The organism is Bacillus sp. SB49, assembly GCF_000469135.2.
Classification (GTDB): Bacteria; Bacillota; Bacilli; order Bacillales; family Halobacillaceae; genus Halobacillus.
Map to the genome: position 1 here is coordinate 1,361,440 of NZ_CP048117.1, position 114,268 is coordinate 1,475,707.

Consider the following 114,268-nt stretch of genomic DNA (forward strand, 5'->3'; position numbering starts at 1 on the left):
TGCCTGCTACGATCGTCATCTGCCACGTTCCGGCGACAAGCCAACCAGGTCCGTAAGCAGCGGCATAGGTAAGCGGCGCATAGAAAAGTACAAATCCGACAAAGCTCCATGTAAGCCATTGCAGGGGGGCCTGCTTCATTTCAGAAAACACTTGTAGGAGATTTCTTCTACCGAGTACAATAAAGAATAAGAACGGAATCATGAACAGGAATCGGAGGGAAGCACTCCACATCCAGCTGCCCCCGTCCAGTTCCATCGAACGGTTCAAAATGAACGTGACAGCGAAAAACATCGAGGAAATGATGCCAAGTAACAGCTCTTTCATAACAATAGGACTCCCTTTTGGTATATTATAGTTTTGTTTAGGTTTATTATAATATACTTAATACGTGGGATTTCGGCAACATAAAAATAGGAGAAGAATGCTATGGACTATAATCAACATTGGGAAAACCCGGAAACATTCGCCAAACATGTCGGAAAGAAACTGAGGAATATCCGCAAAGAGAAGGAAATGTCGTTAAACGACCTGGCGGAAAAGACGCAGGTCAGCAAACTGACCCTCGGCAAGATCGAACGGGGGGAGGCGAACCCTTCTCTCACGATCATTTGGAAAATTGCAAACGGACTCGCCATCCCGATCACGGCGCTGGTCGCTGACAGTAAAGAGGTCGTCATTTCAAGAAAGCAGGAGGGCCGTAAAGTATTGAGCGCAGATGAATCGCTGACGCTCGAACCGATGTTTACGAACTCCGGCTACGGTTCGTTGGAGACGCATCGTGCTTTTCTGAAACCGGACAGCTTTTACACTGCGGAAGCCCATCAACCCGGTGTGATCGAGTTCGTGACGGTCATGGAAGGGGCGGCGGAAGTCGTGGTAGGAGAGGAAGTCTATCCGCTTAACGTCCACGACTCGATCAAGTTTCACGCTGACCAGCCGCACGGATATCGGAACAGGGGAAAAGAAGAAGCGGTGCTTCATTTTGTCATGATTTATACAAAAGCATGAAGGGAGATGGCTCCAGTCGAACTTTGGGATATCTATGATCAAAAGCGCCGGAAGACAGGGCAAACGGTGGAACGCGGCCGGCCGATGGCTGCCGGGGAGTATCACATAGTTGTGCATGTCTGGATTAAAAACAGCAGGGGAGAAGTGTTCGTGACGAAGCGTGCCCCGGAGAAGCATTTCGGCGGGTATTGGGAAGGAACGGGTGGATCGGTGACTACTGGGGAAGACAGTTATACAGGAGCGCTTCGGGAAGTAAAGGAAGAAATCGGTATCGATCTGCAGGATGCATCCGGTTCGTTGGAGAAATCTGTATGCAGACCGGAGTTTCAAGATTTCATGGATGTCTGGGTTTTTCAGCACGATTTTAAGGAAGAAGCGGTTGTCTTGCAGCAAGGCGAAGTTAGGGAGGGCAGGTGGGTAACACGGCGGGAGCTGGAAGCGATGGTCGGGGAGAACAGGCTTGTTTGTGCCCGCGCTTTCTTACGTACAGGAATTATTTTAGGTGGAAGGAGGAGAAGGTATGAAGAAGCTTTATCGTTCGACGAAAGATTCCCAAGTATCAGGAGTGCTCGGAGGGGTCAGTGAGATGTACGGCATTGATGTCAGTCTCTTGCGGATCCTGCTCGTTGTCTCCGGTTTTTTCACCGGGGGGATGACGTGGCTGATCTACATCATCGCAGCGATCGTCATGCCGACAGACAAACAAATATGACCGCCTGAGATAGACTCCAGGCGGTCTTTATTTATGTTTGGCTTCTTTGCGTTGGAGATGATTGGTTCCCCATGCATGCATGGCATCAAGAATAGGGTGAAGCGTACGGCCGTACTCCGTTATCGAATACTCGACTTTCGGTGGCACGACAGGGTAGACGACCCGTTCGATGATGTCCTCCTCTTCCAGATCCCGGAGCTGATTGGTCAACATCTTCTGTGTAATACCTGGAATGAGGCGTTTCAATTCACTGAAACGGAGGGTATCTTCTTCAAGTAAGTGCAGCAGGATAATCGGCTTCCATTTCCCGACAAGGATTTGGAGCGCGTCATCCACGCGGCATAATTGTGGATTCAAAAGGGTTCCTCCTTCCGCAGTATCTTTAAGTATACTATACCACTTTGAAGTGCGTTCTTCACACGTTCCACATCGAGGCGCATAATGAAAGGGAACGATCATTCAACCAGGAGGTATGACGATGCAGTCCTATCGAATTAATCCGGAGCAGGGATTGGAGTTCGGGCTATACACGCTCGGCGATCACCTTCCGGACCCGAATACAGGCGAACGTATTTCAGCAAAACAAAGGATACAGGAAATTATAGAGGTTGCTGAACTGGCAGATGAAGCCGGCATCGACTTTTTCAGTGTCGGAGAAAGCCATCAGGATTATTTTGCGACCCAGGCCCATGCCGTGGTTCTTTCTGCTGTTGCTCAGGCGACGAAGAACATTAAAATTGGAAGCTCCTCGACCATCATCAGCACCTCGGACCCGGTCCGGGTGTATGAAGATTTTGCGACCATCGATCTTATATCGGACGGCCGGGCGGAAATCATTGCCGGCCGTGCATCGAGAGTCGGACTGTTTGAACTGCTCGGTTATGACGTACGGGATTATGAGGCATTATACGAAGAGAAGTTCGACCTTCTTCTTCAATTGAACAGGGAAGAAGTAGTCAACTGGAGCGGGGAATTCCGCAAGCCGCTCAGAAACGCAGAAGTGCTGCCGCGGCCGAAGAACGGCTCTCTTCCGATTTGGCGGGCGGTCGGAGGAACGCCTGCAAGCGCCCGGAAAGCGGGAGAAGCGGGCGTTCCGATGATGCTTGCCGCCCTTGGAGGTCCGGCAGGTGTGTTTCAAAGCAGGGTGGAGGCGTACCGTCGATCCGCGGAGGAGCATGGATTTGATCCTGCCCAACTGCCTGTGGGAACGACCGGATTCTTCTTTGCCGCAGATACGACACAGGAGGCACTGCGTACGATGTATCCGTATATAAACGAAGGGATGAAGAAGACGAACGGACAGGGTTTTCCGAAGCAGGTCTTTGCTCAGGCGAGAGACAAGCGGAACGTCATCAATGTCGGCAGTCCGCAGGAGATCATCGAGAAGATTCTCTATCAGAAGGAAGTGTTCGGACATCAGCGTTACCTGGCTCAAATCGACTTCGGCGGCATGCCCTTGAAGCACTTGAAGCGGAACATCGATCTGATTGGAACAGAAATCCTGCCCGCTGTCCGTAAATACACCAAAGGAAAATAAAGAAGAAACAAGGAGGAATACAGGGATGAAAACGGTAGCGATCTCCGGTTCCGTCGTCGGTTCGAAAACAAGAACCGCGCTGGGACAGGTAGAGCAAGAGTGGAAACAAAAATATCCGGATACCAGCTTTGAGCTGCTTGATCTGGCTGAGTATGACATTCCATACAGCGATGGACGCAACTACTTGGAATATGAAGGGGATGCCGGATACGTGACAAAAACGATCATGGAAGCCGATGCTGTGATCATTGGCACGCCGATATTCCAAGCATCCATTCCCGGTGCGCTGAAGAACGTCTTCGACATGCTTCCGGTCAATGCTTTCCTTGATAAAGTCGTAAGCATTGTCGTCACGGCAGGCTCATCCAAGCACTATTTGATTGCAGAGCAGCAGCTGAAACCGATTCTGTCCTATATGAAAGCACAGATCGTCCAGACGTTCGTTTTTCTCGTCGAAGAGGACTTCCGAGGGAAAGCGATCGTGAATGATGACGTTCTATTTCGGATCGAGCGTCTCGTCGAAGATACGAAACTGCTTGCCGATACGTACAAGCAGATGTTGGAGAAGAGGGAAGAGGACTATGACTTCTAAAAGGTCGGAGCTTTAATGAAGAGGGGATGGGGGCAAGAGCGGACTCCGGGAAATGGCACGACTCACGGAAAGTGCTCTATTCTCCGGATCCCGATCTCTTCCGTGCACTCCTTCTTGTTTCCCGCCGTACTGGATAGGAAGCAGTTATTTTTCGATTTTTGTTGACGGGTTTCGACATCCTTCGTATAATAAAATTACAGAATAATCAGAAAACTTTTACATCCTATGCTCTTATTATGGAAGAAGGAGTGGTCGAAATGGCTCCAGGGCCGAAGGAAATGAGTCCGCGGCGGTCATCCACAGGGTTGCAGGAGAATGTCGGCAGTCTGTTAGCTTATCTGCTTGGTTTTATCACAGGCACTGTCCTATTGCTCATCGAGAAAGAGAACGAGACGATCCGCTTCCACGCTGTCCAGTCGATTTTCGTCTTCGGAGGGATTTTCCTTCTGACCATCGTGCTGAATTTCGTTCCCGTCCTTGGCCTGCTTGTAAGCATCCTGATCGCGCCGGTTTCCTTCATCCTTTGGCTTTTTCTTATGTACAAGGCTTATCAGGGAGGGCGCTATCATCTGCCCGTCCTCGGCAGGATGGCGGAAGACCAGCTCCGAAAAGTGCATAAATAAACAAAAAAGAACTTCCATTTGGAAGTTCTTTTTTGTTTTTACTGCCTATGTTGCGCCGATTGGTTTTAGTGGGGAGAGCCGGTGTCGAAGTTGGACCCGCGTACGTCTGTCGTGTTTTCAATGGCGACGAGGGCGTTCGGATCGATTTCATCGACGACCGAGCGGACAGTGGACAGTTCGATCCGTGATACGATCGTGTAGATAATTTTCTTCGGCTGTTTAGAGAAGACCCCTTCCCCTTGAATATACGTCATTCCACGGCCGAGCTGGTCAAGAAGGGAGTCGGCGATCTCTTCCGGTTTCTCGGAAATGATGGTGACCGATTTCCATTCTTCCAGCCCTTCCACGACAATGTCGATCATCTTATAAGCAATATAATACGTAATGATCGAGTACATGGCCGTTTCCCAGCTGAATACGAGCAGCGCGGCCAGTATGAAGATGAATACGTTGACGACCATGATGAACTGGCCGACGGAAACCGGCCGTTTTTTACTGACGAGGATGGCGATGATTTCTGTACCATCGAGTGCTCCTCCTGTTCGGATGACGAGCCCGACCCCTGTGCCGAGAATGACGGCCCCGATCACCGTTGCCAGGAACAGGTCATCTGTCACCGGTTCAAAATGGTGAAGGTAAGCAGTGCTTAACGAGAGTACGACGACTCCGTAGAGGGTATGCATCGTGAACTTCATCCCGATTTTCCTGTAGCCTATGTATAGGAATGGCAGGTTCAAGAGAATGAGGAAGATACTCATCGTCCAGCCGGTAAGTTCCGAAGCGATGATGGAAAGGCCGATGACCCCTCCGTCGAGAATGTCGTTCGGGACGAGGAAGAATTCAAGACCCGCGGCTGCGATCATCGCACCGATCGTGATCATAATGAGGAATCTTACTTCTCGAAGTATTCTTTTTTTCTTTATAGTAGCCAACAACGATCAACCTTTCTTTCCAGTACCATGACTTTTGTTTATCCTAAACTCGGATACTTCTTTTCTATTATACCATTTTTATGAAATAAAACATTGACCTAACGACCTAATTTAATTATCATCTAATTAGATACATATTAAATTAGTTGAGGAGGAAAAGGGATGCAGCTGGATAAAATGGTTCATTTCCACAAGGCGGTCGGTGACCCGACGAGGCTCAGGATCATCGCTATGCTAAGGCAGGGGCCGCTGCACGGGCAGGCGATCGCAGGAAAGCTCGGTTTAAAGCCGCCGACGATCACCCATCATTTGAAGAAGCTGAAGGATACGGGGATGGTGTATGCCAGGCGCGATAAAAATACGGTGTACTTCCATTTGGATGAGGAACGGCTGAAGATGATGTCGACAGCGATTCTTCGGATTGGGGACGACAGCGGATGGAAGGCGCAGGAACTTCATGTCGATGACTCCGACCAAAGAAAGATTATCCGCAGTTTCATCACGATAGATGGAAAGCTGAAGCACCTGCCTAGTCAGTTGAAGAAGAAAAATGTCGTTCTCAGCTATTTCGTAAAGGGATTAAAACAAGGCGAAGTGTATGAGGAGAAGGACATCAATGCGTATATCCGCACCTTCTTCGATGATCCCGCAACGCTGAGAAGAGAATGGGTCATGCAGCAGTTCGTATACAGGGAAAACGGGAAGTATGAACGCAATCCGGAAGCTATGTGGCCGGTGGTCGTTCCCGATCATATTGGGTGAGACCGGATGCAGCCGCTCCTGGAAGGGCGGTTTTCTTTTGAATATCTAATTAGATATTCGTCTAATAAGGGGGAGGGAAATGAAAAATCATCCATATCGATATTTATTTTACGCTGGAATTGTAAACGGCGTCGGGGATCGTTTCAGCCAGGTGGCTGTACTGACGCTTCTCTTGCAGCTGACGGGATCGGGAATGGCGGTGGGGGCAGCCTTGGGGCTCCGCGTCCTCCCTTATCTGCTTCTTTCGCCGTTTGCGGGACGGCTGGCGGATAGATGGAGCAAGAAGCGTCTGTTGATTCTTACCGATTTGTGCCGTCTCCCGTTTGCTCTATCCTTTCTGTTTGTCCGATCAGAAGCGGACGTATGGATCCTGTTTGTCGGAATGGTCGTCCTTGCAAGCGGAGAGGCGTTTTATCAGCCGGTGCGAAAAAGTATGATTGCACAAATCGTGGAGAAGAAGGATATCCTTGAGGTCAACGGTCGGGAGCAGGCGCTTCTTGGTATCGTTTTGATCGGCGGTTCGATCACCGGTGGGATCGTCAGCTACTTATTCGGCGGCTCGCTCGCCTTCCTTCTTAATGCGGCATCGTTTCTTGGCGCTGCATTATTCCTGCTGCCGCTGAAGGATAAGCGCAAGGTCTCTGTCACAAAAGCATCTCCTCCGAAGTTCCGTTGGAAAGGCGGAATCGGTTTCGCGGTGGCGTTCCTTTTGATAGGAGCAGCGATGGACGGTGTGTTCAATCTTATGATTACCGTTTATGGCGAGCGGCTATTCAGCCTTGGAGAACTGGGGGTCGGTCTGCTGTACGGCTCACTCGGAGCCGGGATGATGATCAGCTTTTATGTGACCAGGAGGTTGAAGGGAGAGCATTTATTGACCTATGCGTTCTTGCTGCTTTTTATGGAAGGAGCCGGACAGTCGGCCGCCAGTCAAATGACATCGTTCCCGCTGCTCGCAGCTGCATTTTTCTTTGTTTCCTTTATTGGTGGAGCAGCCGGTGCGGTGGTGGACAGTTACATTATGAAATCGACACCTGCCGGAGAAGAGGGCCGGGTGTTCGGCCGCATTGAATCCTGGACGAATGTCCAAATCGGCCTCGTCATGTTCATTTCGGGTGTGCTCATCGATCATTTCCATGAGAGGCTGGTCGGCTTCAGCGGCGGTTTGATCGGTATGATTGGAGCAGTTGTGCTTTATTTGCTTTTCCAGTATAAAAAAAAGAGTGCCGGCGAAGCAGGAAATGGGAAGGGAATCAGCGAAATAACGGGATAGAAGAATGCAGTCAGCACGCCTGTCACCAGAACGGTGGCGGGCGTTTGTTTTGTCGAAATAATGGGAATATATAGAGGTAGACTTTGGTAATTGGAGGAATCCGAATGGAGACGACACCGTGGACGATCGACCGTTATGAAGGAGAAGAAGCAGACAGAAAGTCAGATATCGTGGCGGTGGAATATCCATTGACCATCTTTATTAACGGCAACGAATTCGCGACGATGGTGTGTACACCGATCGATTTGGAAGTCCTTGTCACCGGTTTTCTCGCATCGGAAGGGCTCATCCGGAAAGCAGACGATATCAAAAAGCTTACGATCGACATGGACCGCGGTATCGCCTACGCAGAAACACATCGACCGATTGCCGTCAGCGGGGAAGGCCAGAAAAGGTGGATCGGTTCCTGCTGCGGCAAGAGCCGGGCGTTCTATTTCAAGAATGATGCTGCTACGGCGAGGACGGCGGTCGATGATACCGCTTATACGCCGGACACCTGTTTTCGCATGATGGATGCTTTCCATAGGGAAGCAGAGACGTTCCACGAGACCGGCGGCGTGCATCAGGCAGCCATTGCGAAAGACGGGAAGATCATGAAGGCGTACACGGACATCGGACGGCATAACGCCCTCGACAAACTTTACGGGTACCTCCTGATGGAGCGAATGGAACACAGGGGACTCGCCGTCCTGTTCAGCGGGCGGATATCTTCGGAAGTGTTATTGAAGGTGTCGAAGATGAGGATTGGTTTCCTTTTGTCCAAATCGGCACCGACGGACCTCGCTCTCCAGCTGGCCGAGGACCTCCATATAACGGCCGTCGGCTTCGTCCGTGGAAGGCGGATGAACGTTTATACACACCCGAGTCGAATCAAGGAATCATCGAAAGGAGGCGTTTCGGTTGAATGAGCACACAGTGGTGACCATCAACGGAACAGAATATTTAGCAGACCCGGAACAAAATTTACTGGATTTGATCAATACGACAGGGGAACAGGTGCCGCAGATCTGCTACAACGAATCCCTCGGACCTATCCAGACGTGTGATACGTGTATCGTCCAGGTGAACGGCGAGCTTACGCGTGCCTGCGGTACAGAAGTCAAGGCAGGCATGAAAGTCCAGACGAAACTACCTCACGTACATAAAGCCCAGAAGGAATCGCTGGACCGGATTCTTGAGAAGCATGAGCTTTACTGCACGGTGTGTGACTATAATAACGGCTCTTGTGAGATTCACAACACGATGGCGGATTTCGGACTGGAGCACCAGTCGCGGCCGTTTCAACCGACGAGCTATGAGAAGGATGAATCTGGTTCCTTTTACCGGTATGATCCGGATCAGTGTATCTTGTGCGGACGATGTGTAGAAGTCTGCCAGGATGTCCAGGTCAATGAAACCCTTACCATCGATTGGGACAGGAAAGAACCACGCGTCATCTGGGATAATGATGTTCCGATCGATCAGTCTTCCTGCGTCAACTGTGGACAGTGTTCGACTGTTTGTCCGTGTAACGCAATGATGGAGAAGGGCATGGAGGGCGAAGCCGGTTTTCTTACGGATACCGAGCCCGGCATTCTGAAGTCGATGATCCAGCTTACGAAGAAAGTGGAGACGGGGTATGGTCCGCTCTTTGCCGTATCCGATTCGGAAGCAGCGATGCGTGAGGACCGGATCGACAAGACGAAAACCGTCTGTACGTACTGCGGGGTAGGCTGCTCGTTTGACGTATGGACGAAGGGCCGCCAGATTCTTAAAGTGGAACCGAACGCCCAGTCTCCGGCAAACGGAATTTCCTCCTGTGTCAAAGGGAAGTTCGGCTGGGACTATGTCAACAGTGATGAGCGTCTGACCAAGCCGCTGGTCCGTCGCGGCGATCAATTCGAGGAAGTGGAATGGGAAGAAGCGATCGACTTCATCGGGGACCGGATGGAGAAGATCAAAGCGGAAAAAGGGGCAGATCACCTCGCATTCATTTCCTCGTCCAAAGCGACCAATGAAGAATCGTACTTGATGCAGAAACTGGCACGCCAGGTCATCGGGACGAATAACGTCGATAACTGTTCCCGCTACTGTCAGGCACCGGCGACGAAAGGCTTGTTCCGGACGGTCGGCTACGGCGGCGATTCAGGATCCATCGATGATATAGCGAAAAGTAAGCTCGTCATTACTATCGGTTCGAACACGGCAGAATCCCACCCGGTGCTCGCTTCCCGTATCAAGCGTTCCCAGAAGCTTTTTGACCAGAAGCTTTTCGTCTTCGATCTCCGTAAGCATGAAATGGCGAAGCGGGCGGACCGCTTTTACCGTCCGAAAGCAGGAACGGATCTTGTCTGGCTTTCCGCTGTGACGAAGTATATTCTCGATCAGGGCTGGCAGGACGAAAAGTTTCTGGATCAGTGGGTGAACGGGTTTGAGGAGTATCTGGAGAGCCTGGAGCCGTTTACGCTTGCATATGCCAGTGACTTGACCGGTATTCCAGTATCCGAGCTTAAAGATGTCGCTAAGGAGATCGCTGAATCAGAATCTGTCGTCATATGCTGGGCAATGGGTGTGACGCAGCATATGCTCGGAAGTGACACGAGTACGGCAATCAGTAACCTGCTTCTTATTACAGGGAACTATGGACGCCCCGGCGTTGGCGCTTATCCGCTGCGCGGGCATAACAATGTCCAAGGATGCAGTGATTTCGGCAGTATGCCTGACTTCTTCCCGGGGTACGAGAAGACAACAGACGACGAAGCACGTGCCAGATATGAGAAAGCATGGGACGTCTCTATTCCGAAGGACCCGGGGATGGACAACCATGAAATGATCGAGTCGATCCATGCAGGGGACTTATCTGCCATGTATGTCATGGGAGAAGATACCGGCGTCGTTGATGCGAACATCAATTATGTCACAAGTGCCTTTGAGAAGCTTGACCTCTTCATCGTACAGGACCTATTCCTGACGAAGACGGCAGAATATGCCGATGTTGTTCTTCCTGCTTCTCCGAGTCTGGAGAAGGAAGGGACGTTTACGAATACCGAACGGAGAATCCAGAGGCTCTACAACAGCTTTGATCCACTGGAAGGAACGAAGCCGGACTGGCAGATCATCCAGCTGATTGCCAAGCGGCTCGGCTATGACTGGAATTATAGTCACCCGGGAGAAATCATGGCAGAAGCGGCAGGACTTGCCCCGTTGTTTGCGGGCGTAAGCTATGATCGCCTCGAAGGGTATCAGTCGCTGCAGTGGCCGGTAGCCGAAGACGGAAGTGATCAGCCTGTCTTGTTCCTCGACGGTTTTCCATTCGACGATAAGAAGGCGAAACTGTATCCTCTCTCGTATGAATTGATGTACGACACGGATGAGGAGTACGACCTTCACGTCAACAACGGCCGCCTGCTGGAACATTTCCACGAAGGGAATATGACCTATAAGTCAGAGGGTATCCGGCGCAAGACGCCGAACGCCTTCATCGAAATCTCGCCGGAACTTGCAAAAGAGCGTGGTATCGAAGAAGGAGCGGAAGTGAAGCTGATATCGGAGGCGGGGGAAGCGACCGGGGTCGTCACCGTTACCGACCGCGTCCGCGGCAAGGAAATCTTCCTGCCTTTGAATGATAACGGAAAATCAGCGGTCAATTATTTGACAGACAACCGTGTTGACAAGGACAGCAATACCCCGGCATATAAGGAGATAGCGGTCAAAATGAAAGTGCTGAAGAAGAAAGGGAAATCACCGATTCCTTCCAACAACCACCGAAGAGGCGATCCAGTACCACAGATCAGTGTACAGGTGAAGAAAAAATGGCAGCGGGAAGATTATGTATTCCCGGGCAGTCAGGGGGAACGATGAATGGCGAAGGCGATCACGAATATTAAGCGGATGGAAATATCCCGGGATACGCAGATCGAAAAAGATGTTCAGGAAGTCAGGGAAGCGGTCGCTGACAATAAGGATGCCATCCTGAAAGGCATCCGCCTGCTCCGGACGCTTGATGAGGAAGGGACACTGGATACAGCGACGGCCTTCTTGAAGGCGAAAGACGAGGCGCTTGCCAATGTGGTGAAGGAAATTGATAAAGACCAGTATGAACCCTTACTGAACAACATCCCAGAGCTCATCTTTCTGCTTGGAGATTTGAACGTATCCGGCCTGCGCGACCTTTCTTCCCGATTAAATAACGGGATTGAACAGATGGAGGGGGAAGGATACAAAGAAAAAACGTCGATCCTCGACCTTGCCAAAGTGCTGAAAGATCCGGAAATCAACCGCAGCATCACGATGCTCCTAGCCTTCCTGAAAGGGATGGGGAAATAAATAAGAAGAATTAGAAAAGAAACGGGTCTGCGCAGACCCGTTTCTTTTATGGTTATATTTAAATGGAAGCCCGGCCTTAATTAAATTTCCAGGAAGAACCATACAATCATGATGACTTGAATTACGATTTTCGCCACGGTGCCGCCTAGGAACCCGAATAGAGAGCCGACGGCCGCCTTGAATGCCTCCTCTGCAGCTCTTTTCTGGATGAGCTCTACGACAATGACGGCCAGGAACGGCACAATCAGGATGCCGAACGGGGGGATGATGAAAGAACCGACAATGACACCGACAGCTGCCGCCCGTTCTCCCCATTTGCTGCCTCCGTATTTCTTGACGAAGTAGCTGTTGGCAATGATATCAGAAACAATTAACAGAACGGTCAAGATGACCATGCCGATCCAGAAGAAGATCGATAAGGCTCCTCCGTTCAAAAAGAAATAGTAAGCGAGAAATCCGATCCACAAGACGAGCGGTCCGGGAATGATCGGAAAAATAATGCTTGCAAAGCTCGCGATGAAACACGCGATGATAATTACCCAAATCAATACATCCATCGTTCATTTCCTCCTAAATTTTCTTTCGTACATCTACTTTACGATAAACAAACGGTTCGGTTTCAGCAACGGTTCATTTAAAAAAGCCGGGTCTCAGAGGAGCCCGACTTTCTGTCCTTTATTTCATACCAAGTTCCTGACGATCAGGTGGGGCCATAAACTCCGGTCCGACGGGGTCTTTGACATGTTTCAGCAGAATCTCATCGATGTCCTGCAGCGTCTCCTGATCGATTTCAAAATGGCTCACTTCCTGAACAGGGTCCAGTTGGTCCGGTCTCCGTCCTCCCATGAGGGCGATGCCGGATCCAGGCTGATCGAGTACCCAGCGGAGAGCGAGATGAAGGACGTTCTTGCCGAAACGATCCTTCGCCAATTGATCCAGTTCGTGCACGGCATCCAGATATTGTTTGAAGCGCGGCTGCTGGAATTTCGGATCGTTGTTACGAAGGTCATCGCCTTTGAACTCCCTGTCAGCGGTCATTTTACCGGAGAGAAGTCCGCGGCACAGTGATCCGTAGGTTATGGATGTCAGGTCATGTTCCTGAACGTAAGGGAGCGTTTTTGATTCAATGTCCCTCTCGAACAGGTTGTACGGCGGCTGCAGGGTATGCAGAGGAGCCGCTTCCCGGAACGTATCCATCTGCTCTGGAGAAAAGTTGCTTACCCCGATGGCGCGGATTTTCCCTTGTTTATATAAATAATTAAGCGCTTCGGCCGTCTCGTGGATCGGTGTCATAGGATCCGGCCAGTGCACTTGGTAAACATCGATATAATCGGTTTGCAGACGGCGGAGGGAATCCTCCACTTCCTGATGGATCCGTTCTTTGCTGGCGTTACGGAACGCCTGGTCCTCTTTCCATTCGATGCCGACTTTCGTAGCGAGGAGAATATCCTCCCTGTTTCCATATTCTTTGACGGCTTTTCCTACGAGTTCCTCGGAATGACCGAAGCCGTATGCAGGAGCTGTATCAATGAAGTTAATCCCATGATCCAGCGCTTTATGGATGGTATCAATAGACTGTTTCTCGTCGGTACCACCCCACATCCAGCCGCCGATCGCCCATGTTCCAAGACCGATTCGGCTTGCTTCCATAGAAGTATTGCTGATATTTATTTTTTCCATAATCATAAGCACCTCCAAGTCGAGCATATGGGTGTAGTTTACCCGAATGGTCAATCTAGTAATCATAAGTTCTCGCATTCTTCCGGAACAAGTAAGGTATAATAGGAGAAAAGGGGGATGAGTGCAGTGGAGACGGTAAGGAAATGGGACGACCATCAACCACGCAGGAAAAGATGGAAGAAGGTGACGCTGTGGACCGCGGGGGTTATCGTTTTATTAGTCGTTTCGGCGCTTATTTTTGTAAACGTTTACATAAACCGCAGCCTGCCGCAGGTCAGCGGGGAAAAGCAGCTGGACGGTTTGGAGGGACAGGTGACCATCACAAGGGATGCGGACGGGGTTCCTCATATTAAAGCGGAGAATACAGCGGATCTATTCCGGGCCCAAGGGTACGTGCAGGCTCAGGACCGCCTGTTTCAAATGGAGCTTGCTCGCAGGCAGGCATCGGGAAGGTTGAGCGAAGTCGTCGGGGAAGCGACGGTGGATCAGGATCGTTATTTCCGGACACTGGGTCTGCGCCGGGCGGCAGAAAAGTCGCTGGAGGTCTATTCAGAGGAGACGATCCGTGATCTGCAGGCTTTTGCAGATGGGGTCAATACGTTTATGGAAGAAGAGCCGCTCCCGCCGGAATTTGCAATGATGGGCATAGAACCGGAGCCTTGGACACCGCTTGATTCCATCACGATCGGCAAGTATATGGCCTTTGACTTAGGCGGGCACTGGGAGCGGCAGGCGTTCCATGCGTACCTTCTGCAGAACTTCGATGAAGAAGAGGCGTACGAGCTGTTTTCATCATACCCGGAAGATGCGCCGACCGTCCTGTCAGCAGTGGATATGGAAGAGAGCTTTGCACAGGCAGTCATTCCGGAGCCGTTCAATGGCAGCAACAACTGGGTCGTGAGCGGGGAGCGGACAGAATCGGGCGCACCGATGCTTGCGGACGATCCGCATCTTGGAATCGCCACACCATCGATTTGGTACCAGATGCAGCTGGAGGCTCCTGATTACCAGGTTTCGGGCGTTATATTCCCGGGAGTGCCGGGGGTCATCCTCGGTCATAATGCAGATATCGCATGGGGGGTAACCAACGTCGGTCCGGACGTGCAGCAGCTTTACGTAGAAAAGCGTAATCCGGACGATCCTACGCAGTTCGAATTCGAAGGGGAGTGGGAGCAGGCGGAGGTGATCGCCGAACCGATTGAGGTCAAAGATGGAGACACGGTCGAATTAGAGGTGCTGGAAACGCGTCACGGACCGGTCATCAGCGAATTTGCCGAAGAGACGGGCAAGGATGAGGTGCTTTCCCTAAGGTGGACGGCGCTCGATCCGACAACGGAGCTGGAAGCGGTCATGGAGATCAACCGGGCGGATGATTGGTCTTCTTTTGAAAAAGGGTTGGAGAAGTTCCTCGCTCCTGCTCAAAATTTCGTGTTTGCCGATAAAGATGGAACGATCGCCTATAAAGCGAACGGCCGCATTCCGATCTATGAAAATCCGGATGACGCGCTGCTGCCGCTCCCGGGTTGGAAGAAGGAAACGGAGTGGAAAGGATTCATTCCTTTCGACGAGCTGCCGACGTCTGTCAATCCGGAAGAGGGCTTTATCGCGACAGCCAATAACAAAATTACAAACGACGATTATCCCTATCATATCAGTCACAACTGGGCACAGCCTTATCGATATGAGCGGATCGCTGAGATGATTCAGGCGGAGGATGACATGACGCCGGAGGACTTTCAGGCGATGCAGATGGATGTGAAGAACCTGCAGGCGGAAGAATTCCTCGGCTATATGACGGAAACGATGAATGGGGATTGGAACGACATCGAACGAGAGAGCCTCGCCCTCATGAAGGACTGGAATTTGGAAGACGATGCCGGACTTGCTCAGCCGCTCATTTTTCACCATTGGATGTTAACGATGCAGGACGTGTTGTATAAGGATATTTCAAAAGACATGCGTGGACTGTTCGGCGGATCTGCGCAGACAACGGACGAACTGCTTCGCATGGTCCAGGATGGGGAAGAGTCCCGCTGGATGGAAAAGGCCGGCGGGGTGGAAGAAGTATTGGAGTCGTCATTCCGAAAGACGATCACGGAACTGACGGAAATGTATGGGGAGGATCCTTCCGCCTGGACGTGGGGGGACGGGCACGCGGTTGAATTCACGCATCCGCTTTCCAGCATCGGCTTTCTCGAACGCTTCCTGAACCCCGGCGACCCGGAGCCTGTCAGCGGAAGCCGCGTAACGGTCAGGGCTGCAGGGTTCAACGATGACGGGATCGTCAATCATGGTGCCTCGTGGCGGTTCGTCATCGATATGGAAGATCCAACAGAAGCCTACCACGTCGTTGGTCCAGGTCAGTCGGGTCACTTTCGGAGCGACTGGTACCACGACCAGATGATGGATTGGGTGGAAGGCGGATACCATAAGACGAGTATGACCGATTACGAAGGGGAAACGTTGACTCTGACTCCATAAACAAATCTTTTGATTTCCTGTGGGCAGGAGGCGTATAGTTTTCTATAAATCCTTCCTTCGTGGAGGAGTCTTGATAGTTGTGAAAAGGAGGAGATCCCATGTACATCATTCATGCAACCCTTGAGGTGGATCCACAGAAAAAGCCGGAATTCCTGGAGGCGACAAGAGCGCTTATGGAAGGTTCCCGTGAAGAAGAAGGCAACGTGTCCTATAATCTCATGAAAGACACAGAAAAAGAAAACGTCTATCAGATGATTGAAATTTGGAAAGATGCCGCCGCTATGGAGGAGCACAATAAATCCTCCCATCTGCAGAACTTCGTCAAAAAAGCGAAGGAACTGCTGACTGCACCGATGGATTTGAATATTTATGAAGGAAACAAGGTAGAGAAATAAACCGGATCCCCTGTGCGGCTCGCTGCATGGGGGTTTTTCTATGAAACCTTGACGAGACTTCCTGTTCTTCCTCTATAATGAAGGAAGGGAGGATCGTTTTTTATGAGTTTTGCACGAACATTCAGTTACTTATTCTGTTTCCTTGTCTTGTGGAGTCTGCTTTCTATTTATGATTACATAGCTGGAGATTCGATTCTATGGGAGGAGAACGTGAAAGCTTCCATCGTCGTCATAGTTTTTTATTCGCTGCTTTATCACTTGCTGCAGACGTTGAAGCGTTCCAAAACAGGAGGAGAGCGCTTATGAACATAGGACCGGTCAATCATTATTTGTTTTCTGTCGCCGATTTGGACCGCTCGATCACTTTTTACCGGGAGGTTTTCCAAGCGAAGTTACTCGTGAAGGGGAGGACGACGGCTTATTTGGATTTGAACGGAATGTGGCTTGCTTTGAATGAGGAAAAGAATATTCCGCGGGAAGAGATTCATCAGTCCTATACCCATATCGCGTTTACGATTGCAGAAGAGGAAGTGGAGTCCGCATATGAGGAGCTTCTTGAACTCGGTGTCCCCATACTAAGCGGCAGGCCGAGGGACACACGGGACGGCAGCTCGATCTATTTCACAGATCCCGACGGGCATAAGTTCGAACTCCACACCGGTACGCTCGAAAAGCGGCTCGCGTATTATAAAGAGGCGATGCCCCATATGAAATTTTATACATAAGATAAAAAGAAGAAGGTGGGACCAGCAATCTGGTTCCACCTTCTTTTTATCTTCTTTGGGAGGAAGAGAGGTCGGCTGCTTCTTCCTACAGCTCTACTTCTGCTGCATTTTCCGCAGAGGCTCCCTGCGGTGCGTCGTACGTCACATACGTGCCGGCGATGAAATCATGGACAGCTCGCTTATCGTCCCTCATCCCGACCATGAAAGCACTGACGATCAGGGCGATGCCCAAGGTCACGACATACACGAGTCCTGCTACCACTTCCCTCAACAGCATGGTGCCGAGCGAGACTTCGCTCCCATCTGCTTTCACTACCCGCATGCCGCCTGTGATTCGCTTTCCAATCGTGTATCCCGACCATATTGTCGGAACCAGAACCCAATAAAGCAGACCGATGACGTTGGTCGGACGATACTCATCCGTGGAGGTGAAGCTGCCATAGATGAGCCAGGAGACCAGACTGATGACAAGGAAAAGAATCAATCCATCCAGAAGTCTCGCCCCGACCCTCACCCAAAAACCAGCAGGATTACTCATGGACTACCACTCCTTTATTATATTCCTTGGTACTATTTACCTTTTATGTGAAAAGTTAAAACTTCCTAAGTTTTAGAAAAAAATGATATAGGCAAAAGCCTTGTATTACAGGCTCATCCACTTATCCTAAGTATTTGTACTCTTGCAAATATGTGGAATTATTGTTAAATTAATTGAAAATTATAAAAATTGACAAAAAAGGGGGAGTCGGGATGAAGTTATACCTTTCCGTTGATATGGAAGGGATCACGGGTATTCCAGATCACACGTTCGTCGATTCGTCGAAGCACAATTACGAACGGGCAAGAAAAATAATGACGGAAGAAGTCAATTACGTCCTACATACGGCCTATGAAAACGGAGCCACGGAAATTCTCGTCAATGACAGCCATTCCAAAATGAATAATCTGCTTATCGATGACCTGCATCCGGACGTTCTCTTGATTACGGGAGGAGCGAAACCTTATTCGATGGTCGAAGGGCTCGATGAGAGCTTCGACGGAGCGATGTTCATCGGCTACCATGCACGCGCAGCCATGAAAGGGGTACTGTCCCACTCCATGACCTTCGGGGTCCGTAACTTTTACGTGGACGAGAGGGCGGTGGGGGAACTCGGCTTCAATGCCTACATGGCAGGTCACTACGGTGTGCCTGTCCTGATGGTCGCAGGGGATGATCAGGCTGCGATGGAAGCGGAAGACCTCCTGCCGAACGTGACGACGGCAGCTGTCAAAGAAACGATCACACGGGCAGCCGTCAAGAGCCTTACTCCGAGAAAAGCGGGAGAACTGCTGCAGCAGAAAACGAAAGAAGCGATACATAACCGATCCAACGTTCCACCTTTACGAGCGTCGGAAAGTCCGGCGCTCGCCATTGAATTCATGAATTATGGACAAGCCGAGTGGGCGGCCATGATGCCGGGGGCCGTTCTGGCATCCGATTCGACGACCGTCCACTTTCAAGCCCGGGATATCAAGGAAGCCTATCAGGCGATGCTCGTCATGACAGACCTCGCTATGCGGGCCACATCAAGCTAGGAGGGGACAGCTGTGTTTACCTATATTTTGAAACGCTTCGCCTATATGGTCGTGACGGTGTTCATCATCGCCACGCTCACGTTTTTCCTGATGAATGCCATTCCGGGGTCTCCACTTAACGAAGAGCGGACGACGAATGCAGCCGTCCAGCAGAACCTGGAGGAGTTCTACCACCTCGATGAACCACTTGCCGTCCAGTATGTTCTCTATTTGAAATCGATTGTGACGCTTGATTTCGGTCCATCGATCAAGCAGCCGAATGATTCGGTGAACTCGCTGCTGAGCAGAGGTTTTCCGATTTCTGCAGAGCTCGGGATATGGACGATATTGATTGCCGTCGTATCCGGAATCGTCCTCGGTGTGCTGGCCGCGCTTAAACATAACGGCGTCATTGATTACTTGGCGATGACACTCGCCGTTCTTGGGATCTCCATTCCAAACTTCGTACTTGCGACCTTCCTGATCCAGCAGCTGGCGGTCAATGCAGGACTTCTGCCTGCGGCGACGTGGAGTTCGCCCCAGCACATGATTCTTCCGATCATTGCACTTGCGACCGGTCCGATGGCAATTATCGCCCGTTTGACCAGATCGAGCATGCTGGAGACGCTGACGCAGGATTATATTAAGACGGCCAGGGCAAAAGGATTGTCGCCTTTCAAAGTCGTCGTGAAGCATGCGTTAAGGAATGCGCTCATGCCCGTTGTAACCATACTCGGGACGCTGCTTGCCGGTATCTTAACCGGGACGTTCGTCATCGAGAAGATCTTTGCCATCCCGGGGATGGGCAAATATTTCGTCGAAGGAATCAACCAGCGGGATTATCCAGTCATCATGGGAACGACGGTCTTCTACAGCGCATTTCTCGTTTTCATGCTGTTCCTTGTAGACATCGCCTACGGAATACTCGATCCTCGAATCAAATTACATAAAGAAGGGGGCCGATGACGGAATGCCGGCTTTAGAGAAAGAACACACAAACAACCACCACTCATCGATCCCCGATGAATGGTTCCGTCCGAAGGAGAAGGACTTGGAAGAGGCAGAATCGGTCGTCCGGCCGTCTCTGTCCTACTGGGCCGATGCCTGGCGGAGACTCAGACAGAACAAGCTTGCCATGTTCGGACTCGTTTTCCTTGTGCTGCTCGGCATCATGGCGGTGATCGGTCCATGGATTTCCCCGCACAGCGTGTCGGAGACGCAGCTGGCCAACCAAAACCAGGCGCCTTCTGCGAGCCACTGGTTCGGCACGGATGAACTCGGCCGGGACGTCTTCACTCGTACATGGTACGGGGCGAGAATTTCCTTATTCGTCGGTCTCATGGCGGCCCTGATCGATTTCTTCATCGGCGTCGCCTACGGAGGGATTTCCGGGTATAAGGGCGGCCGCACGGATAACGTGATGATGCGGATCATTGAAATCCTCTACGGTCTTCCTTATCTGCTTGTCGTTATCCTGCTGCTCGTCGTGATGGGTCCAAGTCTTTTGACCATCATCATCGCACTCACCGTCACCGGCTGGGTAGGGATGGCGAGGATTGTCCGCGGACAGGTCCTGCAGTTGAAACACAATGAATTTGTCATGGCATCCCAGTCGTTCGGAGCGAAGACGAAGCGGATCATCCGGAAGAACCTGCTTCCGAACACGATGGGCCCGATCATCGTACAGATGACGCTGACAGTTCCATCCGCGATCTTCGCGGAAGCCTTTCTCAGCTTCCTCGGACTCGGCATTCAGTCGCCGTACGCGAGCTGGGGAATGATGGCGAACGACGCGCTTGGAGTCATTCTTTCCGGAGACTGGTGGCGCCTGTTCTTCCCGGCGTTCTTCATATCTGCAACGATGTTCGCGTTTAACGTACTCGGAGACGGGCTGCAGGACGCCCTCGATCCAAGACTTAGGAGGTAGAAGATGGAGAAGATATTGGACATCCGCGACCTCCACGTCTCCTTCACCACATTCGGTGGTGAAGTGCAGGCGGTTCGAGGCGTGAATTTAGAATTGTATCAGGGGGAGACGCTCGCGATCGTCGGCGAATCCGGCTGCGGCAAGAGTGTCACGGCAAACAGCATTATGCGGCTCATTCCGGAACCTCCGGGACGGATCAAACAGGGGTCGATTTTGTTCAAGGGACAGGACATGACGAAGCTGTCCCAGAAGCAGATCCGCAGCATCCGCGGGGTCGACATATCGATGATCTTCCAGGATCCGATGACAGCGCTGAACCCCACGCTCACGGTTGGAGATCAATTGACGGAAGGATTGAAGCAGCACAGAAAGATATCGAATAAAGAAGCGAAGGCACAGGCCGTTTCCATGCTCAACCTTGTCGGTATTCCGAACCCGGATGAGCGGATGAAGCAGTATCCCCACCAATTCAGCGGTGGGATGAGACAGCGTATCGTCATTGCCATGGCACTGATCTGTGAACCGGAGCTGTTGATTGCGGATGAGCCGACGACGGCACTCGATGTGACGATCCAGGCCCAGATTCTTCAGCTGTTCCGCAAGATTCAGAAGGAGACGGGAGTGTCGATCATTTTGATCACCCATGATCTCGGTGTCGTTGCGAAAATCGCCGACAGGATCGCGGTCATGTATGCCGGGAAGGTCGTTGAGACGGGGACGAGGCGGGAAATATTCTATACACCGAATCATCCTTATACGAAAGGCTTGCTGCACTCGGTCCCGCGTCTCGATCAAAAAGGAGAGAAATTGATTCCGATCGAAGGCACTCCGCCGGATCTTTTCGCTCCACCGGAAGGGTGCCCGTTCACGGCCCGCTGTCCGGCAGCGATGGAAGTATGCGGCAGAGTCCAGCCGGTTCACACCGAGCTTAGTACCACCCACGCAGTCGAATGCTGGCTGCAGGATGAACGGGCTCGCACTTATATGGCAACAATAAAAGGATCATAAAAAAGAGGGGGAGCACGTATGAAAAAGTGGTTGACGTTAATCATGGGGATTGTACTTGTCGCGATGCTGGCGGCTTGTACGGCAAATGAGAGTTCTAGTGAAGGATCAGATGAAGGGGACGGCTCGGAGGAGAGCGGTACGAAGACGCTTCTCATCAATAACGGGGAAGAGCCGACGTCGTTCGACCCGCCGATGGGCTTTGATAACTTGTCCTGGAATGCCTTGAACAACTTGATGGAAGGTATGACCCGTCTGGGTAAAGATCATTCTCCACAGCCTGCAACGGCAGAGGAATGGGAAGTGTCGGAAGACGGAAAAGTGTACACGTTTAAAATCCGTGATGATGCGGCATGGTCCAACGGCGATGACGTGACGGCAGGGGATTTTGAGTACGCCTGGAAGCGTCTGCTGGATCCCGAAACGGCTTCACCAGCTGCGTTCCTCGGTTACTTCATTGAAGGTGGAGAAGCATTCAACACAGGGGATGGAACAGCGGATGACGTCATGGTGGAAGCGGTCAGCGATAAAGAGTTGAAAGTGACGCTGAAAGCACCGACCGGCTACTTCCTTCACGTCATCTCCAATCCGGCATTCTTCCCGATCAATCAGTCGGTGGCAGAAGAGAATCCGGAATGGTACACCGAAGCGGACAGCTTCGTCGGTAACGGACCATTCACGCTTGATCAATGGAAGCATGACAGCGAAATGGTCTTTAAGAAGAGTGAAAACTACTGGGATAACGAAACCGTTCAATTGGATGAAGTCAAATGGTCCATGGTTCCTGATGAGAATACGGAATATCAGATGTATAAGAGCGGCGAGCTCGACACGTCCTACATCCCGGCAGAGCTTGCTGATGAGTTGATGGATAGTGAAGAAGTCAACATCACGGATCAGGCGGGAACGTATTTCTACCGTTTCAACGTCAATGAAGAGCCGTTCCAGAATAAAAAGATCAGACAGGCGTTCGCCATGGCTGTGAACCAGCAGGACATCGTCGATTATGTTACGAAGAACGGCGAAGAGCCGGCATACGGCTTCGTGTCCTACGGATTTGAAGGGCCGTCCGGGGATGATTTCCGTGAGCATAACGGCGACCTGATCGAATTCAATGCAGAGGAAGCGAAGAAATTACTGGAAGAGGGAATGGAAGAAGAAGGTTATGATGAACTTCCTGCTGTCACCCTTTCCTACAACACAAGTGAAGATCATAAGAAAGTAGCGGAAACCATCCAACAAATGTTCAAGGAAAATCTGGATGTCGATGTGACCCTTGAAAATGCGGAATGGAACGTGTTCCTGGAAGCGCAGAAGAACTTGGAGCACCAGCTTTCCAGAAGTTCCTTCCTTGCTGACTATGCAGACCCGATCAACTTCCTGGAGAGCTTCATCTCCGACTCCTCCATGAACCGGACCGGCTGGTCAAATGAAGAGTACGATCAGTTGATTGCCGATGCGAAAGCGGAGACGGATGAAGCGAAGCGCTGGGAGCTGATGTATGAAGCAGAGAAAGTGTTGTTCGAAGAAATGCCGATCTTCCCGATTCACTTCTACAACCAAGTGCTGCTGGAGAAAGATTCCGTTTCAGATATCGTCCGTCACCCGGTCGGATATCTTGAATTGAAATGGGCAGATAAGAAGTAAGGATCAACGAAAAGAGGCAGCCGTTTTCCGTCACGGAAAGACTGCCTCTTTTTCTTTTACATAACCGGTATGTTTATAGAAAGGAAGGGTGAGAGATTTGAAGATAGCCTCCATAGACACCTACCCGATAGCTGTTCCGCTTCATAAACCGTTCAAGACGGCGCTCCGGACCGTGACGGTTGCACAATCCATCTATGTGAAGGTGACGTGCGACAACGGGATCACCGGCTGGGGCGAAGCGCCGCCGACCCACGTCATAACAGGAGAAAGTCTCGTAAGTATCGAGCACACCATCCGCACGATCCTGGCCCCTGTTCTCCTTGGAGAATCCGTGCTTAACAGAGACTCTTTATTTGGAGCTCTTCATGCAAGCTGTGTCGGTAATACAAGTGCCAAGGCAGCGGTCGATATCGCGATCCATGACTGTCTCGCCCGCTTCTGCCGGCTTCCCCTTTATCAGTTTCTCGGAGGGGCGAAGCGGATGCTTGAGACCGACTATACGGTCAGCGTCAATGAGCCGGAGGAGATGGCGGACGATGCCGAACAATATATAAAAGACGGTTTCCGTACGCTCAAGGTGAAGGTCGGGAAAGACTCGATCGACAAGGACATAGAAAGGATCCGGGCAATTCGCAGCCGGATCGGGGACGATGCTGCAATCCGCCTTGATGCCAATCAGGGATGGAGTGCGAAAGACGCCATCCGCGCCATCCGGCGGATGGAAGAACTGAATCTGCCGATCGAACTCGTCGAGCAGCCGGTGAAGGCAGGAGATATAGAAGGACTGAAGCAGGTGACGGACGCAACCCATACGATCGTCATGGCTGATGAAAGCGTCTTTTCACCGGCGGACGCAAAGCGGGTCCTTGAAACAAGAAGTGCCGATATGATCAATATTAAGCTGATGAAATCAGGCGGCATCCATCAAGCATGTAAAATCAACTCCATGGCAGAAAGCTGCGGCATCCCGTGCATGGTCGGTTCAATGATTGAAACGAAGCTCGGGATCACGGCTGCCGCCCATTTTGCTGCTGGATTGAATAATGTAACCAAGGTCGATTTCGATGCACCGCTCATGCTGACGGGAGATCCAATCGTCGGTGGTGTCGTGTACAACCGTGCCGTTATGACTATGCCCGATGAACCAGGGCTTGGAATCGATGAGGTGCGGTTCCAGGAACACGTCCTATCATAGAGAAGAAAAGGGGGAAGACACGATGAATCAACAGAAGAGAATCTGGATCGTCTCGGCACCGGTCGCAACGGTATGGACATCACCGGAGTCCCCGCGACCGATCGACGAACAGGGATTAGAGCGCACGTTTTCTGTGAAGAAGTGGCTGGAGGAGTTGGATGACCCGGCGAAGCATGCCATGTGTGACGATAACCTCGTCCAATCCCAGCTGCTTTACGGTGAACGTGTCCTTGTCGATGAGGTGGAGGGTGACTGGGCGAAGGTCATCATTCCGAGTCAGCCCTCGAGCAAGGATGCGCGTGGATATCCAGGCTACGTGCCGTGCCGCCAATTGACAGAGGTGCCGGAAGCGGACTGGAAAGGCGTCGATCTGGTCGTCGTCCATACAAAAGCAACTATCCTTTACGACGAGAAAAAACAGCCGCTGTTTGAAATCAGCTTTTTGACCGAGCTTCCTTTCCTGTATGAGGAAGACTCGTTCATCCGGGTCCGACTGGCGGATGGGGAAGGCTATGTAAGCAGAGAAGATGCACGAAGCAAACCGAAGGATATCCGGGAGGGAAGCGGGGCGTCCATCATAAAGACGGCAGAGGCTTTTAAGGGTCTTCCGTATTTCTGGGGCGGAATGAGCGCGTTCGGTTATGACTGCTCCGGTTTCGCCTACAACATGCACAAAGCGCAGGGTCACGTTATTCCGCGTGATGCGTCCGACCAGGCCGTCCATGGCATAGACATCCCGTTGGATCGCGTCGAACCGGGGGATCTATTATTCTTTGCTTATGAAGAAGGAAAAGGCAGGATCCACCACGTCGGTTTCTATTACGGACATGGAAAGATGCTGCATTCCCCGAATATCGGCAAGGCGATTGAAATCATAGATTTGCAGGGTTCTGATTACGAGAAGGAATGGTGCATCGCAAGAAGGTATGGGACAGAAGAGGGGGCATCTTGATGGACAGAGAAAAAGTGTTGGAAGTTAAACAGTTGAAGAAGCACTTCCATTTAGGAAAAGGGCGGACGTTGAAAGCGGTGGACGGCGTCAGCTTCGATATATACAAAGGCGAAACGTTCGGTCTTGTCGGGGAATCCGGGTGTGGGAAATCGACGACAGGAAGGACGATTATGAATCTCTATGACCGTACGGATGGAGAAGTGCTCTATCAAGGGAAAAGCGTCCACGGTAGAAATCCGAAAGAACAATTCCACCTGAAACGGAACATGCAGATGATCTTTCAGGACCCATATGCTTCCTTGAATCCACGATCGACAGTTGCGGAGATCATAGCCGAACCGATGGAAATCCACGGTCTGTTTTCCACTGGGCGAGAACGGACGGAGCGGGTCTATGAGCTGTTGGAAGAGGTCGGACTGAACCGGGATCATGCCAACCGCTATCCGCACGAATTCAGCGGCGGCCAGCGTCAGAGGATTGGAATCGCACGGGCGCTTGCGCTGGATCCGGATATCGTCATCGCAGATGAACCGATATCGGCATTGGATGTGTCTGTTCAAGCCCAGGTCGTCAACCTGCTCGAAAGGCTGCAGGAAGAGAAGGGGCTTACCTATTTATTCATCGCCCACGACCTATCGATGGTCCAGCACATCTCGGACCGGATCGGTGTCATGTATCTTGGTCATCTAGTGGAGCTGACGAGCAGCGATCGTCTGTACGCGAACCCGCTGCACCCCTATACAAAAGGGCTCTTATCTGCGATTCCCATTCCCGATCCGGACCTTGAGGATGCCCGGGAGCAGGTGCTGATCGAGGGGGAAATCCCAAGTCCGATCGATCCACCGAGCGGCTGCGTCTTCCGGACCCGGTGTCCTGTCGCCATGGACATCTGCGCACAGAAGGTACCCGTGTGGCAGGAGGCCGAAGAAGGGCACCATGTCGCCTGTCATTTGTACGATGAGGAGCACAAGGAAGCCGTTCAGGAACAGAGATCGGACCGGAAAGCGTCGACGCTGTCATAGTTCACTTTTTTTCTTTTTTGAAAGGACGGTATAGAGGATGTAAAAGGCGACAGCGATGACACCGATCAGACGGAAGGTCCGATAACCAAAGTCTCCAACCACCAGATCATACATGAGAAATCCGACTAAAACGGCACTACAGATTGCAAACAGCGTGATTTTGGTTGTTCTGCTCACAGTCTACCTCCTTTACTCTTCCTATTTTCACTATAACCTTTGACAGGAAATGTAAAACGCCCGTGGAGCATCGAGCTCCCGGGCGTTTTTTTTACTATCGTTTCTCCCATTCATTCGTATCAAAATCGAGCGGCTTCTTGTTGATTTTTGCTCCCTCTACGTACCAGCCCCGGTTGTTGACGGCGGTATCTGTTTCATACGTGAAGCGGATAAATTTGGTGTCTTTCGGCAGAGAGAAGTCCTTATGAACCCAATCATCGCTTTCCCCGGTAAATACCTCCAACTCTTCCCAATTCTCGCCGTCCGTCGATCGTTCCAGGCGGCCATTGTCATAGGTGTTTTCGATGCGGTACCACGTATCGAAGGAAAGAGTGGCAGCTTTCTTCAAATCGACTTCTGCCGTCATCGATCTGGCCAGCTTGTCGCCATAACCGGCAAACCATCGTTCGGCCTTCTTCGTGGAAGACGCTACCGGTATGGCATCAGCGACCTGTCTGGCGAACGCACGTCTCGTCGGGGAGGTTGATACCGTTTCCCGTGTCGGGTGCACCCGGTTCGTCAACAGGATCGCAACGGTCTGGTTCGCCGGATTGACGACGATCGACGTTCCTGTATAGCCGGTGTGACCGAACGTAGACGGGGAAGAGAGAGCATCCATGAACCAGCCCTGCTGAAGCTCCCATCCGAGCCCGTGGTCATCGCCGGGAAACTGTGGGATCCGGTTTTCCGTGAGCAGCTCGACCGTTTCCGGTTCAAGGATTCTGGTGCCGCCGTATTTTCCTTCCATCAAAAACATATGAGCGAATTTGCCGAGGTCGGAAGCAGTCGAGAAGACGCCTGCATGGCCGGCGACACCGTCCAGGGACCAGGCACTCTCATCATGCACTTCTCCCCAGACGAGTCCGCGCTCGGTCCACGGCTGGTATTCCGTTGCGGCTATGCGGGCCTTGAGCTGTGCTGGTGGATTGTACATCGTGTCGTTCATTTGAAGCGGTCCGGTTATTTCCTGTTTGACGAAGGTGTCGAGACGCATGCCGGACAGACGTTCAATTAGTGCGCCGAGCGTGATCATGTTGAGGTCGCTGTACGTGTATGTAGATCCCGGGGCATTTTCAAGCGGGTATTGGAGCACGTGCTGGATCCGGTCGTCCCGGTCTCCGTCGACTTGGTAGAGGGGAATCCATGGTGTGAATCCGGAGGTGTGGGTCATCAACTGCTCAATCGTCACGTCTTCTTTGCCGTTGGCAGCGAAACCCGGCAGATACTTGGCGACGGGGTCGTCCAATTTGAACTTCCCGTCTTCATACAGCTTCATGGCGGCGGTCGTCGTGAAGATTTTGCTGATGGAGGCGAGGTCGAAAATGGTATGCTCCGTCATTTTGATCGGACTTTTTACTTCTGTGAAGGCATCATCCTTATACCGGAGAGCGTAGCCGTAGGCTTCCTGCTGAACAATGTGGCCCCGGCGGGCGACGAAGGTTACAGCACCCGGCATCACCTGATCGGCTATCGCCTGCTCGATCAACGGATCGATTGCTTTCAGCGGTCCGCTTCTCATACCTGCTCCGCGGATAGAACCGGGATGCAGGACGGGAGAGGAAGGAAGCGGATGGTCCCACGAAGATGCCGGGAAAGACGGGCGGTGGACAGAGGCATGCGGGTTTTCTTTTTTCTCCATCTCGATCGACGGACCTTCGACCGCTTCAAGCGTGGAGCCGGGCATCATAGCTGCGCCCATGGCAGTGACGAGGACGAGTGACATCGTTCTTTTTTTCATACGATCCCTCCTGTATTTTCCATCTTCTTCTTAATCATAGGGGCAGGAGTCGACAAAGTCCATGACGCGTACGTCACGAAAACGACAAATTAATGTTTGGAAATATAACCATTTTCTCCTTTAAGTAACAGGTCTTTTTTCCTAATTGTCAGAAAAAAAGCAGTACTTGCAAAAGGATAGAGAATGCGGTCGTAACAGGGATTGTAGAGGATATTTCTTCTTCTCAAAAACTGATAATAGTTCTCAACTACCGTTGACATTGAAAATCATTATCAATTACGATATCGATAGGTTAACGAACAGAAGAGACAAGGAGCTGAATGAAATGAGTATCCAAACAAAAAAATCCAATAAACAATTATTAGATCAGCAGGAACGAAGAGAATCCAATGCGCGCTCTTATCCGCGCCGTATTCCATTAGCCATCCGGGAAGCGGAAGGCATCTACATAACCGACGTCGAAGGGAAGCGCTACATCGACTGTCTTGCCGGTGCCGGTACGCTAGCCCTCGGTCACAACCATCCTGTCGTCATCGAAGCGATGGAGAAGGTCCTTCGTGACCGCCTGCCGCTTCACACGCTTGATATTACGACAGAAGTAAAAGAAAGCTTCGTCGACGAACTGTTCGAAAGCCTCCCGGACGACTTCCGGGAGCGGGCGAAGGTACAGTTCTGCGGACCTACAGGAGGAGATGCCATCGAAGCAGCGCTGAAGCTTGCAAAGACGGCGACAGGAAGACAGAGCATCCTGACCTTCCAGGGCGGCTATCACGGAGCGACGCATGGAACGATGTCCATAAGCGGCAACCTTGCTCCGAAGCGGCATGTACAGGGATTGATGCCGGATACCCACTTCCTGCCGTATCCATACGAGTACCGCTGCCCGTTCGGTAAAGGCGGGGACGAGGGACAGGCGCTGAGCGCCACCTATATCGAACAGCTGCTGGACGATCCGGAGAGCGGCATTCTTCCCCCGGCAGCGATGATCTTCGAAACGGTCCAGGGCGAAGGGGGAGCTATCCCTGCTCCGATTGAATGGCTAAAGGAAATGCGCCGGATTACGAAGGAGCGGGGGATTCCATTGATCATCGACGAAGTCCAGACAGGGATCGGCCGCACAGGGCGACTGTTCTCCTTCGAGCATGCCGGCATCGTACCGGACGCCTTCGTTCTATCGAAAGCGATCGGCGGCAGCCTGCCGTTATCCGTCGTCGTGTACGACAGGGAGCTGGACGCATGGGAACCGGGCGCCCATATCGGGACGTTCCGAGGCAACCAGATGGCGATGGCCGCCGGAACAGCGACATTGCAATACGTGAAAGAGCAGCGTTTATCGGAACATGCGGAAAAGATGGGTACGAAGCTGATGAAAGCATTGAAAGACATGCAGCGTGATTTCCCGGCGATCGGCGACGTCCGCGGGAGAGGATTGATGATCGGAATGGAAATGGTCGACCCGGAAGGAAAAGCATCGATCCAGGGCAGCCTGCCGGCAGACGCGGCAGTCGCAAGCCGTATTCAAAAGGAATGCTTCGACCGCGGGTTAATCCTTGAAGTAGGTGGAAGGCACGGCGCCGTCGTCCGGTTCCTGCCGCCGCTGATCATTACCGAAGCACAAATCGATGACGTGGTGGCGATTCTCCGAGAAGCGACTGCTGCTGCGACGGCGGGGTGAAACGATGACAACGGCATGCAAACAGACGAACACGGCGTTCGATCACCTTTTCCTCCACGGAGAAGCAGGACTTACCGCTTTTCGTAAGCAGATGGAGCTTGTTACAGAAGCGGTGCTGGACGTATATGAAGAGGTCGATCAGCCCTTTATTGGAAAGTCCCATCAGCAGGTCAGATCGGAGATACAAGCGATGGACACGGACTCTGTGAATGGCCGGGCGCTTGAGGACGTATGGAATGAACTTAAGGACCCTGTTTTGAAGAACAGCCTGCACGTCTCCCACCCACAGAGCATGGCCCATCTCCACTGCCCGCCGCTTGTCGCAGGTATAGCGGCAGAGGTGATGATCGGAGCATGGAATCAATCGATGGATTCGTGGGATCAAAGTCCGGCGGCAACGTATGTCGAAGAAATGCTCGTCAAGTACTGGGCGGATCTAGTCCGGTTTCCGGAAGAGGCGGACGGCGTGTTCACAAGCGGCGGGACCCAGTCCAACTATATGGGCATGCTGCTTGCAAGAGACGCATACTGCCTCAAACGGTTCGGACACGACGTCCAGAAAAAGGGGCTCCCGGAGAACTTCCGGAAGCTGCGTGTGCTCTGTTCTGAAGAAGCCCACTTCTCCGTCCGGAAAAGTCTTGCCCAGCTCGGTCTCGGAGAGGATGCCGTCATTCCGGTCGCCGTCAATGAGCATCACCGGATGGACCCGGCCGCTCTGAAGGATACGCTCGATGAAATGGAACAAACAGGACTCCATCCCTTTGCCGTCGCGGCCACGTGCGGGACGACGGATTTCGGCAGCATCGATCCGCTGGAGGAGATTGCGGATATATGCCAAGAGCGAGGCATCTGGTTTCACGTGGACGCTGCCTACGGCGGGGGGCTTCTCTTCAGCCGGGCACACAAAGGGAAGCTTGCGGGACTGGAGCGAGCGGATTCCGTCACGCTTGATTTTCATAAATGGCTGTATCAGCCGATCAGCTGCGGACTGTTCCTGCTGAAGGACGGCGGCCACATGAGGCTCTTGTCCCACCATGCCGACTATTTGAATCCGAAAGCGGACGAAGAGGACGGCATTTTGAATCTCGTCAACAAAAGCGTGCAGACGACGCGGCGCTTTGATGCGCTCAAAGTGCTCGTCACCCTGAAAACGGTCGGGACAGAGCTACTGGGCGACATGGTCGACCAGACGATGGCGACGGCGCGTTTTGCTGCCGATCGCTTAGCCGGCCATCCTGATTTTCTTGTGGAAAATGCCGAACCGGAAATGTCCGCCGTCGTTTTCCAGTACAAAGGGAGCGGAGACGTAGACCGCGGCGTTCTGAACCGGCAGATCCAGCAGGACCTCTTCACCTCAGGGAAGCCGATCATCGCCAAAACGGTGGTTCGGGGAGAAACGTATTTGAAATGCACGATTTTGAATCCGCGGACGACAGAAGCGGATGTGAAGGCAGTCATCGAGGCAGTTCTTGACGCTGCGGACAAACGGACGACAGGAGGAGATTCCCATTGATGAAAGCGAAGGAAACAGCCGAACAGGCGACGATGCAGAGTTTCCTCAATTGCTATGTGAGAGAAACCGAAAATTATGAACGCATCAGCGGAGGAGAAGAAAGGATCCGAATCCCGCTCACGAGACAGAAGATGGTGATCGACGTACCGCTGCAGTATTGGTCACTGACGGGGAGGCACCTCTTCCGTTTCCCGGCCGTCTACTACACCGAGGGCATGGAAGATGCCCACACCCTCGACTACGTGACGATGACGACGCTCCTCGTCAAAGAGTGGCTGATCGGGAACGGGCAGGAATGGGCGGAAGATGAGCTCATCCTGCGGGTGCTCCTCAGCTGCAGGAAAATGAAGGAGTACATCGAAGCGCGGTGGGAAGACCGCCATCAGCTCTCCAGAGAAGACTTCGACTATATCGAAGCGGAGCAGTCGCTGCTGTTCGGTCATCTGCTCCACCCGACACCGAAGAGCAAACAGGGACTGACGGATGCCGAAGACCGAACGTACGCACCCGAGCATAAGGGGATATTCCAACTCGATTATTTCAGTGCGGACCCGGACATCGTCGCGCAGGATTCCAGTCTCGACCGGCCTGCCTCCGTCCTCATTCAGGAGGAAGCGCAGCGGGAAGGGGCGGCAGAGTTTTTGAAAAAAGAGATCGGCGGAGGACGCGTGCTGCTTCCGATGCATCCACTCCAGTCCGCGAGCCTGCTTAAGCGAAAGGATGTACAACGTCTTCTCGAGTCCGGGGCTTTGACTTACCTCGGGCCGGCAGGAGCTTTCTATACGGCGACATCCTCCTTCCGCACCGTTTACAACAGCTCATCCCCGTGGATGTTCAAGTTCTCCGTCCCGGTGAAAATCACCAACTCCCTTCGCTGTAATCAGCTGAAGGAGCTGGACCGCGGGGTAGAGGTATCCCGACTGCTCGCGACCGATCTCGGTACCCGTCTGCAACAAGCGTATCCGGATTTCGATATCATCAAGGACCCGGCATCGATCCGCTTGAAGGACGTCCCCGGCTTCGATGTCATCTTACGTGAGAATCCGTTCGTGGAAAAGCAGGCATCCGGAGTGAGTCTCGTGGCAGCCCTCGTCCAGGATCACGCGTACGGAGACAGATCGCGGATAGCGGGCATCATCCACAGCCTTGCCGAAAAGGAAGGGCGGTCGACGGAAGCGGTCAGCCTCGACTGGTTTGAAAAGTATTTGTCGATCAGCTTCGATCCTATGATGTGGCTGTATTCGACCTACGGAATTGCGCTTGAGGCCCATCAGCAGAATGCCGTCGTCCGCCTGGAAAACGGCTATCCGTCCCGTTTTTATTACCGGGATAACCAGGGATACTATTTCAGCGAGTCGAAAGCGGACCTCCTGAAAGCACTGCTTCCTTCCTTGAACGAAACGAGCGACACGATCTGCGCAGATGATGTGGCGGAAGAACGGATGCGCTATTATTTCTTCTTCAATCATTTATTCGGTCTTATCAACGGCTTCGGAACAAGCGGGCTGATCGAGGAAGAGGTGTTGATGGAAATGCTGAGAGAGCGCCTTCAGCTCCATCCGGAATCTCCTGTCGCCAAAAGCCTGCTTACGGAAGGTAAACTGCCGTGTAAAGCCAATCTTTTGACGAGGCTGTATGACATGGACGAGCTGGAAGGGCCGATGGAAGCGCAGTCCGTGTACACCAACATCGATAACCCGATCGCAGTGAAGGAAGGGACGATCCATGGTGTGTGAGTATGAACGCTATGCGGAAGACATCGGCCGGACGATCGGATTCCGCCGCGCCGGAATCGATGATCTCGCGCTTGTCCATCGCTGGATGCAGGAGGAACACGTCCATCCGTTCTGGAACTTGAATATTCCGCTCGACCGTTTCCGTACCCACTATGAAAAAGCGCTCGCAGACAGCCACCAGACGCTGTATATCGGAACGATTGATGGAGAACCGGTCAGTTATTGGGAGGCCTATTGGGTAAAGGGGGACGTTCTCGAAGGCTCGTATCCCGCCGCCCCATTCGATCAGGGCGTCCACCTGCTGATCGGGGAGAAAGCATACCTTGGTAAAGGCTGTGCCCTGCCTTTCCTCCGCGAAATGGTGCGGTACCAATTCCAGGAGCCTAAGACGGCAAAGGTCGCAGCGGAACCGGATATCCGCAATGAGAAGATGATCCATGTGTTCGAAAGGTGCGGCTTCCGGAGGATAAAGCCGATCCCCCTCCCTGATAAGCAGGCGCAGCTGATGTTTTGTGAACGAGAAGAATTTGAAAAGAGGTGGAACGATGTATACGACACAACCTGTCTATGATGTCATCGGAATCGGGCTCGGGCCGTTCAACTTGGGAATGGCCGCCCTGCTGGACGGGGTAGAGGATGTCCGTGCTGTATTCTTCGAAAGGGAAACGGACTTCCAATGGCACCCTCATATGCTTATCGAAGGTACGACGCTGCAGGTCCCGTTTTTCGCAGACCTTGTCAGCATGGCAGATGTGAAGAGCGAGCACAGCTATTTGAACTACCTGCAGGAACATAACCGTCTCTATCACTTCTACTTCCTGGAGAAATTCCATATTCCGAGGAAGGAATACGACCATTACTGCCGCTGGGTGAGTAAGCGCCTTGATTCCTGCCGGTTCGGCAAAGAGGTGACGGAGGTCCGGATGGTGGAACGGGACGGTCGGAACCTTTATCAAGTGCGGATCCGCGACCTGAGCCGTGGAGAGGAAGAGACCTATATCACCCGTCATATCGTAATGGGGATCGGGACCGAACCGGGTGTGCCGGAAGCTTTCCGGGAAGCACTCGGACCGAACGTCTTCCATACATCGGAATACTTGAAGAGGAAGGAGGAAGCGGAGCTCGACGGGGCTGTGACCGTCATTGGCTCCGGTCAGAGTGCAGCCGAGGTGTTCCTTGATATAGCGAAGCATCAGGAGAACTGCGGCGGCTCGCTTCAATGGTACACCCGGTCGAAGGGCTTCTTCCCGATGGAATATTCCAAGCTCGGGCTGGAGTACTTTTCACCGGACTATATCGACTTCTTCCACGCCCTCCCGCAATGGAAGAAGGACCAGCTGCTGGAGGATCAGAGCCTCTTGTACAAAGGAATAAGCGCTGAGACGATCGCAGACATTTATGATCACCTGTATGAACGGACCGTCGGAGGCAAAAAAACGGAAATCGAGCTCCAGGCGATGACGGAAATGACGGAGCTTGCAGGACGGGGCGGCCGCCTGACCCTGCGCGGATATCAGCGGGTGAGCGGGGAAGCGGTGGAAACCGAAGCGGATGTTGTCATCCTCGGTACCGGCTATCGACAGCGGATTCCGGCCTTTTTCCGAAGCATCGAAGAAGCACTCGTCAAAGATGACCGGGGAAGGCTCGTCATCAACCGGGAGTATGACATCGAAACGACGTTTGAAGCCGAAGGGGACATTTTTGTACAGAACGGGGAGCTCCATACCCACGGCGTCGGTGCACCGGACCTCGGTCTCGGCGCCTACCGGAATGCCGTGATCATCAACCGGATCGCAGGGAGGGACGTGTACCCGGTCGAAGACTCCCACGTATTCCAGACGTTCGGGTCGAAGAAGCAGCCCGCACTTACCCATCCATAATCGAAAGAAAAGAGGGATTGACGTGTTATTTCAAGATATTCAAGAACAGCTGAAGGAAGACGATTGGAAGAAAGTGAACCAGCGACTGATGGCGAAGATGCTTGCGGAATATATGTATGAGGATATGATCCATCCGACGGAGGAACGTACCAACACGTACCGGCTCGAAGCAAAGGAAGGGACGGTGTACACCTTCCGGGCAGAGCCGCGCCTGTTTGACAGCTTCGACGTCGACTCCCGGTCCATCCGCCTGATCACAGAGGACGGGGAGCAGGAAGCAGACAGCGCGGTCGATCTGCTTATCGATCTTCAGGAGACGATCGGAATGTCCCCTGAAACGACGGGACATTTAATCAAGGAATTGAATGCCACGCTGATCGCGGACGTCCACCTGTTAAACAAAAAGGACCTTACCTCCCGGGAGCTGTTGGATATTGATTATGCCGAGCTCGAAGGCTACATGACCGGCCACCCGTGGATCACCTATAACAAAGGGAGAATCGGCTTCAGCTACGGCGACTACCTGCGGTTTGCACCGGAGCAGCATCAGGAAGTGAAGCTGTCATGGATCGCTGTACATAAGACGCTCGCCACGTTCCAGGCGGTCGACGGCTTGAACTGGGACGACCTGTTGGAGAAGGAGTTGAGCGAAAAAGACCGGACTCGTTTCAAGGAGGTCGTCCGACAATCCGGCGGCCGGGCGGAGGACTACTACTTCTTCCCTGTCCATGAGTGGCAGTGGGAAAACACGATTGTCCAGAACTTCCCCCAGGAGCTTGCAGAAAAAAGGATCATCCCGGTCGGCGACGGTGCGGACAGCTACCTGCCGCAGCAATCGATCCGCACCTTCGTAAACAGAAGCTCTCAGGAGAAGCACCACGTCAAACTGCCGATGAGTATTTTGAACACGCTCGTTTATCGCGGTCTGCCGTCCGAGCGCACGAAAATAGCGCCGAAAGTGACCGAACTCATCAAAGGGATGTACGAACAGGATGACTTCCTGAAAAACGAATGCCGGGTCATCCTGCCGGGAGAGAATGCCAGCATCAACGTCGATCATCCCCATTACTCGAACGTCGCTGATGCGCCGTATCAGTATTTGGAGATGCTCGGGACGATCTGGCGCGAAAGCATCTACACGTATTTAGAGGAAGGGGAGCAGGCGATCACGCTGGCCGCGCTTCTTCATGAAGACCATGAAGGAACGCCGTACATTAAAGAAGCGATCGCCGCATCCGGTCTTGATCCTGATACGTGGATGCAGAAGTTCTACAAGGTCGTCATGGACCCGCTGCTTCATTACTTGTACCAATACGGCACGGTCTTCTCCCCGCACGGGCAGAATACGATCCTCGTTTTGAAAGATTACCAGCCCCATCGACTTGCGATCAAGGACTTCGTCGATGACGTCAACATTACCGATCAGCCGTTTGAAGAATTGAGCGGCTTGTCCGACGAAATGAAGGAAGTGCTCCGCAGCGAGCCGCCGGAAGGGCTCACGCAGTTCATATTCACCGGCCTGTTCATCTGTCACCTCCGTTACTTGAGCCAGTTGATGGAGCGGCACGGCATGCTTGGCGAACGGCGCTTTTTCGAACTGCTCGCAGCGTCCATCCATGACTACCAGGACAGGTTCCCGCAGCTGAAGGAGCGGTTTGAACTATTCGACTTCTTCCAGCCGACATTGACGAAGCTGTGCCTGAACCGCAACCGGATGGTCGATTACGGGTATGCCGACGGCGAAGATCGCCCGCACGCCTCTGAATTCGGCCTGGTCACCAATGCCCTTGCCGAGTTCCAACGAATCGAGAAAAGCCACTGACGAATGGGAGGAAAAGACGATGGCCATCATCGTGCAGAAGTTCGGAGGTACATCCCTCCAGTCCACCGAGCGAATCGCAGCCATCCGGGACCGGATCCTGCTGGAAAGAGAGACAGGGAGCCAGCTGGTCGTCGTCGTATCAGCGATGGGGGATTCCACCAACCGCCTGCTTTCGCTTGCCAAAGAACTGACGAACCGTCCCGATCCGCGGGACATGGATCTTCTGCTTGCGACAGGAGAGCAGGTTTCCTGTTCGCTCCTCTCGCTCGCCCTGAAGGAAAAAGGGGCCGATGCCGTTGCCCTGACCGGCCCACAAGCCGGCATCCAGACAGAACACGCCTACGGGAAGGCACGGATCACGAAGATTGCTACGCGTCCGATCCAAGAGCAGCTGGATGCCGGGAAGATCGTCGTCGTCGCCGGCTTCCAGGGCAACGCCGGTGAAGGAGAAATCTGCACCCTCGGCCGAGGAGGGTCCGATACGACAGCCGCAGCGCTGGCTGCGGAATTAGGGGCCGAACGCTGCGACATTTTCACAGACGTCGACGGCGTCTATTCCGCGGATCCACGTTCGGTCCGAGGAGCGATCAAATACAGCTGCATGGACTACGAAAGCCTGCTTGCGATGGCAGCGGCAGGAGCGTCCGTCATCCATCCACGGGCGGTCCTCCATGCCAGAAGCCACGACGTTCCACTGCACGTCCGGTCCAGCTTCCATACAGACCAAGGAACCCGCATCGAACGGCTGGCTCCCGGCCTGACAGCGCCCGGCGTTACCGGTATCACCGGACAGAAGGGGCTGACGCTTCTCCGCATGACCGGCGATATCGACTTGAGGAAGCTGCGGGAAACCCTTGCTGAAGCACACGTCACCTGGAGCGGCATAGCAGCCGCCAAGCGTGATGCGTATGCCATTATAATGAAAGAAGAAGAAATCTATGAAACGATGAACCGGATCAACCGGAAAAAAGAGACACTAGGAATCCATACCGTCACACAGGAGCCGGGCAAAGCACTCGTGCATCTCGTGTGCGGATCAGAAGACCAAAAAAAGAAGCAAGCGAACCTGATCCGGACAAGCCCTCTTTTCCAAGCGAAGGAGGTCGAGACGGCCGACTGCCACCCCGAAGCGTGGAGCGCCCTCCTGCCTGAAAAGAACCTCGATGCATGGATGCAGCAGCTTCACGATCGAGTCCTATTAAAACAAGACAACCAGCATCCCGTCGCCTACGGATAGGATGACAAAGGCCTGATCGATGATTCGATCAGGCCTTTGCTTATGTAAAACGATAAGCGCCTTCCATAGGGGAGTGGAATTTTGATATAATTGGCAGCAATTGTTAGATTTCTTGATTCCACAGGAAACGGCAATAGAAATCAACGAAGGAGGGTAACAATGAACGTCGAGGTGTTAGATGCTTGGATACCCTTCGCCATCATGTGGGGATCGATGGGCAGCGCCGTCGGGATGACGTACGTCAAGATGGAGCCGGAGGAGCGAAAGGAAGCGAGAGAGGAGATAACTTCGCCGTCCTATATCGTTACCATCGGCTTTCTCGTCGTCGGAGGATTCCTTGCGTCGCTCGGGCAGACAGGTTCCGTTCCACTTATCAACCGGATCGGCATCGCCCTGCTCGCTATAAGCGGGATCACGACGGCTGTCGGTGCGTGGCGAAACAATAAAGGGAAAAGCGTACGAGCCGTCATCCTGACATCGATTACTATTTATTTTTTTACATAAGAAGGAGGAATTATGTTGCATCGTGTCATCCCGGTAGATAAAGAAAGTCGCTGGCAGCTGTTGTCGATTCTTTGTGCATGTTTAGGCGCCGCCTTATGGCTGCCGAACTTTCTATTAAACTATGGTTACGGATTCTGGATGGGAACGTTCATCATCAATCCGATCGGTGTCGTATTCGGAATACTTGGCGGCAGCCGGCTTGGAATCGTCTTGAACAGTATCATGACCTTCCGTTTCCTTATCTTCATGTTCGTGGGCTACGCCCTGGCAGCTTTTTAATGCTGCGGAAGGATAAGGAATCTATTCCTACATACATAGTATAAAAAGGAAACTTCAGGAAGATTTGATGCCATAAAAAAGGAGGTTCACTATGACTATGTCTTTTCTGTCCCTCGTTCTCTTTCCGGCATTGGTCACAGCTTTCGTCGGATATTATCTTTCCACTCATAAACAGCGATGGGGCATTTATGCGGTTGTATTGATGCCCGTATTGTTCATGTATATGTTAGGGAGTTATCAAATATTGTGGAGCATTCCTTTATCCCTTGTCGTTGTGTTACTTCGTATATTTTGGACGTATAAGAGATCGTAGATGGCATAGATATCTTGGGTTCAAGTCTTAAAGAAACGGGCAGGTTAGCGGAAGACTTGAATTCGAGATATTAACTATAATTTAACTTAAAAAGTAGTTTGTTTAATTTTGTTAATTTTGAAATAATGCATATATCTTTAAAGGTGTAATGGGGTGGGGAAGGAATTTACATCAATAAAGTTTATAAATGTAAATTCGTTTGGTTTGATTTGTTGAGGTTTAAGATTTTTTCACTATAACTAATCATACTGGGGGCTCACAATTGAGAATATTAGTGGTAAGTTTCACATTTCTTATCTTTATTGTATCTGGATGTCACCCGGGGGCTGGTGAAGGCGGTTTGTTATCAAGAAGCCAAGTGTTAAAAATGAATCCTGATTCTGACCTTGTTGAACTAAAAGATGGAGCAGTATATGAATACCAGAATGGCGCAGATTGGATAGAAGAAAAAGATTATGAAAAAGGAGAAAAAATAGGAGAAGTTAAAAAAGGAATGTCAACGAAAGCGCCTATCGGTACTGAAATCTATAAAACAAAAGAGAAATCTCCTGTACTCATCTTAGAATATAACAGCGGAATTTCTAAAAAATATTTGCGACAACTGGGAGAATAATCTTTGTTTCGAATCTTCCTTTATAGGGGGCGATTGTTCATTACGGGCAATCGCTTTTTTCCTACGGGAAGCATTGTATAAGAAATATTGGATTAACTATACGTGATCGGGAAAAAACTTCTCATCGCTCTATAGAAGGGGAAATTTTCCAGTTTGAAATAAAAATTGGGAATGTTTATAACGAAATTATGTTCTAAAGAGCTAATTTAGATTAACATTTCCTAAGTTATGTACCTTTTTATGTAATAATACTAGTTCTAAAGTATACAATAAAAAGTTACTAGAATTTAAGAGCGATAAAAAATCTAAGGAGGTTAAAGGAGTTTACCTTCAGTAACTTGAATAATTTATTTGGAGGAATAAATCATTATGAAAAAGTTGATTTTTACATTTCTTTTGCTTTTATTGGCTTTAACACCTCTTTTGCTCGGTGCTAAAAACGTAAGTGCAATGTGTTATGGTGGGTGGAGTATTGGTGAACCTTCACCTATGGGTGACACGACTAGGGATAGTAATATCGTCACAGATGAGCACTCATCTATAAAGGGAGGAGCTACTATTGAATGTGGGGGAGGTTCTCCCAGAGGTTGGGGTTCTGTAAGATCAGGCAGTACATATAGCCATACAACAAGTAAAGGAACAAAAATTTATAATAGGTCAGGTGGATCATCACGAGCAAACAGCGATTTTTGGAATACTGTTTCTCCGGGTGCTAGTTATAAAAAATATGTGAAGTATGATGGTTCTACTACATTTGTTAAATTCCCAAAAGAAGGTAATGTTAGGTATTACAAGAGTCACAGTGGACAGGAACCTTCATTATGGTTTGGGAAAGAAAAGATTAGATACAAATAGAGAGGGATGTTAATGATTACAAACGTAGATATGAAAGTTTGGAACCCTAAGAACTATATTCATGGTGCTTATCTAGAAAAAGTGGAATTTGGGGAAACAAACGACGGCCTAGTTATTGTGGTTGAAAACGAAAATTTTATGATGCATTTTAATTATGACAAGTATGAGTTTGGTAACTTTGTCTTAGCCTTTCGTTTTACTGATGAGATGAAAAGTAGTTCATTATTAGAATTAGCTTCTAAAGCACGTACTAATTATTTCGGGAAAGATGATAAGAGTTGGTATTTATATAAGATGGCCAATTCTGAATTTCTGGACTGGTATGATGATCAGCCAGGACCAGGTAGAGATCTTTATGGTATTCAACATCATGTTATTTCAACCTCAGAAACTACCTTTGAAATTTTATGTGAATATGAGCCAAGGATCAATATTGTAGAAAAGAATACTTAATCAATTTGTTATTGGGCCTCACCTTTATTACATAGGGTGAGGTTTTATTCTTTCGAGATCTAAGAGTAAAATAAAGGAGATGTGTAAGAAGTCTCGAAATCAAGTCTTTCGCTAATGGGGGCTTTTCTTTAATAATATGCTTTGAAGCAAGTGAAGATAAGAAATATAGGAGGTATTTTCATTGATTAAGGGTCTATACGAAGCACATTTGCCGGTAAGTGACTTAAATAAGTCGATTGAATTCTATGAAGGACTAGGGTTGAAGTTTGACCATAAAGTGGAAGATAGATTAGCTTTCTTATGGATTGTAAAAGACCAAAGTTGGGTTGGCTTATGGAAAACCGATAAAGTTGAGGTAGAGTATCATCCTTCAATTAGACATATAGCTTTTGAAGTATCTTTAGATGGTTTGAAAAACTCGGTTAACTGGCTAAAAACTAAAGGTTATAAACCGAGAAAAGCTTTTGGTTTTGATCCTATTGAACCATTCGTGATGCCAAATCCTAATGGAGAGTTTGCCCATGCAAAGGTACATTTTAATGACCCGGATGGAAATAGTTTAGAGTTCATTTGTAAAATTAGTAATCCTAACAATTTGACAGAGAAAATGTATCTAAGTGAATGGGAAGAATCAAATAGACTAACGAAGTAGTATGCAGCATAGACGATACATATGGAGACTAAAGTAAAAGAAAAGCTATGATATATCTCAATATCAAGTCTTTCTGTATGGGGGTTATCCTTTAATGCCTTCTATTAACGATAGGCGGTTTTGCTTTAAAATCTTCGCAAAAAGTGAATGGAATGTCTAATAAACACTCGCTCTTTTCCAGAAAGGGCGGGTGTTTTTTGTATGCAGATTAGTGGAGAATTCAGTACCCAGTAATTATGGTAGAAGAAACAGGACCGGGGGTACTTTGTTCGGTTTTTTTTTATATTTTTGTAAGATATTTGAGTTTATCGCGTCTTATATGTAAGGAGGTGAGATGGTGACACAGCTTGAGGATATTTATCCTACATACTTTAAAGACGTATTCTTATATGTGTATAGTTTATCCTGCGATAAGAATATCTCTGAAGATATCACTTCGGAAACTTTTATGAAGGCATTAAGATCGTTAGACAGTTTCAAAGGGGATAGCGATATCCGTGTTTGGTTATGCCAAATTGCCAAAAACAGTTACTACTCTTATTTGCGTAAGAAAAAAAGCTTTGTAGATCTTGAGTCTGTTCCAGAACCAGCCAGCGGAGACAATGTAGAGCAAGAAATAGCCACTTCAGAAGCGTCTGGAAAGATACAGGAAGTTATCCAGAATTTAAAAGAGCCATACAAAAAGGTCTTTACGCTCCGTGTATTTGGAGAACTGTCATTTAAGCAAATTGGCAAATTGTATGCAAAAAGTGATAACTGGGCTTGTGTTACTTATCACCGCGCTAGAGAAAAGATTAAAGCGCGATTGGAGGATTATCGATGAAGATCAGCTGTAATGTGATCAGGGATATACTGCCGTTATATGCCGAGGATATGGCAAGTCAAGATACCAGAGATCTAGTCGAAGACCATATAGCTTCTTGTGAAAACTGCAAAAAACGCCTTGAAGAAATGCGGACTTTTGAAGAACCGCCAGTAGATACCGATATAGCTCCCTTAAGGAACATACAAAATACGTTGCGAAGGAAAAAGCTGCAGACGATTATATTTTCAGTCATGGTAACATTGGTTTTTGCAGTGGTTACAATCGCTTATCTGACAACGCCGGCATACCTATCTTATAATGAAGATGCAGTTTCAATCATGGAAAAGGATGACGGAACTGTACGTTTGAATTTTAGTGAAGAAGTCGCTGGATTTGATGTAACCGAATATCCAGCAGCGGGCAATTCAGGATATGTCTATGATATAACGACGTGGGAAACGATCTGGCACCAGAAAATAAGCAGAAACAACGTAGAAAATACGGTCTTAAACCCGAATGGGGAAACGGTCGCTTCCGTCTACTATTACAATACCGATGGAAGTGAAAATACTTTAATTTATGGGGATCCCATAACAGATGGTTCTGTTATGACGTTACCTCGGGTTGTTTTAAGTTATTATTTGTTGTTTGCTGTAGGTTTTTCACTTATTTGTGGAATTGGATTGGTCCTATTCCGTAAGAACGAGAAAATAAGAAATGGACTAGAAAAGATTATTCTACTGCCTATCTCTTACCTGTTTGCTCACTTCCTTATAAAAGGTCTTCACTCTTCCACTTACCTTGCTGGACGAGACTTTTATCTAATATTACTAGTCACCATTCCTTTATATTTTGCGTTGTCAGCTGGACGGAACATATTAAAAAAATTATTAAATAAAAAGCCGAAAATCACTTCATAATAATGTTTTTTGGATTGAAAAGGGAACCCATTTTTAATGAGGTTCCCTTTTCAATCCAATATTAAATGTTGTGAGTAACAGCGTAGGGGAATTTCTCGACGATTGGAGAGAGGCGGTAGCTTTATCAGGTTTCTTTCATGATATGGCGGAAAATCAATGGAGCGAATAAAGAGAAGAGGAGTACACTTAACGTTACCCACCAACCGACAGATTTAAATGTGTCTTCGGGAATGATGAATGTGTATCCCAAATAGGATAAGAACAAAACACCTTGAAGCACTTTCAATGTTTTTGCATCGGCTTGATTCTTCTCCGCTACAAGTCTCTCATCCGTCTCGGATACAATAATTTTCGGGTTCTTTTTTATTTTCATTAGTTTAAGGAAGGAAGTCAGTGCTGCACTGAGAGGAATAAGTGATAAGGCTAAAAAGGCTTTGCTGTTAGGAAAAGAAATGGACGTTGTTTCGAGAATAAACCAGGTGATAAACAGGGCTAAGCTGACAAATAACGATATACCAATGGTTAATTTAGTTTCTTTAACTAATTTTTCAGCACGCATTGATCATTCCTCCCAGAATAAATCATCTAAAGTTTTATTTAATGCTTTACATATGGCCGTACACAATTTCAGACTCGGGTTATAGTTTCCAGATTCGATTAAATTAATGGTCTGCCTTGTAACCCCTACAATATCTGCTAATTTTTCTTGAGAAACATCGGCTTCAACACGGGCGATCTTCATTTTTTTGTTTTTCAAAAAATATCCTCTCCTCCTCCTACATTTATATTATTCAATACATTACAAAATGTCAATTATAAATTACATTTTGTAATGTGATTTGAGGAGGAGTTTCATCATTGGTTAGAAAAGCATCTGGGGAAACTGGAATTTTGGATTCGAGGTATAGGGAGGGGCTGTCGTTCAATTAGAACCATCACTTTTCATTAGATGTATATGGTTGTAATTTCCAAATTACGGCAAGTTTGATAGGATGTATTTAATTACCTATCACAGATTAAATTGCTTAGAACATGTGAAAGGAAATAGCACTTGCGGAGAGGAGAAGGTGGATGTTTTCAAATAGGAAAACCAAAAAAGGAAAATGGCTTGCTTACTTAGGTACATGGATTTTCGCTGTTGGACTAGCATTTAGTGAGATTTTTGATTTAGATGGTATGCCCAAACTATTAGAGGCTGCATCGATCCCTATGTTAGTAACAGGACTATTGATGATCATTACATCCAATTTCTTTAATAAGAAACGTTCTATAAAAACACTAAGGTGAAGGTGGTGTCACTAACAATGGACGATGTAGTAAGGTGTCCTGAATGTGGTAAAGAGTTGAAGCAAGGATATATTTTCTCGCCTCGAAGAATTTGCTGGTCCGACTCGCCTGATTCAATCTTTGCTGATTTTGGAAGTGAAACATTAATAGATGACGCATGGTTAAAAGTCAAAAAAAATCCAGCCTTGAGGTGTCAGGAGTGCAGCATAGTTATTTTTAAACATAAGGAAAACAACGATAAAAGATAGGCGTATTTTCTTGAAGAAACATGTTTTAGCCTTTATTACACTCATCGTGATGACTGGATGCAGTAATTAATGAAGGATGGAGACTTCCAATTTTTAAATCGTAAAACCACAACGGTTCGTTTTTGCATGAACGAGTTGTTTCATAGGATGGGAGTGGAATGTTCGTGATAAGCCAAAAGGACTTCCACAAAAATAAGAAGTCCTTACTTATGGGTAATATCAACATTACGCTTCAGCACAGCCGCAAAAAAGCAACGATTTCATTAGGATAATGTGGATTTAAGTTTTTTGGATGGTGACGGTACCTTCAGGAGAGGATTCTTCAGGTCATTACGGGATACTCCTTGATAGTTTTTCTCCTATTATGCTGGTTCTTCGCTTCGTGTTACTGACCTATCAATGGATAGGTGCTGCTTTCTTTCAACGTATCATTTATTATTTGAACTTCCCATGCATGGAAGTCAAGCGCCGCCAATTGAATCGCATTCTCAAGTACAGACTGATCCGCTTCCGTTACCATGTCTTCATCCATTGTGTATTGCACCGCAGCCACACCGTTTGTCAGGGAAGAGTCGACAATTTGTATCCCTTCGACAATGGCTGACGAGTAAAACGAATCGGCATGATCTATGGTGCCCATCGCATCTATAGTCTCTGGAAAAGTGAGGGGCTCATCGTTTTCATTTACCACTTGCTCCTCCAGCTCACCACCAGGGAGAAATAGGGTTTCTTCTAATGCTTCGTCATAAATCGTATAGTAACCGCGTGTTAAACCTTTTTCATCTTTAACGTCAATCGATTCATCGACGGATCGCTCAGCTAATGTCAAACCTTTTTCACCATCAGGGTTTAAAAAAGTAATCTCTTCAACTCCATAAAGATCACTGATCCCATATAACGCGTCGAAGAATAAGGTGCTTTGAGTAGAGGTTGTGGATAATTCATTCCCATCTTCATGGAAGTGGATGTATAGGTGCGGCCATTCAAAGGATAGATCAGCGTACGAGCGGAGTATATCCTGCTCAGACGGGTCATTCTTTAAAAGTGACATTTCCAGGCGTTCTTCAGGTGAAAGTGCTTGTTTTTCTTCCTTATCACGGTGTATAGCGTATGCTGTATAAAACCGACTTCCCTCATCGAATACTTGAGTATCAATAAAATAATCAGGATTCTTTTGTGCTCCGCTGTAAACGTCTGTGCTGCTCTCGTCATCATTAGAAGTTTCAGCTTCACCTGAGGAGTCGATACTTTCAGCGTCCCCATCATCCGCGTTATTTTCGCTCTTAACATCGTCTCCTGTGCTGCCGTCCAGCGATTCCGAACTTTCATTTTCAACAGGCTCAGAGGTTTGCCGATCTGTCTCCTCCTGTGAGCTTTGACATCCAGCAATGAGTAAAAGCACAGCCGTCAACAAGAATAGATTCATCGTTTTTTTAACCATTAAATCCCTCCTGATCCATATATACCCTTTAGGTGGTTTCTTGAAAATCATTTCCCGCATATCGATACTGGGAAATGCGATTCAGATCAATGAGGATACGCTCGGGGCCGGCGGATGGTATGAGTCTTATACATACGAAGAAGGCGAACAGTATTTCGGTCCCTATGTATATAAAGGAGAAGAGCTCAACAGAATCTAACGGAATAATGGACGACGTAGAACCGTTGATTTAATCCATATCTGCATAATTACAAAAAATCAACAGCTTGATCGTGATTTCGGCCACACTATTTACCAGCCAGTGCATCTGAATTTACCACTTTGCGACTATGCGTTTACTAAAAGAAAAAGAAATCCTTCTTAATGAAGAATTTCTGTAATCGTACAATTTTTACTTGTCTTCTTCTATTTGTGCTACTATAACTTCACCATTCTTATCTAATAAAGGGGTGAGAGTGCATCCTTGCGCACTCCATGTGTAAATATAGTTAACACCTGTTTCACGATCAACCCATATAGATATCATACTCCCTTGTTGAGAAGTTTGTATCAACTTTTCATCAAAACGTTTATTCTCTTTTTTCTCTTTTTTATGGAACATCATTTACCACTACTCCTTATATATTTTAAGATACCTAATCTAATTTCTTCTCCATACATTTTATTATTTTCCAGTAGTTAACTATCTAATCCATTTTTCTTGTATGCAAAAATAAAGATAACTAAAGAAATAATGAACCACCCGGACAACACACTAATATCTGTTAGGTTCCATTGGTATCCAATCTCAGAATATATACTGTTGGAAAAATTCGTTAACACTCCTGTGTAAGTATAGTCAAGCATAGCGGACAAATCTTCTTGGAACAGTTTGAGTGCAGGTACTGATGTTAAAAGTAACGTAATCGGCATTGTATATAAGGATGTTTGTGTTTGGTTTTTAGTAAGGATTCCAATTATATATCCAATTATAAGACTGATTAAACTAGCTACTGTTGTCAGGAGCAAGTAACTTCCAAATTGGACATCCCCAAAAGAGGATCCACTAACAGGTATCATAAGAATATTTACTAGAATCAGGATAAGTAATGGAGGTAGAAGAGTCCCAATCAAGTACTCTAAGCCGTTTACCGAAGATGTCATTAGAACTCGTAAAGTGTTTTTTTCCTTTTCTTCTGCTAAAGGGCCACTGCTCATTGAAATACCAGCTATTGCGATATTAAAAACAATCCCAAAGCTAAGAGCATATGCATTCGTAGAAAAGTTAATTCCTTCCTCACTTACATCTAAATCCGGCATTAGATTTTTTATAGCAAATACAAACCCTAATGCAAGAATGGGGGCTAACATCACACTGGTATTACTTAATAACGTCTGAAACTTCATTCCTACGATTGCTTTTATCTTTCTTAATGAAATGTTCACAGTAAGTTCCTCCCCGTCAATTCTATGAAGACTTTTTCTAGTGTCGGTTCATTTGAATGAATCGTTACAAGTTCATCACTTGCAATCCACTGCTTTATTTTTTTTCCTGTTTCATCAGAGTGAGGCAGTATGATTTCCTTTTTATCCTTTAATAATATCTGATAGCTCTTATTCAGATTGTACTTGAGACTTAAAGCTTTAGGAGTTCCATTCTCTACAATTACGCCATCATTTAGAAGGGCAACGTGATCACATAGTTTCGTCGCCTCGTCCATATTATGAGTAGTAAGAAAAATTGCAGTTCCACTCTCTTTTAGCTCGGTAAGTAGTTCATGAACAGCTAAAGCAGTAGTTGGGTCTAATCCGCTTGTAGGTTCATCTAAAAAAAGGACCTTGGGCTTATGCAAAAGAGATCTAGCTAAGACTAAACGTTGGGTCATTCCCTTCGATAATTTACTTGCAATTTTATCTTTGTGTTCAAATAAACCAACTCTAGTTAAAAGGAAGTCAATTCGTTCTTTCCCTACACCTAAGATGTTAGCGAAAAATTTCATATTACTGTACACAGTTATCCTTTCATATATTCCGCTGTTGTCAGTGACAATGCCTACTTGTTCATAAATACTTTCATTAATTTGTTCAACTGGGGTGCCTAAAACCACTGCTCTTCCCGAGGTTTGTGCTAATTGTCCAGTCAATATTTTTATAGTCGTTGTTTTTCCTGAACCTGAGGGTCCAAGAAATCCAAATATTTCTCCAGAGTGCACTGAGAAATTAAGATTTTTTAAGGCAGACTCATTTTTGAACCTTTTAGATAACTGTTCGACGTGGATTACTAGTTGCTTTTCCATTTGTCTTTTCTCCTTTTTAGTTGGATTTAAAAAGTACATCTAGAATGTAACTTTATGTTGTCCCGCTGTTCTAAGTGTAGAAAAAAACAATAGAAAAGTTGTAAATATCCGGTGAACAGTACTGAAAAAAGCCCAAATGTACAAAAAAGAGGTTGAAATGAACTCATTTCAACCTCAACTGTACTTTAAAACCCTATTAATTGTTTCATTTCACCCAAGCGATTTCGAGAAAGAGGAATTTTCACATTTGAATTACCTTTTAGAATTAATGTATAACTGTTTTTTGAATAGCTAATCAATTCAGACACACGCTGCAAATTAACTAAATATGAACGGTGACACCGAAAGAAACCAAATTTCAGTAATTTATCTTCTAGGTCACTCATTGTTAGGTCTGTTGGAAAACACTCATCATCAACATGTATATTACTCACGCTGTTAATACTTTCAATGAAATCTATTTCATCAGGACTGAAAAAAATTGTCTTATCCGCTAGCTTACAAGTCACTTTAAAGACATTGTTCGGCATAAAATTTTCACTCTCATCTTTTTCCTCTGAGGCAGGATCCGCTTGATTTGTAAGATCCGTTTTTTCTAGTCCACTTGATCGGTTATAGCGATAGATCTCGTTGCTTAAAAGCAATAAATCTTCTATAGAATTAGACGTGAATAGTATGGCAATGTTCTTGTCATTTAGGAACTCTAATGCTTTTAAATAAAGTTCAATGCCTTCACCTGTTAAAGTACTGAGTGGATTTTCAATTAAAAGAACCTCAGGGGAAAATAGAGCCATGCGGAATAAACTGATCCTTTTTTTCTGATCGTCTGTCAAATTGTTGATTTTGGTCCGCCAAACATCCAAAATAGAAAACGATGTAATGTAATTATCTAAAGGTTGGGGAAAGCCTGCAATCTTTTTAAAGAAACTCAAATAGCTTTGAACAGTTAAATTTTCATATAAGCCATCATCTTTATATTCTGTTACTATTGATTTTGTTTCACTCTCAATATAACCACTTGAAGGCAGAAGTTCCCCTGATATAAGCTTAAATAGCACTTCGCTTTCTTCACGGGACATTTTTAACCCAATGCGGGAATTATTGTCTATAACTAAATTGATATTTTTGAGAACAGTACGATTATCTTCTTGTTTCATTACTTTTTCTAGTGAAATTAATGTCATTCTGCACACACTTTCTTTTTAAAGTTCATTATACAATGTCAGAATCTCTAAAAAAAAACTTTATTACATCGACACCTGCAGCAACCAATGTCGAATCTGGATGAATACACACAGGCAACTCCAGTGTATGCTAAAGGATATTCTTCTGCAAATTAGTAGTGAGACACTTGCTGTAAGGTACTTGTCTAATTCGTAATGCTGGGAAAAATCTATCGTAGGCATAGCATTAAGTGCACAAAATTATTCCATTTGAAAGCGCCTAACAGGTGCAGGCGATGCAGTCGGTATCTTCTTCGGCAGACAGCTTGAGTGCATCCTCCGAGAATCTGCAGTCGATCATCGATGCTTATCAACTGGAAACGGCGGAGGAAGAACCGGAAGCGAACAGAGGAGCGGCAGTGAAAAACGAATGGACGGATAAAAAAGTAAGCTGACTACAAGCGTCCCAACACAAGAGAGCCATAGCTCAGAATTGCGGCTCTCTAAACATACCGCTGTTATTATCGGGAGAAAGCGCGGAAGTCATAGAAGCGTCTGAAATTGAAGTGTTGAGGGACAAGTCGGGCAATGATGACAAGATAGATATTACTTGTCCAAAACGGCCGCCCGCTTTATGCTCATAATAAGAGGATGTGTCTGCCTTGAAATATAGGACATCTCTCCTCGAAAAGGAGTGTGCTTAAATGTTTAAAAAGATCATGAAAGGCATTTCGAAAGAGTTTAGTAAGCGGGGAAGCAGCAGCGGCCGCAGAAGGTCTTATCGTCACGGCTCAAGCAGTGGGAAGCGGCGTAAGTATTATGGAAGCAGCAGCAGCCGACGTGGGCGGAATCCGCTTTATGGTTCGCACCGTTATAAAAAGAAACGACATTATTCCAGCAGCTGATCGACATGCAGAAGACTCCGTAGGGTACGGAGTCTTTTTTAATGGCGGGAAGAGATCCGGGCGAGTACCTGCTCAAGCGCTCCCAGTATCTCTTCCCCATTGTTATACGGAGGACCCATCTCAAGCAGTCGCTTCAACAGCTTGGTGGTGAGCGGGTGAAGGGTGAGTTCTTCCGTCCACGGCCGGTTCCTTTTGGTGTCGCCTTCGTAAGACGAGTAGAGGAGAAACAACAGGAAATCACCGACATCAAAGAAATCATCCCGGGCCAGCCGTTCACGCTGCACGTGGTCCTTGGTGTCCAACGTGTGCGCCAGGCCGAAGTCGATCAGATGCACTTCTCCTTCATGAAGGAGGACGTTCGGAATTCGGATGTCTCCGTGAAAGACGTCGTTTTGATGGATATAACAAACGATTCCCATCAGCTTTTGCACAAGCTCCAAACATTCCTTCTCCGAGTATTTCTGATTGGATGCAAACAGCGTGTCCTCGACGTTTTTCCCCTCGATAAATTCCATGGAAAAGAACGCTTCTCCATCAAAGGAGAAGGTTTCGATCAATGCAGGAATCCCGGGGTGCTTCAGCCGCTGGAGAATCGACGTCTCTTCCTCGTAATTCTCTTTATTCTCCTTCCCCTTGCTTTTACGCATCTGCTTGACTACACATGTATCCCCGGCGTTCAAATCTTTACAAAGATAAATGATGCCGTAGCTCCCATTCTGCAGCACTTTCTTAATCTGATATCGTTCCGCCAGAACCTCATTCCTTCCATAGGGACGATCCATGAGCTTCTGACGGACCCTCTTCCATAACCAATGTACCGTTTCCATACGCACCTCTTTGTTTTGTTTGTTTTATCATATCAAAGGAAGCAGGGAGGAGGATAGGAAGGATATTTGAAAAGCTTTCCAGTTGAACCTTGAAGTGGTAATCTAGATAAACAAACGCAGTGGAGAAGTATTTTCTGTGAAAAGAATACCGTTCGATAAAGAGGGAAAAGGGGAGAGGATACGTATGGACATAGAGAAGCATTTAAAAAGAATGCCGGAGTTTGAAACAGAACGAATAAAGCTGAGAAAGTTAGCCTATTCAGACGTCGAGGATGTGTTCGCCTTCTGCTCCAACCCTAACGTAGCAGGGCCGATGACATGGGAAGCGAACCGTACGAAAGAAGATACAAACGAGTTTCTGCGTATGGTCATCACCGGCTATGAAAAAGGGGGTTCCGGTGAATGGGCGATAGAATGGAAGGAAAGCGGCCGGGTGATCGGCGTGGCGGCATTCATTGATTGGAGCAACAAACACAAGTGTGTGGAACTGGGGTATTTTCTTTCCGAGAATTATTGGGGAAAAGGCGTAGCAACAGAAGCGCTGCAGGAACTCGTCCACTACGGTTTCAAGGATCTGGAGCTGAATAGAATCGAAGGCAGATCCGATACGGATAATTTCGGCTCTCAGAAGGTCATGAAAAAATTGGGGATGCAGCATGAAGGAACATTGAGGAAGAATGAGTGGATCAAAGGTGAGTTCAGAGATACGGAAGTTTACGGCATGTTAGCAGGTGACTATGATTCGAACCCGGATTATTGATCATACAAACATGGAAGTTAGTATGACTTTACAGACTTTTTTTATAATCACGAGGATAAACAGTGATTGGATGAATACACCCTCTCCATTGCCTATTGGAGAGCAGATCAACTCATGGTAAAATGGAAAAATGAGGTTGTTAATCAGCGGTTCTTTATGAAAAAATTGTGGGGGTTGCGTTTGCGCTTCTTTCAAAAACAGTGGATCAGAAGAATGTTATTGATGTGCTACCTCTCCCTTCTGTTGGTGTGGGACCACCCGGTTTTATTTGTAATCGGGGTCGTTGCTTTGTCCGTGCTGGAAGTATGGATACATAAGAAAAAGCAGGCATAGCTGTACATAGAAAAAATAAGCCCGGACGGGGATGCATCACGTCCAGGCTTTTCTTTGTATGGCTCGAAGAAGATAAAGGGGGGGCATGGTTAGTGAAACGTGTAGACGTTGCATACGCCTTGGTTTTTGACGAGGTCGAACAAAAAGTATTGATGGTGAAAAATAGAGGCAGGGACTGGTCCCTTCCCGGCGGAGCTGTAGAAAAGGGAGAAACCTTTGCGCAGGCCGCTATTCGCGAGTGTAAGGAAGAAACAAATGTAACGATAGAAGTCGAAACGATCGTAGCTGTGAATGAAGCGTTTTTTGAGAAAGAAGCCCATCATGCCTTGTTCCTTACTTTCAAGGCGAAGGTTGTGGAAGGATCGATCCGAGTCGTACATAAAGATGAAATCGAAGAAATAAAGTGGGTCGATTATGAAACGGCAGACGGATGGATGCCTTATCATGCGAATGGTGTGGAGCGGCTGCTTCAAGCATCTGCACCCTATACGTTTCAAGGATAAGGGGACAATTTAAGAAGAAAGGGGGGCGCATCATGTCCGAGTTTACCATCGTTTTTCTTTTGTGTCCGTTAATGGTACTCGCTGCTTCGGTAATCGGCCATGCCGTTTTCCACAAATGGGCGGTCATGCCGACAGCTGTATTTGTCGTGTTTACCATTCTTACGTTCACCGTTTTCAATTCGAGCTTTTTCATCTGGGTGATGGTGTATACGGTTCTTTCCATCATCGTAAGCCTTTTGATGAATAGAAGGAAAGGAAACCCTGCTTATTGAAGGATAAGGAAATCCCGGGAGGAATGTTAATGAAGAAGGAAGCGGGCACGATGATAAAACCGAATGCTTTACGAAAAGGGGACAAGGTTGCGGTTATTGCACCGGCCGGTCCTCCGGATCGAGTGCTGCTTAATCAAGGCATAGCCGCATTGGAGGAGATGGGGCTTAATGTATTCATCGGCCGTCACGTGTTCGATGGGGAGGAAGCGGGAGCGCATCTTATCCAAAATCGGGTGGATGATGTCCATGCAGCGTTCCGCGACCCTTCCATCCGAGCGGTGTTTTGTGCGAATGGCGGATACGGGTCGGCGAAACTCGCGCCGATGCTCGATTACCAATTGATGGAGCACAACCCTAAGATTTTCTGGGGGTATAGTGACCTTACTTATTTGCTGGAAGCCATTCGTAAAGGAAGCGGTCTCGTTACCTTCCATGGACCGATGGTGGCGTCCGACTTGAATGAGGCACAGAGAACGAGCGGAACCCTTACTTCCTTTTCCCCTTTGTTCACGGGGGAAAGCGTGACCTTTGATTCCAGGAACTCGCAGCTGTTCAAGCTGGCTCCAGGGACAGGGACGGGCCGTATCATCGGCGGGAATCTCACGCTTCTCACCAATGGGATGGGCACACCTTATCAAGTGGAAACGTCCGGAGCGATTCTTTTGATCGAGGAAGTCGCAGAGCCCGCCTTCCGCATTGATTTGATGCTTACCCACCTGAAGCAGGCAGGAGTCTTTGACCAGGTGGAAGGAGTCATTTTAGGAAATTTCCAAGTGGAACAGGAGGAGGAAGCACGGGTGAGTCAAGTGCTGGAAGACTTCTTCGCTTCCTCGCCGTTTCCAGTCGTCGGGAACTTCCCGTTCGGCCACTGCTCTCCGAATTGCGGCATTCCGCTGGGTGTGAACGCGACCTTGTCCACTTCTCCGCCTCAATTGGTGATCGAATCGGGGGTCGTTTAGTTTATGAAGAGGTTGAACCGAAAAGCGCGTCTTTTGCAGTGGACATTCATCGTCCTCCTACTTGCTGCGTTTGCGTTGATGCTTGCGGGTTTACGAGAGAGCGTGTCCTTTGTGGGGGCGACGGCCGCTGCGTTTATCGTCAATTTGTACTGGGCGGTTATAGAGCATAAGCGGAAACGGAAGGAAAAGGAAAACAGGTAAAGAGGAGGGGAAAGGGGGTAAAGATAGGAGGTATACAGTGGTATACCATTTAACGACCTTTCATCGGTTGCTTTTTACCTGAACGACTCCTCAACAGCTCATCAATGACGAAATAAAAAACTGCTATCACAAGAGAGTAAAATGTAAAAGTCCATAATATAAAAAGCGGTAATATTCCCGCAAAAATATGAAAGGCATAAGAAAAAAAGAAACGTGCTGCTCCCCATTTTTTTGTAATTAAATCAGATACTATTGAAATAGGTAGCCCATACAAAAATACGCCAATAGATATATATCCAGCTACAATGCTAAAGCTACTCACGAATCCAGGAGATTGCTGCTCCCCTAAAAGCATATGGGGTGGAGTAACTAAAGTGACAATGATGGATGCAATAACCGTGGTAATCAATGCAGATAATAGCTTTCTTCTTAATAACAACACCTTCACACACCCCCCCTTAGTTACTATTCCGTCCAGAGAGTATGAACGGATAACAATTTGTTTTCTGTCTTGCTTGGAAATTGAAAAATTCGAGCTCTTTCTATTTTGGAGTACACTCTCCATTCTTCACTAAATTTCACTTTCATTCTTAAACCTTATTTTATAAACAAGCCCTCTATATAAAATACCATTATTTGTTAAGTGTTATAAAGCTATTCTTGAAGTACCATAAAGATTTTCTAAAGACAGCAGTTTCAGTAAAAAGAGGAGAGATGAAATGGTTAATCGTGCGATGAACGTTATGGTCAAAGACTACGAGGAAAGCTGGCCGGTTTTGTTTGAAGAGGAGGCCGAAAAGCTGCGAGCCGTTTGGAAGGGAGAACTTGCTGCCATTCATCATATCGGCAGTACGGCCGTTCCCGGACTGAAAGCGAAGCCTGTCATCGACATCATGCCGGTGGTGGAGCAGATAGAAAAAGTGGATGACTACAATGAATCGTTGCTGGCATTGGGGTATGAGCCGCTCGGCGAGATGGGGATTCCGGGGCGGCGTTATTTCAGGAAAGGCGGCGAGAACCGGACCCACCAAATCCACGTATTCCAAAAGGATAACCACCACGAAATTGACCGGCACCTTGCCGTCCGTGATTACCTGCGGGCGCACGAGGAAGCGGCGGCCGCCTATGGCGCGTTGAAAGCGTCCCTTGCCCTTGAGTTTCCGAAGGATATCGCCGGATACAGTGCCGGGAAGGACGACTTTGTAAAAGAGTTGGAAAGAAAAGCGCTGGATTGGAAAAGGAAGAATGCATATCCATTTCGTTTTTCCCATTCGGATGGTTCTTTCTAACCGTTTTATGTGAATCTATCACATTCATCTATACAGGAATCTTTTGCAGCCATACATTATATCAAACCTGGATGTTATGTAAGACAATCAGGTTACTATAATGAGGAGTATGAAAAATGAATGATTCAAATAATCATGTGAACGGCTATGGAAAATCCTGCTGCCAGGGCTGCGGTAATAACTGTCCACCCCCGTGCAGCAGGGACAAGTGCTGCCGTTCCTGTAACGGACATGACGACAAGAGATCCTGCCGATGTTCCTGTAAAGACGTTTGTGTTGGAGGCGGCTTGGTGAATGTGAATATTATCGGATTCAATACCAACGGTTTTACGTATGTCATCAGCCAGGGGGGACAGCAGGTTGAACGAGCCGTATCCCTTAGTGCATTTGGGATCGACTTTAACCCGTTTGGTCCGCGGATGATTTCTGGAACAGTTCGAAGCGACGGCACGGTGGTCACTGGTGGAGAGAACTTTTCCGTTTCGCATGAGGCGTGCACGGGTATCTATACCGTTACGTTCAAAAGGGCTTTCACCATTGTCGACGCGGAAAATCAGCCGCCGGAAGTGACGGTTATTCCTGAACCGATTAATGTTGGAGTCGGGGCACCGGTGGGGAACGTTTCTGATATTATTACTGGATTGGTGGATGCTCAAGGCCGGATTCTTGACGGTACAACACTTGGTACTAGTGACGAGTACGCCTTTACCATTGTTAAAAACCCGAGCGTGAATGGATACTACAGGATGCGTTTCCGCCCGGAGTTAAATGTGGAATTGCTTCTAGAGGGCGGAGTGCAGATAGAAGTGTTTGAAGACTTGATCCCACCGCAGGAAAGCTGCTGCTGTTCCTGTACCTGCTGCGAGAGCGGAGCCAATGGAGACATTCTCGGCTATGGTGTCGATTTAATTAATGTGGACAAGACTGGGTTCATTTACCGTCCGTATGAGGAGACGATTCTGGGGAAAAATTATCGGGATCTGCCGGTTAACTTTTCTGTATTGTTTATTCGAAAAGAGTCGTAATTATTGTTAAACGATTAGGAAACCATTCTGATCTCCAGAATTCATCCGTTTTATTGAAGAGGAAGGCCGGTCGATAGAAACCGGCCTTTTTTTGATCATGCTTGTTCTTTCTTCAGGCTGTGGTATGCTGATTTGTAAATCATTAACTGTTTCATGCTATTTTCCAAGAATTATAGAGAGGGGAAACCACATGCCTGGCTTACATATAGGAGATAAAATCGGTATCTTCACACCATCCTCTCCGGCGACGGTTACAGCCAAAGTCCGGTTCGAACGGGCGAAAGCGTTTCTTGAAGGGAAAGGATTCACCATCGTAGAAGGACGTTTGACAGGAAAAACGGAAGGTTACCGTTCCGGTTCGCCGAAGGCACGGGCGGAGGAGCTGAATGAGTTGTTAAGGGACCCGGACATAAAGATGGTGATGGCATCCATCGGCGGGACTAATTCCAACAGCATGCTTCCCTACATCGATTACGAAGCATTCCGCACCCACCCGAAGCTCGTCGTCGGCTATTCCGATGCGACGGCGGTCCTGCTCGCTCTCTATCATAAGACGGGGATGACAACCTACTACGGCCCCGCGCTCATTCCATCTTTCGGCGAGTTCGAACCGCTTGTCGAAGACACGTATCGATATTTCGAAAACTATTTCCTGAAAGACATGAAGCTTCCCTATGAGGTTCCAATGCCTCCCTATTGGTCGGACGATCCAGTAAATTGGCTGCATCAGACAGGAAAGAAGAAGCTGTTTGATAATGCCTGGATTACGAGGAACGAGGGAACCGCCGAAGGACGCCTGATCGGGGGCAATGTCAATGCCATGTACGGATTCATCGGAACGGAATATTTCCCTCCTGTGAAAGAGGGGGACATCCTCTTGATAGAAGATTGCATGAAGGATGCATCCACAGTGGAAAAGAACTTCGCGATGCTGAAGCTGCACGGCATCTTCGATCGTGTTTGCGGCATTCTCTTAGGGAAACACGAACGGTACGACGATCTCGGCACGGGAAAAGAACCGATCGATCTGCTGATGGAACAGCTCGACGGCCGGGACATTCCGGTTATCGGTGAGTTCGACACGAGTCATACCCACCCGATGCATCCCCTCGCCATCGGGAAAAAGGTGCGGATGGACACGCAGACTCGAACGGTGCAGTGTGTGGAGGCGTGGATCTGACATTCTATAAAGGGTGATCTGCCTGCTGCTTATACGGAATAGCTTGACCAGCTATTCCGTTATACTATATAGTGGTAGTAAGTAATACTTAATATCGGTATCACATAGTACTGGAAAGGAGGTACACATGAGTAATTTCAGAGAAATGATGAAAGGGGTCCTGGAAGGATGTGTGCTTGAAATCATCAGTCGCGGAGAAACGTACGGCTATGAAATCACCCAGCAGCTACGCAAGCTCGGCTTCACCGACGTTGTGGAAGGGACCGTCTATACGATTACGATGAGGCTGGAGAAGAACAAGCTGGTGGAGATCGAGAAGAAGCCTTCCAATATGGGGCCGCCGCGGAAGTTCTACACCTTGAACCGGGCCGGAGAAGAGCAGCTGGAACTGTTTTGGGAGAAGTGGGGATTCCTCTCGTCAAAAATCAACGAACTGAAAAGGGAAAGGGGAGAACAGCAATGAGTATTTTTGAGAAAATGATCGGGAGTATGCAGGACAAACGGGAATGGAGAGCAATGGAAGCGCGAGCCAAGTCACTGCCGGAGGAATACCATACGGCTTATAAGGCGATTCAGAAGTATATGTGGACGACCGGCGCACCGACGGATTGGGAAAGCACGCACCGCATCTTCAGCGGCATCCTTGATCTTTTCGAAATGGGGGCGGCAGAAGGGAAGAAAGTCACGGACCTTACGGGAGAGGACGTAGCGGCCTTCTGTGATGACCTGGTGAAGGATGAACAATCTTGGAGAGATAAGCACCGCCGGCAATTGAATGATACGATCCGCCGTGGTGAGTGAGGGCGGTTTTGAACAGGGAAGGGGCATGTCAGTTGGCTGATCATGGAGAAGAAAGACTCGCCGGAGGAAACGTATCAAACGTGTACCGGGCAGGAAACACCGTCCGGCGGGAGTGGAAACCGGAAAGCGGACGCATCCACAAGCTGCTGCTGCATTTGGAAAAGAAGAAGTATCCATATGCCCCGAGGTTCCTCGGGGTGGACGATCAGGGCCGGGAAGTTCTATCCTACATCGAAGGGGAAGCCGGTCATTACCCTTTGAAAGGATACATGGGATCCGATGAAGTGCTCACAGAGATCGCAGGGATGCTGCGCAGGTATCATGATGCCGTCTGTGACTTTCCTATCCCGGAGGAGTGGCCGTCGCTCGATCGGACGCCTGCGCCGAGGGAAGTCATCTGTCACAATGATTTCGCCATGTACAATATCATTTTCCATAACGAGCATCCCGCAGGAGTCATTGATTTTGATGTCGCAGCCCCGGGGCCGCGGATGTGGGATATCGCCTACACGTTATACACGTGCGTCCCATTGAGCCGCAAGCACGATGATGCAGACGGTAATGCCGTCCCCTATCGTTTTCCGGAAGATGCCGAGCGGATCAAACGAAGGGTGAAATTGTTTTTTGCAGGCTACGGAATGGAAGAAGAAGGATACTTGGAGATGGTCGAGCTTCGTTTAGAAGGTCTTACAGCCTTAATGACGAGAAAAGCGGCCGAAGGAGACGCTGCCTTTCAGAAGATGATAGAGGAAGGACATCTGGAACATTATCAGAAAGACATCGCCTTCCTCTGCAAGCACGGGAAGGAATGGATGTAAGCAGGGAAAAAGGAAGGGGAACGTATCGGTTCCCCTTCCTTTTTATGTTGTGAAATAATGGTGTAGTGAGCGGGCTCCGGAAAATGGGATGCTTTCCACGGGGCGGCCGGTGAGCCTCCTCATCGCGATGCTCTTCCGGGGTCTCACCTGTTCCGCTAATCCCGTAGGAGTCACCCATTTTCCTCCGCCCTTCGCCATATTATTCTAACACTCCCCTTGTTACAGAAGTTCTCCGTACGCTTTACGCAGCCGGTTGTAATAGAAAGTATTTGATAGGATTATGACGAAAATCCTCCGTCGGAATGGATGATTTGTCCGGTGATCCAGGCGGCTTCGTCACTGGCGAGGAAGGCGATCAGCCTGGCTGCGTCCGCAGGTTCGCCGATCCGTCCCATCGGAAACTTCGTCCGCAGCGTATCTTTCAGCGTCCCGCTCATCCAGCCGGTGTCCGTCGGACCGGGATCGACAGCATTGACCGTAATGTGGTGGGTAGCAAGCTCCAGCGCAACGGATTTCGTAAACGCAGATACGGCGCCCTTTGTCGCTACGTACGCCAAGTTCCCCGGCTCCGGTGATTTGTCCTGACCGGAAACCATATTGATGACCCGGCCGCTGTGCTTCCCCTCGATCCGGCGTGCGAATTCCACCGTCAACAGGCATGTGCCTCTCACATTCACTCCGTAATGAGCATCAAGGATGTCCGCCTGCATGGACCGGAAATCGACATCAACGGAATGGGTGGCGTTATTGACGAGGATGGAAGGGGAGCCGAGTGTCCCGCTCACGGTATCCAATAATTCTGCCGCCGCATCCGGTCGGGACAGATCGAGCTCCATCGATGCACACCTTACGCCAAGGCTGCGGATTTCTTCCATCAGGATGTCCGGCCAAGCGGCATCTTTTTCTTCCGAGTAATCCATCGTACGGTCGTACGCGGACCAGTGGGTGAAGAAGATATCGGCTCCTACCTCAGCAAGCGTCCTGCATATGGCGGTGCCAATTCCGGATTCCCGGCTGGCCCCTGTTATAATGGCAATGTTATGAATGAGTCGTGTCATAAAAAGCATCTCCCTTTATGGAAACGCTGAGCAGACGGCTATCGGAGATGTTAGGTTTACGCACGTATCCTTAATAGAAGAACACCGATGCGGTAATAGCAGAAGCCAGCGATCCTGTAATGGCATACGAAATAAACGTCCCTTTTGATTAAAGGAACTCTCTTTTTCATCCCGTACCATTAAAGGATATCGCCCATACCGATCCATGCTCCTTTCGTCCATCTCCTTTCTTCATCTAACCATAATATCCAAATGTAGTAAACCTCTTCTGCAGCCGTTCCTTTCATGATACACTGATTGTAATATTTTTCTATTTGGAGAAAGGGGGCGTAAGGATGTTGAAAAAGAGCCTATTCTTTTCTGTCCTGGTCTTGTTCCTGCTTGCTGCCTGCTCGGAAGCCGAGGGAACGGAACCATGGAAAGCAGCCGTCATCGGGAAGCTCCCTGATTTTTCCGATGAGACGGTGGATTTCTCCTCTTATTCCTTGAAGGAATGGACGGAGGACGGTTCGCTTTCCGACCAATACGATGCGTTATTTGTGATGCCCGATCAGTTTGCGGAAGCTTCACAGGATAAATATGTTTCCATGTTCAAAGAATCATCGGTGCCGGTAGTTTTCGTGAAATCGGAAAAGCGCCATCTTCCTTTTGTAACGGAGGGAATGGATTATGAAGCGACTCCGGATGCTGCGAAGGCTGATTACTTCGCCACTATTTATGAGTGGACCGGCGGGGAAGAGAACAGGGAGGATGTTTGGTATATCGAGGATACAGAGGACGATTCCGCCAATTATCAGCATCTTCTGGAAAAGCTTGCTTCGATTCAGTAAGGATGGACATAAACGAAAAGGCTGCCGATGGATAATCGGCAGCTTTTTTTTTACACCTTGTTCGGTGCGGTCGGGCTGCGGAAAATGGGATGCTTTTCTGGATTTCTCGTCAGCCCCTTCTATTCAATTATTGGAATTGCGGTCGACGTAAGGAAAAATCGGATCTTTCAGATGGAACTCATAGGTGTTTCCGTCTACGATGCCGACTACTTTGTCACTGTCGTAAAGGTCCAGCAGGAAGTGGGCCATTTCTTTGGATGTATGGTACTTAGGCAAAGCCTCGTCATAGTTGAACTGATCGACATCCATTGCCTGCTTGGCAAATTCGGATTCGGTCGCGGCCGGAGCCAGTACTTTCGCCCGCATTTTCGCACCCCGGCCTTTCAGCTCCTGGGCCAGTCCTTCTGTAAAGGCACTGACGAAGAATTTGGTGGCACAGTAGGTCACGGCGTTGGCTACGATCGTATATCCGCCACCGGACGAGATGTTGATCAGCTGTGTGCCTTCTTTTTCTGCATAATCACGTGCAAACAGAGATGAAAGAATCGTCAATGCTTCGTTGTTTAATCGCAGCATCGTTTCAATCTTCGTCAGGTCATGCCCGGACACGGGATCGAAGTTGCCGAAACCGGCGTTGTTGACCCATGTCTCCAATTCATATTCCTTCAGGCTTTCATACAGGTCATACACCTGGTCGCTTTTGGAAAGGTCCGCTGTTTTGATGACGACCTCCACGTTCTTATCCAGTCCGTTGATCTCCTGCTTCAATTCTTTCAGCTGCTGCTCCCGTCTTGCCACAACGATGACGTTTTTGCCGCGGGCCGCGAAGGCGAGGGCTGTTTCATAGCCGATTCCTGAACTTGCTCCTGTAATAACCGTGTATTTCATGTGAATACCTCCAATGATTTTATGTTATGCTCCTAGCATAAGGCTTGAAGTGCACTTCAACGCAAGCATAAACACTTTCATTAACCGATTGGAGGAAAAGATATGTTTACAATTAGGGAAACGGCGGAGATGCTGGAGCTGAAACCGCACACGCTTCGGTACTATGAACGGGAAGGTATCATAACGAGTGAAAGAGATGAACAGGGGTACCGGACATTTACAGATGAACAGATCGGCTGGCTCCGCTTTGTTAAGAAGCTGCGGGAGACGCAGATGCCGATCCAGCATATTAAAGAATATGCCGAGCTTTATGTAGAAGGGGAGCATACCTCCTCGAAACGCCTGGAGCTGCTGGAAGAACACCGCCGGGCCATCCAGGAACAGCTGCGGACACTGAGGGCGACCGAGGAAATGCTGGATCATAAGATCGAAACGTATAAAGAGTATCTAAGGGCAGGAGAGGAACATCCGACGACATAACATCTTTTTGAGAGGCTTGTCATGAAGAAGGTCGCAGGTTTGTTACGTATGCTGCTGTTCCTTTTTCTCGCATGGTTCCGTTTTATACATACGAAACAGAAAAAAGTGAAAAGCATTCGATTCACGGAAAAGGTGTCAGCTGACATTTCCTGTTTTCGTAATATGTAAGCACCATAAGTAATAGCGTAACGGAACGACCATCTGCGTGCTGAATATAGAGGCGGGAGTGCAATTTTTTTAAGAAACATTTTTACTATCGACGTGTGTCATCCTCTTTATCTATTGAAATATCCAATCGTTGTTGATAATTGCTAACAAAAGAACCGCACAGAAAAACCCACTCTTGTCATTAAGAGTGGTTTTTTTGTATTTCTACCCGATAACGAGCGGTATTACTTTGTTGATTATTCTGGTGTTATACCAGCCATCATTGCTGCGAATGTCATAAGGCTTGCGGTGGCCAACAAGACGACCAGAGAAATAGAAGCCAACACTTTTTGTTTCTTGAATGACACGGCGGTCAATAGGATCGCGACAATCAAGAAAGTCCAAATGACGATGATCGACTGCGATCCGTTTAAAAACAACAAGGACGAGAATCCGGCAATCGGGACGATGCTGAACAGTAACATATAAATTCCAAAGAGTGTATCTTTATTCTTCACTGGGAATCCACCTTTCTTTTTTGCAAATTATAACTTCTTAACCATTTTATAACAAAAAATCTGAATTTCAACTCATTTGGCAGATAGAAAATTGCTGTCACAAATTATATACCTTTATTTTCCAATTTGTAAGATACAGCCCTTTTTCCCGGATGCAGTGGAGAGTCTGAAGCAATCGGGAACCCAACTCCTGAAGATTTTCTAAAGGAGGAGGGAGCCGATATTTTTCTTCTGGACGGATATGTGTACTCAAATGCGGAAGGTATTGAATGGGTCGAGGAGTTGGCATACACAGCAGGCGGACAAATCGGGGAAATATCGAGGCAGACGGATAAAGCGGTCCTTTTCCGCAACGGAACGGCCAACCGACTTCCTGTGGGAACAAAGATTTACGAAACGAATACGCCGGTCTGCATGGCCGTGGTGGATGGCAGAAAGCTACTCTATTTGAAGATGGTCGAAGGGTGAGGAAGATTTTTTATCGACTGGAATGACAAATCCCATTCTGGTATGGTGCTTTTTCATTGACGGGATGTAGAGTGCCGGTTGAGCGTTAAAAGATAGTCGGTACCAGGCCGCCATCCATACGGATCGGGGATCCTTTAAATGCCGATGCATAAGGACTGCAGACGAATGTTGTCAGCCTACCTACCTCGGAGGGTCTGATGAATCTTTGTATCTCCGATTGAGGGAGGTTTGCGGCCATAAATGCCTTTTCTTTCTCTAAGAACGTCATGTCTTTATTATCGTACATTCCCTCAATAATCTGCTGCACATTCTCAGAGAGGGTCGGGCCTGGCATGATCGTATTGACGGTAACATCTTCTCCTCGTGTCAATTTAGATAAGCTTTTCGACAAAGATAACAGCATGGATTTTGTCATACAGTATTGTGGCATTTGTCCGGAAGGCATAACGGCTTCTTCACTGGCAATAAAGATAATTCGACCAAACTCCTTGTTCCGCATTTTAGGTAAATAAAATTTAGATAAACCATTTGCAGCAAGAACATTGGTATGGAAATATTTTTCCCATATTTCATCGGTAACGTCCTCATACTGCATGATTTCATAAATCCCCATGTTGTTTACTAAAAGATCAATATCGGGATACTTTTCGAATAAATGCTCCCGTTGTTCCACATCTGCAATATCGGCTGCCGCATTTTGAGGAGAGGTTGCAGGGAAAGCTGCTTGTATTTCCTTTACCACGCCTTCTACCTCTTCCTCCTTTCGGCCGTTAATAAGAACATGAACACCTTCTTTTGCCAGCTCCATAGCAATGGCTTTCCCTATCCCTTTTGTAGAACCGGTCACTAAAGCGGTTTTGTTGGTTAGTCCCATCTCCATCCTATACATCTTCCTTTCATTCATTAATAAAACTGAGCTTACGGTGTTTCACCTAAACGTTCCGTGCGCCAACGGGAAGGAGTATCCCCTTCCCAAAGTCGAAAAGCCCGATAGAACGAGTTTTGATCTTCATAACCAATCAGAAAGGCAACTTCACGAATATCGAGCGAAGGATCTGCTAAGTACTCACGTGCCAGCTCCTTCCGAACTTGTGTCAACAAATGTTTGAAGCTCGTCCTCTCCTCATGAAGCCGGCGCTGCAGGGTACGGTTGCTCATCCCGAGCTCCGCGGCGGCTGTTTCGATACCAGCACGTCCTCCCGGCAGGCTGCGTTTCAAAAACCACTTGACCATTTCTGTAACGGAATTACCGGATTGGTGCTCCGCAGCCGATTGATCCAAAACAGGAGCCAAGACTTCAAGCAGCTCTGCGTTATACGAGGCGAAAGGGAGGTCAAGGTCCTTTCGGTGGAGGATCAATGTATTCCTGTTTCCACCGGTTTGGACACGGCATCCGAAGTAAGCTTCAAGCGGCTGAACGTCGCCCGGCAAGCACGAAAGTTCCACGGATTTCGCAGTCAATGGACGACCAGTACCCCGCCGTCCTAACTCCAGAAGAAAGGCAAGCGTAATACCTGCTAACACCGCCGGACCAGGCTCATCTTTAGACATCCATCCCAGTTCGATAGAGCACTCATCACCATCTTCTGTGATCAGTAAACCCTCAGGAGGACACAGCCGCTTATAACGAACCATTCGAGTTAGAGCGTCGCGATAGTCACGAGCGTGATAAGCAGCTAAAACAGTCGGCGGAAAATGAACGGTTTCGAAGCCGGTCGACAGCCTGATGATTGCTTCAGACGTGTCCCCTATGAGATCAGAGTACGCCTGCCAGATGGATAGATACTGGGAGGAGGTGACCATCGGTTCATGAATTATGGTGAGTGGAAGTCCCGCTTTTCGGGCTATTTCATGAGGGGAAACCCCCAGCTGTTGTACTCCCGTCCAAAATCCAGCCGGAAATTTAATACGGGTATCAGACGTCATTTCCTACACCTCCTTCGGCTGTCTACAGCCTGCCTTTGTTTATATCTACCTTGTTGGTAGGATACGTATCATCTTATCAATCGGGTGTTGTTTTGTAACTAGCAAAAGGCGACATACGACTAACAATTCCCGCCAAATTTATGCTGTTGATGGACTGGATATAGGGTCAGCCTGTCCTTTTAGTAATAGCCATCATCTTATCACCCAAGTTCGTTTTAAGAATCGTTACCAGGCGTAACAAAAAGGTTCTTCTACAGCAAAAAGAGAGTTTTCTTGGTAAAAGAAAAGCAATATTAACGGATACAGTTATAAAAGTGAGCAAAGTTTCTGGAAATGTCAGAAATGAAAGAGAAAATCGTTGGGATGATGTAGACTTCTATACAGAATATGGAGAAAGCATCTTTATTTTTCTTAATAACCAACTCATAATACATCAGTTAAAACCGAAAAATAAAAGGGAAGAAGTTCAAAGCTTCCTTCATAGCAGGGGAGTTGAAAAAAAAGCGTAGGTACGACCTTATTTAATGCAATGCCCGTGACTATTTTACCTAGAGTATAGAAAATTCAAGGGAAACATTAACTCGATCAGAATCTATGGTGTAATATTCAGATTGCATAGTAACTCGTCTTTCATAGGAACCTAATCAAAAAGTTAATAGATCATGTTAAGTGTGCTCATTGAATGGGAGTACACTTTTTTATGTTTGGAAAGGCTGTGATGAGAACTTGTAGACGTACCTCAGTCCCAGTACTACCTAAAACAAAAAAAGAAGAAAATGTAAAAAAACACATTGACGAAAGCGTTTGCAAAGAGTATAGTCTACTTAAAGTAATCGATTACGTAAACGATTAAATGGGTTTAGAAATGAGGATTAACCATGGTTTCCATTAAAGATGTTGCAAAAAAAGCCCAAGTCTCTACAGCAACCGTATCTCATGTGATCAATGAGACAAGATTTGTGGCAGATGAGACAAAGCAGAAAGTACACCTTGCGATGAAGGATTTGAATTATCAGCCTAATCGAATCGCAAGAAGTCTTCGCAGCCGTAAATCCAGTACCATCGGACTTTTGGTTCCGCTGGTTGCAGAAGATACGTCGAATTTCTTTTTCATGAGCATTGCAAATGGAATTGAAAAGGTGTTGAAAGATAACGGCTATAACTTAATACTTAGTAATTCCAATGAGGATGAAGGAACGGAAAAAGATCAAATCCGCGTGTTTAATACGCAGTTGATCGACGGGTTGGTCATTGCCCCTGTGAATGGAAAAGATTCTGCATATAAGAAGGAACTAAAAGGTGACTATCCCGTCGTTTATATTGACCGTCATCCGAGCGGTATCGAAGGGGACATGGTCCTTGTCGATAACCTCCGCGGATCCTATGAAGCAGTCCGTGCTCTCCTGGACAAAGGATATGAACGGATCGGCTTCATCACAGGAACCCTTGGAATTACCACTAGTGATGAACGCTTGAAAGGATATAGAAAAGCCTTGAAAGAGAGAGGGGCACCTATAAGGGAGGAGTTTATTAAAGAGGGGCCTGCCACGTTTGAACAAGGCTATCAATTAGCCAAAGAACTTCATGAGGCCGAAGTATCTGCTTTGTTTGTTGCGAATAATGTCATGACAATGGGAGCGGTTTCTTACCTTAATGAACATCAGGTTAACATTCCTGAAGAAATCGGCATCATAGGGTATGACGATTATGATTGGATGAAGATCACTTCCCCACCTTTATCTGTCGTGAGGCAGCCGGCGTTTGAGATTGGAAAAGTAGCCGTAGAGCAGCTGCTTAAGAGAATAAATGGTTCACAAGAGAAATATACAGAAGTCATGCTCGATTCAGAGTTGATACAGAGAGGTTCCTTTTAAAGCGAACCTTCTCTTTTTACCCATAAAGTAAACGATTACGTAAACGTTTTCGTGATGTAGCAGTTGTTTGTATTCATTATGAAATGGGAGGTATGGATGGTGAAAAAATTATCGTATTTGCTGGCAGGGATCTTATTGGTGTTTATGCTCTCGGCGTGTTCGGGTGAAAGTGATGCGAATTCGGATGCAGATGGTGGCGGCTCTGGTGAGAATATAACAAGTGACACCGTGGAGACTGGTTCTGTTGATACAAGTGTGGAAGCTACTGGGGAAGAAGAGGTCATGCTCGATTTCTGGATTCACCAAACCGGTGAAGACGAAACAAACGCCTACATTGAGTTAATTGATGCATTCAACAAAGAGCATGACGACATCCATGTCAACGCAGAAGTCATCATTGATGACGGAGCCAGTGCCTACAGTGACAGCATCAATGCCGCTCTAGTGGCAGGAAACCTTCCGGATGTCATGGCAGTTGACGGTCCTTACGTCTCAAGCTTTGCTGATGCTGGAGTGATTCAGCCGATTGATAAATATATCGACGAAGAAACGAAAGGCCAATATGTAGATTCGATTATCCAGCAAGGCACGTACAACGATGAATTATATTCCTTAGGAGCAATGGAAGCTTCCGTCATGCTTTATTACAACAAAGATTTGTTGGATGAAGCGGGGATTGAGCCGGCTGATTCTATAGAAGAAGCCTGGACGTGGGATGAATTGATGGAGAATTCCAAGAAGCTCACGACCGAGGATCGTTATGGGCTGAACTTGTTTATGAATTACGGTGTTGGTGAATGGCTGACGTTTATGGGCGCACCGCTTGCATGGTCTAATGGAGGCGCATTGATTTCCGAGGATGGTACAACAGTGGATGGGTATTTAAACAGTCCGGAAACGATGGAAGCTTTCCAGTATGTGAAAGAACTATTTGCGGAAGGCGTTGTTACCGATAGTCCTGGTGAGATGCAGTTTGAAGAAGGAAATGCAGCCCTGGCTTTAGGAGGTCCATGGATTGCTGTTTCGGCTGAAGAAGCTGGCTTGAACTGGGGAATGATGCCGTATCCATACAAAGATGAGAAGGTTTCTCCTTCCGGAAGCATGGCTTATGCTGTCACGAATAATACAGAGAATCCTGAAGCTGCTGTCGAGCTTATGAAGTGGATGACGAATGAAGAAGCAACAATCAAAATCTCGAAAGCTACAGGCATGCCGCCGGCACAGAAGTCTGCGTTCGAAAACATGGAGAAATTCAATGAGCTTCCATGGAGCGTTATGAAAGAACAAGTCATGGAAACGGCTCACGCCCGCCCGGCAACGCCTGCTTATCCTGTATTGACAGATGCATTTGCTCAATCTTTCCACGCTGCTGCTTTGGGCGAAGATGTAGAGAGTGTAGTGGAACAACAGGTTCAGCGTGTCGAGCGTGAATTGAAACGTTTTGAAAAATAGTCCAACTGTTGATCGGGGCCTGTGCCTTGCTGCAGGCTCCTTCCAATTAATAAAGACCCGGCGTTTACAGGTTTGAAGGAGAGGGTGAACAAATATGAAAGGGAACAGTTCTTCTGCGAAACAATTGCCTGATCATCATTATAAGGATCCATCTGAATCAACAATCAAAAGAGTGCCGCCAAATAGGAAGAAAAAAAGAAAATCGCAGGCATTCCAAGAAGCGATGACAGGGTATTTCTTTCTGGCCCCTGCTTTGATTCTTCTGGGTGTATTCCTTTTGTACCCGATGGGAGCTGCTTTTTACTACAGCTTTACAGATTTCTATATTTTAAAGCCGGATGATATTTCATTCATCGGGTTCGAGAATTTTACTTATATATGGCAGGATGCTCAATTCCGACAAGCCTTCTGGAATACCGTTTATTTCTCTGTCATCGTCGTTCCAGTTCAACTGGCAGTGGCGCTGGGGCTTGCTTTGCTCATTAATAAGAAATTAAAATTCCGCGTGTTTTTCCGGACAGCCTTTTTCTCCCCTGTCGTAATGTCTTTGGTTGTGGTCTCCATTCTTTGGACGTTTATGTACAATCCGAACGAAGGATTGATCAACCAGCTGCTCGGACTCATAGGGATTTCCCCACAACCGTTTCTGACAAGCCCTGATCAGGCTATGAATTCCATCATTGCCATGTCTGTCTGGCAAGGGGCCGGGTTCCAGATGATGATCTTTCTGGCAGGTCTTCAAAACATCCCTAACCATTTATACGAAGCGGCAGATATTGACGGAGCAAGCAATTGGCAGAAGTTTTTACATGTGACGCTGCCCGGGTTGAAGAATATTGCCTTGTTTATCTTTATTACGATCAGCATTGCTGCCTTTAAATTACTCGTTCAGCCGATGATCATGACACAGGGAGGTCCGCTTGGGTCTACCAAGTCTCTGGTCTATCACATTTATGAAACGGGATTCAACTATCGAGATGTGGGTTATGCCTCGGCCATGGCCGTCGTATTTACACTGATTGTCCTTACCATCACCATTATTCAGCGGGTGCTCATTCGTGAAGAGAGGGGGTAAAAGCTATGAAAAGAAAGAAAGGAATACAAAGAGTCGCGTTATATGTTTCTGTGATATTACTTACCTTCATCTTTCTCTTTCCCTTAGTATGGATGCTTGTTTCCTCGTTGAAAGATGAGTTTCAAATTTTCAGGGATATGAAATCACTGAAAGCCTTTCTGCCTCCGGCTCCAAATGAAGTGGAAGGGGGGTACTTCCACAACTATATCGCAGCTTTTCAACGTGTCGATCTTATGAAGTACATTATGAACAGCTTGATTTATACAACCGGTATCATTGTCTTTGGACTTATTGTGAATTCCATGGCTGGTTATGCGTTGGCGCGGTTTCGCTTTCCGCTGGCCGGCTTCTGGCTGGGAGTCATTATCGCGACCTTAATCATCCCGCCGGAGAGTATCTTTCTCCCCCTCTACGTTTTAGTGTATGACCTTGGTTGGGTCAATACTTACACGGGTTTGATCGTTCCGTTTATCGCGAATGCTTTTGCCATCTTTTTATTCCGGCAGTTCTTTCTCGATTTTCCTAAAGAGTTGGAGGAAGCCGCCAAGATTGACGGCTGTTCTCAAATCGGCATCTTCTTCCGGATCATCGTTCCGCTTTCCAAGCCGGTGTTTGCGACTGTGGCGATTGTCTTATTTATCAATCATTGGAATGACTTCCTATGGCCGCTTGTTGTCGCTTCGGATGAGAGTATGCGTACCATTCAAATTGGACTGCAGTACTTCATGAACGAACCACCTATCAAGTGGGGGCAGGTGATGGCTGCATTAACGATCGCTACGGTTCCTATGCTGTTGATCTTTGCTTTCCTGCAAAGATACTACGTACAAGGATTAACACACACTGGTTCAAAGAATTAAAGGTTTGTATGCAAGGACGGGCAGCAGACATTGCTGTCTATCGGAAAGAATTTAATAGCGTTGGAAGGAGTGCCATGACATATGATTCAAAACCAGCCGTTAGCGACGAATGGGTATTATCAGGAGAGGTATCGGCCACACATCCATTTCACCCCTGAACAAATGTGGATGAATGATCCCAATGGCCTTGTCTACTTTGAAGGGGAGTACCATCTCTTTTATCAATATCATCCAAACAGTACAAAGTGGGGGCCGATGCATTGGGGGCACGCTGTCAGTAAAGATCTTATGGAGTGGGATCATCTTCCTGTCGCTCTGTACCCGGATGATTTGGGCATGATTTTTTCAGGTAGTGCGGTAGTCGATCACAAGGATACGAGCGGTTTTTTCGATGGGAAACCGGGCCTTGTAGCTGTTTTCACCCACGCCGATGGAGAATTGCAAAGACAAAGCATTGCTTACAGTAAAGACCGGGGCCGGACGTGGATCAAATATGACAGCAATCCGGTGATTCCAAACCCGGGTATCAAGGACTTTCGTGATCCGAAGGTGTTCTGGCATGAGAATACAGAACAATGGGTGATGGTGATTGCTGCAGGGAGGAAAGTTCAATTCTACGTCTCGCCTGATTTGAAGCAGTGGACCTATGCCAGTGAATTTGGAGATGGCTGGGGGGAACAAAAAGGCGTGTGGGAATGCCCTGACCTGTTTCCGCTAACCAATGAAAAGTCCGGGGAGAAGAAATGGGTCCTGCCGATCGGGATTGATGCAGGCGCACCTTCAGGTGGCTCCGGGACGCAGTATTTTATCGGGGAATTTGATGGCAGACATTTTGTTCCACATCAGTCGAAGGAATCTGTTCGCTGGCTTGATTATGGGAAAGACTTTTATGCGGCACAGTCCTTTTCCGATCTTCCTGGGAGAAGGGTGGTCCTGGCGTGGATGAGCAATTGGCAATATGCCAATGACGTACCGACAGATCCGTGGAGAAGTGCCATGACGATTCCAAGAGAGCTGACATTAACGATGATAGAAGGTCGGGAACTCCTGATTCAGAAGCCGGCAGCAGAGCTTACAAGGTTGATAGAAAGGCGAATGGAGATGGATCCCTGCCTCCTTCAAGAGAAGCAATCCATCGCGATGTCACAGCCTGCATCTCCATTCCTATGGGAACTGGAAGTGGAAATAGAAGAAGGGGGTGTCTTCGAAGGCCGGTTGTTCGGAAAACAGGATGCAGGTCTCAGGATCCGCGTGGATCGCGGGAAGAGTGTGATCTCCGTGCAAAGAGACGAAGCGGACCTTGATTTCTCTGAGGAATTTGTGTGCACTTGTCAGGCGCCTTTGAATCCTGATCTTTCGTCCTTCCACCTCAAGTTAGTCTGTGACCATTCCTCGGTCGAACTCTTTCTTGGCGAGGGAGAAATAAGCATGACGAATTTATATTTACCGACGGTTGGTCACGAAGCTAAGTTAAAGGTGGAAGCTGTCCGGGGGGCGGTAGAAGTGAAAGGATCATCGGTTTCTGAAATGAGGTCGATTTGGAAGCATGATATGTAAAGGGGGATGAAGATGAAAGGTACGGGGAACCTTATTTACCTTGTCTGTGATTGGTTAATGCGGCTTGCAATTTTAAATGTATTGTGGATCACTTTCACACTGATGGGCGGCGTAGTTTTCGGTATCTTTCCTGCTTCTTCCGCCAGTGTAGCTTTACTGAAAGAATGGATGGCTGACAGGCGTCCTCGGGTAGTAACGTTTTATTGGAAGAATTATAAACGATCGTTTCTTTCTGCGAATGCTGTATTCCTATGTACGTTTCTTTTTATGCTTCTATTAGGTCTTAACGTATATACCAGTCTTCAGTTCACAGGGATATGGTTCTACCTTTTCTTCAGCGGAACGATATTCCTGGGTGGCGGGGTGTTGATGACGGCCATTTTAACCTTCAACCCGCTCAGCCATGGGATGAAGGCAGTAGAAGCTTTGAAAAACGCGCTTCATCTTTTGCTGCTATATCCAGGCCGCCTGATTTCTTTTATCGCCGGATTCGTTCTGCTTCTGTTATGCTTTCGCTTCATACCCGGGATTCTCCCCTTGTATTCCGTCAATATCATTTTACTGTTAACCGTTCTTTTGTTTCCATTTAAACAGGATGCTCACAGACCCGTCTGATTGAAAGTACGAACAGGCGGGTTTCTTTTTCCATGGGTTGAAAATTTTCAGTGCTATTTTTTGATAACGCTTACAATTAGAGGAGGAAGACTACTTGAAACGTGTAATCCGTCGTTCAATCCCTTTGTTGACGATTGCGGTTTTAATCCTGGCATTGTTTCCGACCTATCCAATTGCGGAGGAAGGGGGACAGGAGAGTGAAGCGGCTGCGATTGATGCCTACCGGTCCCAATTTCACTATTCACCGTCTGAAAATTGGATGAATGACCCGAATGGGTTGGTCTATTTTGATGGGGAATATCATTTGTTCTATCAACACAATCCGACAGGTAATCAATGGGGCCCGATGTATTGGGGGCATGCAATAAGCAAAGATTTAATCAACTGGGAGGAGCTTCCTATTGCTTTGTATCCCGATGAAAAAGGCTTTATCTGGTCTGGAAGTGTAGTCGTGGATGAGCAGAATACGGCAGGGTTCCAAGAAGGGGAACATGCGGCTATGGTCGCTGTGTTCACTCATGAGAAAGCAGGTCACCAAACCCAGAGCCTTGCTTACAGCAATGATAAAGGGCGGACCTGGACGAAGTATGAAGGAAATCCGGTCATCGAAATGCCAGAAGGTACCGATGTTTTTCGGGATCCAAAAGTATTTTGGCATGAAGGGACAGAAAAATGGAACATGGTAGTTTCCGCAGGACAGAGCATCGAATTTTACCAATCGGATAACCTGAAAGACTGGGAGCATACGGACACCTTCGAACGTCCTCCGGGTGCATCCGGGGTTTGGGAATGTCCGGATCTCGTAGAACTGTCGGTTGAAGGAGACGGCAGCGATAAGAAATGGGTGCTGATGATGAGTGTAAGTGAAGGTTCTTCTGCCGGTGGTTCCGGTATGGAATATGTGGTGGGAGATTACAATGGAGAATCTTTTTCCACAGAAATGAAACCTATCCCTTTGGATTATGGGGCAGACATGTATGCCGGAGTAACGTGGAACAACCTGCCGAAAGAAGAAGAACGGACGATCATGGTCGGATGGATGAATAACTGGCAGTATGGACAGGACATACCGACAGAAGGTTTCCGCGGAGCGATGTCCATTCCTCGGGAATTGAATCTCCGCACAACAGAAGAAGGTACATACCGGCTACAACAGCAGCCTGTATCGGAATTGGAACAGCTTAGAGGTGAAACCTTAGAGCGGAAGGAGGAAGTAGTGAAAGAAGGAACTCAAAAGCTCGGGGACTCTGTCAATGACCTGCTTGAAATAACCGCTTCCTTTGATATCAAACAGTCCTCCGCGGATTCTTTCGGGTTTACGTTGAAGAACGAAAATGATCAATCGACGACGATTGTGTATCACCCGAAAGAGGAGAAAATCGCACTTGATCGTACTTCATCAGGGGAGAAGGACTTCTCTGCTGATTTTGCAGCCGTCCATGAAGCGCCGCTGGAAGGAAAGGACGAGATCGTTCAGCTGAGAATCCTTCTGGATCGGTCCTCTGTGGAAGTGTTCGGGAATGAAGGGACAACGGTTCTGACCGACCAGATATTCAGAGACTTGTCGCCTTCCACACTGGAAATATTCAGTACTGGAGGAGAGGCGTATCTCCGTCATTTGACTGTTACGGATTTGAGCGCGGCTGATGTGGCACCTGTACCAACACCGGTTCCTGAAGATGTTCCGAACAACTTAGAAAATGGGAGCTTCGAAACGGGTGATTTAACAGGGTGGACGGCGAATGGAGACGCCTTTTCCCACGGTGTTTCTCAAACGGAATCATACTGGGACGGCAAACCTTTTGAACAGGAAGGAAAGTACCACCTTTGGGGTTTCTCTGAGGACGTGAATGACTCCGATTTCCGGACGGGAACGCTTCAGTCTGATCTTTTTCAATTAAGCGGGAAAGGACAAATCGAATTTCTGATCGGTGGCGGTCAGGATAAGGAACGCTTATATGTGGCGCTCGTCCGAGCGTCAGACGGTAAAGAACTCTTTAAAGCTACAGGAGCAAACGATGAGAAATATCGGCGCGTCTCCTGGGACGCCAGTGCCTATCTTGGTGAGAAACTTTACTTGAAAGTTGTTGACTACCATACGGATGGGTTCGGTCATATTAACGTCGATGATTTTAAGGTATATGCAGAGGGAGAGCCGATCAGAGATGATATCGAGAATGGTGATTTCGAAACAGGTGATCTAACAGGATGGACCGTCGTTGAAGGCGATGCTTTCAGCACGAAAGACGTAACCAATGATATGGACTGGGAATGGGGGGGACCGTTCCATCATCAGGGGGACTATCATTTGTGGGGCGCTAAAGATGGTGGAGACGGGCAGACCGGCATCCTTCGTTCCTCTTCGTTTATATTATCTGGGACAGGGAGGATCTCCTATTTGATCGGTGGAGGAAATGACCCTGATCGCTTATATGCAGCTCTTGTCCGGGCGGAAGATGATCAAGAATTGATGAAGGCAACGAATACGGAATGGGATGACTCCGAAGAATATTCGCAAGTCGTTTGGGATGCTTCGCAGTATGTAGGGGAAGAAGTGTATTTGAAAATTGTAGACAATTCGACGGAAGGGTGGGGACACATTAACGTAGACGACTTCCAAGTGAAGCAAACCGGGCTGCTTGCACATTGGTCGTTTAATGAAAAAGAAGGAAAGGTTACGAAAGAGGAAGTAAGTGGAGAGTCTGATCCTGTACAGTATGTGTTCAATGACGCGGTGTATAAAGCATCATCGGACCCGTTATGGAAGCCGGGGTTGGCGGGGGAGGCCTTGTTATTTGATGGGTATTCCACGTGGGTGACGCACGCAGACGAATCATTTGTCCAGCCGGAAGATGCCCTTACCATAGAAGGATGGGTAGCTCCACGAGCGTATGAGTGGGGAGATCTTAATCAAGTATCAGCGATCGTCAACAAGCATGACAAGGCAAAAGGGGAAGGGTTTATTTTAGGAATGGGACGTCACGGGAAACTTTCCTTCCAGGCAGGTATTAACGGCGAGTGGCAGGAGGTATCCACTAAGCCTGAACACAGGTTGGAAAAGGATCAGTGGTCCTATGTGGCTGCTACATTCGATAGGAATGATCAATCGATGAAACTTTACATGAATGGAGCGCTTGTCGGCCGTACAGAAACTCCGAATGGAAAGCTGTCCATGTCAAGTGAAGATTTGTTAATCGGTAAACACAACCAGGCGGCCCTTATTAACGGGGTGTTTGATGCCAACATGTTCAATGGTTTGATAGATGAAGTGAAGATTGCAAATGAGGCGAAGACAGCAGATGAGATCCAGCAGGAATATCAGTCCATGGTGGAGAACTTCCCTGACCAAACGCTCCCCGAACCTTCCATGGACTGGGATCGAACCCGCTACAATGGTGATCAGCATCGACCTCAATATCATTTTATGCCTCCGGAGCATTGGATGAACGAACCGCACGCACCGATCTATTACAATGGTAAATATCACCTATTCTATCAAAAGAACCCCCAAGGACCGTATTGGCACCACATTCACTGGGGGCATGCAGTAAGTGAGGATATGGTGCAGTGGGAAGAGCTTCCTACCGCTCTTGCACCTGATGCGGGAACGGTAGCACCGGACGGAGTCTGGTCCGGAAGTGCAACACTCGATGAGAACGGGGAACCGGTCCTGTTCTTCACAGCAGGGGATGACAGTAAATTCCCGAACCAAATGACGGGGCTTGCTGTTAGTGAGGACCCGGAAGATCCTGTATTGAAGGAATGGCGCATGCTGGATGAGCCTGTCACAGTACAGGAAGAAAACCTTCCGGCAGAAGAAGGCGACGTGATGTACGGTCAGTTCCGGGACCCATTCGTATGGAAAGACGGAGACACCTGGTACCAGCTGATGGGGTCAGGAATAGAACAAGTGGGTGGAACAGCCCTGTTATATTCTTCGAAGGATCTGGATAACTGGACCTACGAGAAACCTTTCTTTACCGGAGATGCAGAAGCTTATCCAAAAACCGGGGATGTATGGGAACTACCTGTCTTTCTCCCGCTTGGAAAAGATGAATCCGGAGAAGAAAAATATGCGTTCTTTATCAATCCATGGTTCGATGGATACAGCCCGCATAACGTCAAATACACCTTCTACTGGGTAGGCACGTGGGATAAGGAAACCTTAGCATTTGTCCCGGACCATGAAGAACCGAAAATGTTCGACTACGGCGAGCATTTCACAGGTCCAAGCGGCATGGTGGATGAAGATGGAACACCGATATTATTCAGCATTGCTCAAGACAAACGAAGCGAGCAGGAACATTACGATGCAGGCTGGGCACACAATGCTGGACTGCCTGTGGAACTTTCCTTGAGAGACAATAACGATCTTGGATTGCAGCCAATCAAGGAGCTGGAAGTATTAAGAGGGCAGTCCCTTGTTTCCTTTAAAAACAAAGGAATAGAAGAAGCGAATGAGAGGATAAAGGATGCGGAAGGCGACATGCTTGAAATAGTCCTGGATATCGATCCGAAGCAGGCGGATAAAGTGGGTATCAAAGTACGTCAGAGCGCAAATGGAGAAGAAGAAACGCTCATCTATTACGATAAGACGAAAGAGACGTTTGCGATGGACCGCAACCGATCCAGCATGGATCCGGATGTAAATAAAGGCGTCCAAGGTGGCGAGTTGAAATTGAACGGAGAGCGTTGGCAGCTTCATCTATATTTGGATCGTTCCATGGTTGAAGCATACGCCAATGGACAGAAAAGCATCACTTCCCGCGTCTATCCTACAAGGTATGACGCACTGGGCATAGAGCTTTGGAGTGAAGGGGGCGACCCGGAAATCGTGTCCATGGACGTCTGGGAAATGAAAGGTGCTTTCGGTGAAGCTGCCCCGGTTTACGAAAAAGAAACCGAAGCGGTCCCATCACATGGCGAGCTTGAAAACCACGATTTCCAAACCGGTGATTTAACGGGGTGGAACATCGTAGAAGGAGACGCCTTCTCTGATGCGCATGTTACAAAGAAAGCCGACTGGGGCTGGGGGGGACCGTTTGACCAGGCCGAAGACCGAATAGATCCTGAGCGTCATCACCTTTGGGGATTCCTTGATTCAAGCGGCGGCGACGCGGCTACAGGCATTTTAGAATCACAGATCTTTGAACTTGGAGGGGATGGAAAGATCGACTTTCTAATAGGCGGTGGCAGCAATATTGATCAACTATCTGTCTCCCTCGTCCGGACCTCGGACGGAAAAGTACTGAAGGAGGCAACAGGAAGAAATCAGGAAACCTACCACCGAGTTAAATGGGATGCTTCGGAGTACGTAGGAGAAAAACTCTTGATGCGGGTAACGGACAAAGCACAAGGAGGATGGGGGCACATTAATGTCGATGATGTCAACGTCCCTGTCGCCTTGAGTGAAGAAGAAAAAATCCTCGATAAGCTGAAGGAGATGGACCTGCAGAGCGGAAAAGACCTTGATGAGAAAATTGAATTCTATCAAGATACAGAAGAGAAAATAGAGGAAAAGGAAGCTGCGTTCATTTCCGTTAAGAAAGAAATGATAGACTTTCTTGAGAAGCAACTGGAAAAGAAGAGGAAAGAATACGATCTTAGTTCAATCCAGCTCCACTTTTATGTGAAGCATGCGATCGAAGAAACAGGGGCCCGACAACCTTCTGATGCAGGAGAAGTCCAGAAGTATGTAAGGAAGAGAGTGAACAAACATGCCACTGGGAAACAAGTTCGTGGTGCTATCCAGAAATACTTGAAATAAGAGGAAAGGTTCTGTTCCGGGTGGGACAGAACCTTTTTGTGAATAAGCGGTTTTCACTAATAGATTTGTTTATTTGGCGTGGATATGTCACAATAATTTGTAATTAATATACAATTATGTAAGCTATTTTTAAGGAGGGATTGTATGGATGTAGTCATGTGGTTATTGCTTGCAGCAGTCTTAATCCCAGCAAACATATACGCAGTCAAATGGCACAGGAGCGGGGGGATTCCTCTCTGGGCTTCGGGTCTTTTCACAGCCGTTTTGGGCATTGGACTCGGCTTTGCTGCTGGTTTGGTCCTGGTGGGTATCGGGGATTCCGGCCAAGGCGGGGGCTTCATGGCAGCTTTTATAGGTCTTGTTGCCGTAGGGAATGGTTTGCTCCTTTTTTTCATGGGGCTTGTATTGGTGATCGGGAAGCAATTCAATAAGAAGGATACGCCGGTATAAAGGAAGAATAACGGTTCGTAGATAAAAGAGGAGGAACTCCATGAAATTGGAAGTTCCTCTTCTTTGGTTGATCGTATGAACTCTATGCAACCTTTTAATAGGGTACTTCCCCCGCATAGTTTAACAGGATCGGTTCATTGTCTGTCATGGTCGCTTTATACAGGGTGATGTTTCCTTCCGGCGGTTCCGGGTCGTTTGAATGGCTTAGGAAGTTTTGGTTTAAAGCGATGGTCCATGCGGCTTCGCCATCTTTCAGCAGCACAATGGCCGTTGTACCGAATTGTACGGCTTTTTTCGCTTCGTAGGTTTCGGTCCTGCCGTCCTCTTTTATCGTTATTCCATCCGGACCGCTTGTGATGTGCGTGTTCTCTCCGGACCACTGTCCATACATAGAAGCGGACACATAAGAATAGGAGAGGTCGTTGTCCCGTGAACCATAGGTCCCTATATATTGGTGAATCGTGTCATCCTTTGCTTTGTAGGTCACGGCCGCTATATCATGATCCAGCCACTTCACTTGGAAGTCCTTTTTGGTTTCGTATGGGAGTTCATCCTGTGCCCGGGCGAGGATACCGAAAGCTGTCCGGTAATAGGTGGTTTTTCCTGTATCTTCATCTTCTTTCAGGACTAACGTATGCTTCCAATCCGGTGAAAAATCGGTTATTTGATGAATATGTCCGCTCTGTTTGACCATCATGACCATTTGGAAAGTAATCAGGCAGATGGTAAGTGCCAGGACGATCGGCAGGCGTATTTTCGTTGCGCGGAATAAAAGAAGCGCCGTGCCTGCGAGACAAATAATGATGATGCAGTTGACTACGTAAAAGAGGCGCATGTCTATGTATTCCACTCTCAACCTGGAATCGAGGAGAAGATAAGCCCCCTGCATGAGGAACAGACCGGCAGCTGCGAGCGGGAGAATGATTTTCATGACTTGTTTAAGTTGTTTCATCTGGTTCCACCACCTTATCAAACGTCCACGTCTGTCCACCGTCTTCGGAAAGGAATTTTCCTTTAACGAGTCCTCCTTCATAATCGCCGTTCGGCCCCTGTCCAATATGGATGGCTAAATGATCCTCTTCTTGGAAGGGCATCTCTGCCGTCACGAATACCCCGCTGTATTCCGGCGGGGCGTCGATAGCGGACTGCTCCCAGCTGTCTCCGCCGTTCTGCGTGACGTACAGGGTCGGTTCCTGCGGGTTAATCGTTCCGTAGGAGAGGAAGGCAGTTTCATCGTCGATGGCTCCTCCGTCATAGACGAGGCGTTCTGTATCCGGGCGGCCGATATCCTGCCAGGTTCGTCCGCCATCCGTGGTGAGATAGATGGCGGTGAGTTCGCTTGACATGGTCCGGCCACCGGAGAGAACGGCATACCCGAAATTCTCTGTAGGGAAAGCGATTTTCCTGAAACGCAGGCTGTAAAACTCATCGGTAATCGTTTGTTCCTCCCACGTCTTTCCGTGATCGAAGCTTGTAAGAAGTTTGACCGGCTCCGGTTCGTTGCTGGTGGCTTCGATATAAACGAAGGAGGTGCGGTTTTGGTCAAACGCGTAGCTGCCATCGATCAGCTGCTGTCCGCTTCCATTGTATTCGCCGTTAAACAGCATGGCGGTATCGAGGGGCACATCCTGCCAATGGTCCCCGCCGTCGTATGATATGAGCGGCTGCTCCTTTTCCAAAGAATAGGTGACGTCGCCTTCCGTATATCGTGACCCGTAGGATACCGTTTCTGATGCCCCGGCATCTTCCGCGGCCTCCGTTTTTGGTTCTGCTACAGGTGCTTGCGGGACGGTCGTCGTCTCTATGAAAAAGGGACCGGCAAGGAGACCGATCATCATAAACCCCGACATGACGATAAAAAGCTTCTTCATGTTTATCCTTCCTTCTCCTTCTTTCAGGTAAAATCTAACAATTTTTCATTCTACTGCATCCGAATACGATTGGCAATCCGTTCCTTTCCATTATGTTACAATGGAGAAAGATTGTTAGATTAACCTATACGGTTTCCTTTTTCCTGCCCCCACTTGCTGCGCAGTCCATTTCTTAGAACGAACAACGCTCGGGAAGATACCACAGGGGAGGCTGGTCCAATGTAAATAACCCTTTTTTAAATCATGGCATTCGAAAATGATGAAAAAGGGGTAGGAAAAAATGAAATCCGTTTCTTTCCGGTCCTTATGGATCGGGCAGGCTTTTGCTAATCTTGGAGATGTTTTCTATATCGTCGGTATGATATCGATGATGTACTCGGTGTCACAGTCCGCTTTCTTCCTGGCGCTTTTGCCGTTCATTAATACGGTGGGGCGCTTTACGAGCGGGTATTTGTCCCCGCTTTTGTTCGATAAATACCGGTTGAAAAGTCTGCTTTGCTTTTCGCAGATCAGTAAGACTGTCGTGTTCTTCGGGCTGGCGTTATGGCTCACGTGGACGGATGGTGTATTCAGTTTCGTCCTATTCGGCGTGTTCCTGCTCGCTTTTCTCGACGGCTGGGCGGATCCGGCAAGCAGAGCGATGCTGCCGAGACTTGTCGGGAAGGAGGAAATCGTCCGGGCGAACAGCCTCTTTTCTGTCGTTAGTCAAGTCATCCAACTGGGAGGCTGGGCGCTCGGCGGGGTTCTCGTTGCGTGGCTGGGAGGTCGTTCCGTCCTATGGATTACGTTCCTTCTGTTTGTGGTTGCTTCAGGACTGATGCTCCTGATCCGTGATCGCACGAATGTGGCTGTCGGTACAGGGGGAGCCCCGGCTGCGTCGGTGTTGAAGCGAGGGTGGCAGGCGATTTGGCAGACGCCGGTTTTCCGGTCGATTCACATCGTTCTTTTCCTTGAATCGATGGCCAATGTCGTATGGATTGCCGCGATCATCTATGTGTTCGTCTCTGAAGTCCTTGATAAATCGGAAGCATGGTGGGGGTATATCAATACGACCTTCTTTATCGGCCTGCTGCTCGGCGGCCTGCTAACTGCGGTGTATGCAAGGCTGATGGAACGGCATCTGTTTCGAATGCTGCTCTGGTCGGCCATCGCTGTCAGCATCTTCACCGTCGTCTTCGGTTTGAACCGTGCTGCCATTATGGCGCTCGTCCTGTCTGTTCTCTTCGGCATCTGCGAACAGATCAAATCGATCGCAATGGAGACCTATCTTCAGAAGAAAGCCGAACCGGAAGATCTCCCGAACATTTACGGCGCGCAGGGAGCGCTGACTTCGCTGACGTTCGGTATTGCCTCTTTAGCCATGGGAGCCTTGGCGGAGGCGTTCGGTGTACAGAGCGTCTTTTTGCTGGCAGGAGGACTGCTGGCAGCATCGGCCGGGTATCTCTTTTTCATGAGAGGGCGATTTCTGGTAACTCTTAAATCGGAGCATCAAGAGGAAAAAACGGTGTAAGGATGGATTAGAGCGGCAGCCCGGGTTGTGGGAGCTGCTCTTTTTTTTAGTTTGTGGTTGATATGGAGCATTTGAATAAGTGTTCTGTAAAGGGTTATTTGTTCCTCGAAGTGGATGTTTATCTCGGAACTGAGTCTTTCGCTAAAGGGCAGGTTAGTTGAAGACTCAGTTTCGAGATAATTTTATTTTTCCGATAACTGGAAGAGTGATAGAATATTTCTAAAGTGTATAGTAAGTTAAATGTAATAACGGGGGTGATTTTCTTGAGGACATTATTAAAAATTGACTCTAAAGATGGAGTATCTATTACTTTCCTACGTCCTTTTTCTGATGAAGAATATGAAGCACTTACAGGTCCAATGAGGATAGAGAGCTTTCATCGGACCAATGTGCAAATGAGGGATATTGTTCGAACGAATGGTCAGGAACTTGAGGATTTTATATTAGATATTAAGAATAACAGAGAGTCTTATAAGCAAAAAGATCACCAATTATTAATTGAAGCAAATCGCTTACTTCTAAATTTTTTATCTAGTTTTACTACATTTATTGATCATTGTAAAAGGCAGTACAGCATCCATTTAGATGTACTTAAGGAAGAATTTGAACAAAGAGACCGGAAGTATTTCGACCAATATTTCGAATATCGATTCTTTAAACAAATGCGAAACATTATTTCGCATATCGCTTTTCCTCTTTCTAAGACACGCCTAGACAAAGAAGGTTTCCATATCATAATGGTAAAAAAGGAGCTTTTGAAATTTGATTGGAAAAGAGTGGTTTCAAGAGATATTGAAACTTTCGAAGAAGAAATCGATGTACTACCAATGATCCAAAACCTCTGTGAACAGGTAAAGTGGTTAAGTTTTGATATTATGTATGACTACAAAGAAAAGATTATTGAAGCATTTGAGGCTTATCAAAAAGTGGCTACAGAAGTGCAAGGCGAATTCGGGTTCAGTGAGGCTGGGTCATTCGAAGAGTTAAGGAGATTAGAAAAGCCTAGAATACAACCATTTTCTATATCTCAAATTCATAAAGCCATTCAAGATTTAAATGAGCATCCAAGGATCAAAATAAGAATTACCCATCAATCTGAATGAAACTAGCTGTCTTATTCATAATTAATCGAACTTCATTAAGTTCCTAGAAAAGTATTTTGTTTTAAATTATGTTTAGTTTTAAACTTAAGAGCGCTAAAAATCGTACTCCACAAAATATATCTCGAATTCAAGTCTTCCGTTCTAGGGGCGATTGCTTAATAGAGTGTTCGCTATATTACATAAGTTCAGGTGGGAATTCAGCTGTTCCAACTAAAGAAGCCGGAAACTCATATAAGGAGTGATTATAAATGCAGGGGAAAAATATTAAGCTTGTGATTGGTGCAGGAGAACATAACAATAATCCGGGTTGGATTCATACCCAGAAAGACGAAGTGAATTTACTAGATGAAGCTACCTGGGAAGCTAACTTTAAGATAAATTCAATTGAAGCCATTTTAGCAGAACACGTCTGGGAACATCTGACCTTTGAAGAGGGGATACGAGCTGCTGAGATATGTATTAAATATTTAAGAGAAGGTGGGTACGTCCGTTGTGCGGTTCCCGATGGATATTTTCCTGATGAAAAGTATCAACAAATCGTACAAGTTGGAGGTCCAGGACCAGCCGATCATCCCGCAGCGAGTCATAAAATAGTACATAATTATAATTCAATATCCAACATGTTCAAGAATGTAGGATTTGAAGTGAAATTACTTGAATATTGTGATGAAGAAGGGCAATTTCATGCGAACTCATGGAGTGGAAAAGATGGAGTTATCTTTCGCTCTAAACAATTTGATCCTAGAAACCAAGGGGAAGAATTAGCATTTCCATCGCTTATTATTGATGCCGTAAAGCCTTAATTATTTAATTAAATGCGAGCAATAAACGTAGTCTTTCCTTTTAAATATCTCGACTTCGAATCTTCAAGTAAAGGGGGTTTTAGTTGAATAAATTAAATAAGATAATCGGTTCCTGAATTTTGTAAAGGAACCGATTTTTTATGCATAATTTTCCTTAACGCTATATATTCGCATTTTCCTAACCTTTTCAATATATAACCTTGCCCTTTCGATGCCTTGGCCTCTTAAATCCTCTAATTTAACGCTTCCTTCTTGGGGATAACAAAATGAAACTATCACCCTCTCCAAAAAGGAAAATATGCTTGTGATTAATGATCCTCTCATAAGTTTAGGGAGATCATTATTGTACATTTGATGCTTTTCTAACCAGTCGTCAACTTCTTTCATCCAAGTATCATCATCTATATCATCAAGAGAAACCATTGTAGCTTCCTCAAAATATTTTATTGATTCTTTATTTAACTGTTTTTCTACATAAGATGAATACTCTTCAAACACTCGAATTTGCTTTAATACTATATGTTCATATGCGAAATATTTTAAAGCCTTATTATCTTCCAAGTTCATCCCCCTCTTACTAAAATTTAATACTATGCTCGACCTAATCTTCCACCATACTTAACCCTACACTTCTCTCCATATGAACAATCCTTTTATTCGGTTTTTTTATATATTTTACCATAATAGCGCTTCGCCAAATTATATAAGAGACACAAACTCCCAACATTGAAGGGATCCTCTCTTTGTTTGATAAATAAGACTATAAAGTGTTTTGCGGTTGTTGTTTGAAGGTAAATTTGAAATAATTGGAATGAATGAACGGAAGTTAACCAACTGCTGAATGAAAGGGTGGTTATTTTTGGAGCACTTTAAACAAAGGTTGGAAGAAATGAAATGGGTACCACTTCATATAGAATGCATTACTGGTGCACATGCGGGTGATATTTTCCGATTTGAAATTATAAATCAGAATGAGGAAAAGAAAAAATTTATTTATAAGGAATTTGCTGAGGGGAGAAACAATGAAATAGAAGTATATAAGAAGTTAGAAAATCATCTACAACCATTAACCAAGCTGGTTAAATGGTATGAGTCTAATCCGCAAGCCATTCTTATGGTTGATTTAGGAAGGCCTTTGAAAGATGATTTCATGGAATTACCTTTACATAGTAAAAAGAAGTCGATTGTATCTATTCTCCAACGACTTTCTTATCTATATAGCTTAAAGGTTGATCAAACCGCTCTAACCCTGGATACTCACTCTATTACATATGAATGGTCTGACTGGGCAATTGAACAATTAAAGTTATTGAATGCAAGACACGAATGGGCATCTGATTGGTCCAAATTTATAGAATATGCTTACCAAAAATTAAAACTAGGTGATTATAAAGTAAGAGGTCCTTTAACTCTCACTCATGGCGATCCTCACCTTGAGAATGTTTTTAGTTACGATAATGAAGTTTGGTTCATTGACTGGGAATGGGCTGCAATTGGTTCACCTTTAAGGGATATAACTATATTGTTGCAAGATGTATATGAGGAAGAACTGGTGCAGTACACATATAGAGCTTATAAAGAATTATTAGATAGTAAAAAGATATTGATAAGTAATGATGCATATAGAAGAGATTTTCACCATTTATATATAGATCATACAACAATGATGTTGGCATGGGAAATTGATAAGTATTTTCAGGGTTATACTTCAGAAGCAAGGATTAAGGAAATTGTAGAATTTAAGATGAAAGAAATTAAAAGGGTGGTCAATGAAGAGGCAGGCGTATCTCAATAGCGGTAAAATACGGACATGGGTATACAAGGGAGTGATTGAGTATCTTGATTTCGAGTCTTCCGTATAAGGGGGCTTTTCTTTATTAATTAATGTCCTCGGAGGTGATTATGTATGGAGAATCAAAGGTTATCAAAATTAGATATATGGCGAGAAAAATATGGAGCACTAGTAATTGCTTTAGCTTGTCTTTATAGTGCAATTAGCAGTTGGGGACAAAATTGGATCCTTACGAGTGTTTTAGTTTTCGGCACATTTGTCTGTGGAATATTTAGTTTCTTTGATATAAAGAGAGCTTTGATGGAAAAAGGTTCAAGGTAATAATTTGTCGCTAATGTGATCAAGATCATTCCAATGTAACCCTTATTGATAAAGGAAGATGGGCTAATATTATTTTGAAATCGAGTCTTACGTAAACGGGGGCAATTGCAAAATAGTCGAATGCTAGGTGGTGGGGTTTTGAAGAAAGGGACGTTATTAAAAATCATAGGTATTCCTGTTGGTGTATATGTTGTTACATCTTTATGTGAATTATTTTTTTGGAACGATATGACTCTAACAAGTAAGGCGATAATCATTATAATGACGACCATAACGTTATATCTCACAAACTTTACAAACTTTGTTAAAAAATATGAAAAAGATTAGTGATTCAAGCCATTTTTAAAATTGTATCTCGATTGTGAGACTTCAACTATTGGGGGCTTTACTGCAAAAAAGATTTTATTTATTAGAGCTTTTAGGTTTGGAGTGAATTAATTGAAAGACCCAGATGAGTTATCTAAAAAGGGAAGATATCAAAGAGGATTTGCAGTTATTTATCTTGTTGTATCCTTATTTTTTATAACAGTAGTATTAGAAGATGACTATAACGTTTTTATTGTTGCCGCCATCACATTATCAATATATGTATTAGTGAAATTTCTAATAGGTGTTTACGTAGACAAAATGGAGAGATAGCTATTATAAAGTGGAAATATATCTCGAAATCGAGTATTCACGAATCGGGGGCTTTAGTTGAATAAGCCTAACAAAAAGAACTTCCATAAAAATGGAAGTTCTTTTTGTTAGCATTGTCAAAGATAAATTTAAACAGAGCCAAAGCTTAAAATAACCTGGGAAGAGAAAAAATATTCTGTTATTCTGAATTATATGGAAATATTTATAAACGGAGGAGATTGGATGGAGGAATTCAGGTATCCAGAAAGATGGGAAATCAACTCAATTTTTGATGCTTCTTCAGATTCAACTGTTATACATAATCATTTAAAGGAGATAAATCAGGAAGTAACGAAGTTAGAGGTTCTTATTGGAAATATGGAATATTTTGAGGGTGGGGGCTATTCAGTTCACTTAAAGAAAACTATTCAAATAGTTGAAAAAACAAAAGCTGATTTATCACAGCTTTCTTCTTTCTTGACTTGTCGAAGTGCAGAAAATACCCAGGATCAACAAGTCTTTGGCTGGAAAGGAAAGTTTTATAAGTTAAGTGTGAAGTTTAATTCGTTAGTCCGTAAAGTACAAAAGTGGGTTGCTAATTTGAATGATGAGTCATGGAACGAAATTTCAAGAAACGAAGATTTAAAGCATTATCAATTCATACTTAAAGAATGGCGTCGGCAAGAACAAAAGGGATTACCTGAAAGAGAAGAAAAGACCATTGAATTACTGCTTGAAGATGGATATCACGCCTGGGGAGATTTGTATAAATCATTAGTAGCTGAAATAAGGCTTAAGATAAATATGAATGGAACTAGCGAGGAACTATCTATTGCCCAAACTAGAAATTTGCGCTCCCATCCTAAAGAGGATCTCCGTAGGGACTCTTATTTTACACTTAATAACACCTGGAAAAATAATTCAACAACTATTTCTACTATTATTAACCGAATTGCTGGTGTTCGGAGAACTATTAATGATCTGAGAGGGGAAAGCGAATTACATAAATCTCTAAGGAATAACAGAATAAAAGAGAGAACATTAGATGCCATGTGGAATGTGGTTAATCAGAATAAACAGCCTTTTGTTCGTTACTTAAATCAAAAATCAAAATTGCTAGGTAATAATTCTATGCGGGCCTATGATTTTTGGGCCCCAGTAAATAAAGAAGTTCAGTCAATCAATTACCAGGATGGTATAGAATTTATTTTAAATCACTTTCGAACACATAGTCCTGAATTAGAAGCGTTCTCTCGAAAAGCAATTCAACAAAATTGGGTAGAAGTAGAGGATCGTGCCAATAAGGCTGGTTATGCTTTCTGTGCTGGATTCCCTTCGTCGGGAGAGTCAAGGATTTTCATGACCTATGGTGGTCGTATTACTGATACACTTACTCTAGCTCATGAGTTAGGGCATGCTTTCCATAATCATGCTATGAGAGACGTGAACTATTTGAACAGAGATTATCCAATGACTTTAGCTGAGACAGCTTCAACTTACTCAGAAATGATTGTATTAAACGCGGCATTAAAAGAAGCAGAGTCACAGGCTCAAAAGTTATTTTTGATAGATGAAAAACTTAAGCGAAGTGTTATGAACTTTATGGAGATTCATTCAAGATTTTTATTTGAGAAAAATCTATACAAAGAGAGACAACACGGCTATGTTACTGTAGGTCAGTTAAATAAAATGATGAGAGAGTCTTTGGAGGAAGGGTATCAAGGATCTATGGACGACTTATCTGAATATTCCTGGGCTTCAACCCCACACTTTTATCACACAAAAAGTCCTTTTTATAACTTTCCTTACACGTTCGGGTATTTGTTGGCTATGGGCATCTACGAAAAAGTAGAGCAAGAAGGGTCAGATTTTGAAACTAAGTACATATCTCTTCTTAGGGATTCTGGCCGGATGAATGTAGAAGACTTGGTCATGAAGCATTTAGGAGAAGATATTACAAAAGAAGACTTCTGGGAGATAGGTATGCGTCGATGTGTTCAGGATGTTGAAGAATACATAAAAGTAAGTGAACAACTGTTTAGTCATCCATGAAATCTTAGCTGTGACGTATTTTGTAACTGAGGGATTTGATCAGTTTAATTAATTATCTCGACTTTAAGTCTTAAAAAAACGGGGGCGTTTGCTTAATAAAAGCAATCGTCCTATATTCTTAGGATTAATTGACTTAGTATAAACATTACAAGTAATACACCAATTCCTAACACGCTATATCCAATATGTCTACGTTCTGACAAGTACTCACCTTTAATAGCTTTCCAATCTGGATAGAAAAAGCTAATCACTCGGACAGCTATTATACCAAACATAACTAATACGGCAGCCATAATTTCCATTAGTAAAACTCCTTTTACATATCTAGTATCCTTTTCCTTTCTGGGTAAAACTAAAAGGAGTAAGTTTGTTGTCGTTTATAAATTTATCTTGAAACTGAGTTTTATAAAAACGGGGGCAATAGTTTAATTAAGAAGTAATAGTTACTCTCTGCTAAAACTTATCGATTAGGAAAGGAAGTGTTACAATTGGAAGCTAAAATAGAGCCATTAAAGGGATTTACTCCACAAATCGGTCACCTAGTATCGCAAATGAATTATGTGAGAAAAACAACGTTTGAAGCTGTATCAGGACTAACAACCTCTGAATTGGATTTTTTACCAAGTAACGATGGGAATAGTATTGGAGCCCTCTTATTACATATAGCTGCTGTAGAGAAAGGATTTCAAATAGAAATCTTTGAGGGTCGAAGACCAAACAATCAGGAAATGTTGGAATGGGGGTCTCCTTATAATCTTGGCGAAAAAGGAAGAAGAGACATTAAAGGATATCCATTAAAATTTTATATCACAAAACTTGAAGAAGTAAGACATAAAACACTTCAGAAATTGGCAACGTTGACTGATGATTGGTTATATGAAAACAGACTATGGGACAATTACTCCTCTAACAACTACTTCATTTGGTTTCACGTTTTTGAAGATGAAATCAATCATAGAGGGCAAATAAGAATGATTAGAAAAATGTTGCCACAAGAATAGTGATATATTTCATCGTAGATTATGCGAGTTTTTTAGATTATCTTGAATTCAAATCTTAAACAAAAGGGGGCAATAGCTGAAGAATGAAGTTAGGTAGGGGGGCTGTATTTGAACATAGATACTGATTCATTGGTTACTTTCCTTATTACGTGGGGAATACCAACTTTTATGGTTGTTAGAACTTATTTAAAAATGGATTCAGATGATAGGAACTCTGCAAAGAAGGATTTTAAATCGGCACATTTTGTTTTCACAATCGGGTCACTTGTAATAGGTTATTTTTTCGCTTCTATTGGAAATCTACTGACACTAAATATCATAAAGTTACCTGGGATTTTCTTAATGATCATAGCAGGTATTACAATTACGGTGGATATGTGGAGAAAAAATAAAGCTAAAAGTATGTTAACACCAATACTTATTGCAGTTGCAATCTTCTTCTTGATTAAACCGTAGTGACACAGTATTCATTTTTGTGCTAACGGAAGCGTTCGTTGAAATTTTGCTTAATATATCTTGAATTAAAGTCTTAATGAAACGGGGCTTTAATTAAATAATGTCTATCGCAAATTATGTCTTAAATGGTAGTGAAAGGAGGATTTTATGAGCTTTTGGACCTGGATAGCAATTGCTATCGCCTTGATCAGTGGAATACTTTTTTCTAACTCTTCTAAGAAAAAGACTGAAAGAAAACATATAGTTGCACTTACTTGGTTTATCATCGCAGTAATCTTATTTTTTGTATGGTGGTTTACACGTTGACTTAATACAGTTAATTAGTTCATAGCTCTATTTGAAGACATCTCGACACTGAGTCTTCAAGTAACGGGGGCGATACTGAAAAATGAGCGATTATTTGAAGGAGGTTAAATCTTGAAAGAGATAATCAAATTAATTGAAGATAAAGAATTTAAAACAGCTCGTGAAAAACTTCTCCCATTAGTTAGAGAAAGTACGAAAAATGCGGAACTAAACTATTACAGTGCAGTTTCACATGATGCTTTAGGTATGGAGCGAGAAGCTATACCTTTCTACGAAGCAGCTCTTTCTTATGGGATAAATGGAGAGTTGCGTGAGCGTACATATGTACAATTGGGTAGTAGTTTGAGGTGTATTGGTGAATACCAAAAAAGTAAGGCTATATTAGAAGAAGGAGAAATCGAATATCCAGATAATCTAGCGATAAAAGCCTTCTTGGCCATTGTTATGTACAATTTAAACGAAGAAGAAAATTCAGTTAGAAGTTTGTTGGAAACATTAGTTAAAACATCGTCCGATCCATGGATTAATAGCTACAGAAAAGCTATAGATTTCTATTCCGGCAAACTAAATCAAACATGGTGAAATATTCTGTTTTAAAGCAAATATCTTGATTTGAAGTTTTCCAGTATTGGGGGCTATCTTAAACAAGGTATCCCCCTCTATACTGATAATATTTATTGAGATATTACGCTTTATTTGAAATAATTGGGATGAGATGAACAGTGTCTATTAATTTTTATTTTGAGGTGGATTGAATGGAATACGCAGTTTCAGTAACAGATACGTCTTATACAGAAGAAATTGAAAAAAACGGACGACTCCTTTTAGAAAAACTTACCCATTTCTCACGTTCGCTAGAATCCATAACTACTTTTGGAACCCCGAGGGGAATCATTTTTCATGATTTGAAATCGGCTACGGAGCTTTATTCAACAATCCCTCTCCCAGCATATACATCAAGAGACTTAATACATATTAACCCGCTGATAGATACATGGAAGGACATTTTTTTATCAACGACTAGAGGGCTTGTAAAGGCTAAACAGTATTATAATGATCTTTCAATGGATGATATTGCTGTTATTGCAGCACATGAGTTAACTCACCATTCTGATTTTTTTAATTCTGAATTTGAAGATTGGGATGAAGAAGAGAATATGTGGTTTGAAGAAGGGATGTGTTTTTACATCCCACGTAAAATAATTTTATCAACGGAAAAATTCAATTCGATTATGGAGGTTGAGCGTAGTTTAATTGAGTTATATAAGGCAGACTATGGAGAATATACGATTGACCTTTTTGGTGAGTCTGGATATCGAGGTGGACATGACCTTGGTTATTCATCTGCTTTTTATGATTACTGGAGAAGCACTCATATCGTTCACGTATTGATTGATAAATATTGTGGTGGAGACATAGATAAGTTAATTAAATACTATAAGGATTGGGCAAATAATTCTTCTGAGATCAACCTCCAGAAGTTCTTTATTGAGAAGTTTAAACTATCTAAGCATGAAGCAAAGGAATTATGGTTGGGTGCGTAACCCTTTGAAATACTTTGAATTCAAGTCTTCAATAAACGGGGGCTTATATTTAATAAGAATAGCCATTAGATAACTTCGTGAAAGGAAGATTAAATGTACTTAGCAATAACTATAATATCTCTTGTTCTTTTGATACTTCTAGTGATTCTGAACCGTAAACAGCTATTTTCTGATGCAAACAATGCTAAGCTCCTCATAGTGATTTTCGTATTTCTTCCTTTGATGGTTATTGGAATAGTGGTAGCAGCATTTATATGATTACAATATAGGTGTTTTAATGTCTCGATATCAAGTTTTCCGTTAACGGAGGCGTCTATATAATGGTCTTAATGTAGCTGAAATACTCTTGTCTGGTCTATTTGAAGGAATTAGGGGGGGGGCAATTGGGAAAAGCTATAATAGTTTTTGTATTCCTAACTTTGTACGTCTTCAGTATGTGGTTAAGTATCATTGCATTTAAATATAAGAAATTTTTAGGTTATCTCATAACTTTTCTTCTACCATTTATCATAGGTATGTTATTTGCTTCAACATCTGTTTTTTTTATTTCACCTGTCTTATTAGTTAGTTTAATAACTTATCACTTTTTCGTGATAAAAACTAACGGAACATAAATTTATTTTACAGAGAACCTGACATTTGTGATTGATTATTATTGGATATAGAGTAAATAAATCTCGAAATCGAGTCTTCTGTTATAGGGGGCTTTATTATTAAAGAGGAAAGGAAATTTGATGAATTTCAGTTATGTGAAGTTTGAAGTGTTATTACCAGAAGAATACATTGTACCTTTACGTGACCAACTGAGCAATAATAAAGTATTAACTGTTGGAGAGTATGATCATGTAGTTCTTATACTGAAACCAAAGGGTACTGGAGGCCCCTAGAATCTTCAAACCCTTATTCAGGTGAAAAGAAAAAAGTAACATTTGGATCAAAGTGCAAAATGGAATTTAAGTTACCTTACAAGAAAATAGAGGAGCTTAGAATAATTACGTTAGCTTTTAGAATGATACTTTGATATGGAGTCTTAAAGTATAGTGGCCTTTAGTGAAGGTAAGATACATGATGTCTCGTACAAAAAGAGCCTTAGTAAAACTAAGACTCTTTAAGAATCAGTCCCATATGTCAGCTCTTTCAACACCAGCAGACCTTAAGTAATCTAAGAGTTGACCAGTATGTATAGATTCGTGATAAGCAATTCTCAATAGCATATCTCCTAGTTCTCGGATGTACCCGACATTGGATCGATCTATCTGTATGTTTGATAAATCATTTTCACTGAATGTGTGGATGGTCTTAATAAATTCATCCCTCAGAGACTGTGAAAAGTCGACTTCTTCCTCCGGAGATATTAACGGACGATTTGTAAACGGTGACTCAAAGTCAGGAACGCTACCCTGATTCTTTATAGCTAAATGGTAATAATGTTCTGACTCCAATACATGACGAATCATTTCTAAGCATGACATGGCGTTGATATCTGGACGCCAGTTATAGGCTTCTTCAGGAATTGACTTCCACACTTTGAGACTTCTTCTTCTAACTTCGTTTAAATTTAAAATAACCAAATCAATTGAATTCAATTTTTTCCCTCCTCTTCAATTATCATACTAGAACAAACGTTCTTTTGGAAGAGAGTAATTAAAGACGTAATTCGACGTTTTTATGTAACATATCTCAGTGTCGAGTCTTCCTGTGACTGGAACTTTTCAGGATTACAAAAAGATCTTGTTATTGCTTTTTGAGGTAAGGATTTAGTTGAATATAGAAATAATGTACTTTGGAGGAGGAGAGAAGGATTCAAGAGAAAATCAACTTGTGGTCATTTTTCTTTTCAATTATTTGTGTGATTTTGTTTCTAACAGTTTCTTTCTCAGGTTGGTTCAGTAATTCCAAAATGATGGGTATTCACCCTTTCATTTTAATTTTATTTATTACGCTATTTACATTTCTGGCTGGTGTATTTGGTTTTTCTGGTGTTAGAGACTGGAAGGGTATGGCAAGAAGTGTATTTTCAATAATAGTAACACTTAGTTTATCAGCGTTTCTGGGTTGTGTTTTACTATTTGGAAGTTTATTTAACTAATGAGTGTTAAAGAAAATAATAAGATATATCATGATATCAAGTCTTATAAACCGCGTGCAATTATCCAGCAAGGGTAGTCACTTCCTTACTCAGTATAGGGCAGTCAGTAAGCAACCGGACTTTGGTAAAGGGAAAAAAGATCTTTGGAAAATAAAAAGGCTACTTTCTAAAAAATAAAAGAACCAAAAAAGCTTGGTTCTTTAATCTCTCATGGATCCCGCCTCACGAGATGTCATGTCCCCTACACCTTTGCTTACATCCTGTTGAATTTCCTGTTTTACTTTTTTTGGATCTGTTCCTGAACAGCCTGCCTTCATCGTTGATTTCTGTGCCTCTTTTTGTTCCCCATTAATTCCGGGTGTTATCTGGTTCTTTTTCATTTACCAATCACCTCCATGTCAGTAGGTTTGGCAAGAAATTCAAGATTATCCCTAATTAGAAAAGCTAGCATTGTTTTTGAATGTGAATAGGAGGAATATGTAAAAAGTACTTAAATACATGTGATACTCTTGCAGTGTGCCTCTAAAATTGGCTAACGGACAGTATTTTAGAAGACATACAATGATAAAGGTTGTGCTAATGTTGCAAATATATTTTCGAACTAATCGTTTAATTGCAAGACAACTAAAACTTAGTGACCTCGAACAATTTCATACGATGCAAAGCAATATAAAAGTTATGAAATATACATTGGGAAGAACAAAAACAAAAGAAGAAAATGCTGCTGAATTAAAAAACATCATCAGTGAGTATACGCTGAGTGAACCGAACAAAATTGTTATGGGGTTGTCTGAAGTATCAGATGTAACTTGTACTTTAATAGGTACCTGCGCTATTACATCGCTTGATGAAGAGTTTAATGAGGTGGGGTACAGGTTGTTGGAAGAAAGTTGGGGAAATGGGTATGGACGTGAAATTCTGGAAGGTCTTTTGACATATTGCTTCGACGATTTGAAGGTAAAGAAAGTGAAGGCAGAAGTCGAAAAAGAAAATATCTACTCTGTTCGTATACTGGAGAGTTCTCTTTTGAATTATGTTAGAGAATACTATGAAGGGGATAATCTTGTACGCCTTTATGTCATAGAAAAGGATTGATTTTTTAAATCTCATCTAAACGATTTTCTAACTATTTGCAACATCAGTTGTATAAGACTATGAAGCAGTCACAAGAAATGATTTTCCATATCAGTTGTTAAACCTGTTTAACTGATGGAGCAGTAAACTTTAATAAGTAAAATGCGTTAGCGTTCAAATAACAATATATAGGGGTGTAGAAATGTGGGTAATATTTGGGGTTATTGCCATAGTAGTTACTGTTGTAAACCTTTTTTTGTATGCAGCAGGAAAGGATTATAAGCTTGCTATGGCGATGGCATTATCATTTACAGCATTAACAATTTGTGCAGATTACAGTTATCTAAATCGGTGGATAGAAGCAGAAGATTGGGCGGCTATATCGGATGTAGTACCTGGTATGACAACGGTATTTTGGTTTTTGACAATTGTCTCTATCTTACTGAATATATCACCTATACTTTTAGAACGAATAGGTAAGAAATAAAACGGGGTCTTTGTTGAATAAACCCTCGCAGAACCTTTTCATAAGAAAATAGGCTTGAGCCGAGGTGTTAGTTTTGAAATAATTGGCAGTAGAGAAGGGGAGGTGGAAGCAATGCAGAAGGAACCGTTCAATGATGCCGTGGAGCTGCCGATCCGGATCATCGGTTACGTTCTGTTGGGAGCTTTGCACTGATGCTGATCCTTGGGCTGCCTGGTCATGTTCTTTTTTAAGGGAGAATCAGTGCTTAGCGATGAATATGGACATAATCGGTGACGAGACGGGATAAAAAAGGAGGTCGGGCCATGTGTACATAAGGGATTGCATTTACGGAGAATCGGAAGTGGACGGAGTGTTGGAGCGACTGATCAACAGTGCGCCGGTGCAGCGTTTGAAAGGGGTCCATCAGGCAGGAGCCGCCTATCTGGTGGAAGAAACGTGGGACGTCAGCCGGTTCGAACATTCGATTGGAGTCATGCTTCTGATCCGGAAGCTTGGAGGATCGGTGGAAGAACAGATCGCAGGACTCCTGCATGACGTATCGCACACGGCTTTTTCCCATGTGGTCGATACCGTGTTTGATAATAGAGCAGAGGACTACCATGAACAAATTTTCGATTCAGTCGTCCGGCATTCCGAAATTCCTGACATTTTGGAAACGTACGGATATTGCTGCGAAGATCTTCTGGACGACAGCAGGTGGACGCTGCTGGAGCGGCCTTCGCCTGAACTGTGCGCTGACCGCGTCGATTACACGCTCCGTGATATGTACCGCTACGGTAAGATCACGAAAGAAGAGGTAGAGAGGTTTCTTGAAGAGCTTGTAGTAGTGGACGGAAGTATGTATGTCTCCTCCGTGGATGCCGGTGAGTGGTTTGTCGAGACGTACTATAAGGAAGTCATCGACTTTTTCCTTGATCCGTTGAACATCTACAGCTACGACCGGCTTGCGGAAGTGTTGAAGCTCGCTATGGGTGAAGGGATTTTAACGACAGACGATTTTCTTCTGGAGGATGAGGCAGTAATAAGAAAGATCAAAAAAGCAGGAGACAGCAAAATTCTTCAGATGCTGGCTACTCTCCATTCCGATGTGGAGGTAGTGATCGATGAAGTGGACTATCATATCCACCGGGTGAACAAGATCAGGCTGATCGATCCTTCTGTGTGGAAGGGAGCAAAGCTCACCCCGGTTTCGGATCTTTCCTTCAACGTGAGGCAAAGGAATGAGGATGCGGAAAAGAGGGCGAGGAGAGGGACGTTTGTCCGTGTTTTATCTGCTTAGTTGTCATAGGCATCGTCGTTGCGGCCTTTCTATAGCTTGAAAATTCGAAGGGAGACAGTTCAGATGAAGACGAATCGACAGCAATCTTTTACGGGGCTTCAGCGGGAGGCCGTCGCACTCGTTGAGAATAAGCAATGCGATGCAGCGCTTGAACTTCTGGAGGAAGGAAAGGTGCAATATCCGGAGCGCCTGGACAGGATTGGTCATTGGAAAGCGGGCATCTACATGCTTTTGGGGAAGAAGGACAGGGCTGTCACAGAGCTTCAGCAGGTGCTTGATCAAGGAGTATGGTGGAATCCGTCCTTGCTGGAACAGGATGAGGAACTTGCCCCATTGCAGGGATCCAAGGAATTTCAGCGTATCCTGAGTCAGTGCGCCGAGCGGTTTGAAGAAGCTGATCGCGCAGCCAGCGCGGAGCTTGAAACGACAGGTAATCCGGAAGCGGATGTTGCTATAGTTGGCCTGCATTGGAAAGGCTCCAACGCGGCTGACTTTGCAGCTCAATGGAGCGACCCGGTGATTCTCGCGCGTTATTTCTTCGGCTTCGTTCAGTCCTCGCAGGTATTCAGCAAAGATATCTACCACTGGGACGATCCAGATACGGCTGCGGCCGATGTTACGTCTATGTATCAGCGTTTCTATCAAAGCTTTCCAACAGAGAAAAAGCGGATTCTCGCGGCGGGCGCCTCCCAGGGAGGAAAGACCGTCATCGAACTGCTTCTCCAAAACAAGCTGCCTGAAGTCGAAAGCTTCCTCGCTTTTGTTCCGTCGTTTACAGATGTGGACAAGCTTGCAGCACTTTTCGGGGATCAGGATGTATCGGACGTGAAAGGGTGCGTCATTACGGGGGATGAAGATCCTTTTTATGAGGAGACGAAGAAAGTGGTCGAACTTCTTCAGTCCAAGGGAGCTGACTGCAGGTTGATGGTCATCGAAGGGATGGGGCATAGGCTCCCGGATGAACTGGCCGAAAACCTGCAGGAGGTTGTAGATTATTTAGAATAATCATTAGAATCGTTTGTCGCAAGGATGACAGATGCTCCTCTGTTCGGTAGAGTTATAATATCAAATGTTTGAATTTTTTTACTATTGTTGATTAGTTATCTACTCCATATTAGTTACTATAAAGGAGGAACGTGATGATGGAAGGCAGTCGTCTGTATCTGCGTCCCATCGAAGATCAGGACATCGATGGAATCTGTCATTCTGTCCAGGATGAAGAGGCCCGCTATATGACAGGGACACGGCGGACATTCACGAAGAAAGAAATCATTGACAGGTACCGGAAGTTTCGGGAGGACTCTGCGAGACGTGATTTCGCGATCTGTCTTCGTGAAGGTGACAGGGTGGTTGGAGACCTGGCGATTGTGGATATCGATCAGAATAATCGTAAGGCCGGTTTTCGAATTTCGCTTCACGCCGGAGCCTATCAAAATAAGGGGTATGGGACAGAAGCGGTGAAGCTGGCCGTTCGGTATACGTTCGAAGAATTGGAGCTGAACCGGCTGGAGCTTGAGGTTTATTCGCATAATATCCGAGGTATTAAAGCCTACGAGAAAGCGGGGTTTCAAAAGGAAGGGGTGTGCAGGCAGGCGCTGTTTTGGAATGGCCGCTATTCGGATGAAATACTGATGGCGGTCCTGAAAGACGAATATGTCGGCTGATTCTTATTAAGGTGGTTGTTCTTATATAAATATCGGAATAGGGAGGAACGGCTATGGGTGCCATAACTGCTGTACTCGTCATCCTGTTGGCGGTGGTCGTCGATTTCTTTTGGTTGGACGTCGACCAAAGGAGATGGGGTTGGATGAAGAACTGGTCGAAGCTGCAAAAAGGTTTGTTCTTTGCCGGCTTTGCGGCTGCAGCCCTGCTTATTTATGCAGGATTAAGCTTGGAGTACATATAAAGAAGGAGGATCACTATGTCCAGACACGTATCACAGGATGAGAAGGCGGAGCTTTATGCGAAATGGAAGGATCGCTTTGATACAAATGCCGAGCGTCACCCGGGCCTTGGGTGGGAACATATCGAGAAAAAGCTCGAAGCGGATGAATCGAAGCTGTGGTCGCTTCGTGAAATGGAGCGCACCGGAGGGGAGCCGGATGTCGTCGGTTATGAAGAAGAGACAGATCGGTATCTTTTCTGTGACTGTTCGCCGGAGAGCCCTAAGGGCAGACGAAGCGTCTGTTACGACAGGGCGGCGCTCGAATCGAGGAAGAAATATAAGCCGGAAACGAGTGCCGTGGATATGGCGGAAGAAATGGGCGTCGAGCTGCTGACGGAAGAGGAATACCGCTCGCTGCAGAAGCTCGGGGAATTCGATAAGAAAACTTCAAGCTGGGTACAGACGCCGGCGGACATCCGTTCTCTCGGCGGAGCGCTGTTCTGCGACTATCGCTATGGGACGGTGTTTCTCTATCACAACGGAGCGGAATCCTATTATGCCGCCCGCGGCTTCCGCTGCCGGCTGCATGTGTGAATCCAGTCTCCGTAAGGAAAGAAGAGGAGGGATCTTTGTTTGATGGTTTGGATGTTGGCACCGATTTATCTCCTTCTTCCACTGGCACTTTTGTTCAATCTATGGAAGACGGATTATGCAGGCAGGAAGCTGCTCGTCATGGAATGGCTTGCCTGCCTGATGTTTATGAGCTACATATTCTTCCTTGGTCCGTGGGCCATTTATAATCATTATCTGCGCTGGCTCTGGCCGGTATTGTTCCTAGTCGTTTCCTTCTTCGTCTGGCGCAGGTACCCGGGGCTTCCGGTGAAAGGACCGGAGAAAAATAAGCCGTACCGCTTTTCCATGGGGATCAGTATCGCTCTCTTTCTCTACTTTGGTGTCATTACCACCGGCGCTTTGACCGGGTACAGGATGCCGGAACAAGAAAAGGCGGTGGATCTCGCTTTTCCGATGGAGGACGGGGTGTTTACGGTCGGTCACGGCGGGGCGAGTACGGCAATCAACTACCACCATGACGTTGCTCCTCAAGCCTACGCGAATGACATCACCCAGCTCCACTGGTGGGGGATGCGGGCGTCGGGACTGTCTCCGGAGAATTTGAAGAAATACCGCATTTACGGAACCCCTTTGTACAGCCCGTGCAGCGGCGAAGTGACAACGGCCGTCGATCGTTATGACGATCTATCCCCGCAGGAAGATCCGGATGAAGAGGCATCTCCAGCCGGGAACCACGTCATTTTATCCTGTGACGGGACGGAGGGCCATCTTGCTCATATGAAGCCGGGGAGTGTGGAAGTGGAAGAAGGTCAAATGGTCGAATCCGGTGACAGGCTCGGCAGCGTCGGTAATACGGGGAATACGACGGAACCTCATCTGCACATCCACGCGGAGAGAGATGGAGAAGGCGTTCCGATCACGTTTGACGGCAGATTTCTGAAGCGGAACAGTCTGGTCTTCGATTAAAGGACAGGTGGTACAGCGATGAAGAGAAGGAAATGGAAAGCCGTTGGGTTTATTTTGATGATCAGTGCAGCGATTGCCGTCGCCTCTAGCTACTATGGGTTTAAAGAGGCAGAAGCTTCCTGTCTCAAAAGCCGTGGGACGGTCGTTGAGAAGGATGTCAGCCTGCTTGCGTTTCATTGGAAGCTTTCTTGTGAGCAGGGATAGAGGCGGATCTCCTGCTGTGTAAAAGTATGCCATTGACAATCTCAATCCCTCTATATAAAATAAAAGAAAACGTTTACAACTTTATACCTAGTTGGATTGTTACTGTTCGGCAGGCAAAACCTAAATTGGTACAGAGGACGAATGGGTCTTCTTGCGCTCAATTTAGGTTTTTGTTGTTTTTATGCGTCGCTTAAGGAGGAGGCGGGATATGGAGATCAGGAAGATACTGAACAACAATGTCGTCGTGTCAAACAATGAGGCGGACCAGGAAATTGTCGTGATGGGACGGGGATGTAGACGTCAAGTCGAATTTTACACTTTATGCTCGTTTTCCCTTTACACTTCTGCTGAAAATATGCTTTTTCTATTTTTCATACGATGACTTTCCTCATTCTCTCCGCCATGTATAACTTCCACACGATGGAGTAAACGATCTAAAATCGCTGTCGTAATCCCCTGGTCGCCAATCAAATGCCCCCATTCCTCTGGACTTTTATTTGAGGTCAAAATGATCGAACTTCGTTCGTATAAATGGTTAATTAAATGAAAAAACAGATTTGCCTCTCGTTGATCCATCGCCATATACATCAGGTCATCAATAATCACAAGGTCAGCGTTTCTCATTCGTTTCAGTTGTACCTTTGATTTGTTCAGATACTCTTCCGTCTTTAAGAGCTGCACAAGATCCCCCATTGTAACGAAGTAAACATTGAATCCCCTGGAAACAGCTTCGATCCCCAGTCCAATGGCAATATACGTTTTCCCTATGCCGGGTGGCCCGAGAATAATTAAGTTATACTGCTGTTCCAGCCAGCTTAACTCTCTGAGTTGAGTTAGTTGGCGGGCAGTCAGAACGTTTTGACCACTCAGTTCAAACTCATCTAACGACTTAACGAAAGGAAAACGTGCCCATTTCATTCTTTTTTCAAGGCTTTTTGCTTCACGCTTTGCTAGTTCATATTGCGTAATCGATTCTAGAAATTCTAAGTAGGTCCATGAGGATTTTTCAGCTTCGCGAAGAAGCTGTGGAAGCTCCTCCGCCGTTTCTGAGAGCCGTAACTGACGAAACTGATCTTGTAATTCTTGTACTGTCTTGTTCATGATGATCGACCTCCTAAAATGCTGGTATAAGCATTTAAAGATCGAGTAGAGGCTTTAATATGACAACGTCTTGTTGAATAGGTATTAAAGGGTTTTATCTCTTTTAGCGGGTCATGAGGTAATTTATGAATGTGCTGGGCGATATCACGAAAGTCATTCGCACTAAACAGCTTTTCTCTCATACATTTGGCTAATACTTTTCCGATTACCGTTGGGTACTGTTGGATGACCTGGTGAATGATCGCAAACTGGTCTCGACGATACCTTGGGTATCTTTGGCTAATCTCGTCAAAGTAAGTAGCTGCCTGTGTTTGATTTTCAAAAAAGGAGACCAACCGTTGTTTGAATTCTTCAACCCCTTTGGAGCGATCACGGGTATGATTGCGGTTTTGAATGAGCTTTCCTTTTTCTAAACTGACACAGTGTTCGGCGATGATTTCACTTTCTGCTTCCTTTCGAATTACGAGCGTCGCCGGTTCTTGGCCTGTCACTTCAATCAAAACATGATTATCAACGTTTGTTTGATAAGTCCCGAGAGGGACGGAATATCGATTAGACTTATACCGGATTGTATTGTCCTTGCTTACACTTCTTGATATACTTTGATTATTGGTACTTTCAAATGAAAGTAGGGAAGAGACCGGCTTTAAGTGTTGCTTTTCGACGAGAAACACTTCGGCTGGTCTTTTTTTTGTTGTCTGATGAACTTGATAATTTCCGGTACGCTTTAGCCATTGTAGGGCCCGCTGATTCCAATCCTCTATATCACGGAACACTCGACTGTCTGCGAAATTGCCTTTAATGTACTTCACTACATTCTCAATCATTCCTTTAGATTCCGGATCAGCTCTCCTACACAAATGAACCGTAAACTTACGTTCATTCACATAACTTTGAAACTCAGCTGTTAAAAGCAGCTGTCCTGCATTTTCACTAACCGTAATTAAATGATCCTGATCGTATACAATTTCTTCTGTACACCCTCCGTAGAATTGAAAGGCATTTTCATGGCAGCGAATCGCATCTCTCGTGGTAAATGGTCTTGACTGCCATTCCATATACTTTTGTCTGGAGTGGGCGAGTACAAACGCAATGAAATACAACTTAATCTCTTTACGGTCAGTTGTCTTCTGTTTTGTTTCACCCCAGTCTACCTGGAGTTGTTTCCCCATTGGTTGTTCAGGTATTGCCTCATATTGGCGAACCAATTGTTTCTTCTCAATTTGGTAGACTTCCCTGACTTCTCTAACATATGACCTCACTGTACTTCCACCGACCGCTAGGTCGGGGTATCTCTCTAAAAGCCAATCGTGTATCTGTGCAGCACTCAAGTGGGGATACTCTTCTAACCAGGCGAGTATCCAATCTTTGTAGCTGTCTAATTTCTTTTTCTTGCCAATCGGTTGTTCCGTATAAGCTTTGGCTTCTTCAAAAGTCATCTCTAAATATTTATAGACAGTTGGTCTTGAGATCTTAAGCTCCTTAGCAATTTGTGCTATTTTAAACTTCCGTTTATGTAGGTCTTTGATATTTAAATACAACACTAATTTCTCCTCCAAAATCCTAACCTCCAGTAAAATAATGTCACCAACTATTTTACTAAAGTAATAGGCTGATAGAGCAAAAGTGTAAAATCTTATCAAGCGAAAACTGTCAACTTTATTCTAGCGTTTACAGGGGACTCGCATTCAAGAAGAAGGTCGGCGAAGAGGTGGATACATCGAAAATTGAAAAGACGTTCGTGCTGGAGAAACAGGGAACAGCGGACAAGCTGGGACAGCTCTTGCGGGATACGCCGGCGGTTTATTTGGATATTTCCTCGAAAATCATGGACTATGCGCAGTCGCTGCTTCCGTATAAGCTGGACGAGTACTTGTATGTAGCCTTGACGGATCACTTGAGTTTCGCAATCAGCCGGCATGAGCAGGGGATCGAATTGAAGAATCAGCTGTTATGGGAGATCAGGAAGTACTACAAGCAGGAGTTCCAGGTCGCATTGAGAGCGCTTGACATCATCAAAGAGGAGACCGGCATCACACTTGGGGAGGATGAAGCAGCGTCGATTGCCCTCCACCTCGTAAACAGTCAGCTTTCCAGTGACAACATGGCTTCTGCCGTGCAGGTGACGGAAATGGTCAACAATATTTTGAACATCGTGAAGTATCATTTCAAAATGGAACTCGACGAAGACTCTGTCAATTATGAACGGTTCCTGACCCATCTGCGTTTCTTTGCGGTCAGGTTCGTCCGAAAAGAGAAGCTGGAGGATTCGGTCGATGACTTTCTTTTCGATCAAATCAGACAGAAATATGAGGACGCCTTTGAAGCTACCCGAAAAGTTGCGCTGTATTTGGAGCGCAATTATGAGTGGCTGATCTCGAGGGATGAGCAGGTGTATTTGACCGTCCATATCCACAGGGTCAGTCAAAGGCAGCAGATTTCTTAAAAAAAGATTTAATTTTCTGAATGTAAGCGTTGACATAAACTCGCGCTCATGCTATCTTTTATTTAACTTAATAACCTTCGAAGGAATGTTACCAAATTTGGGCATAACCTGATCTGCTTCGGAAAAGCGCGCGCTTTCCGAATCGGTTCAGGTTTTTTATTTGCAAAAAATACCTCGGAAAGCAGGGATCGGATGATGAAATACGAACAGCTGGCAAGAGACATTATTGCTAACGTCGGCGGTAGAGAAAACGTGTTGAGTGTCGTTCATTGTATTACCCGTCTACGCTTTAAGTTGAAGGATGAAAGCAAAGCCAATACAGAAGTTCTGAAAGATATGGATGATGTCGTAACCGTCATGAAGAGCGGTGGTCAGTATCAAGTCGTCATCGGCAACCAGGTTCCTGATGTGTACAAGGCCGTCGTCGAAGTCGGCGGTTTCGCGGATCAGGCGGTCGTCGAACAAGATGGACCGCGGGAGAAGGAGAGCTTGTTCAACCGCTTCATCGACATCATCGCAAGTATTTTCACCCCGGTGCTCGGCGTGCTTGCTGCAACCGGTATGATCAAAGGTTTCAATGCACTATTCGTCACGTTCGGCTGGCTCGATGAAGCCGGGGGGACCTATCAGATTCTGAATGCCATCGGGGACTGTTTGTTCTACTTCCTGCCGATTTTCCTCGGCTATACAGCCAGTAAAAAATTCGGAGGCACCCCGTTTATCGGCATGGCCATCGGTGCTTCTCTCGTCTATCCGACCCTTTCCGGTCTGACAGCAGGCGACCCGCTCTACACGCTGTTTGCCGGAACGTTGATTGAATCACCGGTTCATATCACTTTTCTAGGTATTCCAGTCATCCTAATGACCTATTCTTCTTCCGTCATTCCGATCATTCTTGCTGCCTATTTCGGCTCACGTGTGGAAAAAGGGTTGAAAAAGGTGATTCCGGATGTCGTGAAAATGTTCTTAGTTCCGTTCTGTACGCTGTTGATCGTCGTACCGCTTACGTTCATGATCATCGGACCGATTGCTACGTGGGCAGGGCAGCTTGTAGGAGCCGCCTCCGTCGGTATTTACAGCTTGAGTCCGATTATCGCCGGAATCTTTATCGGTGGATTATGGCAGGTATTCGTCATGTTCGGCCTGCATTGGGGATTGGTCCCTGTCGCCATCAACAACCTGACAGTGAACGGATCAGATCCGGTGCTTGCCATGATGTTCGCAGCTTCCTTCGCACAGATCGGTGCGGTTCTAGGCGTCTGGTTGAAGACGAGAAACCAGAAGATGAAGACGCTCAGTCTTCCAGCGTTTCTCTCCGGTATTTTCGGTGTCACCGAGCCCGCAATCTATGGAATTACTCTGCCGCTTAAACGGCCGTTCATCATCAGCTGTATCGCAGCCGGCTTCGGCGGGGCGCTCCTTGGGGTATTCGGGTCTCAAACCTTTATTATCGGCGGACTTGGTATCTTCGGTATCCCGTCCTTCATCAGTCCTTCCGGTGGTTTGGATCTAGCATTTTGGGGATCCATCATCGCCGTTGCTGCCGCATTCGTACTGGGATTCGTGCTCACTTACCTGTTCGGTGGTGTCAATAAACAAGTGAAAGCGGACGGCCCGGAGAAGCAGGGGGCAGTGGAAGCGAAAGCGACAGAAGTGAAGGTGGAGAACTTAGTTATTGCCAGTCCGCTGCACGGGGACGTCCTTCCTCTTGAGACGATCAAAGACGCAGCCTTTGCATCCGGAGCGCTTGGAAACGGTGTCGCCATCGAGCCGACGGAAGGAAAGCTGTTCGCTCCCTTCTCCGGGAATGTATCGGCGCTGTTCCCGACGAACCATGCAGTCGGTTTGACAACCGATGACGGGGCGGAAATCCTCATTCACATTGGAATGGATACGGTCAAGCTGAACGGGCGGCACTTCACGAGCCGTGTCGCTCAGGGCGACCGGGTCGAAAAGGGACAGGTGCTGATCGAGTTTGATATCGAGGCGATCAAGGCCGAAGGATTCGCTGTCACGACGCCTGTAGTCGTGACGAACCAGCTTCCCTATCAACTTGTGACAACGAAGCAGACACAGCTGCAGGCCGGGGATACGTTGATGCAGGCGTAAAGGAGGCGGGAGAGAGGAGGGCGATGTCCCTTTTCTCTCAACAAACCAAATGTAAATGCGGCGGAAGCCGGTAAAAAATAATAAAGGGGTAAAGACAATGACAAAACAATCACAAGCATTTCCAGAAGGTTTCTTATGGGGTGGAGCGACAGCGGCCAATCAGATGGAGGGCGGCTTCGGAGAAGGAGAGAAAGGTCTGAATATCGCTGATGTTCTTCCCGGAGGAAAAAAGCGGCTTTCCATCTTAGCCGAGCCTGGGTTTAACTTTGAAATCGATAAAGAAACGTACACGTATCCGAACCATGAAGGCATCGATTTCTACCACCGGTATAAAGAAGATATCGCTCTTTTTGCCGAAATGGGATTCAAGGTCTTCCGGATGTCCATCGCCTGGACGAGAATTTTTCCGAAGGGGGACGAGAAGGAGCCGAATGAAGCGGGACTCGCGTTCTATGACCGCGTGTTTGATGAGCTCCATAAGCACGGCATCGAGCCGGTCGTCACCATTTCGCACTACGAAATGCCGGTCAACCTCGTCAAGGAGTACGGCGGCTGGCGGAGCCGGGAGGTCGTCACCTTCTTCGAGCGTTATGTCCATGCGATCTTCAATCGGTACAAAGGTAAGGTGAAGTACTGGATGACGTTCAATGAAATCAACAGCGGATTGATGATGCCGATTATGGGTCTCGGATTTTCCATTGAAAAGGAAGAGGACAAGTTCACGCCGACCTTCCAGGCTTTCCACCATCAGTTTGTCGCTTCAAGCCTTGCAGTCAAGGCGTGTCGTGAAATCATGCCGGAGGCGCAGATCGGCTGCATGATCATTTTTGCACCGGTGTATGCGTTTGACAGCAATCCGGAAAACCAGCTGCATGCCCTGCAGGAGGAGCGTTTGTTCAACTATTACTGTGCCGACGTCCAGGTGCGCGGGGAATACTCGCCGTTCGTTAAACGCTATTTCGACCAGAACGGCATTGAACTCGATATCAAAGAAGGGGATCTTGAACTGCTGAAGGAACATACGGTCGATTACATCGGCTTCAGTTACTATATGTCGCGGACGGAGAAGAAGCATAAGTCTGCGGAGGATAACGTCCACGGCAACATACTTTCCGGGGTGAAGAATCCGTTCCTCGAAGCGAGCGACTGGGGATGGGAGATCGACTTGATCGGTCTGCGTGTCTCGTTGAATAAATTGTATGAACGGTATGAGGTGCCGTTGTTCATCGTAGAAAACGGGCTTGGAGCCTACGATGAAATCGAAGCGGACGGATCGATTCAGGATGATTACCGGATCGATTACTTGAAGAAGCATGTGGAAGCGATGCGTGCGGCGGTCAACGAAGACGGTGTCGACTTGATGGGTTACACGAGCTGGGGCTGTATCGATCTTGTCAGTGCATCGACAGGGGAAATGTCGAAGCGTTACGGCTATATTTATGTCGACAAACACGATGATGGAAGCGGGACGCTGGAGAGGCGCCGGAAGAAGTCCTTCTACTGGTACCAGAAGGTGATCGAAACAAACGGTGCGGAACTGTCTCTTTCCACACCCGTCGAATCATAAGAGGAAGGACACATCCAACCGGGTGTGTCCTTTTCACACTCGGTTAAGGTTTTTATCCTTATAATTGCTTGTGGAGAACATTTCCAATCTGGTACACTTTAAGCAACCGCATCATTTGTGTCCGGAGGTGAGCCGATGTTGATGAAGCTTTGTTTTATGCTTTCCGCTTTATCCATCCCGTTGTCGATGACGGTGGATCAGGCAGGGTGGGGATTGATTGTTTCCTTGTTTTTCCTTTTGACCGCAGCCTTTTTCAGTAAACCGAGGTTTGCGGATCATCCAAATGTATAGTGGATTCACAGCAAAACGCCTGTCAGGTCATTCCTGACAGGCGTTTAACTTGATGAAGAAACACTTTTCATAAGGAGTGAGCGGGCTCCGTGGAATCGAGCGCTTTCCGTGGGGTGGCCGGTGAGCCTTCTCATCGCTTTGCTCTTCCGGGGTCTCACCTGTGCCACTATTCCCACAGGAGTCTGCTCGATTCCCCTCCGCCCTTTGTCCAAATGTCTTTCTTTTGTTTTCTTCCAATCGTCTATAGTTTTTAATGGTTGATCGGAATGTTTATGCTTTCCGTCCATAGCGAAGGGTTTCTCGACACCCTGAAACGCCTGTCAGGTCATCCTTGACAGGCGTTTCCTTTTGATCAAGTGACTGGCAGGTTCTCCTTCTTCCATTGGTGGAAGCCGCCTGTAACGTTAATGACTTCATACCCTTTGTTCAAGAGGATGCTTGCTGCAACAGCGGATCGTTTTCCCGAGGCGCAGTGGACGGCCACTTTATTTCCGGGAAGGTGCAGTTCTGTTTCCGGCAGCTGCGGAAGAGGAACGTGCTCGGCGCCTGGAATATGGCTTTCGTTCCATTCATGGTCGTAGCGGACGTCCAGAACCGGGATATCTCTTTTTGCCACTTCCTTCGGTAATTCGTTCGTATAGGAGCGGGGTGCTTCGGTTTTAGAAAGGGCAGACAGGGAAAACAGCCCTTTCAGGCGGTCCATCCCCATACTTGAAAGAACGCTCCGGATTTCCTGGAATTGGGGAGGGTCGGAGATGATGTAGATGTCTTTCTCATAATCGGCAAGTCTTCCCATCCATTCGGCGAAAACGTCCGGGAACGGCAGGTTGATCGTGCCGGGAAGGTGTCGGTTGGCATAATCGAAGGCGTTCCGTGTGTCGATGACCATCGCATTCCTGGACGCAGCGAGCCTTGCCATGTCTTCCGCTTTTCTTTCCATTTCTACGCCGGGGTTCACGTCGGACAGAGGTGTCATGCCGGTCGGGTTGACTTGTTTCATTCTCGTAAAGTAGGCGGGCGGTTCCGTCTGCCCCTCAAGGAGGAAGGAGAGGAATGCTTCTTCCTCTTCGAATTGGAAGGCAGGATTGTATAACTTCTCATATCCGACGGTGCTTGTCGGCACAGCTCCGAGCGACTTCCCGCAGGCGCTCCCTGCTCCGTGGCCCGGCCATATTTGAATATAGTCTTCATAGTTCTTGAAAGCTTCGAGGGACCGGAACATCTGCCTCGCTCCATTTTCCGTCGAGTTCTTGACACCGGCCGACTTCTCAAGTAAGTCCGGTCTGCCGACATCACCCACGAATACGAAGTCGCCTGTGAATACACCGATCGGCTTGTCCGCTGCGGCACCGTCGGTCAATTCAAAAGCCATGTGCTCCGGCGTATGACCCGGTGTATGGATTGCTTTTATCTGTACATTCCCGAGAGCGATGGTTTCCCCATCTTTTAATCCGTGCGTTGGTAACGAGGAAGGAAGCTCGTAGCCGCCGTTATCGGCTCCTTCCGTGGAGTGATAGATGGTCGCTCCTGTCCTTCGTGCAAGTTCCGTCACTCCGGAAACGAAGTCGGCATGGATATGGGTTTCAAACGCCTTCGTCAGGGTGTAGCCCTCCCGGCGTGCCGTCTCCAAATATACGTTAATGTTTCTGGATGGATCAATGATGGCAGCTTCCCCGGAAGCCTGGCAGCCGACCATATAAGAAGCCTGGGCCAGATGGCGATCATAGAAATACTTCAAATACATACATAGTCCTCCTAACGAATTGGAAATTTATAGGTATACTCATACTATATACCCGTTTAGGTATAAAGTGAATCGGTTATTTACAAAATGTATCCGTTATCAAACGGACGGAACTATCTTACTGGAGGAGGAATAGAAATGGAACGAGAACAATTGGAGCAGGAAGAAACGTATCACCTGCCGAGGATCGGGGAGAAAGCACCAGACTTCAAGGCGCAGACGACACACGGGGAGCTGTCCTTAGGCGACTTCGCCGGAAAATGGTTGATCCTGTTTTCCCATCCATCTGACTTTACCCCGGTGTGTACGACAGAATTCGTCGCGTTCCAATCGATTTATGGTTCTTTAAGGGACAAGGGTGTAGAGCTTCTAGGGCTGAGCGTCGACAGTGTTTCCTCCCACATCGCATGGATTCAGAATATAGAAAAGAACTTCGACACGACGATCGAATTTCCCGTCATTGCGGATCTTGATCAGTCGGTGGCACAGAAATTCGGAATGATCATGCCGGAAAGTGATGGAACCGAAACCTCCCGGGCGGTTTTTGTCATCGATGATCAGCAGATCGTCCGCTCTGTCATCTATTATCCGCTGACGACGGGGAGGAATATGCAGGAAATCGTCCGGCTCGTCGAAGCGCTGAAGGTCACGGATGAACACGGCGTGTCGACACCGGCGGACTGGCAGCAGGGGGATCAGGTCATCGCTTCTCCCCCGAAGACGACGAAGGCGGCGAAAGAACGCTTGAACGATCCGGATTATGATTGCGTGGACTGGTATTTCTGTAAACAAGATCTTTGAGGAAGGAGGCTGCTTTGGATAAGCAGCCTTTTTCATTTGGAGATTTTATTATACGGGGGGAGCGGAATATCTTGTCCGGCTGCATCCGATCTGATTTGCGACTCGGCGTTTATGGGTCGATAAAAATCCTTTTTTCAGCAGAATGAAGGTCTTGGAAGGAGGTACATCCGTTCATAAAAGAAGGTTGTCCTCGCTCAAAGAAGAACGACAGCTGAAGAGAGCTGTCGGTTTTATTGCTTCCTGGATGGCTGTTTGTAATAATTGGAAGAGGAGGGGGGAGCGTATGAAAACGACTTCGGTATTTCTGGAAATGATCCGGCTGTTGATTCTGCTTTTCCTTATCGCCGGAATAGGGTTTACCGCGGTGAACGGAGTCTTCCGAAGCTTCGGGATCGACGTGGCAGAGACGCCGGGAGGCACAGCCTTATCCTTGTCGATGCTGATCCTGTACTTCGTCTTGTACCGGAACAAACTCCAGTTCACCGGTTATTATCAGGGGAAGGGACGGATGAAGTTGAAGCGGCCGATTACCTTGTTACTCGTGAGTACTTCCATTTTCCTGATTGTCCTTGCACCTTTTCTCCACTGAGAAGGTGCTTTTTTTTATTGCTTATTTATTGGAAAAAAGATACAATGGCGTAATATTTATCTTTAAAGGGGGAAACGCGGATGCGGCAGGAAGAAGCAGTGCAGGATATCACAGCAAGTCTGAAAAAAGATCCGGCTGTCCGGAGCATTTTTCTGAAAGGATCGATGGGGCGGAACGATCACGATGCCTACTCGGATATTGATTTGTACTGCATGGTCGAAGAAAAGGAGGAACAAGCGTTTTTGAAAAGGCGGATCGACCATTTGAAGGCGTATAAGGAACTGATTTTCACAGACGACATCTTCATCATCGCCCCGCAGATCATAGGTGTCTATGAGGATCATTTACATATCGACCTGTTTACCGTCACAGAAGCGACGTTTCAGAATAAGGATTACTTCACGGTCTTATACGACCCGGATGGTATCATGGATCCATTTGGAACGGAAGGGAAGTTGACGCTTACCAAAACCGCTTTAACGGAACATATGCTGGATGTGTCCTGGTTCTTATTCCAATATTGGAAAGCAGCCGCGCGAGGCAGTGCCGTATGGGCGGTGGAAATGCTCCGGCACGTCATGAGGTACCTTGCGAACGTGCTGCTTTATAAATATGAACCGGATCGTTCCGTGCTAGGATTGAAGGCATTACCGAAATATCTGCCTGAGGATAAGCGTTTCCGCATCGAAGCCATTTATGAATGGATGACACCATCCCTTCACCGAAAAGCGGCGCGGGAGATTTTGCTGCTTCTAAAGGAAGAAGGCGATTGGATCCGTCACGTATTTTCGGAAGAGGAGAAAGCGGTCGTATTCATGGAGAGCGTGGTAGTGCTGTTATCGGAAGAACCCGGGATAGAAAGGGACGGGGAGCTTCCCATTATACGCGGGAATAGATGAAGACCGAATCGGACGGAATAAGCGCACCGTCTGCCCATGGTATTGTAATGAAAGCTTTCGAATCGAACCTGTCTCCTGTCTGTTGAAAACAGACACGCCATCTCCCGCTCTTCCTTTTCTCACTGCATAAAAAAAGCAGCAAGGTGTGAGAATAACAGGGAAAAGGCGGTGAAGACATGGACATTATCATAGCTCTGATCCCTGCGTTGATGTGGGGAAGTATTCTGCTTGTTGCAAGCAAGCTTGGGGGAGGCCCTGAAGAACAGGTGGTCGGAACGACGTTCGGAGCGCTGGTATTCGCGATCGGAGCGCTCTTCTTCATTTCTCCGGACTATACGGGAACAGCCATCATTATCAGCTTTATATCCGGTCTTCTTTGGTCGCTTGGCCAGATGAATCAGTTCAAAGCCGTTACCCATCTCGGCGTGTCAAAAACGCTTCCGATTTCGACAGGTCTCCAACTTGTCGGTACCTCGCTGTTCGGCGTCCTCGTCTTCGGGGAATGGTCGACGACGATGAAGTTGATTATCGGCATATCGGCACTCGTTCTGATCATTATCGGTGTCGTTTTCACTTCCTACCAGCAGAAAGAAGAGAACGATGATGGTGGAAAGAGCCCGCTTGCCAAAGGAGTCCCGATCCTGCTTATTTCGACCGTCGGCTATGTCGGCTACGTCGTCATCATCCGTTGGTTCTCCATCGACGGATGGACCGCCCTGCTTCCACAGGCGGTCGGTATGGTGATCGGCGCGGTGCTTTTAAGTATCAAAGAAAAACCGTACAGCAAATATACGATAAGGAACTTCATTCCAGGCCTGATGTGGGCGACAGGAAACCTGGCCCTGCTGCTCTCGATTCCGCGCGTCGGGACGGCGACGAGCTTTTCCTTGTCCCAGACAGGGATCATCATTTCAACCCTCGGCGGTATCTTCCTCCTCGGAGAGAAGAAAACGAAGCGCCAGATCGTCTTCGTCATCGTCGGCTGTGTGCTGATC

128 protein-coding genes and 1 pseudogene (2 of these 129 running past the window's edge) are annotated in these 114,268 nt (G+C 46.7%); 98 read left to right on the forward strand and 31 right to left on the reverse strand.

Annotated elements, in window-relative coordinates; translation table 11 throughout:
- Positions 1-325, reverse strand: partial view of a DMT family transporter gene (locus tag M662_RS07130; protein ID WP_026578507.1) — the start only. The gene continues 626 nt to the left of window position 1, outside the view; 325 of the gene's 951 nt are visible here — the first part of the coding sequence; the start codon lies at positions 323-325; the stop codon falls past the left edge of the window.
- Between the two features lie 102 nt (positions 326-427).
- On the opposite strand from M662_RS07130, the gene M662_RS07135 reads away from it, so the two are divergent.
- Genes M662_RS07135 through M662_RS07145 form a run of 3 tightly spaced genes read left to right on the forward strand, consistent with a single transcriptional unit; the run spans position 428 to position 1,721 of the window.
- Positions 428-1,009, forward strand: a complete 582-nt coding sequence (locus M662_RS07135; RefSeq protein WP_026578508.1) for a helix-turn-helix domain-containing protein — start codon at positions 428-430, stop codon at positions 1,007-1,009.
- A gap of 6 nt (positions 1,010-1,015) precedes the next feature.
- The gene (locus M662_RS07140) at positions 1,016-1,594 is read left to right on the forward strand and encodes an NUDIX hydrolase (RefSeq protein ID WP_081694926.1); all 579 of its coding nucleotides are present in this window, start codon (positions 1,016-1,018) and stop codon (positions 1,592-1,594) included.
- Positions 1,530-1,721, forward strand: a complete 192-nt coding sequence (locus M662_RS07145; RefSeq protein ID WP_026578509.1) for a PspC domain-containing protein — start codon at positions 1,530-1,532, stop codon at positions 1,719-1,721. The genes M662_RS07140 and M662_RS07145 overlap by 65 nt, the downstream gene beginning before the upstream one ends.
- 27 nt (positions 1,722-1,748) lie before the next feature.
- Here the strand turns inward: M662_RS07145 and M662_RS07150 are convergent, their stop codons facing one another.
- Positions 1,749-2,078 (reverse strand): winged helix-turn-helix transcriptional regulator, encoded by a 330-nt coding sequence (locus M662_RS07150; RefSeq protein ID WP_008637451.1) that lies wholly within the window; start codon positions 2,076-2,078, stop codon positions 1,749-1,751.
- 121 nt (positions 2,079-2,199) lie between these two features.
- Here M662_RS07150 and M662_RS07155 point away from each other — a divergent pair, with 121 nt between their 5' ends.
- The 3 genes from M662_RS07155 to M662_RS07165 all read left to right on the forward strand — a co-directional run bounded on the left by M662_RS07155 (position 2,200) and on the right by M662_RS07165 (position 4,473).
- On the forward strand, positions 2,200-3,258 hold the full coding sequence (locus M662_RS07155; RefSeq protein ID WP_026578510.1) for an LLM class flavin-dependent oxidoreductase: 1,059 nt from the start codon (positions 2,200-2,202) through the stop codon (positions 3,256-3,258).
- Between the two features lie 25 nt (positions 3,259-3,283).
- Entirely contained in the window at positions 3,284-3,850 is a 567-nt protein-coding gene (locus M662_RS07160) for an NADPH-dependent FMN reductase (RefSeq protein WP_008637453.1), read from the forward strand.
- A gap of 257 nt (positions 3,851-4,107) precedes the next feature.
- Positions 4,108-4,473, forward strand: a complete 366-nt coding sequence (locus M662_RS07165) for a DUF4870 domain-containing protein (RefSeq protein ID WP_008637454.1) — start codon at positions 4,108-4,110, stop codon at positions 4,471-4,473.
- Positions 4,474-4,538: 65 nt separating this feature from the next.
- Here the strand turns inward: M662_RS07165 and M662_RS07170 are convergent, their stop codons facing one another.
- Entirely contained in the window at positions 4,539-5,405 is an 867-nt protein-coding gene (locus tag M662_RS07170; RefSeq protein WP_026578512.1) for a YitT family protein, read from the reverse strand.
- 162 nt (positions 5,406-5,567) lie between these two features.
- Here M662_RS07170 and M662_RS07175 point away from each other — a divergent pair, with 162 nt between their 5' ends.
- The 5 genes from M662_RS07175 (at position 5,568) to M662_RS07195 (ending at position 11,745) form a co-directional block, all read left to right on the forward strand.
- Positions 5,568-6,167, forward strand: coding sequence for a DUF2087 domain-containing protein (locus tag M662_RS07175; RefSeq protein ID WP_008637459.1), 600 nt, complete (start codon positions 5,568-5,570; stop codon positions 6,165-6,167).
- A gap of 79 nt (positions 6,168-6,246) precedes the next feature.
- On the forward strand, positions 6,247-7,440 hold the full coding sequence (locus tag M662_RS07180; protein ID WP_051348963.1) for an MFS transporter: 1,194 nt from the start codon (positions 6,247-6,249) through the stop codon (positions 7,438-7,440).
- A gap of 104 nt (positions 7,441-7,544) precedes the next feature.
- Entirely contained in the window at positions 7,545-8,348 is an 804-nt protein-coding gene (fdhD, locus tag M662_RS07185) for a formate dehydrogenase accessory sulfurtransferase FdhD (RefSeq protein WP_026578513.1), read from the forward strand.
- Positions 8,341-11,280, forward strand: a complete 2,940-nt coding sequence (gene fdhF / locus M662_RS07190) for a formate dehydrogenase subunit alpha (RefSeq protein ID WP_026578514.1) — start codon at positions 8,341-8,343, stop codon at positions 11,278-11,280. Before fdhD ends, fdhF begins: the two co-directional genes overlap by 8 nt.
- On the forward strand, positions 11,281-11,745 hold the full coding sequence (locus tag M662_RS07195) for a helical membrane plugin domain-containing protein (RefSeq protein ID WP_008637472.1): 465 nt from the start codon (positions 11,281-11,283) through the stop codon (positions 11,743-11,745). It begins immediately after the preceding gene.
- 80 nt (positions 11,746-11,825) lie between these two features.
- Here M662_RS07195 and M662_RS07200 read toward each other — a convergent pair whose 3' ends face one another.
- Both M662_RS07200 and M662_RS07205 read right to left on the reverse strand, forming a co-directional pair.
- Complete coding sequence (locus M662_RS07200; protein WP_008637477.1) at positions 11,826-12,302, reverse strand: DUF456 domain-containing protein; 477 nt, start codon at positions 12,300-12,302, stop codon at positions 11,826-11,828.
- A gap of 118 nt (positions 12,303-12,420) precedes the next feature.
- Positions 12,421-13,425 carry an aldo/keto reductase gene (locus M662_RS07205; RefSeq protein ID WP_008637481.1) on the reverse strand — a complete coding sequence of 335 codons (1,005 nt, stop codon included), beginning with the start codon at positions 13,423-13,425 and terminating at the stop codon, positions 12,421-12,423.
- A gap of 117 nt (positions 13,426-13,542) precedes the next feature.
- Between M662_RS07205 and M662_RS07210 the strand changes: the two genes are divergently transcribed.
- The 4 genes from M662_RS07210 to fosB all read left to right on the forward strand — a co-directional run bounded on the left by M662_RS07210 (position 13,543) and on the right by fosB (position 17,026).
- Positions 13,543-15,906, forward strand: a complete 2,364-nt coding sequence (locus M662_RS07210; RefSeq protein WP_035388476.1) for a penicillin acylase family protein — start codon at positions 13,543-13,545, stop codon at positions 15,904-15,906.
- A 98-nt stretch (positions 15,907-16,004) separates the two neighbouring features.
- Positions 16,005-16,301, forward strand: a complete 297-nt coding sequence (locus tag M662_RS07215; RefSeq protein ID WP_026578516.1) for a putative quinol monooxygenase — start codon at positions 16,005-16,007, stop codon at positions 16,299-16,301.
- A gap of 102 nt (positions 16,302-16,403) precedes the next feature.
- Positions 16,404-16,607 (forward strand): hypothetical protein, encoded by a 204-nt coding sequence (locus M662_RS07220; RefSeq protein ID WP_026578517.1) that lies wholly within the window; start codon positions 16,404-16,406, stop codon positions 16,605-16,607.
- Entirely contained in the window at positions 16,604-17,026 is a 423-nt protein-coding gene (gene fosB, locus M662_RS07225) for a metallothiol transferase FosB (protein ID WP_026578518.1), read from the forward strand. Before M662_RS07220 ends, fosB begins: the two co-directional genes overlap by 4 nt.
- Before the next feature lie 85 nt (positions 17,027-17,111).
- On the opposite strand, the gene M662_RS07230 is transcribed toward fosB, so the two are convergent.
- Positions 17,112-17,564, reverse strand: a complete 453-nt coding sequence (locus tag M662_RS07230) for an RDD family protein (RefSeq protein WP_026578519.1) — start codon at positions 17,562-17,564, stop codon at positions 17,112-17,114.
- A 212-nt stretch (positions 17,565-17,776) separates the two neighbouring features.
- Here M662_RS07230 and M662_RS07235 point away from each other — a divergent pair, with 212 nt between their 5' ends.
- The 8 genes from M662_RS07235 to M662_RS07270 all read left to right on the forward strand — a co-directional run bounded on the left by M662_RS07235 (position 17,777) and on the right by M662_RS07270 (position 26,328).
- Positions 17,777-18,601 (forward strand): M55 family metallopeptidase, encoded by an 825-nt coding sequence (locus tag M662_RS07235; RefSeq protein ID WP_008637499.1) that lies wholly within the window; start codon positions 17,777-17,779, stop codon positions 18,599-18,601.
- Between the two features lie 12 nt (positions 18,602-18,613).
- Entirely contained in the window at positions 18,614-19,546 is a 933-nt protein-coding gene (locus M662_RS07240) for an ABC transporter permease (protein WP_008637501.1), read from the forward strand.
- A 4-nt stretch (positions 19,547-19,550) separates the two neighbouring features.
- A complete protein-coding gene (locus M662_RS07245) occupies positions 19,551-20,507 on the forward strand; it encodes an ABC transporter permease (RefSeq protein WP_008637502.1) in 957 nt (318 codons plus the stop codon).
- 3 nt (positions 20,508-20,510) lie between these two features.
- Positions 20,511-21,515, forward strand: a complete 1,005-nt coding sequence (locus tag M662_RS07250) for an ABC transporter ATP-binding protein (protein WP_026578520.1) — start codon at positions 20,511-20,513, stop codon at positions 21,513-21,515.
- An 18-nt stretch (positions 21,516-21,533) separates the two neighbouring features.
- Positions 21,534-23,159 (forward strand): peptide ABC transporter substrate-binding protein, encoded by a 1,626-nt coding sequence (locus M662_RS07255; protein WP_026578521.1) that lies wholly within the window; start codon positions 21,534-21,536, stop codon positions 23,157-23,159.
- A gap of 97 nt (positions 23,160-23,256) precedes the next feature.
- Complete coding sequence (locus M662_RS07260) at positions 23,257-24,354, forward strand: mandelate racemase/muconate lactonizing enzyme family protein (protein WP_026578522.1); 1,098 nt, start codon at positions 23,257-23,259, stop codon at positions 24,352-24,354.
- A gap of 22 nt (positions 24,355-24,376) precedes the next feature.
- Positions 24,377-25,306 (forward strand): C40 family peptidase, encoded by a 930-nt coding sequence (locus M662_RS07265; protein WP_026578523.1) that lies wholly within the window; start codon positions 24,377-24,379, stop codon positions 25,304-25,306.
- A complete protein-coding gene (locus M662_RS07270) occupies positions 25,306-26,328 on the forward strand; it encodes an ABC transporter ATP-binding protein (RefSeq protein ID WP_026578524.1) in 1,023 nt (340 codons plus the stop codon). Before M662_RS07265 ends, M662_RS07270 begins: the two co-directional genes overlap by 1 nt.
- Here M662_RS07270 and M662_RS07275 read toward each other — a convergent pair.
- Entirely contained in the window at positions 26,323-26,505 is a 183-nt protein-coding gene (locus tag M662_RS07275; RefSeq protein WP_008637508.1) for a hypothetical protein, read from the reverse strand. The genes M662_RS07270 and M662_RS07275 overlap by 6 nt on opposite strands.
- A 94-nt stretch (positions 26,506-26,599) precedes the next feature.
- Positions 26,600-28,282, reverse strand: coding sequence for a serine hydrolase domain-containing protein (locus M662_RS07280; RefSeq protein ID WP_026578525.1), 1,683 nt, complete (start codon positions 28,280-28,282; stop codon positions 26,600-26,602).
- Positions 28,283-28,607: 325 nt separating this feature from the next.
- Between M662_RS07280 and M662_RS07285 the strand changes: the two genes are divergently transcribed.
- The 16 genes from M662_RS07285 to M662_RS07360 all read left to right on the forward strand — a co-directional run bounded on the left by M662_RS07285 (position 28,608) and on the right by M662_RS07360 (position 43,539).
- On the forward strand, positions 28,608-29,957 hold the full coding sequence (locus M662_RS07285) for an aspartate aminotransferase family protein (RefSeq protein ID WP_026578526.1): 1,350 nt from the start codon (positions 28,608-28,610) through the stop codon (positions 29,955-29,957).
- Positions 29,905-31,470: a pyridoxal phosphate-dependent decarboxylase family protein gene (locus M662_RS07290; RefSeq protein ID WP_081694929.1), complete on the forward strand. Its 1,566-nt coding sequence runs from the start codon at positions 29,905-29,907 to the stop codon at positions 31,468-31,470. Before M662_RS07285 ends, M662_RS07290 begins: the two co-directional genes overlap by 53 nt.
- On the forward strand, positions 31,467-33,206 hold the full coding sequence (locus M662_RS07295) for an IucA/IucC family protein (RefSeq protein ID WP_026578528.1): 1,740 nt from the start codon (positions 31,467-31,469) through the stop codon (positions 33,204-33,206). Before M662_RS07290 ends, M662_RS07295 begins: the two co-directional genes overlap by 4 nt.
- Positions 33,207-33,228: 22 nt before the next feature.
- On the forward strand, positions 33,229-33,777 hold the full coding sequence (locus M662_RS07300) for a GNAT family N-acetyltransferase (protein WP_026578529.1): 549 nt from the start codon (positions 33,229-33,231) through the stop codon (positions 33,775-33,777).
- On the forward strand, positions 33,752-35,086 hold the full coding sequence (locus M662_RS07305) for a lysine N(6)-hydroxylase/L-ornithine N(5)-oxygenase family protein (RefSeq protein ID WP_026578530.1): 1,335 nt from the start codon (positions 33,752-33,754) through the stop codon (positions 35,084-35,086). Before M662_RS07300 ends, M662_RS07305 begins: the two co-directional genes overlap by 26 nt.
- Positions 35,087-35,108: 22 nt before the next feature.
- The gene (locus M662_RS07310; protein ID WP_026578531.1) at positions 35,109-36,908 is read left to right on the forward strand and encodes an IucA/IucC family protein; all 1,800 of its coding nucleotides are present in this window, start codon (positions 35,109-35,111) and stop codon (positions 36,906-36,908) included.
- Between the two features lie 19 nt (positions 36,909-36,927).
- Positions 36,928-38,145, forward strand: a complete 1,218-nt coding sequence (locus M662_RS07315) for an aspartate kinase (RefSeq protein ID WP_051348965.1) — start codon at positions 36,928-36,930, stop codon at positions 38,143-38,145.
- A 159-nt stretch (positions 38,146-38,304) separates the two neighbouring features.
- Entirely contained in the window at positions 38,305-38,649 is a 345-nt protein-coding gene (locus tag M662_RS07320; protein ID WP_008637524.1) for a hypothetical protein, read from the forward strand.
- Positions 38,650-38,661: 12 nt separating this feature from the next.
- Positions 38,662-38,928, forward strand: coding sequence for a hypothetical protein (locus M662_RS07325; RefSeq protein ID WP_008637526.1), 267 nt, complete (start codon positions 38,662-38,664; stop codon positions 38,926-38,928).
- A 91-nt stretch (positions 38,929-39,019) separates the two neighbouring features.
- On the forward strand, positions 39,020-39,241 hold the full coding sequence (locus tag M662_RS07330; protein ID WP_026578532.1) for a hypothetical protein: 222 nt from the start codon (positions 39,020-39,022) through the stop codon (positions 39,239-39,241).
- A gap of 262 nt (positions 39,242-39,503) precedes the next feature.
- Positions 39,504-39,854 carry a hypothetical protein gene (locus M662_RS07335; protein ID WP_026578533.1) on the forward strand — a complete coding sequence of 117 codons (351 nt, stop codon included), beginning with the start codon at positions 39,504-39,506 and terminating at the stop codon, positions 39,852-39,854.
- A 369-nt stretch (positions 39,855-40,223) separates the two neighbouring features.
- A complete protein-coding gene (locus M662_RS07340; protein ID WP_008640518.1) occupies positions 40,224-40,709 on the forward strand; it encodes a hypothetical protein in 486 nt (161 codons plus the stop codon).
- A 12-nt stretch (positions 40,710-40,721) separates the two neighbouring features.
- A complete protein-coding gene (locus M662_RS07345; protein WP_008640519.1) occupies positions 40,722-41,162 on the forward strand; it encodes a hypothetical protein in 441 nt (146 codons plus the stop codon).
- 181 nt (positions 41,163-41,343) lie between these two features.
- Positions 41,344-41,814, forward strand: coding sequence for a VOC family protein (locus tag M662_RS07350; protein ID WP_008640522.1), 471 nt, complete (start codon positions 41,344-41,346; stop codon positions 41,812-41,814).
- A gap of 334 nt (positions 41,815-42,148) precedes the next feature.
- Positions 42,149-42,637 carry an RNA polymerase sigma factor gene (locus M662_RS07355; protein ID WP_081694931.1) on the forward strand — a complete coding sequence of 163 codons (489 nt, stop codon included), beginning with the start codon at positions 42,149-42,151 and terminating at the stop codon, positions 42,635-42,637.
- Positions 42,634-43,539 carry a zf-HC2 domain-containing protein gene (locus M662_RS07360; protein WP_008640525.1) on the forward strand — a complete coding sequence of 302 codons (906 nt, stop codon included), beginning with the start codon at positions 42,634-42,636 and terminating at the stop codon, positions 43,537-43,539. The genes M662_RS07355 and M662_RS07360 overlap by 4 nt, the downstream gene beginning before the upstream one ends.
- A gap of 124 nt (positions 43,540-43,663) precedes the next feature.
- On the opposite strand, the gene M662_RS07365 is transcribed toward M662_RS07360, so the two are convergent.
- Together M662_RS07365 and M662_RS07370 are read right to left on the reverse strand one after the other, a co-directional pair.
- A complete protein-coding gene (locus M662_RS07365; protein ID WP_008640244.1) occupies positions 43,664-44,098 on the reverse strand; it encodes a hypothetical protein in 435 nt (144 codons plus the stop codon).
- Between the two features lie 3 nt (positions 44,099-44,101).
- Entirely contained in the window at positions 44,102-44,296 is a 195-nt protein-coding gene (locus M662_RS07370; protein WP_008640246.1) for a helix-turn-helix transcriptional regulator, read from the reverse strand.
- Positions 44,297-44,610: 314 nt separating this feature from the next.
- On the opposite strand from M662_RS07370, the gene M662_RS07375 reads away from it, so the two are divergent.
- Both M662_RS07375 and M662_RS19545 read left to right on the forward strand, forming a co-directional pair.
- Positions 44,611-44,826, forward strand: a complete 216-nt coding sequence (locus M662_RS07375) for a hypothetical protein (protein WP_008640248.1) — start codon at positions 44,611-44,613, stop codon at positions 44,824-44,826.
- Between the two features lie 17 nt (positions 44,827-44,843).
- Positions 44,844-45,074, forward strand: a complete 231-nt coding sequence (locus M662_RS19545; protein WP_008640250.1) for a PF20097 family protein — start codon at positions 44,844-44,846, stop codon at positions 45,072-45,074.
- 385 nt (positions 45,075-45,459) lie between these two features.
- Here M662_RS19545 and M662_RS07380 read toward each other — a convergent pair whose 3' ends face one another.
- Positions 45,460-46,515: a hypothetical protein gene (locus M662_RS07380; RefSeq protein ID WP_026578535.1), complete on the reverse strand. Its 1,056-nt coding sequence runs from the start codon at positions 46,513-46,515 to the stop codon at positions 45,460-45,462.
- A gap of 40 nt (positions 46,516-46,555) precedes the next feature.
- On the opposite strand from M662_RS07380, the gene M662_RS07385 reads away from it, so the two are divergent.
- On the forward strand, positions 46,556-46,714 hold the full coding sequence (locus tag M662_RS07385; RefSeq protein WP_162129282.1) for a hypothetical protein: 159 nt from the start codon (positions 46,556-46,558) through the stop codon (positions 46,712-46,714).
- Between the two features lie 192 nt (positions 46,715-46,906).
- Here the strand turns inward: M662_RS07385 and M662_RS07390 are convergent, their stop codons facing one another.
- From M662_RS07390 to M662_RS07405, 4 genes are all read right to left on the reverse strand, one after another.
- Positions 46,907-47,119 carry a DUF6440 family protein gene (locus M662_RS07390; RefSeq protein WP_051348966.1) on the reverse strand — a complete coding sequence of 71 codons (213 nt, stop codon included), beginning with the start codon at positions 47,117-47,119 and terminating at the stop codon, positions 46,907-46,909.
- Positions 47,120-47,193: 74 nt separating this feature from the next.
- A complete protein-coding gene (locus tag M662_RS07395) occupies positions 47,194-47,940 on the reverse strand; it encodes an ABC transporter permease (protein WP_026578537.1) in 747 nt (248 codons plus the stop codon).
- Complete coding sequence (locus tag M662_RS07400; protein ID WP_026578538.1) at positions 47,937-48,791, reverse strand: ABC transporter ATP-binding protein; 855 nt, start codon at positions 48,789-48,791, stop codon at positions 47,937-47,939. Before M662_RS07400 ends, M662_RS07395 begins: the two co-directional genes overlap by 4 nt.
- A gap of 185 nt (positions 48,792-48,976) precedes the next feature.
- Positions 48,977-49,975 (reverse strand): LytTR family transcriptional regulator DNA-binding domain-containing protein, encoded by a 999-nt coding sequence (locus tag M662_RS07405; protein WP_026578539.1) that lies wholly within the window; start codon positions 49,973-49,975, stop codon positions 48,977-48,979.
- A gap of 275 nt (positions 49,976-50,250) precedes the next feature.
- Between M662_RS07405 and M662_RS07410 the strand changes: the two genes are divergently transcribed.
- Together M662_RS07410 and M662_RS07415 are read left to right on the forward strand one after the other, a co-directional pair.
- Complete coding sequence (locus M662_RS07410; RefSeq protein WP_162129283.1) at positions 50,251-50,409, forward strand: hypothetical protein; 159 nt, start codon at positions 50,251-50,253, stop codon at positions 50,407-50,409.
- 249 nt (positions 50,410-50,658) lie between these two features.
- Entirely contained in the window at positions 50,659-50,859 is a 201-nt protein-coding gene (locus M662_RS07415; RefSeq protein WP_026578540.1) for a hypothetical protein, read from the forward strand.
- Between the two features lie 38 nt (positions 50,860-50,897).
- On the opposite strand, the gene M662_RS07420 is transcribed toward M662_RS07415, so the two are convergent.
- The gene (locus M662_RS07420; protein ID WP_051348967.1) at positions 50,898-51,686 is read right to left on the reverse strand and encodes a serine/threonine protein kinase; all 789 of its coding nucleotides are present in this window, start codon (positions 51,684-51,686) and stop codon (positions 50,898-50,900) included.
- A gap of 184 nt (positions 51,687-51,870) precedes the next feature.
- On the opposite strand from M662_RS07420, the gene M662_RS07425 reads away from it, so the two are divergent.
- From M662_RS07425 to M662_RS07450, 6 genes are all read left to right on the forward strand, one after another.
- A complete protein-coding gene (locus M662_RS07425) occupies positions 51,871-52,446 on the forward strand; it encodes a GNAT family N-acetyltransferase (RefSeq protein ID WP_035388479.1) in 576 nt (191 codons plus the stop codon).
- Between the two features lie 66 nt (positions 52,447-52,512).
- Positions 52,513-52,779: a hypothetical protein gene (locus M662_RS07430; protein ID WP_026578543.1), complete on the forward strand. Its 267-nt coding sequence runs from the start codon at positions 52,513-52,515 to the stop codon at positions 52,777-52,779.
- A gap of 92 nt (positions 52,780-52,871) precedes the next feature.
- On the forward strand, positions 52,872-53,282 hold the full coding sequence (locus M662_RS07435) for an NUDIX hydrolase (RefSeq protein ID WP_008640259.1): 411 nt from the start codon (positions 52,872-52,874) through the stop codon (positions 53,280-53,282).
- Positions 53,283-53,314: 32 nt separating this feature from the next.
- A complete protein-coding gene (locus M662_RS07440; RefSeq protein ID WP_008640261.1) occupies positions 53,315-53,554 on the forward strand; it encodes a DUF2651 family protein in 240 nt (79 codons plus the stop codon).
- A gap of 29 nt (positions 53,555-53,583) precedes the next feature.
- Positions 53,584-54,513: a S66 peptidase family protein gene (locus M662_RS07445; protein ID WP_236096545.1), complete on the forward strand. Its 930-nt coding sequence runs from the start codon at positions 53,584-53,586 to the stop codon at positions 54,511-54,513.
- Positions 54,514-54,516: 3 nt separating this feature from the next.
- Positions 54,517-54,714, forward strand: coding sequence for a hypothetical protein (locus M662_RS07450; RefSeq protein ID WP_026578545.1), 198 nt, complete (start codon positions 54,517-54,519; stop codon positions 54,712-54,714).
- Between the two features lie 49 nt (positions 54,715-54,763).
- Here the strand turns inward: M662_RS07450 and M662_RS07455 are convergent, their stop codons facing one another.
- Positions 54,764-55,162, reverse strand: coding sequence for a hypothetical protein (locus M662_RS07455; RefSeq protein WP_026578546.1), 399 nt, complete (start codon positions 55,160-55,162; stop codon positions 54,764-54,766).
- A gap of 271 nt (positions 55,163-55,433) precedes the next feature.
- Here M662_RS07455 and M662_RS07460 point away from each other — a divergent pair, with 271 nt between their 5' ends.
- The 7 genes from M662_RS07460 to M662_RS07490 all read left to right on the forward strand — a co-directional run bounded on the left by M662_RS07460 (position 55,434) and on the right by M662_RS07490 (position 59,827).
- Complete coding sequence (locus M662_RS07460; protein ID WP_152522235.1) at positions 55,434-56,003, forward strand: GrpB family protein; 570 nt, start codon at positions 55,434-55,436, stop codon at positions 56,001-56,003.
- A gap of 147 nt (positions 56,004-56,150) precedes the next feature.
- Positions 56,151-56,297: a hypothetical protein gene (locus tag M662_RS07465; protein ID WP_162129284.1), complete on the forward strand. Its 147-nt coding sequence runs from the start codon at positions 56,151-56,153 to the stop codon at positions 56,295-56,297.
- Positions 56,294-57,028 carry a hypothetical protein gene (locus M662_RS07470; RefSeq protein WP_026578547.1) on the forward strand — a complete coding sequence of 245 codons (735 nt, stop codon included), beginning with the start codon at positions 56,294-56,296 and terminating at the stop codon, positions 57,026-57,028. The genes M662_RS07465 and M662_RS07470 overlap by 4 nt, the downstream gene beginning before the upstream one ends.
- A gap of 190 nt (positions 57,029-57,218) precedes the next feature.
- The gene (locus M662_RS07475) at positions 57,219-58,208 is read left to right on the forward strand and encodes a S66 family peptidase (protein WP_026578548.1); all 990 of its coding nucleotides are present in this window, start codon (positions 57,219-57,221) and stop codon (positions 58,206-58,208) included.
- 127 nt (positions 58,209-58,335) lie between these two features.
- Positions 58,336-58,671 carry a PadR family transcriptional regulator gene (locus M662_RS07480; protein ID WP_026578549.1) on the forward strand — a complete coding sequence of 112 codons (336 nt, stop codon included), beginning with the start codon at positions 58,336-58,338 and terminating at the stop codon, positions 58,669-58,671.
- Positions 58,668-59,009 (forward strand): DUF1048 domain-containing protein, encoded by a 342-nt coding sequence (locus tag M662_RS07485; protein ID WP_008640273.1) that lies wholly within the window; start codon positions 58,668-58,670, stop codon positions 59,007-59,009. Before M662_RS07480 ends, M662_RS07485 begins: the two co-directional genes overlap by 4 nt.
- Positions 59,010-59,041: 32 nt before the next feature.
- Positions 59,042-59,827 (forward strand): phosphotransferase, encoded by a 786-nt coding sequence (locus tag M662_RS07490; RefSeq protein ID WP_026578550.1) that lies wholly within the window; start codon positions 59,042-59,044, stop codon positions 59,825-59,827.
- Between the two features lie 278 nt (positions 59,828-60,105).
- Here M662_RS07490 and M662_RS07495 read toward each other — a convergent pair whose 3' ends face one another.
- Positions 60,106-60,885: an SDR family oxidoreductase gene (locus tag M662_RS07495; protein WP_026578551.1), complete on the reverse strand. Its 780-nt coding sequence runs from the start codon at positions 60,883-60,885 to the stop codon at positions 60,106-60,108.
- A 335-nt stretch (positions 60,886-61,220) separates the two neighbouring features.
- Between M662_RS07495 and M662_RS07500 the strand changes: the two genes are divergently transcribed.
- Positions 61,221-61,715 carry a hypothetical protein gene (locus M662_RS07500; RefSeq protein ID WP_051348968.1) on the forward strand — a complete coding sequence of 165 codons (495 nt, stop codon included), beginning with the start codon at positions 61,221-61,223 and terminating at the stop codon, positions 61,713-61,715.
- Between the two features lie 123 nt (positions 61,716-61,838).
- On the opposite strand, the gene M662_RS07505 is transcribed toward M662_RS07500, so the two are convergent.
- Complete coding sequence (locus tag M662_RS07505; RefSeq protein ID WP_008640277.1) at positions 61,839-62,603, reverse strand: SDR family NAD(P)-dependent oxidoreductase; 765 nt, start codon at positions 62,601-62,603, stop codon at positions 61,839-61,841.
- 102 nt (positions 62,604-62,705) lie between these two features.
- On the opposite strand from M662_RS07505, the gene M662_RS07510 reads away from it, so the two are divergent.
- Positions 62,706-63,083, forward strand: coding sequence for a MerR family transcriptional regulator (locus tag M662_RS07510; protein WP_008640278.1), 378 nt, complete (start codon positions 62,706-62,708; stop codon positions 63,081-63,083).
- 404 nt (positions 63,084-63,487) lie between these two features.
- Here M662_RS07510 and M662_RS07515 read toward each other — a convergent pair whose 3' ends face one another.
- A complete protein-coding gene (locus tag M662_RS07515; protein ID WP_026578552.1) occupies positions 63,488-63,748 on the reverse strand; it encodes a hypothetical protein in 261 nt (86 codons plus the stop codon).
- 243 nt (positions 63,749-63,991) lie between these two features.
- Between M662_RS07515 and M662_RS07520 the strand changes: the two genes are divergently transcribed.
- A complete protein-coding gene (locus tag M662_RS07520; RefSeq protein WP_236096546.1) occupies positions 63,992-64,216 on the forward strand; it encodes a hypothetical protein in 225 nt (74 codons plus the stop codon).
- 85 nt (positions 64,217-64,301) lie between these two features.
- Here the strand turns inward: M662_RS07520 and M662_RS07525 are convergent, their stop codons facing one another.
- Together M662_RS07525 and M662_RS07530 are read right to left on the reverse strand one after the other, a co-directional pair.
- Positions 64,302-65,096, reverse strand: coding sequence for an SDR family NAD(P)-dependent oxidoreductase (locus M662_RS07525; RefSeq protein ID WP_008640283.1), 795 nt, complete (start codon positions 65,094-65,096; stop codon positions 64,302-64,304).
- Between the two features lie 38 nt (positions 65,097-65,134).
- The gene (locus M662_RS07530) at positions 65,135-66,142 is read right to left on the reverse strand and encodes an AraC family transcriptional regulator (RefSeq protein ID WP_008640285.1); all 1,008 of its coding nucleotides are present in this window, start codon (positions 66,140-66,142) and stop codon (positions 65,135-65,137) included.
- Positions 66,143-67,020: 878 nt separating this feature from the next.
- Here M662_RS07530 and M662_RS07535 point away from each other — a divergent pair.
- The 9 genes and pseudogenes from M662_RS07535 to M662_RS07570 all read left to right on the forward strand — a co-directional run bounded on the left by M662_RS07535 (position 67,021) and on the right by M662_RS07570 (position 79,792).
- Positions 67,021-68,016, forward strand: coding sequence for a LacI family DNA-binding transcriptional regulator (locus M662_RS07535; protein ID WP_026578553.1), 996 nt, complete (start codon positions 67,021-67,023; stop codon positions 68,014-68,016).
- Positions 68,017-68,112: 96 nt separating this feature from the next.
- Positions 68,113-69,468, forward strand: coding sequence for an ABC transporter substrate-binding protein (locus tag M662_RS07540; protein WP_026578554.1), 1,356 nt, complete (start codon positions 68,113-68,115; stop codon positions 69,466-69,468).
- A 94-nt stretch (positions 69,469-69,562) separates the two neighbouring features.
- Positions 69,563-70,543, forward strand: coding sequence for a carbohydrate ABC transporter permease (locus M662_RS07545; protein WP_081694933.1), 981 nt, complete (start codon positions 69,563-69,565; stop codon positions 70,541-70,543).
- A gap of 5 nt (positions 70,544-70,548) precedes the next feature.
- Entirely contained in the window at positions 70,549-71,403 is an 855-nt protein-coding gene (locus M662_RS07550; protein WP_026578556.1) for a carbohydrate ABC transporter permease, read from the forward strand.
- A gap of 102 nt (positions 71,404-71,505) precedes the next feature.
- Positions 71,506-72,477 (forward strand): annotated as a pseudogene (locus M662_RS07555) (glycoside hydrolase family 32 protein); the annotation flags it as partial.
- Positions 72,478-72,543: 66 nt separating this feature from the next.
- On the forward strand, positions 72,544-72,960 hold the full coding sequence (locus tag M662_RS19750) for a GH32 C-terminal domain-containing protein (protein ID WP_442858832.1): 417 nt from the start codon (positions 72,544-72,546) through the stop codon (positions 72,958-72,960).
- 12 nt (positions 72,961-72,972) lie between these two features.
- Positions 72,973-73,575: a YesL family protein gene (locus M662_RS07560; protein ID WP_026578557.1), complete on the forward strand. Its 603-nt coding sequence runs from the start codon at positions 72,973-72,975 to the stop codon at positions 73,573-73,575.
- A gap of 94 nt (positions 73,576-73,669) precedes the next feature.
- A complete protein-coding gene (locus tag M662_RS07565) occupies positions 73,670-79,342 on the forward strand; it encodes a GH32 C-terminal domain-containing protein (RefSeq protein ID WP_051348970.1) in 5,673 nt (1,890 codons plus the stop codon).
- Positions 79,343-79,486: 144 nt separating this feature from the next.
- Positions 79,487-79,792 (forward strand): hypothetical protein, encoded by a 306-nt coding sequence (locus M662_RS07570; RefSeq protein ID WP_026578558.1) that lies wholly within the window; start codon positions 79,487-79,489, stop codon positions 79,790-79,792.
- A gap of 94 nt (positions 79,793-79,886) precedes the next feature.
- Here the strand turns inward: M662_RS07570 and M662_RS07575 are convergent, their stop codons facing one another.
- Together M662_RS07575 and M662_RS07580 are read right to left on the reverse strand one after the other, a co-directional pair.
- Entirely contained in the window at positions 79,887-80,744 is an 858-nt protein-coding gene (locus M662_RS07575) for a hypothetical protein (RefSeq protein ID WP_026578559.1), read from the reverse strand.
- The gene (locus M662_RS07580; RefSeq protein WP_026578560.1) at positions 80,731-81,663 is read right to left on the reverse strand and encodes a WD40/YVTN/BNR-like repeat-containing protein; all 933 of its coding nucleotides are present in this window, start codon (positions 81,661-81,663) and stop codon (positions 80,731-80,733) included. The genes M662_RS07575 and M662_RS07580 overlap by 14 nt, the downstream gene beginning before the upstream one ends.
- A 280-nt stretch (positions 81,664-81,943) precedes the next feature.
- Here M662_RS07580 and M662_RS07585 point away from each other — a divergent pair, with 280 nt between their 5' ends.
- The 3 genes from M662_RS07585 to M662_RS07595 all read left to right on the forward strand — a co-directional run bounded on the left by M662_RS07585 (position 81,944) and on the right by M662_RS07595 (position 85,079).
- Positions 81,944-83,173, forward strand: a complete 1,230-nt coding sequence (locus M662_RS07585; protein WP_026578561.1) for an MFS transporter — start codon at positions 81,944-81,946, stop codon at positions 83,171-83,173.
- A 263-nt stretch (positions 83,174-83,436) separates the two neighbouring features.
- Positions 83,437-84,276 carry a hypothetical protein gene (locus tag M662_RS07590; RefSeq protein ID WP_026578562.1) on the forward strand — a complete coding sequence of 280 codons (840 nt, stop codon included), beginning with the start codon at positions 83,437-83,439 and terminating at the stop codon, positions 84,274-84,276.
- Between the two features lie 248 nt (positions 84,277-84,524).
- Positions 84,525-85,079 (forward strand): class I SAM-dependent methyltransferase, encoded by a 555-nt coding sequence (locus M662_RS07595; protein WP_026578563.1) that lies wholly within the window; start codon positions 84,525-84,527, stop codon positions 85,077-85,079.
- A gap of 138 nt (positions 85,080-85,217) precedes the next feature.
- Here M662_RS07595 and M662_RS07600 read toward each other — a convergent pair whose 3' ends face one another.
- Entirely contained in the window at positions 85,218-85,640 is a 423-nt protein-coding gene (locus M662_RS07600) for a hypothetical protein (RefSeq protein ID WP_026578564.1), read from the reverse strand.
- Positions 85,641-85,968: 328 nt separating this feature from the next.
- Here M662_RS07600 and M662_RS07605 point away from each other — a divergent pair, with 328 nt between their 5' ends.
- The 4 genes from M662_RS07605 (at position 85,969) to M662_RS07620 (ending at position 89,862) form a co-directional block, all read left to right on the forward strand.
- Positions 85,969-86,874 (forward strand): phosphotransferase, encoded by a 906-nt coding sequence (locus tag M662_RS07605; protein WP_162129285.1) that lies wholly within the window; start codon positions 85,969-85,971, stop codon positions 86,872-86,874.
- A gap of 111 nt (positions 86,875-86,985) precedes the next feature.
- Entirely contained in the window at positions 86,986-87,192 is a 207-nt protein-coding gene (locus tag M662_RS07610; protein WP_026578566.1) for a hypothetical protein, read from the forward strand.
- A 438-nt stretch (positions 87,193-87,630) separates the two neighbouring features.
- A complete protein-coding gene (locus tag M662_RS07615; protein WP_026578568.1) occupies positions 87,631-87,831 on the forward strand; it encodes a hypothetical protein in 201 nt (66 codons plus the stop codon).
- Positions 87,832-88,053: 222 nt separating this feature from the next.
- Complete coding sequence (locus M662_RS07620; RefSeq protein WP_026578569.1) at positions 88,054-89,862, forward strand: M3 family oligoendopeptidase; 1,809 nt, start codon at positions 88,054-88,056, stop codon at positions 89,860-89,862.
- A 110-nt stretch (positions 89,863-89,972) separates the two neighbouring features.
- On the opposite strand, the gene M662_RS07625 is transcribed toward M662_RS07620, so the two are convergent.
- Positions 89,973-90,164, reverse strand: coding sequence for a hypothetical protein (locus M662_RS07625; protein ID WP_026578570.1), 192 nt, complete (start codon positions 90,162-90,164; stop codon positions 89,973-89,975).
- A 186-nt stretch (positions 90,165-90,350) separates the two neighbouring features.
- Here M662_RS07625 and M662_RS07630 point away from each other — a divergent pair, with 186 nt between their 5' ends.
- The 4 genes from M662_RS07630 (at position 90,351) to M662_RS07645 (ending at position 93,169) form a co-directional block, all read left to right on the forward strand.
- Positions 90,351-90,863, forward strand: coding sequence for a DinB family protein (locus M662_RS07630; RefSeq protein ID WP_035388481.1), 513 nt, complete (start codon positions 90,351-90,353; stop codon positions 90,861-90,863).
- A gap of 108 nt (positions 90,864-90,971) precedes the next feature.
- Positions 90,972-91,319, forward strand: coding sequence for a hypothetical protein (locus tag M662_RS07635; RefSeq protein ID WP_008640393.1), 348 nt, complete (start codon positions 90,972-90,974; stop codon positions 91,317-91,319).
- 417 nt (positions 91,320-91,736) lie between these two features.
- The gene (locus M662_RS07640) at positions 91,737-92,207 is read left to right on the forward strand and encodes a tetratricopeptide repeat protein (RefSeq protein WP_051348971.1); all 471 of its coding nucleotides are present in this window, start codon (positions 91,737-91,739) and stop codon (positions 92,205-92,207) included.
- A 173-nt stretch (positions 92,208-92,380) separates the two neighbouring features.
- On the forward strand, positions 92,381-93,169 hold the full coding sequence (locus M662_RS07645) for a hypothetical protein (protein WP_026578573.1): 789 nt from the start codon (positions 92,381-92,383) through the stop codon (positions 93,167-93,169).
- A 1,115-nt stretch (positions 93,170-94,284) separates the two neighbouring features.
- Here M662_RS07645 and M662_RS07650 read toward each other — a convergent pair.
- Both M662_RS07650 and M662_RS07655 read right to left on the reverse strand, forming a co-directional pair.
- On the reverse strand, positions 94,285-94,755 hold the full coding sequence (locus M662_RS07650) for a DinB family protein (protein ID WP_026578575.1): 471 nt from the start codon (positions 94,753-94,755) through the stop codon (positions 94,285-94,287).
- 703 nt (positions 94,756-95,458) lie between these two features.
- The gene (locus M662_RS07655) at positions 95,459-95,638 is read right to left on the reverse strand and encodes a hypothetical protein (RefSeq protein ID WP_035388483.1); all 180 of its coding nucleotides are present in this window, start codon (positions 95,636-95,638) and stop codon (positions 95,459-95,461) included.
- A 181-nt stretch (positions 95,639-95,819) separates the two neighbouring features.
- Between M662_RS07655 and M662_RS07660 the strand changes: the two genes are divergently transcribed.
- The 10 genes from M662_RS07660 to M662_RS07705 all read left to right on the forward strand — a co-directional run bounded on the left by M662_RS07660 (position 95,820) and on the right by M662_RS07705 (position 102,108).
- A complete protein-coding gene (locus M662_RS07660) occupies positions 95,820-96,353 on the forward strand; it encodes a GNAT family N-acetyltransferase (protein WP_051348972.1) in 534 nt (177 codons plus the stop codon).
- A 181-nt stretch (positions 96,354-96,534) separates the two neighbouring features.
- Entirely contained in the window at positions 96,535-96,819 is a 285-nt protein-coding gene (locus M662_RS07665) for a hypothetical protein (protein WP_026578577.1), read from the forward strand.
- A 304-nt stretch (positions 96,820-97,123) separates the two neighbouring features.
- Positions 97,124-98,098: an HD domain-containing protein gene (locus M662_RS07670; RefSeq protein ID WP_026578578.1), complete on the forward strand. Its 975-nt coding sequence runs from the start codon at positions 97,124-97,126 to the stop codon at positions 98,096-98,098.
- Positions 98,099-98,161: 63 nt separating this feature from the next.
- Positions 98,162-99,103, forward strand: a complete 942-nt coding sequence (locus M662_RS07675; RefSeq protein WP_026578579.1) for an alpha/beta hydrolase — start codon at positions 98,162-98,164, stop codon at positions 99,101-99,103.
- 134 nt (positions 99,104-99,237) lie between these two features.
- Positions 99,238-99,762, forward strand: a complete 525-nt coding sequence (locus M662_RS07680; protein WP_035388486.1) for a GNAT family N-acetyltransferase — start codon at positions 99,238-99,240, stop codon at positions 99,760-99,762.
- A 53-nt stretch (positions 99,763-99,815) separates the two neighbouring features.
- The gene (locus M662_RS07685; protein ID WP_026578581.1) at positions 99,816-100,004 is read left to right on the forward strand and encodes a hypothetical protein; all 189 of its coding nucleotides are present in this window, start codon (positions 99,816-99,818) and stop codon (positions 100,002-100,004) included.
- A gap of 15 nt (positions 100,005-100,019) precedes the next feature.
- Positions 100,020-100,577 carry a DUF4256 domain-containing protein gene (locus M662_RS07690; RefSeq protein ID WP_035388489.1) on the forward strand — a complete coding sequence of 186 codons (558 nt, stop codon included), beginning with the start codon at positions 100,020-100,022 and terminating at the stop codon, positions 100,575-100,577.
- 42 nt (positions 100,578-100,619) lie between these two features.
- Positions 100,620-101,522: a M23 family metallopeptidase gene (locus tag M662_RS07695; RefSeq protein ID WP_236096557.1), complete on the forward strand. Its 903-nt coding sequence runs from the start codon at positions 100,620-100,622 to the stop codon at positions 101,520-101,522.
- Between the two features lie 18 nt (positions 101,523-101,540).
- Positions 101,541-101,726, forward strand: a complete 186-nt coding sequence (locus M662_RS07700) for a hypothetical protein (RefSeq protein WP_162129286.1) — start codon at positions 101,541-101,543, stop codon at positions 101,724-101,726.
- A gap of 208 nt (positions 101,727-101,934) precedes the next feature.
- Entirely contained in the window at positions 101,935-102,108 is a 174-nt protein-coding gene (locus M662_RS07705) for a CAT RNA binding domain-containing protein (RefSeq protein WP_162129287.1), read from the forward strand.
- Here the strand turns inward: M662_RS07705 and istB are convergent.
- The gene (gene istB / locus M662_RS07710; RefSeq protein ID WP_026577073.1) at positions 102,063-102,827 is read right to left on the reverse strand and encodes an IS21-like element IS643 family helper ATPase IstB; all 765 of its coding nucleotides are present in this window, start codon (positions 102,825-102,827) and stop codon (positions 102,063-102,065) included. The genes M662_RS07705 and istB overlap by 46 nt on opposite strands.
- On the reverse strand, positions 102,824-104,371 hold the full coding sequence (gene istA, locus M662_RS07715; protein WP_051348847.1) for an IS21 family transposase: 1,548 nt from the start codon (positions 104,369-104,371) through the stop codon (positions 102,824-102,826). Before istA ends, istB begins: the two co-directional genes overlap by 4 nt.
- A gap of 167 nt (positions 104,372-104,538) precedes the next feature.
- Here istA and licT point away from each other — a divergent pair, with 167 nt between their 5' ends.
- The 4 genes from licT (at position 104,539) to M662_RS19465 (ending at position 109,240) form a co-directional block, all read left to right on the forward strand.
- Positions 104,539-105,273 (forward strand): BglG family transcription antiterminator LicT, encoded by a 735-nt coding sequence (licT, locus tag M662_RS07720; RefSeq protein WP_328700176.1) that lies wholly within the window; start codon positions 104,539-104,541, stop codon positions 105,271-105,273.
- 195 nt (positions 105,274-105,468) lie between these two features.
- Complete coding sequence (locus M662_RS07725; RefSeq protein ID WP_026577608.1) at positions 105,469-107,382, forward strand: beta-glucoside-specific PTS transporter subunit IIABC; 1,914 nt, start codon at positions 105,469-105,471, stop codon at positions 107,380-107,382.
- Between the two features lie 97 nt (positions 107,383-107,479).
- Positions 107,480-108,949, forward strand: a complete 1,470-nt coding sequence (locus tag M662_RS07730) for a glycoside hydrolase family 1 protein (RefSeq protein ID WP_026577607.1) — start codon at positions 107,480-107,482, stop codon at positions 108,947-108,949.
- A 135-nt stretch (positions 108,950-109,084) separates the two neighbouring features.
- Positions 109,085-109,240, forward strand: coding sequence for a hypothetical protein (locus M662_RS19465; RefSeq protein ID WP_201276726.1), 156 nt, complete (start codon positions 109,085-109,087; stop codon positions 109,238-109,240).
- A gap of 352 nt (positions 109,241-109,592) precedes the next feature.
- On the opposite strand, the gene M662_RS07735 is transcribed toward M662_RS19465, so the two are convergent.
- Positions 109,593-110,984 (reverse strand): MBL fold metallo-hydrolase, encoded by a 1,392-nt coding sequence (locus M662_RS07735; RefSeq protein ID WP_026577606.1) that lies wholly within the window; start codon positions 110,982-110,984, stop codon positions 109,593-109,595.
- A 138-nt stretch (positions 110,985-111,122) separates the two neighbouring features.
- On the opposite strand from M662_RS07735, the gene M662_RS07740 reads away from it, so the two are divergent.
- The 4 genes from M662_RS07740 to M662_RS07755 all read left to right on the forward strand — a co-directional run.
- On the forward strand, positions 111,123-111,785 hold the full coding sequence (locus M662_RS07740; RefSeq protein ID WP_026577605.1) for a peroxiredoxin: 663 nt from the start codon (positions 111,123-111,125) through the stop codon (positions 111,783-111,785).
- 283 nt (positions 111,786-112,068) lie between these two features.
- Positions 112,069-112,374 carry a hypothetical protein gene (locus tag M662_RS07745; protein WP_026577604.1) on the forward strand — a complete coding sequence of 102 codons (306 nt, stop codon included), beginning with the start codon at positions 112,069-112,071 and terminating at the stop codon, positions 112,372-112,374.
- A gap of 80 nt (positions 112,375-112,454) precedes the next feature.
- The gene (locus tag M662_RS07750; protein ID WP_026577603.1) at positions 112,455-113,273 is read left to right on the forward strand and encodes an aminoglycoside 6-adenylyltransferase; all 819 of its coding nucleotides are present in this window, start codon (positions 112,455-112,457) and stop codon (positions 113,271-113,273) included.
- 176 nt (positions 113,274-113,449) lie between these two features.
- Positions 113,450-114,268 carry the 5' portion of a GRP family sugar transporter gene (locus M662_RS07755; RefSeq protein ID WP_008639431.1) on the forward strand. The gene runs 39 nt beyond the window's last position, so 819 of the gene's 858 nt are visible here — the first part of the coding sequence; the start codon lies at positions 113,450-113,452; its stop codon lies beyond the right edge, outside the window.

What these genes read in the sequence shown, in the direction of transcription:
- M662_RS07405 (WP_026578539.1), bottom strand. Translation starts at nt 49,975, where the DNA reads ATGACATTAATTTCACTAGAAAAAGTAATGAAACAAGAAGATAATCGT.
- M662_RS07690 (WP_035388489.1), top strand. Translation starts at nt 100,020, where the DNA reads ATGTCCAGACACGTATCACAGGATGAGAAGGCGGAGCTTTATGCGAAA.
- M662_RS07485 (WP_008640273.1), top strand. Translation starts at nt 58,668, where the DNA reads ATGAGTATTTTTGAGAAAATGATCGGGAGTATGCAGGACAAACGGGAA.
- M662_RS07730 (WP_026577607.1), top strand. Translation starts at nt 107,480, where the DNA reads ATGACAAAACAATCACAAGCATTTCCAGAAGGTTTCTTATGGGGTGGA.
- M662_RS19545 (WP_008640250.1), top strand. Translation starts at nt 44,844, where the DNA reads ATGGACGATGTAGTAAGGTGTCCTGAATGTGGTAAAGAGTTGAAGCAA.
- M662_RS07685 (WP_026578581.1), top strand. Translation starts at nt 99,816, where the DNA reads ATGGGTGCCATAACTGCTGTACTCGTCATCCTGTTGGCGGTGGTCGTC.
- M662_RS07270 (WP_026578524.1), top strand. Translation starts at nt 25,306, where the DNA reads ATGGACAGAGAAAAAGTGTTGGAAGTTAAACAGTTGAAGAAGCACTTC.
- M662_RS07265 (WP_026578523.1), top strand. Translation starts at nt 24,377, where the DNA reads ATGAATCAACAGAAGAGAATCTGGATCGTCTCGGCACCGGTCGCAACG.
- M662_RS07330 (WP_026578532.1), top strand. Translation starts at nt 39,020, where the DNA reads ATGACTATGTCTTTTCTGTCCCTCGTTCTCTTTCCGGCATTGGTCACA.
- M662_RS07465 (WP_162129284.1), top strand. Translation starts at nt 56,151, where the DNA reads ATGGAAAATCCTGCTGCCAGGGCTGCGGTAATAACTGTCCACCCCCGT.
- M662_RS07625 (WP_026578570.1), bottom strand. Translation starts at nt 90,164, where the DNA reads ATGGAAATTATGGCTGCCGTATTAGTTATGTTTGGTATAATAGCTGTC.
- M662_RS07355 (WP_081694931.1), top strand. Translation starts at nt 42,149, where the DNA reads ATGGTGACACAGCTTGAGGATATTTATCCTACATACTTTAAAGACGTA.
- M662_RS07740 (WP_026577605.1), top strand. Translation starts at nt 111,123, where the DNA reads ATGGAACGAGAACAATTGGAGCAGGAAGAAACGTATCACCTGCCGAGG.
- M662_RS07205 (WP_008637481.1), bottom strand. Translation starts at nt 13,425, where the DNA reads ATGGAAAAAATAAATATCAGCAATACTTCTATGGAAGCAAGCCGAATC.
- M662_RS07500 (WP_051348968.1), top strand. Translation starts at nt 61,221, where the DNA reads ATGTTGAAAAAGAGCCTATTCTTTTCTGTCCTGGTCTTGTTCCTGCTT.
- M662_RS07325 (WP_008637526.1), top strand. Translation starts at nt 38,662, where the DNA reads ATGTTGCATCGTGTCATCCCGGTAGATAAAGAAAGTCGCTGGCAGCTG.
- M662_RS07535 (WP_026578553.1), top strand. Translation starts at nt 67,021, where the DNA reads ATGGTTTCCATTAAAGATGTTGCAAAAAAAGCCCAAGTCTCTACAGCA.
- M662_RS07745 (WP_026577604.1), top strand. Translation starts at nt 112,069, where the DNA reads ATGAAAACGACTTCGGTATTTCTGGAAATGATCCGGCTGTTGATTCTG.
- M662_RS07200 (WP_008637477.1), bottom strand. Translation starts at nt 12,302, where the DNA reads ATGGATGTATTGATTTGGGTAATTATCATCGCGTGTTTCATCGCGAGC.
- M662_RS07495 (WP_026578551.1), bottom strand. Translation starts at nt 60,885, where the DNA reads ATGACACGACTCATTCATAACATTGCCATTATAACAGGGGCCAGCCGG.
- M662_RS07605 (WP_162129285.1), top strand. Translation starts at nt 85,969, where the DNA reads ATGAAATGGGTACCACTTCATATAGAATGCATTACTGGTGCACATGCG.
- M662_RS07230 (WP_026578519.1), bottom strand. Translation starts at nt 17,564, where the DNA reads ATGAGTAATCCTGCTGGTTTTTGGGTGAGGGTCGGGGCGAGACTTCTG.
- M662_RS07675 (WP_026578579.1), top strand. Translation starts at nt 98,162, where the DNA reads ATGAAGACGAATCGACAGCAATCTTTTACGGGGCTTCAGCGGGAGGCC.
- M662_RS07595 (WP_026578563.1), top strand. Translation starts at nt 84,525, where the DNA reads ATGCAGGGGAAAAATATTAAGCTTGTGATTGGTGCAGGAGAACATAAC.
- M662_RS07175 (WP_008637459.1), top strand. Translation starts at nt 5,568, where the DNA reads ATGCAGCTGGATAAAATGGTTCATTTCCACAAGGCGGTCGGTGACCCG.
- M662_RS07660 (WP_051348972.1), top strand. Translation starts at nt 95,820, where the DNA reads ATGATAAAGGTTGTGCTAATGTTGCAAATATATTTTCGAACTAATCGT.
- M662_RS19750 (WP_442858832.1), top strand. Translation starts at nt 72,544, where the DNA reads ATGTCACAGCCTGCATCTCCATTCCTATGGGAACTGGAAGTGGAAATA.
- M662_RS07155 (WP_026578510.1), top strand. Translation starts at nt 2,200, where the DNA reads ATGCAGTCCTATCGAATTAATCCGGAGCAGGGATTGGAGTTCGGGCTA.
- M662_RS07700 (WP_162129286.1), top strand. Translation starts at nt 101,541, where the DNA reads ATGAAGAGAAGGAAATGGAAAGCCGTTGGGTTTATTTTGATGATCAGT.
- M662_RS07450 (WP_026578545.1), top strand. Translation starts at nt 54,517, where the DNA reads ATGAAGAGGTTGAACCGAAAAGCGCGTCTTTTGCAGTGGACATTCATC.
- M662_RS07400 (WP_026578538.1), bottom strand. Translation starts at nt 48,791, where the DNA reads ATGGAAAAGCAACTAGTAATCCACGTCGAACAGTTATCTAAAAGGTTC.
- M662_RS07220 (WP_026578517.1), top strand. Translation starts at nt 16,404, where the DNA reads ATGAGTTTTGCACGAACATTCAGTTACTTATTCTGTTTCCTTGTCTTG.
- M662_RS07345 (WP_008640519.1), top strand. Translation starts at nt 40,722, where the DNA reads ATGATTACAAACGTAGATATGAAAGTTTGGAACCCTAAGAACTATATT.
- M662_RS07160 (WP_008637453.1), top strand. Translation starts at nt 3,284, where the DNA reads ATGAAAACGGTAGCGATCTCCGGTTCCGTCGTCGGTTCGAAAACAAGA.
- M662_RS07380 (WP_026578535.1), bottom strand. Translation starts at nt 46,515, where the DNA reads ATGGTTAAAAAAACGATGAATCTATTCTTGTTGACGGCTGTGCTTTTA.
- M662_RS07280 (WP_026578525.1), bottom strand. Translation starts at nt 28,282, where the DNA reads ATGAAAAAAAGAACGATGTCACTCGTCCTCGTCACTGCCATGGGCGCA.
- M662_RS19465 (WP_201276726.1), top strand. Translation starts at nt 109,085, where the DNA reads ATGTTGATGAAGCTTTGTTTTATGCTTTCCGCTTTATCCATCCCGTTG.
- M662_RS07215 (WP_026578516.1), top strand. Translation starts at nt 16,005, where the DNA reads ATGTACATCATTCATGCAACCCTTGAGGTGGATCCACAGAAAAAGCCG.
- M662_RS07165 (WP_008637454.1), top strand. Translation starts at nt 4,108, where the DNA reads ATGGCTCCAGGGCCGAAGGAAATGAGTCCGCGGCGGTCATCCACAGGG.
- M662_RS07235 (WP_008637499.1), top strand. Translation starts at nt 17,777, where the DNA reads ATGAAGTTATACCTTTCCGTTGATATGGAAGGGATCACGGGTATTCCA.
- M662_RS07210 (WP_035388476.1), top strand. Translation starts at nt 13,543, where the DNA reads ATGAGTGCAGTGGAGACGGTAAGGAAATGGGACGACCATCAACCACGC.
- M662_RS07570 (WP_026578558.1), top strand. Translation starts at nt 79,487, where the DNA reads ATGGATGTAGTCATGTGGTTATTGCTTGCAGCAGTCTTAATCCCAGCA.
- M662_RS07620 (WP_026578569.1), top strand. Translation starts at nt 88,054, where the DNA reads ATGGAGGAATTCAGGTATCCAGAAAGATGGGAAATCAACTCAATTTTT.
- M662_RS07390 (WP_051348966.1), bottom strand. Translation starts at nt 47,119, where the DNA reads ATGATGTTCCATAAAAAAGAGAAAAAAGAGAATAAACGTTTTGATGAA.
- fdhD (WP_026578513.1), top strand. Translation starts at nt 7,545, where the DNA reads ATGGAGACGACACCGTGGACGATCGACCGTTATGAAGGAGAAGAAGCA.
- M662_RS07420 (WP_051348967.1), bottom strand. Translation starts at nt 51,686, where the DNA reads ATGGAAACGGTACATTGGTTATGGAAGAGGGTCCGTCAGAAGCTCATG.
- M662_RS07250 (WP_026578520.1), top strand. Translation starts at nt 20,511, where the DNA reads ATGGAGAAGATATTGGACATCCGCGACCTCCACGTCTCCTTCACCACA.
- M662_RS07290 (WP_081694929.1), top strand. Translation starts at nt 29,905, where the DNA reads ATGACGTGGTGGCGATTCTCCGAGAAGCGACTGCTGCTGCGACGGCGG.
- M662_RS07695 (WP_236096557.1), top strand. Translation starts at nt 100,620, where the DNA reads ATGGTTTGGATGTTGGCACCGATTTATCTCCTTCTTCCACTGGCACTT.
- M662_RS07440 (WP_008640261.1), top strand. Translation starts at nt 53,315, where the DNA reads ATGTCCGAGTTTACCATCGTTTTTCTTTTGTGTCCGTTAATGGTACTC.
- M662_RS07195 (WP_008637472.1), top strand. Translation starts at nt 11,281, where the DNA reads ATGGCGAAGGCGATCACGAATATTAAGCGGATGGAAATATCCCGGGAT.
- M662_RS07750 (WP_026577603.1), top strand. Translation starts at nt 112,455, where the DNA reads ATGCGGCAGGAAGAAGCAGTGCAGGATATCACAGCAAGTCTGAAAAAA.
- fosB (WP_026578518.1), top strand. Translation starts at nt 16,604, where the DNA reads ATGAACATAGGACCGGTCAATCATTATTTGTTTTCTGTCGCCGATTTG.
- M662_RS07545 (WP_081694933.1), top strand. Translation starts at nt 69,563, where the DNA reads ATGAAAGGGAACAGTTCTTCTGCGAAACAATTGCCTGATCATCATTAT.
- M662_RS07445 (WP_236096545.1), top strand. Translation starts at nt 53,584, where the DNA reads ATGAAGAAGGAAGCGGGCACGATGATAAAACCGAATGCTTTACGAAAA.
- M662_RS07665 (WP_026578577.1), top strand. Translation starts at nt 96,535, where the DNA reads ATGTGGGTAATATTTGGGGTTATTGCCATAGTAGTTACTGTTGTAAAC.
- M662_RS07530 (WP_008640285.1), bottom strand. Translation starts at nt 66,142, where the DNA reads ATGACGTCTGATACCCGTATTAAATTTCCGGCTGGATTTTGGACGGGA.
- M662_RS07575 (WP_026578559.1), bottom strand. Translation starts at nt 80,744, where the DNA reads ATGAAACAACTTAAACAAGTCATGAAAATCATTCTCCCGCTCGCAGCT.
- M662_RS07725 (WP_026577608.1), top strand. Translation starts at nt 105,469, where the DNA reads ATGAAATACGAACAGCTGGCAAGAGACATTATTGCTAACGTCGGCGGT.
- M662_RS07340 (WP_008640518.1), top strand. Translation starts at nt 40,224, where the DNA reads ATGAAAAAGTTGATTTTTACATTTCTTTTGCTTTTATTGGCTTTAACA.
- M662_RS07540 (WP_026578554.1), top strand. Translation starts at nt 68,113, where the DNA reads ATGGTGAAAAAATTATCGTATTTGCTGGCAGGGATCTTATTGGTGTTT.
- M662_RS07410 (WP_162129283.1), top strand. Translation starts at nt 50,251, where the DNA reads ATGCAGTCGGTATCTTCTTCGGCAGACAGCTTGAGTGCATCCTCCGAG.
- M662_RS07735 (WP_026577606.1), bottom strand. Translation starts at nt 110,984, where the DNA reads ATGTATTTGAAGTATTTCTATGATCGCCATCTGGCCCAGGCTTCTTAT.
- M662_RS07560 (WP_026578557.1), top strand. Translation starts at nt 72,973, where the DNA reads ATGAAAGGTACGGGGAACCTTATTTACCTTGTCTGTGATTGGTTAATG.
- M662_RS07550 (WP_026578556.1), top strand. Translation starts at nt 70,549, where the DNA reads ATGAAAAGAAAGAAAGGAATACAAAGAGTCGCGTTATATGTTTCTGTG.
- M662_RS07315 (WP_051348965.1), top strand. Translation starts at nt 36,928, where the DNA reads ATGGCCATCATCGTGCAGAAGTTCGGAGGTACATCCCTCCAGTCCACC.
- M662_RS07375 (WP_008640248.1), top strand. Translation starts at nt 44,611, where the DNA reads ATGTTTTCAAATAGGAAAACCAAAAAAGGAAAATGGCTTGCTTACTTA.
- M662_RS07705 (WP_162129287.1), top strand. Translation starts at nt 101,935, where the DNA reads ATGGAGATCAGGAAGATACTGAACAACAATGTCGTCGTGTCAAACAAT.
- M662_RS07610 (WP_026578566.1), top strand. Translation starts at nt 86,986, where the DNA reads ATGGAGAATCAAAGGTTATCAAAATTAGATATATGGCGAGAAAAATAT.
- M662_RS07255 (WP_026578521.1), top strand. Translation starts at nt 21,534, where the DNA reads ATGAAAAAGTGGTTGACGTTAATCATGGGGATTGTACTTGTCGCGATG.
- M662_RS07135 (WP_026578508.1), top strand. Translation starts at nt 428, where the DNA reads ATGGACTATAATCAACATTGGGAAAACCCGGAAACATTCGCCAAACAT.
- M662_RS07180 (WP_051348963.1), top strand. Translation starts at nt 6,247, where the DNA reads ATGAAAAATCATCCATATCGATATTTATTTTACGCTGGAATTGTAAAC.
- istB (WP_026577073.1), bottom strand. Translation starts at nt 102,827, where the DNA reads ATGAACAAGACAGTACAAGAATTACAAGATCAGTTTCGTCAGTTACGG.
- M662_RS07305 (WP_026578530.1), top strand. Translation starts at nt 33,752, where the DNA reads ATGTATACGACACAACCTGTCTATGATGTCATCGGAATCGGGCTCGGG.
- M662_RS07425 (WP_035388479.1), top strand. Translation starts at nt 51,871, where the DNA reads ATGGACATAGAGAAGCATTTAAAAAGAATGCCGGAGTTTGAAACAGAA.
- M662_RS07145 (WP_026578509.1), top strand. Translation starts at nt 1,530, where the DNA reads ATGAAGAAGCTTTATCGTTCGACGAAAGATTCCCAAGTATCAGGAGTG.
- M662_RS07245 (WP_008637502.1), top strand. Translation starts at nt 19,551, where the DNA reads ATGCCGGCTTTAGAGAAAGAACACACAAACAACCACCACTCATCGATC.
- M662_RS07645 (WP_026578573.1), top strand. Translation starts at nt 92,381, where the DNA reads ATGGAATACGCAGTTTCAGTAACAGATACGTCTTATACAGAAGAAATT.
- M662_RS07525 (WP_008640283.1), bottom strand. Translation starts at nt 65,096, where the DNA reads ATGGAGATGGGACTAACCAACAAAACCGCTTTAGTGACCGGTTCTACA.
- M662_RS07580 (WP_026578560.1), bottom strand. Translation starts at nt 81,663, where the DNA reads ATGAAGAAGCTTTTTATCGTCATGTCGGGGTTTATGATGATCGGTCTC.
- M662_RS07460 (WP_152522235.1), top strand. Translation starts at nt 55,434, where the DNA reads ATGGTTAATCGTGCGATGAACGTTATGGTCAAAGACTACGAGGAAAGC.
- M662_RS07585 (WP_026578561.1), top strand. Translation starts at nt 81,944, where the DNA reads ATGAAATCCGTTTCTTTCCGGTCCTTATGGATCGGGCAGGCTTTTGCT.
- M662_RS07510 (WP_008640278.1), top strand. Translation starts at nt 62,706, where the DNA reads ATGTTTACAATTAGGGAAACGGCGGAGATGCTGGAGCTGAAACCGCAC.
- M662_RS07140 (WP_081694926.1), top strand. Translation starts at nt 1,016, where the DNA reads ATGGCTCCAGTCGAACTTTGGGATATCTATGATCAAAAGCGCCGGAAG.
- M662_RS07360 (WP_008640525.1), top strand. Translation starts at nt 42,634, where the DNA reads ATGAAGATCAGCTGTAATGTGATCAGGGATATACTGCCGTTATATGCC.
- M662_RS07480 (WP_026578549.1), top strand. Translation starts at nt 58,336, where the DNA reads ATGAGTAATTTCAGAGAAATGATGAAAGGGGTCCTGGAAGGATGTGTG.
- M662_RS07680 (WP_035388486.1), top strand. Translation starts at nt 99,238, where the DNA reads ATGATGGAAGGCAGTCGTCTGTATCTGCGTCCCATCGAAGATCAGGAC.
- M662_RS07655 (WP_035388483.1), bottom strand. Translation starts at nt 95,638, where the DNA reads ATGAAAAAGAACCAGATAACACCCGGAATTAATGGGGAACAAAAAGAG.
- M662_RS07505 (WP_008640277.1), bottom strand. Translation starts at nt 62,603, where the DNA reads ATGAAATACACGGTTATTACAGGAGCAAGTTCAGGAATCGGCTATGAA.
- M662_RS07320 (WP_008637524.1), top strand. Translation starts at nt 38,305, where the DNA reads ATGAACGTCGAGGTGTTAGATGCTTGGATACCCTTCGCCATCATGTGG.
- M662_RS07475 (WP_026578548.1), top strand. Translation starts at nt 57,219, where the DNA reads ATGCCTGGCTTACATATAGGAGATAAAATCGGTATCTTCACACCATCC.
- M662_RS07415 (WP_026578540.1), top strand. Translation starts at nt 50,659, where the DNA reads ATGTTTAAAAAGATCATGAAAGGCATTTCGAAAGAGTTTAGTAAGCGG.
- M662_RS07285 (WP_026578526.1), top strand. Translation starts at nt 28,608, where the DNA reads ATGAGTATCCAAACAAAAAAATCCAATAAACAATTATTAGATCAGCAG.
- M662_RS07365 (WP_008640244.1), bottom strand. Translation starts at nt 44,098, where the DNA reads ATGCGTGCTGAAAAATTAGTTAAAGAAACTAAATTAACCATTGGTATA.